Genomic DNA, 113440 nt, shown 5'->3' on the forward strand with positions numbered 1-113440 from the left:
ATCTCTGTTGAGACATCAATTCCAACGATCTGCTGATTCGGATGGTCTTGCAACAACAATCGCTCAAACTCCCCTGTTCCACAAGCCACGTCTAGAACAATCTCATGGGAGCCAATTTGCGCCCACTGCTTCAGAAAAGTGAGTGTGTTTGTAATATAACTATGCCAACGTTGATCGTAGATCTTGGCAAGGCGATCATATTCTTGTTGAACGATCGTTTCAACCCTCTTGTTTGTACCCATTGATCAGCAAATCGATTTAAGCAGATTGAAGCGATTTTATCAGGAGAAATGAGTTTAGCGTAATGCCGATTGCACCGTCTGGCGAACCATGTCGAAGCTACGCTTGAGGCGAGCGGGCTGATTATAGAGGCGGCTCATTAACAGCACTCCTTCTATCTGGGTTAACACTTGTTCGGCAAGCAAAACAGGGTTGATTTCTGGTTTCAGCGCAGATTTTCCAGCTTGTAGAGACTGTGCAATTGCAGCCTGCCAAGCATCAAACACCTGAATGAGATGTTCTTGAAACGATGGGTCATGTTTTGCTAGATCTACAATCAAATTTCCTAGGAAACAGCCGCCGCAATCAGGTTCAGATTGATGTTTTGCCTCCAGACGATCGATCATGTCAAACACTTGCGCGATCGGGTCAGAAATTTGTTGAGCAGGCTCAATGATAACTGCTTTGATCTGGCTCCATTTGTAATCAATTAGCGCATGAGCTAATTCATTTTTTGATTGGAAATAATTGTAGAAACTGCCAGAAGAAGTGTTGCTTGCGGCAAATAACTCCTTTAGCCCGGTTGATTGAAATCCTTGGTGATGGATCAACTCAATAACCGAGGATAAAATATCTTCGCGAGTGCGCTTAAGATTGACCATTGTGGGGAAATGTGGCTAGCAGTGAAGCATGACTAAACAAGATTAAGGCTTCGCAGTCTTTGGATTTCTCTCGAATCAGAGATTTGAGAACAATCAGGCAAAGTCTAGCATAGTCCAAATCTTTGGGAAGAGTCGATGCTAAAAGACTGAAAGCCATTTTAACGAGTTAGATAGATTGGAGGTATCGCTATGATTCAAACCTTTCAGAATTGTTACATCAATCCCATCAAGGTTAGTCAAGCGATTCATCCGACGACAGCCTAATGTATCCGCGATTCTTCGATCGCTCGCGTTTCTCGCGACAGGTGTAGCTCTAGCTGTGCCTTCAACTCATGATAAGCCGGATACTGATCCAGGTTTTCGCGCTTGCGGGGACGAGCAAAGGGCACATCCAACACCTCTACGATTCGAGCTGCTGGGCCGCGACTCATCACCACAATTTTGTCGGACAGCAGCAGTGCTTCCTCGATACTATGAGTAATCAGAATCACGGTTTTGCGCTGTTGTTCCAGGATGCGGGCAATCTCATCTTGCAGAAAGCCCCGCGTCAACGCATCTAACGCTCCGAACGGTTCATCCATCAGCAAAATTTCTGGGTTAATTGCTAGAGCGCGGGCAATTCCCACCCGTTGCTTCATGCCCCCAGACAGTTCGTGAGGATGCTTGCGATCGGCTCCCTGCAATCCGACTAAATCAATGTACTCGCGCACAAGGTCTTTTTGTTTGGCAAGCGGCATCTGAGGATAGACTGTTTCGATCGCAAACCGAATGTTTTCGGCAACGGTCATCCAGGGCATCAGCGAATAGTTCTGAAACACGACACCGCGATCGGCTCCCGGATGATGTACCTGCTTTCCATTGATCAACACTGAACCCTGCGTGGGTGTGGTCAGTCCAGCAATAATATTCAGAAGGGTTGACTTACCGCAGCCCGAAGGTCCAATGATCGAAACAAAGGTATTCGGGGTGATGTCTAGATTGATATCCACGATCGCCACAAAGTCTTGAGAAGTGCGACGAAGCAGCTTATCTTGCCAGTGTTGCCGCCCTGGAAACACCTTGAACACATTTTGTAAGCTTAACTGAACAGAGGTATCTGTTTTAGTGCGATCGGTGTGGGAAGAAACCATCTACTTTTCTCCGAAAGAAACCCAGGTTTGCAACAATGCTAGTAGCTGATCGAGAACCAATCCGGTGACTCCAATGATGACGATCGCGGTAATAATACTGGTGATGCTCAAGTTATTCCACTCTGCCCAAACAAGGCTACCAATGCCGGTTCCGCCTACAATCATCTCTGCTGCTACGATTACAAGCCAAGAGATACCAATGCTAATTCGTAATCCAGCCACAATGCTCGGAGCCGCAGCCGGAAGAATGATTTTCCAGATCGTTCGCCAACGAGAAGCACCCAAAGTCCGAGCCACATTCAGATAGTCTTTTGAGACGCTACTCACTCCAAATTTAGTATTGATGAGCGTAGGCCAAATACTAGAAATTGCAATCACAAACAATGCGGTGCCTTCGGAGCTTTTCAGCAGCCCTAATCCTAGCGGCAACCAGGCTAAGGGCGATACCGGACGCATCAATTGAATAAATGGATTCACCGCTTTCGAGACGACTTCTGATAAACCAATCAAGACTCCTATTGGAATCGCGATCGCTGATCCAAGCAGAAATCCAGTCAGCACGCGCTGAAGACTAGCGATTAAGTGCAATCCTACGCCTTTATCGTTCGGACCATTGTCATAGAAAGGATCGCTAATCCAATTCCAAAAATCTGCGATCGTGCGACTTGCAGACGGCATCACGGGTGAGAAAATTTGCAGATTAACCCCCAATTCCCAAATGCCGAGCAGTGCGGTCAGCAGGACGAGAAACAGGACGATCGCTTGCAGGTTTTGGTTTTGCAGCAGTGAAGCAGAACGCGATCGAGGTCTAACAACAGGAGAAGTTGTCATAACTAAACTCCAAACTTCTTAATTTGCTCTTGTACATACGCAGAAGCATTCGCAGGGTTGAATTCACCCGTTTTAAGCTTTTCAACGCGGGTCGGTTCAGTGGGCGGATTTTGCCCAACCTCCTGTGCTAACTCTCGTGCCAGATCAGTCATAAAGGTTTGATTCGCAATTTCGTCATAGTTTGCTTTGGCTTCGGGCATCAAATCCCAGCGCACCATCTGAGATGAGATCCAAGCCGCGAAACTTTTCCAGGGATAAGTGTCAAAGCCAATACGGGTGGGGACATCCAGCGTGTTGCCTAGCCCATCCTCGAATTTCCCGGTTAACACAGCTTGCAACACGGGTTCTGGCTGGTTGAGGTACTTACGATCGCTCATCAGCCTAGCGATTTCTCCTCGATTTGCTGCGTTATCTGTGTAGGCAGCAGATTCAATAATTGATTTATTCACAGCTCGGAATGTGTTCGGATGAGCATCAATCCAAGTCTGGCTAGCAGCAAAGGCACAGCAGGGATGACCATTCCACAAGTCTTTGGTCAATAGATGAATAAAGCCAATTTTCTCGAAGACTGCCCGTTGCCCAAAGTTATCTGGCATCAAGAATGCATCAATTTGTCCAGCAGCCATCTTTGCAACCGAATCTGGCGGCGGCACAATCTCAATTTTCACATCCTGGTCTGGATTTAGCCCACCAGAAGCAAGATAGTAACGTAACAACAGATTGTGCATTGAATAAGGAAAAGGAATCCCGATCGACATTCCCTTGAAGTCTGCTGCCGTTTTGACGCGATCTTTGTGCTTGTTGGCGACTGCGATCGACTGTCCATTGATGTTTTCGATACTAGCAAGCTTAATTGGAAAAGCAGTAGAACCTAAACCCATAGAGATCGCGATCGGCATCGGCGACAGCATATGGTAAGCGTCTAACTCTCCTGCGATCGCGGCTTCTCGTACGGCTGCCCAGTTCGGCATTTTCTTCAACGTCACATTCAGCCCTTGCTTTTTGTAAAACTCTAAAGGTTCTGCGGCAACGATCGGAATTGAGCAAGCAATCGGAATAAAGCCGATCGTCAGATTCGATTTTTCTAAGTTAGTGGGAGCGGAGGCTGAAGCGGTTGAAGATTGAGTTTCGCGCCTGCTGCCGCAACTTGCGAGCGTCACCACTGCCGCAGCCGCAGCAACTTTAACCAAAAAATCTCGCCGCCGGAATCGGCTCAACCGCACCGCATCACCCAAGAATTCAACTGCATTCGGACCAAATGCGGCGGCAAAGGCTTCTTCTAATCCGCCTGCTTGTTGGATTAAGTCATTGCACAAGTCGCGCTGTTCTGGCTCTGCTTGATCAATCATTCGCAGCAGCAATGCTTTCTGAAATTCAGCATAAGTCAAGTTCTTAGCGAATTCCAATGTTGTGTCTGCATAGTGCCCCATCTTGATCAAGTCATCAATCAAATCAACTGGATCTTGAGGCATTCCTTCTAAAAATTTCCAGTGATCTTGCGATCGATGTGATCCACCACAAGCACAAGCTAACTCAGATAAAGAATAAACTCCGCTCGTCTCTAACAATTTCGTGTGTGCTGCCATGATCGTATGGTTCTGGTTATAACAACGGTGTTCTTTTACAGTTCATGCAGCATCTTTTTTAGCTGCTTCAAAGCTGGAGTGACGATCGCCACAAAGTAAGATTCGCGTAGCTTGCGTTCCACTTCTGCGCCATGTAAATAGCCTCTAGCTCCTGTGTGCAACATTGCAGCATTAGCGGCTCTCAATGACAATTCCGATGCTGTAATCCGGGCTTGGATCACGGCTTTGAGTTGAGTGCGATCGATTGTGGTTTTGCCCGTGATTGCATGGGCAAGTACAGACGTGTTTTGACGAGCCATTTCTAGCTCTTCACTCAAGTTATCAACTTGATCATCCAAAAAACAATTGACGTGCCCATAGCGTTGATTGCTACGCTTCATAATCTCAAGACACCTTGCGGTGAGTCCTAACCCCATGCCAACTTGCGTCAAAATAAATCCTGGACGAATTTGGTTGACATAGCTTGTACAGGGAGCCGCCAAAATCAATTCATCCGGGACAAACACATCGCGAAACACACAGCTATAGGTATTGCTGCCTTCTAATGCAATGAAGTGAGCATTTTGTCGCAGCGTCAGTCCCTCTAATTCGTCAGAGACGATCGCCATCAAATACTGATCAGAATCCGGCAATTGAGCCGCAATGCCGAAGTAATGTCCTGCTCCAATGTTAGAAACCCAGGGCAGCATTCCATTCAGCACATAACCGTCCGATCGACGTTCTGCAACCAGCGCAATTTTCTCAATTCCAGCAAAGTGCTTCATCGGGTTTGACAACCCAGTGCCGCCCAAACGCTTTCCCGTTGCGACTTGAGGTAAAACCTGCTGTTGCAGATAATTATTGTCACTATTCTGCATATACCAGGTACAAGCAATCTGGCACCAGGTCATAAACCCAGTACAGAGGCATTCTGCCGAGATTGCTTCGATCACTTGAATTGCAGCCCACAAACCATTCCCCGTACCGCCAAATTCTGGAGAAACTGCTTGAGCAAAACCACCAATAGCACCAACTTGGTGCATAAAAGTACGAGGATATTTCCCTTGATCGATGTCGGACACGATCGGTGCAAGATCAGTGCGAATTGCAGTATTCAATTGAATCAATGTGTCAGCGATCGAGGGAGGCGAGGTGGGTTCCGCAACCGAGCTAGAAATTAGTTGCATAGCTAAAACGGGGTTGTGAACAGTTCTGAAAAGAGATGATTAACTGTCGAAAATAACCTTCGTTCCAATCCCTTCCCTTTTAGGAAAGCTTCTGCTTGCTTCTTAGATGCCAAGGGATATGTCTTCTAAAGCCTGTAGGAGAAGGGATTGAAGCGTAAGAGACGTTGATTTGTACTGCAAAAATTAAGTAGGAGCGATGCCTCAGTCTATGCCAAAGCAACTTCCATGTTGACGGGTAAGCGTAAGGTGTTTGCAACAGGCGACCAGTAGTTAGAGTGTGCCACCAAGTCTTCTAGCTCCTCACGACTCGCATTGCCTTCTAAATCAACCTTGACGCGAATATCGGTAAAGCCGAGCCGCTTTTCAGCGAGATCCCCAATGCCCCAAACTCCTGTGATGTTGATGTCGCCTTCTAATTCTAGTTCTAGCTTTGTCAGAACAATTCCGCGCATTGTAGCGTTAGCATGAATGCCAACAGACAAACAAGAACCTAAACAAGCTAACACCGCTTCAGAAGGATTGGGGGCTGTGTCTTCTCCTAACAAACTCGGTGGTTCGTCAATCACATGAGCAGGCAAATCACGCACATAAGTCAGATTACGAAACTGTCCTTCACAGACCGTCTTAACCTTCAACGATTTGACAACGTTAGGATTTGCCTTTGCGGTTGCAGCTAGATTCTCCAATCCATCCTTGCTTACAGGGCGGAGAGGCGTTTTGACTTGCGTGGTAAAGGTTGTCTGAGTCATGATTCGATTCAAATAGAACGTTCTATCTATAAAAGCAGACTTCACTAAATTAATGTTGTGCTTGTGGTTACAAATTCTATGTTCAAGTTTACGTCTGAGCAAAACGAATTGGGTTGCTATTGACTGCAATGAGATGGTCGAGCCGGATTTCAGTTCCACTGTTGAGCCTCAAGAAATCTGCTTTATTTGCTGCATAGACATCCACAATGCGATCGTAAACTTCAATCGTTTCTCCCAGTGCATTGCGATAAACGATCGAGCAGACCTGGTGCAAAGTTGCCAATGCTTCAAGTTGGTCATAAAAATCACAGTCAACTAAGCGATAGTCACTCATAATCAGTTTTTCTGATAGTGATAAGCAGCAGTAAGCGTAGCAAAATTGGTTGTAACCGTTTGTGTAGAGACCGCTTTGGTCTGAAGTCTCAGAGATTAAAACAATCTGGAAGTACGCTGATTGATAGGCGCATTAAAGAATCTATTTTGGAAAATTGTCTCTTCCGACACAATCTCTCAATCGATAATTGTGTTCTTTATATCTAAGATTTAACGCTATGAACTGATTGCCATTTGAATCGATCGCACCTGAATTTAGTAGATCGGTGTTTTGAGTAGTTAGGCTGGCACGGTGTCGATATGCGACGCGGAAATAGAAATTGCTGCATCCTGTTATTTCAAGGAGAGAACTATGCCGAAGACATTGTTTAAGGTCGATCTCACTAAACCAATGGATCAGCAGGAATTGCCAGGACATAATCGCTGGCATCCCAATATCCCAGCAGTCGTTTCGGTGAATCCGGGCGAGGTGTTTCGGATTGAGTGTAAGGATTGGACGGATGGGCAGATCAAGAACAATGATGATCCAAAAGATATTGAAGAGGTCGATTTAACAGTCGTTCACGTTCTCAGCGGCCCTATCTGGGTGAATGGCGCACAACCCGGAGACATTCTTGTTGTAGATTTGCTCGATATTGGAGCGCTGCAAGGGGATGAGTGGGGCTTTACAGGCATCTTTGCTAAAGAAAATGGCGGTGGCTTTCTAACCGATCACTTTCCCAAAGCCGCTAAAGCAATCTGGGACTTCCAGGGCATCTATACGAGTTCACGGCATATTCCGGGTGTGCGGTTTGCGGGGATTACTCACCCCGGTTTGATTGGCTGTGCGCCATCGCATGAACTTTTGGCGACGTGGAACAAGCGGGAAGCAGAGCTAATGAGTTCTCAACCCGATCGCCGCACTTATGGAGCAGAAATCAAAGGCGATTTGGCAACGTTAGCTGCTTTACCAAATCCGAAGAATGCGATCTTAGGGCAAGTGGCAGCATCTGACTTCGATCTCATCGCCGCAGAAGGCGCTAGAACAGTTCCGCCTCGCGAACATGGCGGCAATTGTGATATCAAGAATCTGTCGCGTGGCACTCGGATTTACTTCCCGGTCTATGTAGAAGGAGCAAAGCTTTCGATGGGCGACATTCACTTCTCGCAAGGCGATGGAGAGATTTCGTTCTGTGGTGCGATCGAGATGTCTGGCTTTATCGACCTCCACGTAGACGTTATCAAAGGCGGAATGGACAAGTACGGCATGATCAATCCGATCTTTAAGCCGGGGCCTGTTGAACCGCGTTACTCTGAGTACCTTGTATTTGAAGGAATTTCAGTCGATGAGTTTACGGGCAAGCAGTATTTTATGGATGTTCACATTGCGTATCGTCGCGCTTGTCTCAATGCGATCGAGTACCTGAAGAAATTTGGCTTCACCGGAGAGCAAGCCTATCTATTGCTCAGTTGCGCTCCGGTCGAAGGCAGAATCAGCGGCATTGTAGACATTCCAAATGCCTGTTGTACAGTCGCCATTCCAACAGAGATTTTTGATCAGCCAATTTTACCTGTGTAACCAACAGACTCGATGAAGTGGGGTGGTTCTCATCCCCTAATTGTTCATGTAGCAAAAGATGAACGGTATGCCCTTATATGAATTTCGCTGTGAGAGCTGTGGCATTTTTGATGTGTGGCGATCGATTTCTGAATCAACGTCTTCGGCTCATTGTCCCACCTGCGAAGCTCCCGCCAAACGAATTTTTTCTGCTCCGGCTGTGTTGTCTGGTGGGCTGCGGCTGAAGCGCGAAAACCCAGAGCCACAACTGGTTAAACGCAAAACAGAGCCGGAAGCTCCAAAAAACAGAAGCCACGCAGGAGGGCGACCCTGGATGATTGGACATTAATCCAGTTCCCTCGATCGATCATTGCGTCTGCCTCTCAAGGCTATAAGCAAGTGAGTTTCAATTTGTCTCAATCACTACTTTTCTTCAGGGACATTAGTGGGACTAATAAACTCAAGCTCGATCGAATCAAAGATATAGACAGAATTTTCTTAAAGCAATCTCATTGCTCAACACTGACCAATCGTAGAAATCGCGCTAAATTATGCTGAGTTGCTCTATTCCTGTTACAGTCATTACTGGTTATCTTGGGTCAGGCAAAACAACACTGCTGAATCATCTTCTGCATCATGAACACGGTAAAAAAGTTGCTGTGATTGTGAATGAATTTGGGGACGTAGGCATTGATAGTCAGCTTGTGATGGATGCTGATGAAGAAATTTTAGAAATGAACAATGGCTGCATTTGTTGTACAGTTCGGGGGGATTTAATTCGGATTGTTGGTAACTTAATGGAGAAGCGCGAGAAGTTTGATCACATTGTGATTGAAACCACTGGATTAGCTGATCCAGCCCCAGTCATTCAATCCTTTTTTGTCGATGAAACAATGCGATCTAAAACGCAGTTAGATGCCGTTGTTACGGTTGTTGATGCGAAATATATTTGGGAGCATTGGGATAGCAATGAAGCGCAAGAACAAATTGCGTTTGCCGATGTTATTCTGCTCAACAAGATTGATCTCGTTTCTGCTGAACGGCTCGGAACGTTAGAACAGCGAATTCGGTCAGTGAATGCCTTTGCCAAACTCTACCGGACTCACAACTGCAATCTTGAGATCAGTTCGATTTTAGGAGTGAAAGCGTTTGACCTCAAAAATGCTTTATCAATTGATCCAGAGTTTCTCAACGAATCAGCGCATGAGCATGACGAGACTGTTTTCTCAGTCTCGATCGTTGAGCCTGGGGTTGTAAACAGCGACAAACTCACAACCTGGTTAAATCAACTCGTCCAGATTCAAGGTCAAAACATCTTTCGGATGAAAGGCATTTTGAATGTAGACGATGAGGATCGACGGTTTGTACTTCAGGGGGTGCATATGTTGTTAGACGGCAGACCGGGGCGACCCTGGAAATCCGACGAACTGCGGAGGAATGAGATGGTGTTTATCGGGCGAGAGTTGCCAGAAGCAGAACTCAAAAGCGGCTTCCAATCATGTCTGGTCTAGATTTTGCAGCAAGAACATAACCTCATCTATCAGTAGGATCTGATGATATGAAAAAGCTAGATGCGTACAGTGTCAGTATTGGGGTGCTAGGTGCGATCGATACTCATCTCACAGCGACACTCATTCTTGTCCCCGTGTGGGTAACGTTTATTGCTTGGGCATCGTTCTTTATCCTGGGAGGTAAGTCTTCAGGGCTTAAACAGAGCATTGCGTCTAATCTAACGGGAATCGCGATCGCATCTCTCACGCTTCTGGCGATCGCAGCTTTGGGAAGTAACCCTCTAATTGTTGCAATCTGTGTTGGACTTGGCAGCGCGGCAATGGTGCAAGCTTCAAAAGTTCCTTTATTGAGAGCAATTCCGGCGATCGTTTGGGGGTTTGCTTCCACGGTTGGAACCACGATCGCGACCGACAAAGCAATTACAACTCCAGGACTAGAAAATCCAGCACTCGTTGCAGCAGCAGCGATGATTTTAGGCGGAGTTTTCGGTTATCTATCAGAGATTTGGGGCGAAGCGATGACGACACAAGGCGTTCCCACGAGAGAGCAAACTCGCGTCTAGGCAAGCCGTGGATCATTTACACAGAGAAGAATCAAGATGAAACTACAGCACTACATTGGTGGAATTGAAGGATTAGCACCTTCTAGCTTTGAAAAACGGGTATTTGTTCAACCCTGGGAAAAACGCATCTTTGGCATTCACGTTGCCATGATGGGATTAAGTAACCATCTAGACGCAGTTAAAACTGTCCCGACTCGGTTTAAGAGCTTTTGGACTTGGGGGCATCTGCGTAAAGGTGCTGAAGGGATGAATCCCTTTGACTATTTCAAGTACCGCTACTATGAAAAGTGGTTGGGTGGAATTTCTGGCTTTTTTGTCGAATCAGGCTATGTTTCCAAAGAGGAGCTTGATGCAAAAACGACCGCCTATCTAGAAAAGCCAGATGCGCCCTTGCCTCAAGGTGGAGAACCCGCGATCGACAATCAAGTGATCGAGTATTTGCGGATTGGAGATTCGCCCAAATGTGAGGTTGATATTCAGCCCAAGTTCAAAGTGGGTGATGTGGTCACTGTCGGAAACCCGCCGCCAACGGAGCATTGCAAACTGCCAGGGTATCTACGAACCAAAAAAGGCGTAATTGATGTAGTCTATCCAGGCGCTTACAACTATTACTTTCCAACGGGAGATGGCGTAGGCGATCCGATGCCTATTTATAACGTCAAATTTGATTCTCATGAGATTTGGGGCAATTTGACTGAGCCGAAAACGTGGATCTATGTGCAAATTTTTGAAGCTTATCTAGAAGATCCAGCTTAACTTCTGTGGAACTGATAAAGGACAGGAATCATGACTGAAAGTATTGATCGCGAAACTTATAGTGCTGCTCGTGTGAGGGCGTTGGAGTCGCTCCTGATTGAAAAAGGAATTATCACCAGTGAAACTGTTGATAAGGTCGTTGAGTTCTTTGAAAAGGACATGGGGCCATTTAACGGCGCGAGAATTGTGGCAAAAGCCTGGATTGACCCAGAGTTTAAGCAGAAACTATTAGAGGATACGCCATCCGCGATCGCATCAATGAATTTCCCACGTGGTATGGCAGGAGCAGAAGGCGAACACATGAAAGCTGTGGAGAACACACCAGAGGTTTATAATCTGATTGTTTGCACGATGTGTTCTTGCTATCCTTGGCCCGTTTTAGGATTGCCGCCCTACTGGTTCAAAGATCCAACCTTCCGCGCCAGAGCCATTCGCGAACCTCGAAAAGTATTGCAAGAGTTTGGTCTAGACGTTCCTGACTCCACTGAAATTCGAGTTTGGGATACGAGTGCCCAGATTCGCTGGTTTGTATTGCCAGAACGTCCCACAGGAACCGAGGATTGGACTGAAGAACAGCTTGCTGCGATCGTCACTCCCGAAGCAATGCAGGGTGCAGCAAAAGTAGTTGTCCCAGCTTAAAAACCTTGGAGGATCAGATGCACGTCAAGTTTGAACAGTTCGCGGCAGCCAGTATGCTGGTTGATCCGAATGCACCCCCTCGAAATAACGGAGAACTGCTATTTGAAAGGCATTGGGAAGGACGCGCTTTTGGCATGGCGATCGCGCTCTCGAAGAAAGGTCACTACGAGTGGGAAGAGTTTCGCCAGCAATTAATCGCCTCGATCGCAGAGTGGGAAGCCACGCATTGTAAGGATGATCCAGACTGGGATTATTACCAGCGTTGGTTGTTGGCACTAGAGCGACTAGCGTTGGACACGAATTTAATTTCGCTAGAAGAGCTAGAGCAACGAACGACTGAATTGGTAAAAGATTGCTTCTAGTTCTTCCGTTAAACAACACGCATGATCTGTGAGGGATGAATGATTCAACACTGTAAGGCTTCTCGATTCACTGCTTTCAACCAAAGTATTCAGACAAAAGGGTTCATTGTTCTAAGCGCCATGAGTGTGCTGCTCATGACTTCTCCAGCAATGGCGCATCATCCAATGGACGGGAAAACGCCGAGTAACTTCTGGGAAGGATTTTTGTCAGGATTAGCACATCCCTTGATTGGTGTCGATCACTTTGCTTTTATCGTGACGATCGGGTTATTAGCAGCCGTAAAACGACAAGGAGCGGCAATCCTATTCGCTTTTATGGGGTCTGCGATGGGCGGAACCGGGTTACATCTTCTCGGTTTCAATTTTGCAGGAATTGAACTATTGATCTCCGGAACAATCCTGCTATTTGGCTTTCTGCTGACTCAAAAGAACGATTTGAAAGCAATCACTGTCCTGAGTGCGATCGCGGGCGTGTGTCATGGATATGCTTACGGCGAAGCGATCGTGGGGGCACAGATGACTGCCGTATTCGCATATTTATTAGGTTTCACTGGCATTCAGTTGTGTATCGCGGCGATCGCCTCTAGACTAGGCAAAGCGTTGCTGACACGCTCTGGACAACCGCAATTTTTCGACAGCTTACGATCGACGGGGTTCGTAGTTTGTGGGATTGGAATCTCGCTTCTGTTCTCTCAGATTGTAGATGTCTCTGTCTCATTCCTAAAAGGGTAATTCAATTCGACGGCACATCACAGGCGCTGCGAAGGTAGATCAGAACAAAGCCAATCTAGAAGGTTGACCAGTTTCCGACTCATTACCGTCGAGCGCGTTGAGAGTCTTGATCAATGCGGCTTGGTTTTGTTGCAGTGAATGCAGCCGTGAATGGGTCGCATCTAAGCCCGAAGCCTGTGAATTTGGCAGTAAAAGCGTTGAACATATTGCCTGCTGGCAGTCCCCCGATGGGTAGAGAAAATCAGTATTAACCCAGCGCGTTAAAGTTCCATTGGGTGCGGCTTGGATCAAATCAGCATTAACGGTTGCAACAACGATCACATCTTCAAACGTTGTGACTCCCTGAAATAATAAGAGATTTAATCCTGATGTCAGTAGTGTAACTTTGGTTCTTTCTACAGGTAGATTAGCTGATGTGCTAATCGATTGTGTTCCTCGATCAAAGTCGGAAGATCAATCGTAGTGATTTGTCCTTGATCAACAATCTTTCGACCATTGATAAAACTATAGTCTACAGTATTGACCTGGCAGAAAATCAGTGCTGCTACTGGATCGTGAAGCGCCCCTGCAAACTCCGGTCGATCGAGATTGATGGCAATGAAATCGGCTGACATTCCCGGTGCTAGATAACCAATGTCGTCACGCCCTAAAACCTTTGCGCCTCCAAGCGTTGCCAGTTCTAGCGCCTCCCGTGCCGTCATTGCAGCAGCATCTAACTCTCGGACTCGTGCCATTAAAAATGCAGTCCGGGCTTCATTCAAGAGATTCGAGGTGTCATTTGAGGCGGAGCCATCAACCCCTAAGCCCACGGGAACATTATGATGAAGCATCTTACGAATCGGCGCCAGCCCGCTTGCAAGTCGCATATTACTACAAGGACAATGCGCCACTCCAGTTCCAGTTTTGCCAAACTGTTGAATCGCTTTATCGTCTAGCTGCACACAATGCGCGTGCCACACATCAGAACCAATCCAACCCACTGAGGCTGCATAGTCTCCAGGGGTCATACCAAAGGTCGCCAAGCTGTACTCAACATCAGAGTTGTTCTCAGCCAAGTGAGTATGTAATCGAACACCGGAGTACGATCGTGCCATTGCTGCCGATTCTCGCATTAAGTCTTGCGTTACAGAGAACGGAGAACAGGGTGCAAGCGTAATCCGTAACATTGCATGACGATCGTTGTCATGATATTGCTCAATCAATCGTTGGCTATCTTTCAAAATATCTGCTTCTTTTTCTACTACCGAATCTGGCGGCAGTCCTCCCTGACTTTCCCCCACGCTCATGCTGCCCCGACTGGCATGAAACCGCAGCCCAACCACTTGCACTCCCTGAATTTCATCATCAAGCGTACTACCATTCGGATAGATATAGAGATGATCGCTTGCGGTTGTACAGCCTGATCGAATTAGCTCAACGGCTGCCATCTGAGCGCTGATATACACGGCTCTTGGAGTGAGCTTTGCCCAGATTGGGTAAAGAGTTTGCAGCCATTTGAACAAGTCACAGTTCTGAGCGGCGGGAACAGCACGGGTGAGCGTTTGATAGAAGTGGTGATGTGTATTGACAAGACCGGGAAGCACCACAGCCCGATCGCTCAAGTCTAATACTTCATCTGCGGTTTGCGGTAGTTCTGCTGTGGCTCCAACTTGCTCGATTACATTGTCTCGAATGAGCATTGCTGCATTGCGAATTTCCCGTCGGGTTTCATCCATTGTCACTAAGGTATGGATGTTTTTAACAAGCAAGGTAGGCATAAGATTCGATGCGTTTGATTGACAGCAATGAGCGATCTCTAACTGTTCAAGACTCACACCTATTAAGTTGTTAAGTGTCAAACTGTTTGATCATGCTGTCGTCCAGAATTACAGCCTTTTCCAAGCAGGTTTTTAATCTTCAGCAATTCTTTAACATCAGATCGAAAAAAGATACTAATCCAAGATGATCGGGTGTTCACCAAGCTTTGAAGAAGATTGCTTGGCAAACACCATAAACACTTCGTAGTTAACTAAAGATAGATTAATTAAAGATGGGCGATCGCTTCTCCAAATCGAATTTGTAGCCACTCGGCAGCACATGAAGCGTTGCACCACAAAACGCTAAATCCTCGTCCGGTAACAATGCTTCAATGTTATTGTGTACCACCGTAGATTCATCGACGATCGTCACTGCACCCTCGCCGATCACTTCTACAATCTTGCCGTTGACGACGATCGCAGTATTTTCATCAATTCCAAAGCCCAGACTGGCAGGCTGTTGCGCCAAAGCGGAAAGCAATCGTCCTAAACGTCCGCGCTGTGCGAAGTGTTGATCAATCACCACATTCGGCAAAAATCCCATGCCGCGATCCATCTCAGCCACTTCGCGTCGTGGATTGGTTTCACCTTCACCGACCACAATCATCATATCGGGCATCATTGCTGCACCTGCGCTGGTTCCCGCGATCACAGCACCTTCGGAGAAGCGTTTGTGTAGCATTGCTTCGAGTTCTGTATCTTTGAGGCATTCTGTAATCCGGGCTTGATTGCCTCCGGTAAAAAAGATTCCGGTCGCTTGGGTAACATCCTCGATCGCTTTTGGATCACCGGCATCATCACGGTGTGCAGTATCAACCACTCTGACATCTTCTGCACCCAAGCGGCGAAAAATTCCAATATATTGTTCTCCAACTTCGCCCGGTAATCCGGTTGCAACCGTCATCACTACAATGCGTGACTGAAGCCCGCCCGCACGGCGCACAAATTCCCGCAGAATCTTACATTCTCCTTCTTTGTCTTCTGCACCCCCAATAATCACAAGTTCTCCATGTGTTTCTGGCAGTGCTACGCTCTCTTGGGCTTGAGTGTCAACCTGACTCACCATAACTATGCTCCAGTCGCAATATCAATTAACTCAACTCAAGCACATCCAGGCAAAACGCCATCACAACCAAATGGTAGATTTAGATACACTTAAGCTCAGTTCTGAGACTGAACTTTTTGAGACTGAACTATTGTGGTCGAGACTCATTCGATCGCCGACGATAGCTTTCCATCATCAACATCAACCCCAGTCGGAATTGATTAAAGCTCGTCATTTCCGGCTGCATTAAGTTGATTAAAAATGCTTTGGCGCGTTCTAACGGCAAATGTCTCGGTTTACCTTTATAAACAATTTGATACTCGCCTTCATATTCGCCATCGCCATAGCCTGAAATTAAGTGCAGATGGAACGCTTCTTCTGCTAAAGCATGAACTTCTTCCCGTAGATGATCTGTAGAGATAGTCATACTATGTTTCCTTATCTTAACTTAGTTTGGTTGTAATCATTTTGAGTAGGGTTTGTCACCCTGCCAGGGTTCTACGTCTTCTGATGTTGAAGAAATATCTACAGATAGACGCGATCGTTCCGCTCACTTAAGTACAGTCTCAACGTAGAGATGAACGGAAATCTTATGGTGCTCGATCGCGTGTCTGAAGTTAGCCGAGTCAATGCAAGAAAGACGGATGCGTTTGACATCTTCAACATTCGCTATTACATGGGTGCAAATCCGTATCTATCAACGGCAGCGACTGTATTTGATTTTGCACAAACTGAAAATCAAAGTGTTCTGCCGTTAGAAAAGTATGCGAATGCCATCAGCGATCGCTATCCTCATTTCTACGAGATCTCGTTCAAATCTCATGCTGATTTATTCGCTCAAACGGTCGCCCACCTGAGCCAGCTTGAGATGGAACTGCATTTACAGCATTGGAATCTGAAAGCTTATCCAAAGTTTGATCGAATTGCGATCGAAACGCTACACGCTCGTACCAGTCGAGAAATTATCTTTTCAGCCTGGGATTGGTTTGAGGCAATTACACAAGGGCGAGATTTCGAGATTGGTGATCATATTGAGGTGCTACAGGCACAGTTTCGTCGATCGACCTATGGCGGCCCTACAGTTTATGCACTGCTGAAGTCGGCGCATTCCCAGGGAATTCCCGCTTTCTATTTGTGGGATGAAGGCTTGATGCAATATGGATATGGTCGTAAGCACGTTCGAGGGATTGCAACTACGTTTGATGGTGATAGTCATCTTGATTCAGATTTCACAACGCGCAAAGATGACTGTAAAGCATTCTTGAGTACACTAGGCTTTCCGGTACCCAAAGGAAGAATTGTGAGTACCTTCAAAGAAGCTCAAAGTGCAGTCGATCGACTAGGCTATCCGGTTGCAGTCAAGCCTGTGGTTGGACATAAAGGCATTGGTGTTACTGCAAATATTCGCAGTGATGAAGACTTAGAAGCCGCCTTCGATCGAGCAGTAGATGCCGTTGAACCGGAGCATCCGGTGGAAATCATTGTTGAGCAGAGCATTGAGGGCAGTGATTTTCGATTGTTGTGTGTAGATGGTAAGTTTGTTGCCGCAACTGAGCGCCGTCCGGCTTCAGTGATTGGAGACGGTAAATTAACCATTTCAGAACTTATCGCTCGTGCGAATCGCTCTAGTGAACGTAGTGATACTCCGACTTCACCGCTTGGAAAAATTAAAGTTGATGATGCAATGGAGCGGTACTTAACTGAGCAAGGCTTTTCATTAGACAGTGTGTTAGAGCGCGATCGTGAAGTTTATCTCCGCAAAGTTGCCAACCTTTCTTCAGGCGGGCTGAGCATCGATGCCACTTCAAACATTCACCTGGATAACATTGTTTTAGCGCAAGATGTCGCTCAACATTTTCGCTTGACTTGCTTAGGAATTGATATCATTACTCGCGATTTGAGTCGCTCTTGGAAAGAGGGCAACTTTGCAATCATTGAGATTAATGCAGCTCCGGGTGTGTTTATGCACATGAAGCCCTCTGTGGGTCAAAGTGTTGATGTCACCACTCACATTCTCAGAACATTCTTTCATGCAGGGGATACTGGTCGCATCCCGATCATTACGTTCAATCGCGTCACCCTTCCAGAACTACAAGAAGCGATCGCTTATATTCTCCGGCATCATCCGCACTGGACGATTGGAGCCGTCTGTCAAGATGGAGTATTGATCAATCACTCTGAAAAACCCTTGCACTCAGACTACAACACCAATGTTCAAAATCTCTTGCGGCATCCGAAGCTAGATTTGCTGATTGCTGAATATCCTGAATCAGTTCTCGATCGCGCTGGAATGTTCTACACCAATAGCAATCTGGTGATTTTGAATGATCCCACTGACATTGAAATGATGCTGACGCGGGACATCTTTGAAGATACGAGAGTGGTGATTAAGCAGGGAAGTACGGTTTCAACTCAGCATCAAGGATTGATCGAACAATTCTCGCTGAGTGCAGCAGAAGGATTCAGCCGCGTTTATCTAGAAGCGATCGCCGCACTGATCCTACCTGCTTAACCTACAATCACACTAAAACAAGTTGGTGGGCTGAATGTATCGGGAGTTTGCCCGCACCAAGCAGTTATCACTCGTTCTCAGCCAGGGCACACCATTTGAGGTAGTCATTGCCAGCCCAGAACGATCGCGGTACGCAGTAATCGGCGTTCCAGTTTTATAGGTCTTTCTGAGTGCACCATTCGGTGTTGCGCGACAGTTGAGAAAGCCATCTGCTGACACGACCCGCCAACTGCGCCAAGTGGTAGACTGGGTGCCACCATTCCACTGATTGACGATCGCAGGCGTAAAATCTCCTCGCGCATCTGGACGGGGCAGCGCATCGACTAATCTCAGCGTCGTGGTCTGCCCGATCGCCGGACAAGCTTTTCCGCCTGTGACTTTCCAAGTGACCGAAAACGTTTGACTGGGGCGATTGTTGAGAATGTCGATCGTGCCTGTACAGACTTGCTCCGCTCCTCCTCCTGAGCGAATGTCTCGAAACGTCCCCTGATAGCGCGACACGGCACTTTCTGGCACTGGGACGCCGGAGACATTCGCCGACCCAATCCAGTCTCTACCCTGAATTCGAGTTACGTACTCAACGATCGGTTTCCCATTGCTTTCATCCAGCACAAAGCGAGTTTGTCCGGTTTGTGTAGTGTAAACGGCGGCGGAGGCAGCCATCGGAAAGGCAAGCGACAACGCACTCACCACTAAAAGATAGCGGTATTGCATGAAACAGTCCTCTAATTTATTGTTCGTTGAAAACTACGCTTGCGCGGTTTGCCGTTACGGAAGCAGTCAATAGAGTTTTACAATGCTCAAAAAAATAATAGAAAGAGTTCCATCAACACTGAGCCGCTAACTAGCAACCATCCGGCTTTCAAAATTCCTAGCTTCGGGTTCCTAACCCCTCAATCTTTCTGCCGGACTGCTCGATCGATCCTCCGATTGGCTCACTGCATGGAGCATTCACCTTTTCATCGATCGTACTTTTAGGCTTTTCGCTACTAGATGCTACCCACGGCAACCAAATCCGAAATGTACTGCCCTTATCGGGGACTGACCAAAACGACAGCGTTCCCCCGTGCATTTCTGCCAAGCGTTTCGTCAAGGCAAGCCCTAACCCAGTCCCCTCGTGCTTACGAGTCATGGATGAATCCACCTGCTGGAAGGGTCTAAATAGCAGGTGCCACCGATCTTTTGGAATGCCAATGCCAGAATCTTCGACTTCCAGGCAAAGATAAGAGGTTTCTTGATTAATCGGGCTGCGATCGGGGCGCACATCCTGAACGAGTTGATAGCCGTAGCCGATTCGCGCCACCAGCGAAACCGTTCCCCCTTCGGGCGTAAATTTCACTGCATTCGATAAGAGATTCAGCAGCATCTGGCGCACCCGCAACTCATCTAAGGGAACGCGATCGCAATCGGCATTAAAATGCAGCATCAGCTTTAATCGTTTCAGGTCAGCAGTCGGCTGCACCATCTTGAGGCAGTCTTGGCACAACTCGCGAATCTGGATCGGTTGCAGATTGAGTTCGGCTTTACCCGCTTCGATTTTGGCAATATCAAGCAGATCGTTAATGATTTGCAGCAGGTGCATTGCCGAACGATCGGCTTGCTGAAGAAACTCTAGTTCTTCTTCGCGGCTATCACACAATCCTTCACGGACTAATCGCACACAGCCGATGATTCCATTCAGCGGTGTCCGCAATTCGTGAGAGGTGGTGGCTAGAAACTCGCTTTTCACCTGATTGGCAGACTGTGCCTCTTGCCATGCGGCTTCTAGCTCACTGGCTCGCTCTTCTAGTCGTTCGACCATATTATCGAGCGCTTCTGCAAGATAGTTGAGTTCGCGCACTTTAAAGTTTTTGGGAGCGCGTTCGCCGTTGAATCGTTGCCGAATTTTCAGCGCGTATTCGCTTAACTGCTCGATCGGAAGCGCTAAATCACGAGTGAGGTAGATCGTGGCGAGCAAAATTGCCGTTAAGAGTCCTACTGTCAGGATGACCAGCACTTGTTTGATGTCTGTCAAACCGTAGAGCGCGCTATCTACTGAAGTGGCTGCCAACACTACCCAAGTCGAAGATTCCCCGCTTTTCAGCGATACCTGAATCGCGCTGCCGCCTGCCATCCATTCTGCACCGCTCTCTTCAAACAGAACGGGATCAAGCGATTCTTGCTGATTGGTGGCACGATCGCCCACCGTGCTATTGGCGATCGCGGTTTCAAACGCACGCTGAAGCTGTTCTGCGTTGGCTCCTTGGCGAATATTGCGTCCGATGCGCTCGGCGATCGGGTGGGCCAAAATGACTCCAGAATCGTCAATCACGATGGTATAACCCGTGGTCATCGCGTTCAGCGCGGGTTCCGGCTTTGAGTAGAGAGATGCTTGGACACTCAGCGCATACCGCCCCTCTTGCTTCTCTGATTTCAGCGTTACAGGCGCACTCACCACTAAATTAAGCTGATGATCAACGGATAGCTCTCCAGTTTTCGCTGGTGACGCGAGAGCAACCTGAATATGTTTAACATCGACAATATTCGAGGGTGTGGAGTAATTTTGCCAGGGATCAAACGGAAACTGGACGATCGCCTGATTCCCACAAGTGCTGGATCTAACGGTTCCATCGCTCACGTTGATCAGTTGGACACATTGAAGCGCGATCGGAGAAGAGCGTCGAAGCTGCTCTAGAAAATCGTAGGTGGATTGCGCGGAATTAAGCTGTAGCGCTGAAGAGGTGGCAGCGAGTGCAAGATTTGATCGCAAGCTGGCGATCGAGGTTTGTAGCGCTTCGGCTTTACGAGAGGCGCTGGCGGTGAGATTATGCCGTGCCGTTTCGAGCAGTCCTGCTCTTGCTTTTTTGTACGCAACAACCTCACCTGTCAATAGCACCGGAATGCTGAGCAGCAACAAACGTCTCAGCAGGATGCGACGGAATGAGGATTGGGATGACTTCGCCATAAGCCCTTTATAACCGGAGTAAGAGACGCAGCAGCACAGTAGAGCAGCACCGATGATATAAAGTGACGCACAAGTCAAAGCTTACCGCGATCGGGGAATCGCTCGAAAGAGAAGGGAAAGATCAGCGTCATGATCTTGAACGAATTTCCGCTGAAAAACGTTTCTTCACTTTAACGGTGATAAAAGATTTTTGCCATTCTCAATAAAATTCTTCTGGGATGTGGAGAGAACTGCAATCAAATCCGCCTTCTTCCGAGTTTCTAGGCATTGAACAAGTTCCACGCAGTAAAGCGTTATGCCAGATTTGAGCAAATCTATTACGCTGTATGAAGCATTCTAAAGTCTGGTTATGGTTGAACAACTCCAGCCCCGTACCTCGATCGCGTGGATTAATCGAATTTCTGAAGTGCCGCAGGCGGCTTGGGATGCGTTGGCAATGCCGCTCTCAACGCCGTTTCTGGAGTGGGACTGGCTGCATAATATGGAGACTTCTGGCAGTACAACGGCTCGATCGGGCTGGATGCCGAATCATCTGACGGTGTGGCGCGATCGCGAACTAATTGCAGCGGCTCCCCTTTATATTAAGGGACACAGCTACGGGGAGTTTGTGTTTGATCATCAGTGGGCGGATTTGTCGGAACGGTTAGGGGTGCAGTATTACCCGAAGCTGTTGGGAATGTCGCCGTTTACGCCAGCCGAAGGATATCGGTTTTTGATTGCGCCCGGAGAAGATGAGGATGAGATCACAGAAATGATGGTGAGCGCGATCGATCATTTTTGCTCCCGCAATCGGATTTCTGGCTGTAATTTTCTCTATGTTGATCCCGAATGGCGGACGGTGATGGAGCGGCATGGATTTAGCTCCTGGATGCACCATAACTTTATCTGGTCGAATCAGGGGTATGAGAGCTTTGATGATTATTTGAATGCGTTTAATGCCAATCAGCGCCGCAATATTAAACGAGAGCGTAAAGCCGTAGTGAATGCGGGATTGACGTTTAAAGCGCTGACTGGGGATGAGATTCCTCGATCGCTCTTTTCGCAGATGTACAGCTTTTACAGCGATACGTGCGATAAGTTTGGCTGGTGGGGCAGTAAGTATTTAACCAAGAAATTCTTCGAGCAGCTTCATCCAACATATCGGCATCGCGTGGTGTTTTTTGCGGCATTTGCAGAAGGAAATGACCACCCGATCGGGATGTCGTTTTGTTTAAGCAAGGGCGATCGTTTATACGGGCGCTATTGGGGCTGTAAACAGGAAATTGATTGTTTGCATTTTGACGCGTGTTATTACGCGCCGATCGAGTGGGGGATCAACAACGGGATTCAAATTTTTGATCCGGGAGCAGGAGGACGACACAAGAAGCGGCGCGGATTTCCGGCGACTCCGAACCATTCTTTGCATCGGTTTTATAACGGTCGCCTGTCTCAAATTTTGCGATCGCACATTGATCAAATTAACGATCTCGAACAGCAAGAAATTGATGCAATTAATCAAGAATTGCCGTTTAAGCAACAAACGATCGACTTCAAAATCTAGAATTGATCAGGAGATCCATATTTTTGCTGACATGACTCAAGCTGTTTTCAACCCAGTTGCCTTTGATGATAAGTTGTCGAATCGATTCATTGAACTCGATCCGAGTGGCTACTTTATTATTTATGTCGATCGTGCCTCGCGTTTAATTTGTGCAGAGCATTACACGAACACGATCAACGAGAAGGGTTTAGCGTGTGATCCCGAAACGGGGGAGCCGCTCCCTTGCGGTGGTGAACTAAAGCGCAGACCGACGAAGACCTTTAAAGGCAGAACTGCAAAGGAACTGTGTATCGAGGTGTTTGAGAAGCCGGAAACTTGCTGCGTTTCTCGATTAGATCATGCTGCTTATTTGGGACGCGAGTTCGTCAGGGCGGAGCAGTGTTTGTTGAGCGATCGGGAATACGTGCAGGATTAGTTCAGCGTAGGATGGGCCGAACTTGCAGCAATTTCCTCTAGACTCCCGCTCCAAGTTAGCGCTACGATCCTTTTCCCACCAGAAAGTAACTTGATATGTTGGCAAAACGAATTCTGCCCTGTTTGGATGTGAAAGCGGGGCGCGTGGTTAAAGGGGTTAATTTTGTAGATCTACGGGATGCGGGTGATCCGGTGGAACTCGCGCAGGTTTACAACGAAGCGGGCGCGGATGAGCTTGTGTTTTTGGACATCACCGCAACGCATGAAGATCGAGACATTATTTACGATGTGGTGTACCGGACGGCGGAACAGGTGTTTATTCCGTTGACGGTCGGGGGCGGGATTCAAAATTTAGACACGATTAAGAAACTCCTCAGAGCCGGAGCCGATAAGGTCAGCATCAATTCGGCGGCGGTGCGTGATCCGGATTTGATTAACCGAGCTAGCGATCGCTTCGGAGTTCAGTGTATTGTCGTGGCGATCGATGCCCGTCGTCGGGAAGATCCCACCAATCCAGGTTGGGATGTGTATGTGCGGGGCGGTCGGGAGAATACCGGAATCGATGCGATCGCTTGGGCGAAAGAAGTCGCAGCGCGGGGTGCAGGAGAATTACTTGTGACCAGCATGGATGCGGATGGAACGCAGGCGGGGTATGACCTGGACTTGACAGGTACGATCGCTCAGCAAGTGGAGATTCCGGTGATTGCCTCTGGCGGTGCAGGGAATTGTGAACATATTTATCAAGCCTTAACCGAGGGAAAGGCGGAAGCTGCGTTATTGGCATCGTTGCTGCATTACGGGCAGTTAAGCGTTGAGCAGATAAAGACATACTTAAGCGATCGCCAGGTTCCCGTGCGACACGCATAGAATGACTGAACTTAGAGGAGTGTTCCGGTCGCGGCTGATAAGAATTTGCTACCACCAGGATTAAAGGATCTTTCTTTGCAATCGCGCTCAGATTGAAGCTTCTTTTCTGAGCGTCTGTTACAATGTGTAAACTATGGTGATAACAATCTTATTCATTGTCATTGCTCTTGTGGCTTGGGCGCTTCATCTCATGCAGGAAGCGATCGAGCAGAAAGAGTTCTCTCTGATGCTGGCTGGCACATTGGTTTCGATGGCAGCCACGGCACTGGTTGGTGTTTACTTTGTGATGGGCAACGTCATGGGTTATGTGAGTCACCTTTCGCCTCAAGAGACCGCAATGAATCAAGAGGCTTATGAATCGGTGGCGCGATATCTCGAAGAACAGGATCAGCTTTACATGGGCGTTTCGGTGTCCCGATCAGTTCCGCAAATTGCGCGAAACATTTCGCCATAAGTTCGGTAGGATCTAATGTTATAAAGTTTTAACAATTGGGGTGAGTTAGACTTGCCCCATTTTTAGTGAGCCATTATGAGTTACTACATTTCTCCCCGCTTCCTCGATAAGTTATCCGTTCACATCACCAAGAATTTTCTATCCTTGCCGAATGTGAAAGCACCGTTGATTCTGGGAATTCACGGGCGCAAGGGCGAAGGGAAATCGTTTCAGTGCGATCTGGTGTTCGAGCGGATGGGAATCGAAGCCGTTTATATGTCGGCTGGAGAGTTAGAAAGTCCAGATGCGGGTGATCCGGCGCGATTGATTCGACTGCGGTATCGAGAGGCAGGGGAATATGTAAAAGTGCGCGGCAAAATGGCGGTTTTGCTGATTAATGATTTTGATGCGGGTGCGGGACGAGTGGATCAGTTCACTCAGTACACGGTGAATACGCAATTGGTACATGGAACGCTGATGAATATTGCGGATAATCCGACGAATGTTCAGCTTCCGGGCAGTTATGATTCTGAGCCGACGCAGCGAATTCCAATTATTCTGACCGGAAATGATTTCTCGACGTTGTACGCTCCATTGACACGCGATGGGCGGATGGATAAGTTTTTCTGGGAACCCGATCGCGCTGATCGCGTTGGGATTGTGGCCGGAATTTTTGAAGTCGATCAGGTTGCAAAGAGCGACATTGAGAAATTAGTCGATCAGTTTCCGGATCAAGCGATCGATTTCTATGGCGCACTGCGGTCGCGGCTTTACGATGAGCAAATTCGTCGCTTAATTGAAGACGTGGGAATTGATCGCATTTCTCAGCGAGTGGTCAACAGTAACGATCGTCCACCAGAATTCCGCAAACCAGATTTCAGTTTGTCCCATCTAATCGAAGTCGGAACAGCAATGGTACGCGAACAGAAACGACTTCAAGAATTGCGATTAGTTGAGGAGTACAATCAAACCGTTCACAATCGTGGACTCGGTGAAATTAAGATTGCACCGCAACCTGTTCATAATGGTGCAACGGTTGCGGAACCTGTTCGAGTGAGCAGTTACAACGGTCAGCCTTCGAGTAATCGATTGACTCCTGAAATTGTGAGCGAAGTGAATCGCATTTTGGGACAGGGACAACGGCTCGGAATTGAAGTGGTCGATGCCCGACGGTTTAGAACGAATTCTTGGAACTGTTACGGGATGTTTGAAGGGGATGGAGCGGCGGCAATTTCTGCATTGGAATCTTGTTTAGATGAGAATCAGAAGAATTACGTGCGGATTGTGGGAATTCGCGATCGACAAAGAGTGATTGAAACGATCGTGCATCGACCGAGCCATTGATGTGTGGTGCGATCGCGTTCAATCCAAAAATTCTCAATCTGGCAGATACTCAGAATTCATGACCTGCTCAGGAAGATAAGGGCAATTCATGGGAAAAGCTTCCAACGGAAACCCTGTTTCATCTGCTGCCTGTTCACGAGCATTCGTATAGAATTCTGCAAAGACTTCTTGAAGATAGGGAACTAGGCTCGGTGAATCTTTCAAGTCATCGTTCACGCGCCGACGATGTTCGCGAATACTGCCTCGCCAACTGCCACTCCGGTACTCTGGTTGATATTGCCATTTCAGAAGATGGAGCAGAATCACGATGAGATTGCTTTTCAGGCTTTTCCGCTCCCATCTGGACATATCTTCGATTTCTTCGAGCAGGTTTTGCCAATCGACACAAGCATAATTTTGAGTTCGCAATTGTTCTGCTGTCGTCTCAGCCCATTTAACGAAATCGGTTTCGTAAAGACTTTTTTGGCTAGTTTTTAATTCAGTTGACATGATCTTGTCTCCTGCATCTCTGCTCTATTGTTACTTAGCTCTCAACACTTAGGTATTCGATCGCACAAACCCCTCAATACTCTCCACAAATTCCTTTGTTGATTCGTAAGGCAAAACATTTCGACCAGGAATGATTACTCCCTTAGCATTGGGAAATTTTTCTAAATAATCATCTAGTCGATCGCTCACCTTTTCCCCTTTCCCTTCGCGACTAATACTCGAAGCTTGATCCCCAAATACTGCTAAAACAGGCTGATGAATTTTCGCAATTCTTTCTGTGTAATCTTGCCGCCAAAAGCTCGATAAAAAGGCGAACACTGCATGACGACTTTCTAAATCTTCCGCACCTTGTTTCAACATTGATAACCATTCAGAATCAACCTGAGCTTCATCAGCAAACAATTGCCGAATCGAAAATCGCTTGAGAAATTCAGTCCGACGGGCATAGCGATAAAATCCATTTCCGAATGGAGAATCGAACACATTCCAGGCAATTCGATGCGATCGCTCTGAAGTGTCTCGGCTCAACAGCGACATCGCAGGAGAGCCGCTTAGAACGATCGCTTTAACTAAATCCGACTCAATCGCGGCAAGGTCGATCGCAACCGGAGACAATGCGCCTTGAGCAATGACGATCGCAGGCGTTTTGATCACCGTTTGCAAAAAGTATTGCAGTTGACGCGCCCAATCGATCGGCGCATAAGCAATTCGCGGCATATCCGATTCACCGCATCCAAGTAGATCCGGATTGTAGATCGGGTTCGGTTGCCAAGTTTGAATGAATCGGTTCCAAAACTGCCGTGAAAGTCCAACTCCAATCGGGTGAATCAATAGCAACGGAACGCCCTGACCTTCGTGAAAATCATACGCACACCGAAACTGATTCCATTGATAAAACTGTGTTTTGTTTAATTGCTGCATGATTATTCCTCCTCTTTCAAAGGGTACTTGGCATGAATTTGCCAGCGCTGCCCCTCGTGTTTTAGCAGCGTGAGATGGGATGCTGTGAACTCGAAATGGAGCGATCGCTCCTTAAATTCTTGCCACGCCAGCTTAAAATTCTGCTTGGTTAAATCCCGAAATGCAACTGTCATATGAGGGGCATACGGGCGAGATTTTTCTTTCGGATCAACCAGCGCGATCGACGTTTCTAGATGCTCAATGAATTCCCGATGAAGTGTCCGGAGTGCCTCGGTTCGCTCGACGTTGATGTAAATGACGCGCGGCGGAAAAGCTCCAAATCCATTGAGGGTGATTGGGATGGCAGCGTGAGATCGGCCAAAGGTTGCGATCGATTCATTCAGGATTGGGAAGCGATCGTGCTGCCATCGAAACGGAGGTTGTAGCGTAATGTGCGGCGGTGATTTGAATGCGTGGCAACTCGCATAATGCTGATCAAAATACGATTTAACTTCATTGGCATACTGTTGAATCTCTAATGTGGGAAGTAGCGCGATAAAGAAAAGTGACTCTGTGTTCATACAATGTTAAAAATCTGACTCACGCCCCTTAAATCCTGTCAAACTTTACTCAGGTGCTGTAATAATCCATTTACGCTACAGCATAAGTCTCCGTTGATAAAGAGGAAATGGGTCAATGCCGTGGTTTGTCAAAATTGAAAAAGGAATTGTAGACAAAGCAACCTTCGATCAGTATGTTCCAGCCCACAAAGCATTTGTCAAAGATTTGATCGCCAAAGGGTACGAAGCGAAAAGCGGATACTGGGGCTGTTTTGGGGGTGGAATGTTGATGTTTAAGGCGAACTCGATGGACGAAGCCGAAAAAATCGTCAAAGAAGATCCGCTGATTCGCAATCACTGCGTCGATTACAAGCTCTATGAATGGAAAGTTGTCGTCGAATAAACCAAGAAATTGTCAGCAGACGATCGTAGAGAGTGCTATGCTAGAAAGCGACTCGGATCTACGCGATCGTAACGCCCAAATCTTGTCAGGGCCGGAAGGCAGCAGCAATACGGGATGCTTATGATAGGCGTAGTCTCCGGGTCTCCTTTGTTTTAAAGCGTTTTAGAGTTCAAAGGGTCGGTTTTCTACACCGCAGGCGGGAAGTATCGCACTAGGCAACCGATTAGAATTCTGCGTATCTTGGAGGAAATGAGTACCAGGAGCGCAAGTTTTATGGGTTTAGGAGATTTAGTTCAAAAAGCAATGTATCTGGGCATCGGAGTTGCCTCTTATGCCGGGGAAAAGGCAGGCGAGAAGCTTTCCGAGTTGCGAGTACAGGTGCAGAAAGTCGCAGATGAAATGGTCGATCGCGGTGAGATGAACGCAGACGAAGCGCGGCGATTTGTCGATGAAATGGTCAAGCGGGCACAGCAATCGGCTCCGACTGCTTCCGTCCCCGAACAGCGTCCCACGGAGCCGCGCAAGATTGAGATTTTAGACGATGAAGAGCCAGCACCGACGCAAACTGCAGTAGATGATATGCGTCAACAAGTGGCAGATCTGCAAGAAGAACTGCGGCGGTTGAAAAAGAACTAATCATCACAAGAAGGGTAGCGCTCTGCCCTTCTTATTTTTTAACGGTCGTGGAGAAGTCCTCAAACCAGCCTTTGCGCTTGAAAAAATAGACCAAGCCAAGCGCGATCGCAATCATCACCGCTAGACAAAGCGGATATCCCCAATACCAATTCAGTTCTGGCATATTAAACGGTGATGTTTCAGTATTGAAATTCATTCCGTAAATTCCAGCGACAAAGGTGAGCGGAATAAAGATGGTTGAAATCACCGTTAACACCTTCATAATCTCGTTCATGCGATTGCTCACCGACGAGAGATACACATCCATCAAGCTAGACGCTAATTCTCGATAGGTTTCCACCATGTCGAGAACTTGAACCGTGTGATCGTAGCAATCACGCAGGTAAATTTTCACATCGTCGCTGATTAACTCAGAGCTACTATCACGAACCAGAGAATTGATGGCATCGCGCAGAGGCCAAATCGATCGGCGTAGCGTGAGCAATTCTCGCTTAATACCATGAATCTTTTCTAAAGTTTGGCGGGTGGGGCTGGAAACTACCTCATCTTCGAGGGCTTCGATTTCTTCACCGTAAACTTCAAGAATGGGAAAGAAGCTATCGATAATGGCATCGAGGAGCGCATAGGCAAGATAGTCAGCCTTGCGCTTACAGATCGTGCCCTTTGCTGCCCGAATGCGATCGCGCACCATCTCAAAACAATCATGCTCCGGTTCTTCCTGCACCGTCAGCAAATAGTGTTTGCCCAAAATAAAGCTCACTTGCTCTGAGTGAAACCCTGAACCTGATTTTTTCAAAACAACCATGCGAGTGACGATCAAAATCTGATCTTCGTACTCCTCAACCTTCGGGCGCTGTGGCACATTCACCACATCCTCTAAAACCAGCGGATGTAGACTAAAAACGCGCCCCAACCTCAGGAGAATATCTTCGCTGCCTAATCCCTTCACATCCACCCAGGAAACCGACTCTGTATCGAGATAAGGCGCACATTGTTCTGGCTCTTCGATCTGGAGCCGGACGCTTTTGTCGTTGCTGTAGTCGATCAAGACAATAACGGGAGGCTCCGCATTTTTGGGAATAGTCAGCGTGCCGGGGATTGTGCCTGGAGCATGGTAGTGATAATCGATCGAACGGTCATCGTCGGGCTGAACGATGAAACTTGTAGGCTGAAGGTGCTTTCCCACCATGCAGAGTCCTCTTAACAATTAACGGAAGATTTTACGATAAGCCAGTCAAACTCAGTTATAAACGAATTTGATATGCTTAATGCCGAGTTTGAAACAGGTAGTATCCCTTTGACTGAATCGCCTCATCAACCCTCTGCTCTCGGAGCGTGGAGCCGCCGTTTAATTGCCGCCATCTTCTTAGGAGGGCAGGTCATCGTACATCTACTGTTGGGCAAGATCAATCGTCGCAATACGGTTGATCAGATGGCAGCCGTTGGACCAGAATCGCTGCTGATTGCATTGATCACAGCAATGTTTGTGGGAGCCGTGTTCACGATTCAAGTGGCGCGTGAGTTCATTAACCTCGGTGCGGGAACAGCGGTTGGGGGAGTGTTGGCAATTTCGCTATCGCGAGAACTTGCTCCGGTATTAACCGCCGTAATTTTGGCGGGTCGGGTTGGGTCAGCGTTTGCGGCTGAAATTGGGACGATGAAAGTCACGGAGCAGATTGATGCGCTTTATATGCTCAGAACTGACCCGATCGACTATCTCGTTATCCCCCGCGTGATTGCTTGCTGCGTGATGTTGCCGATTTTGACGCTACTCTCGCTGGTGACGGGCATGGCAGGCGGAATGGTAGTGGCGAATTCACTGTATGGCATCTCGAATACGATCTTTCTCAATTCAGCTAAGAATTTCCTCAGCGTTTGGGATATTTGTAGCTCACCGATCAAGGGGTTAGTATTTGGGTCGATGATTGCGATCATTGGGTCGAGTTGGGGACTAACGACCACAGGCGGCGCGAAAGGGGTTGGACAATCGACGACAACGGCGGTTGTCACTTCACTGTTAGCAATTTTTATTGTGAATTTCTTTTTGTCGTGGCTGATGTTTCGAGGGACGGGAAGCGCTCTCAACCAAGGGCTGTAATTTTCTTTTCAGAACGTCTGTACTTCTAATTGATTTTTCTGTATGGTATTGGCATCAGGGAAAAGTCATTTTCTGGCCAAAGGCGGCGGTGCGATCGATTCACCAAAATGATCTTGACGCTTTGCTATATCTGGTGTTTTATAGTGAAGCGGCTCGAACAGAGACGCTACATCTAAATCTAAAACAGTAAATTGCCCCAGTTGAGACAGTCCTATGGTTTCGCAAGTTGAAACACCTGTGTTTGATGCTCCACATTCAAGAAATCTGGCGCGCAATCTGAGTGTGGAAGGATTGGTGCAGGTGTTTACTTCGTTTCATCGCAATTTTTTTACAGGTGTGATGGCGCAGGCGATGCGGATTGCAGGACAGGGAACCCCAGTTCTAGTGGTGCAGTTTCTCAAAGGGGGCATCGGGCAGGGCTACGATCGACCGATGCAGCTTAGCCAAAATCTCGATTGGATTCGGTGCAATATGCCACGCTGCATTGATTCACCGCAGATTAGCGAGGAAGAAGCACGATCGTTGTTAGAGCTCTGGCAACATACGCGGCGGGTCGTCGAGCAAAATCGCTACGATCTTGTGGTGCTGGATGAGTTGAGTTTGGCGCTTCGCTTCGGGTTTATTCCGGAGGCGGAAGTGCTAGATTTCTTGCGAACTCGTCCGCGTCATGTCGATGTGATTTTGACAGGGCCTGAGATGCCCGACGCGCTTTTAGATGTAGCGGATCAAATTACGGAACTGCGTCGCACTCATCAACCCTAAAACACTAGCATCATGATCAAGAACGATACCTGGATTACGCAAATGGCGCAGGAAGGCATGATTGCGCCGTTTGAACCTCAGCTTGTACGACGAATTCATGGACTGCCTGTGATTTCGTATGGGTTAAGCAGCTACGGCTATGATTTGCGCCTGTCTCCGTCTGAGTTTCGGATTTTTAGACATATTCCTGGCACGGTTGTTGATCCGAAGAATTTTAGCGATGCGAACTTAGAGCCTGCACCGTTACATCAAGATGATAATGGTAGCTTCTTTATTCTGCCTGCTCATTCCTATGGATTAGGCGTTGCATTGGAACGATTGGAAGTGCCGGATAACGTGACAGTGATTTGTATCGGAAAATCCACTTATGCGCGGATTGGACTGATTGCAAACTTGACTCCGGCAGAAGCAGGTTGGAGAGGACATTTAACATTAGAGTTCTCGAATTCATCGAGTGCAGATTGCCGGATTTATGCCAATGAAGGGATTGTGCAGTTATTGTTCCTTGAGGGTGCGCCTTGTGCTGTGAGTTACAACGATCGACGCGGCAAATATCAAGATCAAGTCGAACGGGTTACGCTGGCACGAGTTTAAGAAATTACAGCGATCGTGCTTGTGAAGTGCGATCGCTGTAATTTCACACAGCAATGGCTAAAGATATATTTCACGAAGCTGTAAAACGTGCATTGCAAGAAGATGGATGGACAATTACTCACGATCCTTACGAACTGCGTGTGGGTGGTGTGGAAATGTACATTGTTTGGGAGCCGAGCAGCTAATTGCAGCCGAACGAGATCAAACGAAGATTGCGATCGAAATCAAAAGCTTTATCGAAACTTCTGCAATTTCAGAGTTTCACGCTGCACATGGACAGTTTCTTGGTTACCGCTATGCGCTGGAAGAAGAGGAGCCTGATCGTCACCTTTATCTAGCAATTCCGGTAAAAGCATATCGAGCCTTTTTCTCATTACGGTTTATTTGAGCTGTAATTGAGCGCAGTCAAATCGATCTCTTGATCTATGATCCAGACCAGGAGGTGATTGTGCAATGGAATCTGTAGAGCGATATCGAAAAATTATTCAAAAGTTATTAGGCGATCGGGCTGCCCGATCACAACGTTCTAATTCTCAAGTTGAAGCTCAGACAATTTTTGATACTGAGCGCGACCATTATCAGCTTGTCTATGTGGGTTGGAGACGGAACGGCGATCGGGATTATGGATGCTTAATTCATCTTGATCTAAAAGAGGGCAAAATCTGGATTCAATACGATGGAACTGAAGGCGGAATTGCTCAAGAGCTTGTAGAACAGGGCGTTCCAAAGGAAGACATTGTTTTGGGGTTTCACCCGCCCTCAGTTCGGAAGTTGACAGAATTTGCAGTGGGATGAGCTATTTGACGCGCTTGCGCTGCCAAGCAAAATAGCTCTCCTGTAAATCCTGAAGGAAGTTATTTCGCTTTAAAGTGTGCCATTCATGAACCGCATTTTTGATGACTTCCGCCAGTGCTGGAGACGCATAAGAAAAACGATCGAAGCGTTGAAGCCTGAGATTCTCAGACATTGCAAGCGAGATTAAGTGAATGAGTTCGATCGCACCGTCGCCAACAATATGAGCGCCAACAATTCGACCATCGCGCCGCACAATCAATTTACATAGCCCCGTTGTTGCTCCAGTGATTTGAGCCTGCATCAACGAGTGAAAGGGCTGCCGCAATACGATGACATCGCGGCGATACCGACGAATTGCTTGAGTTTCGGTTAGTCCGATCCATGCGAACTCAGGATCAGTTGCAACAGATTGAACTACACGATCGTAATCAACTTTGAAAATCGGCAGCGACGAGAGATTCTTAATCACGACATCTGATTGATAACGGGCGATCGATTGCAGCGGATGAGCGACCCAATACACGCGTCGATGAACAGTTTGTAAGCGATCGTTGAGTTGAATCGGTTCCTGAATCCCCATTGCAGGTAGATTTAAGTTCGCTAAGATAGGCTGCCAACCTACAGCGATGAGAACTTCATCCGCCTCGATCGTTGTGTTCTCAATCTCAATAATTTTCTGATTTCCGTTCTGCTGAATTCCTCGAATGTGCAACGTATTAATCACCCGAATTCCCTCCGCTTCGAGTGCGGCTTGGACGAGAAACGCTGCTTCAAGATCAGCGATCGCGAGGAGATGCGCCTGCCGAATCAGCATCGTTACCTGTGCGCCCAATCGTGAATACAACTGCGCCAACTCAACACCGATCGGATCATCGCCGATAATCGCGATCGATTTAGGAATTTCCGTCACGATCGAGTCTGGTGTGAGAAATGGAATAGCAGACGGCTCTAGAAAGGCTGGAATCGCCGATGTGTAGTCTGTGGCAATCAGGTAAGAACGCGCTTTAAGAATGCGTCCATTGACGGCAAATCCGGTCTGTGGCTTGCAGCAAAACTCACCTGAACCTGAAATCAACTCAATCCCTAATCCCTCCAGTTTTGCAGGGTCGTAGAACTCCTGATGAGATTGAGCGATCGCATCAACATAGCGATTCACCGGATCAAGCCGGAGCGATCGCACATCGAAATCGAGAAATGGACGCGATCGAGAAACTTGATGAATCGTTTTGGCAAAATGAGCGAGAACGCGAGCGCGTGGAATTTTCGGCTGACAATTTTGCGTAATCAGTGCGACTCTTGCTCGTTTTCGAGCCGCTTGGATTGCCGCATAAATTCCAGTCTCAGAATATCCGATGATTACGAAATCGTAGTCAGCAGGCATGAAGTCAGCCCATCAATCAAACGTTGATTTTCCGAAGTTAAGCGAACTGCCACTCGGAAATAGCGATCGCCCAGTTCCGCGAAACTGAGACAATCTCGAATAAGAATCTTATCGTGTTCCAGCAATTGTTTTTGTAGCTGTGGGACGGAACATTCAGACTGGACTAAGAAATAGTTTGCAGCACCGGGGAGCGGCGACAGTCCTGGAATCGCCTTCAAGCCTTCAAAAAGCTGTGGACGAGCTAGATTGAGCCAAGCGAACGTCTGTTTTTGAAATTCGTGATCCTGTAAAACGGCTTCAGCCGCAGCCGCAGCTAAAGTATTCACCGACCAAGGATCGCGCCGTTGCTGCCAAAGTTTCAGGCGATCGGGATGCGCGATCGCGTATCCAAATCGCAATCCTGGCAACGCGTAGAACTTAGTCAACGATCGCAAAATCACCAAATTCGGATAGTTCTGCACCTCCGAGATTAAACTCTGTTCTTGATCGGGCGGCAAGAAGTCCATGAACGCTTCATCCACGACGACCAATCCAAACTGATTGAGCTGTTCGAGAATCCAAGCCCGATCGAACAGTTTCCCAGTCGGATTGTGCGGATTGTTTAACAGCAGTCCAGTCGATTTTGAGCCTTGCAGATTTGAACCGATCGACACACGCTGAACCTTCGCGCTAAAGGCATTCAGCGCCCGAAAGTAATCCCCAAATGCAGGTGTAAATAGGACAGTCTGATCAAATTCCGCTAAATCCCAACACGCCCAAGTCAGCAACTCTGCCGACCCATTTCCGGGCAAAATCCAATCCGGAGAAAGCTGGTGGATCTGAGCTAGCATCGATCGCACCTGCTGATAATTCGGATCAGGATAGTCCCGCAGAAGCGGCAAATGCGCTTGAATCGCATCAATTGCCGATCGAGGCGTTCCCAGAGGATTGATACTGGCAGAAAAATCAAGAATTGCAGCGGGGGAACAGCCAACCAGACCTGCTGCCCAAGATAAATTTCCCCCGTGCGCTGGACGAACCAAAATTGTTTCCTGCCTGTTGTTAACGATGAGCGAATTAATCTTCTGACTGAGGCGCGACTTTCTCTTTGAACAATTTGCCCGCCGAGAATGCCGGAACGCGAGTTGCAGGAATTTCCATCTTATCCCCAGTTTTGGGGTTACGTCCTTCCCGTGCTTGACGTTCGCGTGATTCAAACGAGCCAAACCCAACCAACGTTACTTTATCGCCAGATGATACTGCTTCGACGATCGTTTCGATCGCGGCTGACAAGACTGCATCGGCTTGCTTTTTTGTGACACTAGCTTTTTCTGCCACTGCATCAACGAGTTCACCTTTGTTCATAAAAATCTCCCATGAGTTAAAGAAAGGGCGTTTTGTCTCAAATGAGACGGATGGGCTAACTCCGAGGTTGGAGAGTTCAGATCGCCTGAAACTCCGATTCTCTCGAAATTTCAATTGCTCATTCTATAGGCTGTTTCCAAAATCTGAACGCCTGAAACCTTTAAGTTATATGGATTTGAGAATTATTTTTTGATTTTTTCGGTTTTGAGTAAGCATTTGTACTCAAAAAATTAGTTTTCCTGATCGAATTGAGACAGAATCTAACGATTTGGCAATATTCATCAGCGATCGAGAGACGATCGGGAAGAGGGCGATCGTCTCACTAACTCAGTCTCATTTAAGACAGAAGAGAGAATCGAGAAAAATAAAATGCGACGAATCTAAAGTATCTAAAGTAGGTAGACAAACCTAATTAAACATCAGACCACCGATCCGCTCTCACCCCAAATCTCTCCCACGGGAGAGGGAGCTAAAAGGGTCGATCGCCCCAATTTAAACCTCATCTGGATCGATTCCTAATTCCCGTAGCCGCGCTGCCAATCGTTCTGCTCTGGCTCGTTCCTGCTCTGCTCTGGCTCGTTCCTGTTCCGCTCTAGCTCGTTCCTGCTGGAATTGTTGGTTTAGTTCGCTATAGCTCAAAAACTTCTCACCATTCGGGCGATAAATTTGCATCGGATTCAGCGTGACATCAAACCAAATGCCCAAACGCGGGCTGACATAGCTCGAAAAATCCTCAATTTCTTCGAGAAAGACATCGGCTCGGAGCCAACCACGCAACTGGTTTGTATCCGGATCGTAGAGATAGGCTTGCCTTCGACGGATACCATAGCAAATCGCCAGCAACAAAAATGTTCGGATGATGTTGAAACAACAAATCCAGATTCTTCTTGATCAACACAAGCCATTCAAACTGCTTGGTATTATCCGCCATCGGCTTACCATCGCTGTCCGGGTAAATCATGTCCGATTTGATTTCAGCAACCATAAGCTACATCCAATCGACTGCAAATTTCCGTTCTAGCAAGCCCAAACCTAAATCGTCGGAAGTCAGCGATCGCACCTCATACAGCGCCATCATATCTTTCAAGCTCGGATTGCCCCGGCTCGCTCCCGTCAATCCTTTCGCAATTAGCAACCCACAAATTCCTTTGGTTTTCTTGCAGCGCTGATCCCACTTTTTCCGCGCTTGGGCATGAGTCGGATCGTCTTCTTCAAACTCACCAAATAGATGCAAATCCCCATTCTGCGTTTGCAGCAAGCCGATATCGTAGCGATCGCCCATAAACGGATCAGCCCCCGGATTAAAGCAAATTCCACCCAATCCTCCCGCTGCTTCGATTTCTTCAATCATCTGCTTCGCTTTGGGACGCGAGGTCTGAATCAAAATAATCGGCAATCCGTCGCCTGCTTGCGTTGGAGAATCGAGTTGAACATGAGTTGCACTCGATCGTAGCTCTTCCACGACTTCCCAGGGCACGACTCCCAAACTCAAGAAAGAATTTTCGGGCACCAGATCATCGCGAATCATCGGCATCTGGCTCAGATCCGCCTCATCATCCTCGACCATTGCATACAGTTCTTCTGCGACTTCCGGTAGCGTTGAAACTTTGACCGAAATCGTATCCCCTTCAGGAGAAGGAATCTTAAATCGGCTACTAATTGCAGGGAATTCATCGTTCATTAACTTGCGGCGATGCGACTTGAGGAATCGATGGAACGCCTCTAAAACAACAATCAACGCCATCGCTTCTTCTTCGTAAAGAAACGATCGAATCCCTTCCAGCGGATGCAAATTTCCAAAAACAGGATTGAGCAGAGCGTCGGGCATTCCTTCTAAATCGCCGTCGAATTCCTCATCGTCGTCATCGGTTTCGTACGTCAGAAACAAGCAATCCTGCGCCAAGAACGCCTCTTCCATGCGTTCCATCGATTCGTTGGAAAGCACTCGCTGCCGAAACTGCCTGAGTGAATCGAGCGATCGGTACAGCAAAATGCCGTACTCCATCCCCAGCATTCCCATGACCGAGGCGTAGACACAGCCCAAATCCCAGCGATTTAGCTCGATCTCTAGAATCTTGTGATCTGGCAATAGCGACCAAGGGGCATCCTCCCAGAGTGAACTTGCTTTTGCCAGTAACTCTTCTGCAAACTGTGGCGGTATTGCAGGCGGACGAGTATTCGTCGTCTCTTGAAATCCCCGAAAGATCTCATCGATCAGCGGCAGTTCCGGGACATAATCCAGCACAATCTCTAAATCTTGAAGTACGCCTCTAAGGTAGAAGAGCGTTTCTCGATCGCGCACCACAATCTTCTGCGGTCGAGCCGGTTTCGCGGGATTGTGAGGATGCTCCATCGCCCGCAGGAGCGTTCTCACGATCGCTTCATGCCCCGTCTCAACGGGTACGACATCCATCGCCCGCACTACGCCCTGAGAGCCATCCACCCAGAGAATACATTCTCCTTCGGTTGAAGAAGACTCAGACCAAGCCGGATCGATCGGCGCACCAGAAGTGAGGACTCGTCGATCGCCTTCCCAGACCGAGGAAATTTGGGGGAGTTCTAGCAAACGACGATGAGTAGAAGGATTGAGACCAGTCATAACGCGCCATGAAACAACGGGGGAATGCTGCACACGCAGTAGACTTTATCTTAATCTGTTCACCCTATCTCAGCACCGAAACGATTAAGGTTCTGCAATGTTTAATCGAAGCTTTAGGGAGACAGAAAGACATCTCCCTAAAAAACATCTCCCTCAGTTGGCTGAATTAACTGCGCTTTGATTCGGCCGGAGCCGCTGGAATCTCAGCTTCTTGAGCACGCTGAATTTTCGCACCCAAACCGCGCAGCTTTGCCTCGATGTTGTCATACCCACGATCGAGGTGATTTAGTCCGCGCACCGTGGTCATTCCGTTTGCTGCTAAGCCTGCAATCACTAAGGCGGCAGATGCGCGTAAGTCGGTTCCTTGGACGGGCGCACCCGACAATTGGGGCACACCCCGCACGATCGCAATATTGCCTTTCAAGCGGATGTCGGCTCCCATGCGATTTAGCTCTGCAACGTGCTGGAGCCGATTCTCAAACAGCTTCTCCGTAACCATGCTGTCGCCTTCCGCTAAGGTTAGAAGCGACATGAACGGAGCTTGCAGATCCGTTGGAAATCCCGGAAAGGGGAGGGTTTCGATGTCGGTTCCTCGGAATTGTTCAGTCGGAAGTACCCGAATTCGATCGGGTGCATCGATCGCAACTTTCACCCCAATTTCACTCAGCTTCGCGATCGTAGCACTCAGATGATCGGGCACGATCGGAGATAAGCTAATCTCCGATCGTGTAATTGCACCTGCCAGCAAAAAGGTTCCAGCTTCGATACGATCGGGAACGACGGAATACTCGGTTTCGTGCAGTTGCGGCACCCCATTGATCACAATGCGATTTGTGCCCGCACCGCGAATTTGTGCGCCCATTGCCCGGCAGAAATTTGCTAGATCTACGACTTCAGGCTCTTGAGCTGCATTCTCGATGATGGTTTCCCCTTCGGCTAGAGTTGCCGCCATCATGATGTTCTCGGTTGCACCAACGCTGGGAAAGTCGAGATAAATCCGCGCCCCAGTTAATCGTTTGCGATTGCCACGAAGACGAGCATGGACGACTCCGTGTTCGATAATCACTTCTGCGCCCAGGGCTTGCAATCCTTTGACGTGCAGATCAACGGGTCGATCGCCGATCGAGCAACCGCCAGGTAAGGGAACCTGTGCCACTCCGAGCCGCGCTAGTAGCGGGCCTGCAACGAAAAAGCTGGCTCTAAGCTGGCTCACCAAATCATAGGGTGCTTTCGACTGCGTAATTTCGGACGCATCGAGATCTAAAATTCCTTGACTGTGAGAAACTTTCACGCCCAATGCGGACAAGATTTCACCGATGCGGGTGATGTCCAACAGAGAAGGAACATTGCGTAACCGACAAGTGCCTGAGCATAAGATTGATCCTGCCATCAGGACGAGTGCAGAGTTTTTGGCACCGCTAATGGTGACGTGTCCACTCAGGGGCTGGCGACCCCAGATGTGCAGGACAGAGTGGCGTTCTTCGGGTGAAGAATGGGAGTTAGACAAGCTGGGAGCGAGAGTAATGGCCTTATCCTCCTGGATTGCAATCGTTACAATTACTTTAAAGTTGGTTTAGATTCTACCGGAAAGTCGAAAATTGTCCAGCATTATGCTAAACCGTCTGTCGAAGCGGGTGAGGAGAAGCGCGATCGCGCTGGGCAAAATCAGATTACCCAAAAGATTGACATTTTGAGCCAGGTGCGTAACAATCAGAGATCGCGGTGCTTAAATGCTTCGCCCTGCGGGACTGGCGGAATTGGTAGACGCGCTAGATTCAGGTTCTAGTGTTCGCAAGGACTTCCGGGTTCAAGTCCCGGGTTCCGCATCTTCATAACGATGCCTTTGATGGGCTGCTCTTGATTTTGAGCAGCCCATTTTTGATTAAGAGGATCATGAGCTGCAATCAATCCTGCTTCTGCGATTCTGCTTATCGATCGTGCAGGGTTAGTTGGAAAAGTCTAATCGTTACAGCTGCCCTGAAATGGGCTGACAGGTTTTGCTCACGGCGGTTGTATTGATCGGGATGAGTTCGTCGCGCTGCAAGATTTGATTGTCTACGCCCAAGGATCTGACATCGCAAATCGCTGTTGCTCCAGGGGCAACGAGTAGCAGCATTCCATCCAAGCTGTTGTCGCGTAAAACTTTTCCGTTGTTGAAGGTAACTTCTACGGCTGCAACGGTTGGCGATAGCACTTCTCCATAGAAAACTGCTTGTCGCTCTTTACCCTTGGTGGTCGTGCGCCCGACGCTGTACTCAATCAATTTTTTAGACTTGGAAGAAGCAGATTTGCTCTGCTGACTGACATAGCTCCCGGTATCAATCAAGTTCCATTCCATGCCGCTGCGCTTTACGACTCGGTAGCTCAACATCGGTTGAGACTTAGTTTGGAAGGTTGAGCGATCGCTGCTGCAATTGCCGCGGTACAGAGCGACTAATCCTTGCGACCATTTTCGTACCGTAAGCACCTGAAAATTTTTTGCTTCGGCTTCTGATTGCCCTGGACAGGTGAAAGGACGGCGGATCACTTCTTCAGGTGTCGCAGCCACGATCGAAACTGTGTAGCCAACTGTTGCAACACAAACCATTCCCACCAAACCACCCAGCCAGCGTCGATTCATGGTCAGTTCCCTAAAGCAACCCAAATGTTAAACTCCACCTCAGTTTGCCTGCTTTCTCGACAAATCTTCTCTTTCTACGGGGGAGTTTTAGAATTGCTGATACTCTAGCTGCTCAATGCGAGTGCGCGATCAATTTTTGTGGGATGAGCCGCTGGTGGTTGCGATCGTCACCATCAGAGCGATCGCAGCCACTAGCGGTGTGTTGTTTTCTAGAGAATTTATTTGAAGGGTTCAAGCTGATCTTGTCTCAACCAAATATTCGGTGTGGGAACGGTGCCGAACTTGACGTAAGCATAGTCGCCCTTGAGGTCAACGATTTCGCCTTTTGTTTCAAAGATGTAGTTGGGGAAACGCGGATCACTGGCTTTGGCTTCGAGGCTGTTTTCGAGCTTTTCGCGGATGACACGAACCATGTCGCCTTTTTTGACGGGCATAACCTACCTCACGAGTCTTTCAGTTTCTATTATGTTGCACAGGTGTATCGAGTTCGATGGAAGTTTGTAAGCGTTTCCATAGATAGATTACGACAAGATTCTTAATCATTGTCAGTCAGTGCAATATGATGAAACGGTTGCAAGCCGATCGAGTTCGATGAGTTTTGAGAAAAAACACTGGTTGAGAACCGCACTGCAAATTAAAGGATCAGTGTTGCTGCAAGTGCTGCCCCGCTCTCTCTTTTGCGGTGGGTTTGCGTTGCTGATTACGATCGCGTTCGTAAAGGGGCAACCTGTTTCGCTGCCGGCATTGGCGAGTTTGATCCCGAATATTGTGCTGGGATTGCTGCTGGTGTTTCGCACGAACACGGCTTATGACCGATTTTGGGAAGGGCGGAAGGCTTGGGGAAAACTGGTGAACGATACGCGCAATCTGGCGCGGCAGATTTGGGTTGCGGTGGCGGAAGTCACAGAAAGCGACAGAGCCGGAAAAATTGAAGCGCTGTATTTGCTAGTGGCGTTTTCTGTGGCAGTCAAATCTCACTTGAGACAAGAGCCATTGGGGTCTGAGATTGAAGTTGTAATTTCGCTCGATCGCGTAGCGCGATTAAAGGGGATTCAAAATCCACCGTTGAGGGTTGCATTCTGGATTGCAGATTACTTGCAACTTCAGTATCAGCGCGATCGCGTCAAGATTCATCAGCTCACCGAAATGCAGCGTTTACTAGATGGGTTAGTGGATAGCTTGGGTGCATGTGAGCGAATTTTAAAGACACCGATGCCAATCGCTTATGCGATTCACTTAAAACAATTAATTCTGCTGTACTGTCTCTCTTTGCCGTTTCAAATGGTGGAGAGTCTGGGTTGGTGGACTCCTCCGGTTGTGGTGCTAATTAGTTTTACGCTGTTTGGAATTGAGGCAATTGGGATTGAGATCGAAAATCCCTTTGGGCGCGACCCGAATGATTTACCGCTCGACGCGATTTGCGAAACGATGTTGAAAAACATTCAAGATTTAACGGAACTTAGACCGAGTAATCATCCTCAGGATCTACCGTTGATTGCGGCTTACGAAGAACAGCAAAACGGCGGTTATTCCTAATAATGTCGGGGTTAGCCAATTACCCCATTTCACATAGAAAGTCTGTGTTTGCTGGCGATAGATTGTGTCTGCGTGTGTTTGGTATTGATTGTTTTGCGATCGCCATTTGACGCGACCATGCGGATCAACAATGCCCGAATATCCGGTATTTGTCACGCGCACTGCCCAGCGATCGGTTTCGATCGCCCGAATAATGTCATGAGCTTCATGTTGTGCCATTAATACAGTGCTGTAGGGATCTAAGTTTGATGCAGTGATGAGAAACTCCGCCTTGTTTGCAACTTGATGACGAAAGACTTCTGAGAATGCAGAATCAAAACAAATGCCGATCGCAATTCGTCCAATGGGTGTCTCAAACTGTTGGTTAAAATCGCCCGGAATCATGAAAGCGTCGATCGGAGATAAGCGCCCAATTAATCCACCCAGTAATTTTTCAAATGGCAAATACTCACCTAATGGAACTAATTTGATTTTGTTGTAGCGAGCGATCGGACTTCTATCGGGTGCAGTTGCAATTAAGCTTTGCGTGTATCGCGTTCCTTCTGGCACAAAAGTTCCAAGCAACGCTAAAACTCGTTTTTCTGCGATCGCTTGCGTGACAGCATTTCGGATGTTTTCGCCCTGCCACAGAAACGGTAAAGCGCCTTCTGGAGTTACAACAAAATCAACGGATTGATCTGCAAGCGATCGATATCCCGATGAATATCCATCTAATGCTTTTCTCAATCCTTCGGCAAATAGTTTTTGTCGAGTTGGAACATTGCCTTGAATAATTCCTGCGGTTAACTTTGCTTCGGAAGATTGTACGATCGCAGTCTGATATAATCCAAATCCGATCAGATGCAGAATGATTAATAGCGTGATCGCACTTGCAATAATTTTTTTACTTTTGGCTAACCATGCTTCTGCAATTAATCCATTTACGGCAACGATCGCGGCTGTTACGGTCAATGCTCCAGAAATTCGCCCCAAATGCAGAATCACTAAGTTATGCGGACTCTGCGTATAAGCCAGCGATGTCCAATCCAATGCACTCCACTGCCGCACGAATTCTAATCCGCACCATAGCGCGGTTCCTGCAATCACTCGCACAATCGAACGATTGGGAATTCGTGCTAATCCCCACGCCCAAATTCCTGTGCAGAATGCGCCCCACAAGGTAATAAACGCCCACGCAAACGCCACGATCGACACGCTTGCAGCCCAGGATAATCCCAACCACATCAATGGATGCAATCCTGTGATCCAGTGCAGTGCAAAGCCGTGATAGACAATGCCCCAAACGATCGTGGGTTTAATTGATCGTGTTCTTACAGTCATCGCCCAAACTGGAGTCAACGCAAACCACGCCAGCCACCAAAAGCTCATCGGCGCAACAGCAAGCCCCATCAGAAAAGCGCTGAGAATCGCGATCGTCAACGCTGTTCGTCCCTTCATAAAATTACTCAATTGCTGATTCAACGCAAGTTTACAGTCTCTGTAGAGCTTTGTTGCTCTCGTCGTTCCTGCAGTGCTCGTTCAATTAACTTTGAAACGAGCCAGGAGACCGATCGTTCGTCCGCTTGTGCCCATGCTTCTAGATCCTTCTTCCACTCCGGAGGCACATAGGCAACCACTCGCTCTAAGTCTGTTTTTCCGCCCATAGTCGAGATCTTGTTCTGCTGGTCTATAGCATCCTATCAGTCCCGCCTGTGTTACGCTAGGCTATGCTGTGCCAGCAAGAAAGCGCTATGAATCTGCAAAATTTATTGTCCATTGCCAAACCTGCAACTCAACATCGTGGGATTGTTCTGCTTTCAGCGCGGGAACTCGACAAAATGCGGACAGTGGGCAAGCTTGCAGCACAGTTGTTGGATTATCTTGAGCCTTTGGTACAACCGGGAGTTAGCACTCAAGAATTGAATGACGAAGCCGATCGCTGGATGAAAGAACACGGTGCAATCAGCGCCACACTCGGCTATGCTCCTCCAAATCATCCGCCTTATCCCGGTTCCATTTGCACTAGCGTTAACGAAGTCGTTTGTCACGGCATTCCCAGCCCCAAGCAGATTCTTAAAGACGGCGACATTATTAATATTGATGTCACTCCGATTCTCGATGGTTATCACGGGGATACATCGAGAATGTTTCTGGTTGGGAATCCTTCGGAGGCGGCTCGAAAGTTAGTCGAAGTGACAAAAGAAGCAATGATGCGCGGCATTGCGGCAGTGAAACCGGGTGCAAGGGTCGGGGATATTGGTGCGGCGATTCAGGAGTATGCTGAGGCGAATGGTTTCTCAGTTGTGCGCGATATGGTGGGTCATGGGGTGGGACGAGTGTTTCACACAGAACCGCAGATTCCACACTTTGGCAAGCGAGGAACAGGGGTGAAGCTGCGTCCGGGAATGGTGTTTACGATCGAACCCATGCTGAACGAAGGCACGTATGAACTGAAGTTTTTAAGCGATCGTTGGACTGTGATCACCAAAGATAAGAAGCTCTCCGCACAGTTCGAGCATACGATCGCGGTGACTGATAATGGATATGAGATTTTAACGCTTCCCTAGTTCAATGCTGGGATAGCATGAAGATCTGGTAAGGCACAGGTATTCCGTAGAGTAATAAAGTTATGGCTCAACTACTCACAAGAACGACGGATCAGCGCATTGTGCTGTATGGAGACTGGGAGCGCTTCAAACTGATTCAGCAAGGATTTGATGAAACTCCGGGCGCAAAGCTGGCTTACTACCAAGGAATGATCGAAATTTTTATGCCTGGTGAAGATCATGCGACCTTTGTTCACATTATTGGTTATCTAATCACGACCTTCTTAATCGATCAAAATATTGCATTTAAACCCACTGGTGATAAAACTTTGGAGCGAGAGAGAGAGGCTTCGGCGCAAGCGGATCAGTCCTACTGGATTGAGCGTCCTAAGCCATTTCCTGATTTAGCGATCGAGGTGATTTTTACGAGTGGAAGTTCTGCCAAGCTTGCGAGATATCGGATATTAGGCGTTCTTGAAGTTTGGTTTTGGCAGGATGGGACACTCACGCTCTATCGATTAAAAAATGGGGAATATGAGCAGATCGATCGTAGTGAGCTACCGGGACTTGAAGATCTAGATTTAGATCTGCTGAAGCGCTGCATCCTAATCGGAGAAACGGATCTGGCAGAGGCAGTCCGAGTATTTCGAGGAATTGATCAGCCCAGTGCTTAGATTCTTGCAATTTCGGTATTTTATAAATTTAGTACGCTGGTACTAAAATTCGTGCTATCCTCTTTGTCGTTAGAGAGTATCAGAGGTGGCATGAGTATAGACGACACGACCCAATTGATTCAACTGATTCTCAATTCGGTGCTGATGCTGCTTGCCTGTGCGTTTGTTTTGGGTGGGCTACTGCTGCGGCGAAGCGTAATTGAAAATCGTCTGCAAATTACGAATGTGGAATATTTTCAAGTGCTGGGTCAACTCGATCGAGCCAATCGGTTATCTATGCTGCAAAAGCAGATCCGCTATCTGCAACAGCGCGTTAAATCGGCAAATAACGGCATTTTAGTGATGTATTACGCGCTGGCTTTGTTTGTGTCGAGTACGTTTGCGTTAGCAATTCGCACGGTTCTAGAGGCACAATGGCTGGTCACGGGATCGATGGCGCTATTTGTCGGGGGAACTGCGATCTTGTTGTTTAGTGTGGCGATCGTTCTGGTTGATCTGCATCATTCCGATCGTCCCTTCTGGCAAGAAATGCGGGATATTCTCGCATCGGATCTGCCAAGAAAACGCCGGATCAAAAAGATCCGGAGTCGTCGCAAAGTGGTTTTGCGTTAGGGTTCGGGGGCGATAACTCTGGCTTGTTTCCCGGAGGCATCGACCACGATCCAACCCGTAGCAGCATCGCTCGGTTCGGATTGCGTGACGCGAAAGGCAACTTTTTCGCCTTTGGTGGTTACGGCAAAATCGGCATTTTGGGCAGATTGCACCATGAAGCCACGATCGCGTAAACAAAACATCGCCCAACCTTTAAGCGTTTGATTTGCCGGATTAAAGGGCACAGGAGGACGATCGAATATACTTTGCATTACTTGAATTAACTGCGACATATTCCCCAATTGCAAATCGCTATTTTCAGCGTAAACGGTAATGGGCGCAACGTCCGATCGTGGCTGAATTTGGTACATTGGTATTGGGATGTGAATCGGGGTGCGAATTCTCTTGACTCTATATCTGGGGACAGTTGGGAATTTATTTCAAAAAATTCGTAGATATAGCGCTCAAGATCGGTTACTGTAAAACTCATTCCTTCGCGTGGGTTGAGTGATTATGTCTTTCGTCGGTCTGCACATTCACAGTGATTACAGTTTGCTTGACGGTGCGGGGCAGTTGTCGAAATTGGTCGATCGCGCCGTGGAACTTGGAATGCCCGCGATCGCGCTGACGGATCATGGGGTGATGTATGGTGCGATCGAACTGATTAAGACCTGTCAAGGAAAAGACATTAAGCCGATCATCGGCAACGAGATGTATATCATCAACGGCGACATTACGAAGCAAGAACGCCGCCCGAAATATCATCAAGTTGTTTTAGCGAAGAATACACAAGGCTATAAGAACCTCGTTAAGCTCACCACAATCTCGCACCTCAAAGGCGTTCAGGGTAAAGGAATCTTTTCGCGTCCCTGTGTCAACAAAGATTTACTCGCTGAGTATCATGAAGGCTTGATCGTGACGAGTGCTTGTCTCGGTGGAGAAGTGCCGCAAGCGATTCTGCAAGGAAAGCCCGAAATTGCTCGGAGAATTGCGGCTTGGTATAAGGAGCTATTTGGGGATGATTACTATCTTGAGATTCAGGATCATGGATTGTTAGAGGAGCGCATTGTTAATCCTGAGATTGTCAAGATTGCTCAGGAACTAGACATTAAGCTGATTGCGACCAATGATTCGCACTATGTGTCTTGCTATGATGTCGAAGCTCACGATGCTTTGTTATGTATTCAAACCGGAAAGTTAATTTCTGAAGAGAAACGACTGCGCTACACCGGAACCGAGTATCTAAAATCAGCAGATGAAATGCGATCGCTCTTTCGAGATCATTTGCCGCAAGACATCATTGAAGCTGCGATCGCAAACACTGTAGAAGTCGCGGACAAGATTGAACAATACACCCTAATGGGTGGTGAACCTCGACTGCCAGACTATCCGATTCCACCCGGATTTACTGCGGATACTTACATCGAAAAGATTGCTTGGGAAGGATTGATTCAGCGTCAGAAACGGGACTCGCGAGATGAAATCAGTGATGAATACCGCGATCGTCTTATCTATGAGTTGAATATGCTCAAGCAGATGGGATTCTCAACTTACTTCCTGGTCGTTTGGGACTACATCAAGTATGCAAGAGACAATAAGATTCCGGTCGGGCCGGGACGCGGTTCTGCGGCGGGTTCATTGGTTGCTTATGCACTAGGAATCACAAACATTGATCCGGTACATCATGGCTTACTGTTTGAGCGATTCTTGAATCCAGAGCGTAAATCGATGCCAGATGTGGATACGGATTTTTGTATCGACAGGCGGGATGAAGTGATCAAATATGTGACCGAAAAGTATGGCACAGAGCGAGTCGCGCAGATCATCACCTACAACCGGATGAACTCGAAAGCCATTCTGCGAGATGTAGCGCGGGTGCTGAACATTCCATTGAGTGAAGCCGATCGCATGGCGAAACAAATCCCAGTGTTTCGCGGTAAATCCACGAAGCTCAAAATCATGGTGTCTCCGACTGAAACACCCTCGAAAGAGTTCAGCCAGAAATACCATCAAGATCAAGTCATTCCGAACACCAATCCGCCCATTACCTACCGTCGCTGGCTAGACATGGCAATGCGGATCGAAGGCACAAACAAAGCCACCGGAGTTCATGCGGCGGGTGTCGTGATTTCTTCAGAGCCATTGGATGAGATTGTGCCACTAGAAATGACCAAAGATGGCGGCATTGTGACTCAATATGCAATGGAAGACATTGAGCTACTAGGCTTACTGAAGATGGACTTCCTAGGCTTGAAGAATCTCACCATGATCGAGAAAACGATCGAGCTAATCGAACAAAGCCAAAACATCAAACTCGATTTGGATAGCTTGCCGCTCAATGATCCAGAAGTCTACAAGCTGCTAGCGCGAGGCGAACTTGAAGGGATCTTCCAGCTTGAATCCTCTGGAATGCGTCAGATTGTGCGTGACCTGAAACCCGATGGAATTGATGATATTTCCTCGGTGCTTGCGCTTTATCGTCCAGGGCCATTGGATGCAAAGCTGATTCCTAAGTTCATCAATCGCAAACACGGTCGTGAAAAGATTGACTATGCTCATGAGATTCTTCAGCCGATTCTGAAAGAAACCTATGGCATCATGGTGTTTCAAGAGCAGATCATGAAGATTGCTCAGGATATGGCAGGCTATTCGCTCGGTCAAGCGGATCTGTTGCGTCGAGCAATGGGTAAAAAGAAAAAGGCTGAAATGGAAAAGCACCAAGCCTTGTTTGTCAAAGGTGCAAAAGATCGGGGGGTTTCTGCCAAAATTGCCGAAGAACTGTTTGAGCAGATGGTGAAGTTCGCGGAATACTGCTTCAATAAATCGCACTCAATGGCGTATGGTTATGTCACTTTCCAAACGGCTTATCTGAAGGCGAACTATCCCGTTGAATATATGGCAGCAATCTTAACGATTAACAGTGGTGAACAAGACAAAGTTCAGCGCTACATCGCAACCTGTCATAGTTTAGGAATCAAAGTGCTGCCCCCGGATATCAACCGATCGGGCATCGACTTTACGCCCACCGGAGATGCGATCCTGTTTGGACTCTCTGCGGTGCGAAACGTAGGAATGAGCGCGATCGAAGCCATTCTCGAAGTTCGTGACGCAGGCGGACAGTTCAAATCACTGGCGGATTTATGCGATCGTGTTGATTCCCGTGCCTTGAATAAACGTGCATTAGAAGCCTTGATTCACTGTGGAGCGTTTGACTCGATCGCGCCGAATCGTCATCAACTCGCCAATGATCTAGAACTCGTGATGGACTGGGCACAATCGAGGGCACGAGATCGCGCTAGTGGACAAGGTAGCTTATTCGATCTACTCGGTGCAGTAACGCAGAAAAGCAGCTTTGAGACGGCTCCAAAAAGTGCAACGGTTGCCGACTATCCTTCGCAAGAAAAGCTCCGGCTCGAAAAAGAAGTCCTCGGCTTCTACATTTCCGATCATCCCCTAAAGCAACTGCAAGACTCGGCAAAAGTGTTAGCACCAATTAGTTTAGGCAACTTACAGAACAGTCGAGAAGGTTCAACCGTCAGCGCGATCGTCATGATTACTGCGGTAAAACGAGTTACAACCAAGAAAGGGGATGCAATGGCAGTGATTCAGATCGAAGATTTGACCGGACGAGCAGAAGCGGTTGTGTTTCCCAAATCCTTCGATCGCATCGGTAGCCTGATTGAGCCGGATGCGCGTCTGATGGTCTGGGGCAAGATTGATAAACGCGATGAAGATCAGTTCCAGTTCATTGTTGACGACGCGGAACCGATCGATCAGGTGCGAATGGTGATGGTCGAACTTGAGCCCAGGATTGCAGATGATGCAATGGAACGGCACCGGCTTAAAACGGTGTTGCAGGAGAATGGAGATCGAGACCATGCTAAAGTTTCAGTGATTGCGATCGTCGGGACTCCGACTCGAAGCCAGATTGTGCGCTTTGGCTCTCAATTCCGTGTTCAAGATGAAGAGGCAACCGTGAGCGCTTTGGAGCAAGCAGGCTTCAAAGCGAGAGTGTCATCATTGGTTTGAGAGGATATTTGCAGAGTCTTCGTTCGTTGCAGCACTCCGCTCTGAGCTGAAGTTCGGGCGGAAGCGCAACGAAACGAAGGGGCTACCTATACTTTTCTCAAACATCCTCTAAAGATCGTTAGGGGGCGTATCGATCAGTTGCTCGATCGTGTTCAACAAAATTTCTGAATCATACGGTTTTGGCAGATACACATCAAATCCTACCGACTCTGAATCCTGCTGAATCATCGCGATCACCTCTCCAGTCAGCGCGATCGCGACTGTTCGATGCGTCTCTTGCTGTCGAATGACATCTAAAACTCGTGCTCCATTACCGTCCGGTAGCCGAATGTTACTCACTAATAAATTTGGCTCAAACCCAAATCGAATGATTTCAATTCCCTCCTGAATCGAACCGGCTGACAGCACGATCGCGCCTTGATGCTCCAGAAGCACGGTTAGGGCCAGTCGTGTCACTGCTTCATCCTCAACAATCAAGACGCGTGATGAATGTAACCCAGAAGATTTAATCACAAAAATGCTAGAAGTCAGATTTTGATAAACAACATTAATTTACTATGGTATTAAAATGATGCACCGTAAGATAGACTCGTTTCCCTAACTTCGGATGCGTTTTTCTAAAGATTTAACTAAGTTTATGGCAACCGTTCGACTCGATCGCATCACTCGACGTTTTAGTAAGTCCGCAGCCGTTGAGGATATTAGCTTTGAGATTCCTGATGGCGAGTTCTGGGTGTTGGTGGGTCCCTCTGGCTGTGGTAAATCAACCGTCTTACGCACGATCGCAGGGCTAGAAACGGCGACTTCTGGGAATTTGTACATTGGCGATCGGCTGGTGAATCAAGTCCCGGCTCGCCAGCGCGATGTGGCAATGGTGTTTCAAAATTACGCGCTTTACCCGCACATGACCGTGGCTGAGAACATTGCATTCGGGCTAAAAATGCGACAGGCAGAGCCGAAAACGATTCAAGAACGAGTCGAGTCAGTGGCAAGAATTTTAGAAATCGGTCACTTACTAGAGCGCAAACCGAGACAGTTATCGGGCGGGCAGCAGCAGCGAGTCGCCTTGGGAAGAGCGATCGCTCGTCAGCCGCAAGTGTTTTTGCTGGATGAGCCGCTCTCGAATCTAGATGCCCAACTGCGTGATGGGACTCGAACTGAGCTTAAACAATTACATCAACAGGTCGGCATTACTACGATCTACGTTACGCACGATCAAGTTGAAGCGATGACTTTAGCCGATCGCATTGTTGTATTGGAGCGCGGCAGAATTCAGCAGATTGGTACACCTCAGGAAATTTACGATCGGCCCGTTAATCGTATGGTTGCTACGTTTCTTGGTAGTCCACCGATGAATTTAATTTCAGCAACATTCACCGGGTCAAGCTTTCAGATTGGGGGGCAATCGTTTGCGCTCGCGCTCGATGTCCCACCCGGACAATACGATCTCGGAATTCGTCCAGAGCATCTTTCTGTGAATGCGACAGATCCACACTGCGTTGCTCAAGTGAGTGTAATTGAACCGTTGGGACGAGAAGTGCTGGTTCGTGCGGCGCTGGAAGGTCGATCGATCAATTTGCAGACTGAGCCAGCTTTGAATTTAAGATTGGGCGATCGCTTGCCGTTGCGGTTGGATCTCAATCGATTGTTTCTGTTTGATCCGATTTCTGGCGATCGAGTTTATCCGACTGATTGATATAGGAGCTTGATAGAAGAAGTTGGCTTCGATATTGCGTTATTGATAAAGCGATCGAATCCATTCCCATTCATTTGTGAGTCCTTCTTTGAGTGCGACCTTGGGCTGATAGTTCAAGATTCGTTTTGCTTTAGAAACATTAGCCGAAGTATGACGCGCATCGCCGATCGCTGTCTCGATTTTTTCCTGGCGAATCGATCGACCAATAATCGCCTCCATCGTGGCAATCACATCAGTTAGCATCACACGACTTCCACCACCGATATTAAACACTTCTCCGACTGCCTCTGGAACCTCTGCTGCTGCGAGATTTGCCGCAATCACATCTGAAACAAAGGTAAAATCTCGCGTTTGCTGTCCATCGCCGTAAATGACGATCGCTTCATCCTGTAGAGCCGCTTTGAGAAACTTGTGAAACCCCATATCCGGGCGTTGTCGCTGACCGTACACCGTAAAATAGCGCAGCGCGCAAGTCGGAACCCCAAAGTTTTGATAATACAGTCCGCAGAGTTGTTCTGCTGCAAGTTTAGTAATGCCGTAGGGTGAAACGGGCTGCGGACTGATCGTTTCGGCGGTGGGAAGGGTTTCCGCATTGCCATAGATCGAAGAACTCGAAGCATAGATCAAGCGCTGGAGCCGTTTCGCAGATTTTGCCGCTTCTAAGAGAACTTGCGTGGCGTTGATGTTTTGCTCAGTGTAAGTGCGAAACCCTGCGCCCCAACTCGATCGCACTCCCGCCTGAGCCGCTTGATGATACACAACTTCTACATCGGTTAAAAGCGCCTCCCAGTCTAATTTCTGGAGGTCCGCTTCGATTAGCTCAAAGTTGGGATGCGCTAAACTACGAGCAAGATTTTTCCACTTCAGCGCAGAATCGTAATAATCATTGAACTGATCGACTCCAATGACCCGATCGCCACGATCGAGCAATGCCTCGACTAAATGAGAGCCGATAAATCCTGCCGCTCCGGTCACTACGCTAAGGGTCATATTGGAAACCGATTCCTCACGCCTAAAGGGTTCATCTTACCCGATCGTGGGCTTCGGTTGAAAATGACGATTTAACCGCGCATTTTGTTCAGTTGAAGCTTGAGTTTGCGGAATCGGTGATTCAGATTGCTAATTTTCTGTCTGCGGAATTTCGTGATTAGAGAGCGAGCCTGAGTGAAGCGATCGGGCGACTTAAATTCTTTGGGTCGATCTTGAGGAGCCTTGAGATAACGGTAGTGCAAAAACAAGTCCCGGTAAGGAATCGACACATCTTCACCCTGGCACAAACGAGTAAAAGCAAAGGAAGGAATGCTCATATAGTGGAGGTATGTAAGCGGCTGCCCTTTGTCGTAGAGCACATGATCGTGCTGCTCAAAGCTTGATGACCAGTGTGAACCTGGTGCAGTACCAGTGATTGCGAAATTGTAGTAAGCAATTTGGCTCCGCAGTACCATGTAATTCATCAGCGATTGATCAGTTCCCCACAGAGCAAGCAGATTTGATTCTCCAGTTTGGAGCGAAGTCAGCAGCGATCGTAGAATTTCATCGGTAAATACGTTTTTCTTTGAAGCAAACCAGCCTGCACAAAAAATATCTGCTTTCAGTGTTTCAGCATCAAAGACCTTCATCAGTTCTGTTTCTGGGGCATCAAAAATATATTTAATGTCTGAACTGTACTGATAGTCATTTGATACCCAATCATAGGTGTCTAACTTCTGAAAGACCGAATCAATTGAACCAAACGCTAAAGTATCGGCATCAAAATAAACAAATCGATCGAACTCACCATCAAAACAGCACAGTTTACGGTGCATTTCGATGCGATAAACCTCAGGAAGCTGCCGTTCGCGCCAGACTTTTTGAGCGCGAACGTGAGATTTCCAAACCTGAGTTGCAAATGCTTCCCACTTCTGGAGCGATGCAGTGTTCTCAAATAAAGAAACCTGTGGTCGAGTGGCAATCTCCGATCGTACTTTTTCTAAACGGTCATTATAAGGAATGATACAGACTGGAATTTCAGGGCTGATATTTGCCTCAATACTATTGAGCAAAGCAACAAGCTGATCGAATACGACATCATTGGCAAGAATGTAAATTCCATCTTTCATTGCTCAGGCTCCTTCAGACTTTGAATGGCACAAGTCGCGAGAGTTTCCGCCAGAATGCAGAACTCGGTTCATGTAAACATCGGTAGTGTTCCCACAAGCGCCAATAAGGCGCACCCGGACGCATTGAAATTCCTGCCCAGTGGAGGTATTTGAGTCTTTGATCTCGATCGTACAGAACATACTGTCGATTCTCAAAGTGCTTTGATCCTGCCCAACTTCCCGGAGCATTTTCCGGTGGTTTGACTAAATTCATCCGCTTCTCAAAGCACTTCAGAATCAAATAATTCAGAATCGGCTGATCCGTGACACCTTGAGTAAAGTCAAAGTATTCGCGATGTTGGGCGCAATCTTTCAGCACATCATAGAGTTGATCCTCGGTGATCACTCCTTTGCGAGATCCCCAAAATCCACTGTTAAACACATCTTGTAGCTGTTCATCGATAAAGATGCTGTCTTTAACTACAGGTGAAAAGATGTTTCTCAAGCCTTCACTAGAATAGTGATAGTCACAGCAGAAAAAATCACACTTTGATAGATGTTGCAGCGTTTCGGAGATCTGCTCAAACACCACAATATCTGTGTCAATGTAGAGAAATTCATCTAACACACCAAACCAGACTGCAAGCTTTCGCATTTTGTTTGGTAACTTGAGAAAGTCTCGATCGAAAATCTCTCCTACACGGCTGGTTAACCGCTCCAGTAGTTCTAAATCTGGAAACAATTGAACATTGTGCAATCGATTCAGCGTTGAGAAAACATTCTCATACTCATCATTAAACGGAATCAAATAGATTAGAACAGTTGGATCATACAGTCGAATACTATTGAGCAGTGCGATCGCGTTTTCGATCACTTTGTCATTTGCAACAATGTAAATTCCTCGTTTCATGCTCGTCTCAACTTTTGTAGAACTTTCTGAACAAAACTCGGCTGTGCCTTTGGCATCGGAGGTTCTGTGAAAACAGGTCGCTTTTCTGGCTCGTGCAAAAATCGATAGTGCAAAAACAAATCACGATATGGAAAAGCAACATTCTCACCGTGACAAGCTTTTTCCATGCGCTGTGGTTTTACCCCGATGTAGTGCAAGTATGTGAGGCGAAGTCCACGATCGTACAAAATATGTTCCTTGTCCTCAAAATGCTTTGAGGTGATTGAACAACCCGTCGATTTTCCAAACGGCAATAGATGCGCTAAATTACAGCTTTTGATGCCCGATTTCATCACCATGTAATTGATCACAGGTTGTTCACCTGCTCCACCATAGAGAATCTCTCGATCGCCCTCTAACAATTGAGCAATCAGTGTTTCTCGCTGCTCTGCGTCAAAGAGTCCCCGTTTTGCAGCAAAGAAGCCTGAGCAAAAGATTTCTTTATCAACTCGCTCTTTCGGGAATACCTCGTACAGCTTTGGAGAATCAATGTTGTAGATCTTAGTGGGATCAAGAAATTGAAAGTCGTAAACGACCCAATCATGATCATTCAATTGTTCAAAGATGTGATCCATTGAACTCATCGCCAATGTATCTGCATCCATGTAAATAAAGCGATCGAACGGTGCATCAAACGCACAAAACCGCCGATGTGCCCCATACAGTCGCATCTTCTGATCCAATCGCTCCGGTGCAATCCGTTGCATAAACTGATCCCAACGGTCGATCGAATCTTGGTCATCGTAAAGCATCACATTCGGACGATTACGAATTTCAGCCCGAATTCGATCAAGGTGATCATCAAATGGATAAATGCAAACGGGAATATCGCAGCTAATATTGGCTTCAATGCTATTAAGCAAAGCGACTAACTGATCGAACACACGATCGTTTGCCAGAGTACAAATGCCATCCATAACTAAGAAACCCGCTCAACGTATTCAGAAAGCCAATTCATTAGATTAAGTTTGTGCAGAATGATTTGCCGAGCTTCCGCGATCGCGTCTTTTGCTTCATACCAAGCATCCGGAGTCGCAGTCACTTCCTCAATGTATTTCCAGCCTTTTTCATCCATACTCGGCAACCGCAAAAAGCTCCCCGGAGGAAGTAATTTATCTGCGGCAGATCCACCGTAGTAAATGGGTAAGCACCACGCGAGCAGAGCATCCCAGAGCTTCTCAGTCACATACCAATCATTCTCGGCATAGTTCTCGATCGCTAAGTTGTAGTAGTAAGGAGCCATACCGTACCATTTCCCATTAATTCGACCCGTTGTAACTGCCCAATCCGGTAGATCTCGCCCATATAAGTCAAACTCCAGTCCGTTCTGCTGCAACAGTTTGAGAAATGCTAACCGCTTCAGATGATTCTCACTCCGACTAATGCCAGACGTAATCCAGCTACACTTGCGAACCTTCTCAGGCGGCGGCATTTCATTTAGCTCCCGAAACGAATTGCCTAAGTACCAAATCGCAGGCATATAGTCGGGAACAGGTGCATAGTCATCAGGGCCAGACACATAAGCACAGTATTGTTGTGCTTTCTCGTAGTTTGCTTTAGCAATATGTAAAATCTCATCGAGCGGGGGTTCTCGCAATAGATAAATCATTCGCTCTTTCGGAACACCTCGAAACTGTGGAGTCACATCCGGTAACGGAGCTGGACGTAATTGAGCGCGAACCTTTGATATTAATGTTTTTGGTGGTTTAGAACGAGGAAAATCGAACTGATACAACAACAAAAAATCTGGATTTGCAGCAGAGGCTTCAAGCTGAATGTTGCCCCAATGTCCAAACGGGTAAGGCGACTGTTGCCATAACCAATCGATCGGGCTAGGCTTCAACCCGACATAACTACTCACCATTCCAACTACTTGCTTTTTCATCGCCTTGTTCCTAAACAGTCTGAGCTTCTTCTGAAAACTGCATTGCATGAAGTTGGGCATACAATCCACCCTGCTTTAACAGTTCCGCATGGGTTCCCACTTCTACGACGCGCCCTTTATCTAACACTGCAATCTGATCCGCTTTCTGCACGGTCGAGAGTCGGTGAGCAATCACCAGGGTTGTACGATCGCGGCTCAATTCATCGATCGCGCTCTGTACCAACCGCTCCGAGACTGTATCGAGTGCAGAAGTTGCTTCATCCAGAATGAGAATTTCTGGATCACGTAACAATGCTCTTGCGATCGCCAATCGTTGTCTTTGTCCGCCTGAAAGCATTACGCCGCGATCACCAATCAATGTATCGAACCCTTGGGGTAATTTGATAATGAACTCATAAGCATTGGCACGTTTTGCCGCTTCAATAATTTGCTCATCTGTAGCATCTTTGCGAGCATAAGCAAGATTGTTCCGAACGGAATCGTTAAACAAGAAAGTATCTTGACTGACAATGCCCATTGCTTGACGAAGAGAACGGATCTCGAAGTCTTTGAGGTCGCGATCGTCAATCAGAATCCGTCCAGCGGTTGGATCATAAAATCGCGGCAGCAAATCCGCTAAGGTTGATTTTCCCGCCCCCGATGATCCGACGAGCGCTAAAGTCGTTCCTTTAGGTAGCCAGAGATCAACTTGATTGAGCACTTGTCGATCGTGCCCCGGATAAGTGAATGCTAATTGCTCAAACCGAATTCCCGCAGTCATTCCCGTATAAGGAATGTGCCCTTTAGACATGAATGGCTTACCTTCGCGCCGCAAGAAGTCATTCACCACAGAAACACTCGGAGCCAGATTCGCAAATGAACTACGTGCATTATTCAGTTGCCCCACAAACGGCAACATCCGAAACAACACCAGCAGGTATGTCAACAACACCGCAGAAAGCGATTCTAGTTCGCCTCTAAAAAAGATTCGTCCTAGCAATAAAATCGCAATCACAACGGTTAATCCTGCCATCTCGTTGAGAGGTGGAATTAGCGCAGAATTAGCTTGAGAACTGAAATCAGCTTTTTCACGATAATCAATCAATCGTTCAATTTTTTGATACTCGTATGATTCGCTTCCGGTTGCTTTCACCAATCGAATTCCCGATAGCATTTCTAACACTGCGATCGAATAATCTCGCGACTGATCAGATAACTGTTGACCAAATCGTTTAGCACGTTTCACAAAAAAGCTATTGGAAAGAGAGACTGCTGCTAATAGAACAGTAGAGATTACAGTTAACTGCCAGGAAATCGATACAAGAATAATCAGAAACACAAAAATAGTAATCACCATAGACAGCATTTGAACTGCTGTCCGAATCGCTGTTGCAGTCGAACCAATCTCACCCCCTAGCCGATTGATCAAGTCTCCAACTTTGGTTTTGATATAGAAATCAAAATCAACATCGAGCAATAACCGCAAGCCTTCCTTGCGAATGTCACTGACTAGCGATCGTGATAAATGCCCCGAAGACAAGGTGCTGACATAGCTCGTCACATTCTTGAGCAAAATCGCCAGCAGAATCAATCCCAACATCGACAAAAACTGCGACTCTCCGCCTGATGCAGCCATGCTCGAAAAGACCTTCTGCAAAATCGGTGGCGCACCTTTAAGGTTCACCTCCTCGCCTAATAACCCCAGCACAACCGGGATAATCAGCATCGTACTCACGCCGTTAAACAACGCACCGGAAAATCCAAGCACGATCGTCAAGCCAATCCAGAGCGGACGACGGAGGGCAAATTGAAGCAGCAATCGATTTGGGGACATACGGGGCAGAGGATAACAATCTGAAGTTTTGGCAAGAAACTGCTTCTAGTTATCCCGATGCCTGCACTTAACTCACGCTTTGCAGAACATCCGCCAGAATTGGAGCCATCGCATCAACGCTATACTGCGCGACACAGCGCGCTCGCAGCGCTTGACCTCGTTTTTCTGCTTCCTGCCAATCCTGAAAGATTTCGGCGATCGCACTCGCTAACTGATCCGGAGATTCTGGCTCAACAAGATAGCCTAAATTCCCCAAAATCTCTGGAATATCTCCTACACGAGTTGCCAAGACCGGCTTTGCCATCGACATCCCTTCGGTGAGCTTGATCGGAAATTGCGCTTGAGCCGTGACCGTATCGCGCTGAGGAACCACGACCACATGAGCCGCCGCCACAATCTCCGGCATCTGCCAAAATGGAGCAGGTGGCAGCTTGACCACCCATTGTCCCCATCGATCGATTAACTGTCGATCGTAGTCATCATAGGGGCTTCCACCGACGATCACCAGTCTAAGATCCGGCTGGTTTAAGCGATCGAGTGCGATCAAAACCTCTTCTAATCCTTTATGCGGACGCGATGCCCCCGGGAACATCAGCACCCGGTACTGGGATAAGCCATATTTGCGCCGACTTTCCACGGGATCAAATCGGCTTGGATCAAACATATCTGTATCCTTGCCGTTGGGAAGATAGGTTCCACCAAACCGCTTTTGCAGAAAGTTCGTGTCGATCGTAATCGCATCCGCGTATCCGATCAGCCGTTCCATCCATTGCAGGTAAAGGAAATGATCGGGCGATCGTAGCGCTCCATTCGATTTCAAAATATCTCGCCCAAATTGCTTTAGGTTCGGTCGATAGCGCGTTTGATCACCGCCTGTCCAACTCAATTCCCAGTCATCCACATCGAGAAACACAGGAACACGCGATTTTAACTTCTTTAAAAGTCCAACTCCAAAGCTTGAAGGCTTCGGCTTCACGGCATAAATCAAATCACCATCTATACGATCGAGCAATTGACCCACAGAACTAAAAAACTGCGGATAGTTACAGCCTGGTAAACAGACGATTGGCAAATCTGCGGGTGGTTCTGGATAGATTTTTTCACCAAATAGAAATCCGAGGATTTCGACTTCGTGATTTAGCTTTTTGAGAACTTGGGCGAGAAGATAGGCGCGATCGACTCCACCTTTAGAAAAGTTAGGCGTGAGAATAGAAACTTTCATACAGGAAAAAATGGGGAACGGAGGCGTATTCAACAGATGCAATTCCCCAATGCCCTGAGTATTCCCGCTTTAGTATTCCCGCTTTAAGTTTTGATAAAGCTTTAACATCTCGGCGGCGACCGCTTGCCGTGTTTTTACGGGCTGAATACCTTGTCTCAGTTGAGCGATCGTTCCCGGATTTTCAGAAAGATAAGCGATCGCATTTGCCCAAGCCTTAACATCTTTTGCCGGAACTAACCAGCCATCTCTCCCCTGCGTGACCAGTTCTGCAATTCCACCCAAATCTGAGCCGATCACAGGAGTTCCTACGGCAAACGATTCCAGTACGACGAGCGGGCCTGTTTCTAACCATTGTGAAGGAACTGCGAGCAGATCAAACCCTGCAATTGCGTCCATGATTTCCGATCGTGCTAACGGCGGCTTAATTTGAATGCGCGAATCTGATTGAGCGATCGCTAAAACTTTCTCGCGATTTGCTGCACCATGCTGGTCGGCGTGAGTTGCATAGATCACCAGTTCGACGGCTGTACTCGGGACTAGTTGAAGTGCTTGGGCAAGCATTTGAACTCCTTTCGTTTCTTGCCAACGACCGAGAAAGCCAATCCGAATTGGAGAATGGATCGATCGTTCTGTCGGTTTCCTTTCAACTAAAACCCCATGACGGCTCAGAACTAGCTTCGATTCCGGCACGCCATTCAGCACAAACGCATCATAAAGCCACTGGCAAACGACGACAATCCGATCGCTCGATTCCACCAATTGATCAAACTGTCGCTGATGCTGATGCACTTGGGCAGGAGTCGCGATCGTGGTTCCCAGTTGCCGCAATCGCACTTCAGAGGAGTGACGCAAGCGATCTCGAAGGGAAAGCGTGAGCGAACTGGGGAGATGACTTAATGTTTTAGCTGCCCAAGTTGGAACTCGCTTAGATACCCCTAAACAAGCACTACACCGAGCAAGATCAATTTTTCCATTACAGGCAGAATGTCCCCCTTGCATCATCGTTCCTCGCAAGCAGGAAACATCGGGCATATGAATCGTGGCGATCGTTTTCATTCCCAATTCTTTTGCGATCTGCAAATGAGGCAGACCGCAGCCTGATCGCAAGGTGTGCTGATGATAGATTTCGCTTTTATTTTCAACAAGCCAAGCGCGAAACGCATCGAGATCCTGACTTGGATAGCGGTAGACCTCGATCGCGTTGTAATGCTCGATCGTCGGTTGATCCTGCGCTCTTGAGGCTGTCACTTTGCAATTCAAGCCGATCGCGCTCAAGTCCTCGACTAAGCCATTGAGATACACCTCAACGCCGCCAAGCGAATCTGGCGGAAACCAAGCGCTCGCTTGAATCACATTCATAAAAGCGGCTTCCCTTCATCTACAAGCTTGATCTGACCCGATTGAATTTGATCAAAAATCTGATTGATTTGTCGGCGTTCTTCGGCAGTGAGGCGATGATTTGCAAGCAGCAGAGACGTAAGATGCAAATGCTCGTGACGATTTAGCTGGCGCTGTTCGAGAATCCGTTCAAGGATGCGCTGTGGCGGTTGGTTAAATCGATTTGGGACTGCTTTCGCCATACGATCGTCATTGTTCAACAGAGAAATATCAAGCACAAGTGAGCCTAATAGCTAGATGAGGACTCGATCGACACCTGAGTAAAATCATCTACAGGTCTTAGTATTGACGACTTTAGAATCAAAATAGACATAAATTAGCCGTATGCAAATTTATCGAATTTCAGCACTCTCTGATAACTATATTTTCCTGTTGTACGATGAAGCGCGTCAGATTGCGGCAGTTGTTGATCCAGCAGAAGCTCGCCCTGTCCTAAAAAAATTAGAAGAACTCAGCGCGACCTTAGTCGCAATTTTCAACACGCATCATCATGGTGATCATGTCGGTGGCAATCGCGAACTGCTCGATCGCTTCCCTGATGCGATCGTTTATGCAGGAGTTCACGATCGCGGACGCATTCCCGGACAGCAAGTGGAATTAAACGCAGGCGATCGGGTCAAGTTTGGCGATCGGACAGGTGAAGTGTTATTTGTTCCCGGACATACACGTGGACATATTGCTTACTATTTTCCCCCAATCGCAGATGAACCAGGAGAATTATTTTGCGGAGATACGTTATTTAGTGCGGGTTGTGGGCGATTGTTTGAAGGAACTCCGGCGCAAATGGTGGATTCGCTGAGCCAGATCCGATCGTTGCCTGACAATACACGGGTTTGGTGCGCTCATGAATACACATTGAGCAATTTGAAATTTGCGGTGACGGTCGATCGGCAAAATTCCGATTTACAAGCAAGATTTGCTCAGGTGCAAGTGGCTCGAAGTCGAAATGAAGCTACAATTCCAACACATCTCGGACTGGAGAAACGTACAAACCCATTTCTACGCTGGGATACGCCTGAGATTCAAAGGGAGATTGGTCGTCGGGATGCGATCGAAACTTTCGCCGCGCTGCGTCAACAGAAGGAGCGATTCTAGAATGGAATCCATTCTAAATTTTGTGCAAATCAACGATCGACTCGCGACCGCAGGACAGCCGACGATCGAGCAATTCGCCGCAATTAAAAACGCAGGCTACAACGTGGTAATCAACCTTGCGCTTCCGACTTCGGACGGCGCAATTCAGAACGAGCGGGAAATTGTGGAATCGCTGGGAATGCAGTATTTCCACGTTCCGGTAATTTGGGAAAACCCGACGATCAACGATTTCAATCAGTTCTCGAATCTCATGCAAACGCACTCTAATCAATCGATCTTTGTGCATTGTGCAATGAATATGCGAGTGTCAGCGTTTGTCTATTTATATCGTCGATCGCACGAAAATATCAGCGAGGAGCAAGCCAAGGCCGATCTAAACAAAATTTGGCAACCGAATTTAACTTGGCAGGCATTTCTTGACCAGTACAAACCGTCAGACAATCAAAATTAAAGATATCCGTGTTCTGCCAAAAATTCCACCGAAATTCGATCAGGCACTTCTGTCTCCGATCGACCCCCGCGCAGAAATTTCTCCACATACTTACCGAGAATATCGCCTTCTAAATTCACCCAATCTCCGGGTTTTAGCTCAGACAAATTCGTTTCAGCATAAGTATGAGGAATCACCGCTACCGTAAACCATGAGCCATCCGCCGCACAGTTTGCCACGGTGAGACTAATGCCATTCACCGAAATGCTTCCTTTCGGAAGAATGTATCGTGCGACCTGTTTGCTTTCCGTCTTAAACCGAACTTCCCAGGAAGTTGCAGTTGGAACCGCCGATTCAAACGCGCCAATACCATCCACATGACCGGTAACAAAATGCCCACCTACCTTGCTTCCAACCCGCAGCGAGGTCTCTAAATTTACCACTTTTGCCCCCCCTGCCGATCGTTCCAATGTGGTGCGGCTCACCGTCTCCGGCGACACATCCGCCACAAATCCATCGCTCAAAATCTCAGCCACGGTTAAACACACGCCATCCACCGCGACACTATCGCCGATCGCTAAATCCTGCAAAATCATGCCGACTCGCGCACCTGAGATCCTGACCTGTTCAGGACTCAAGATCGCCAAATGTCCCACCGTTTGAATCAGTCCTGTAAACACAAATACTATCCTTCTTGCAAAACAATAATAGTTCGGGAGCGATCGTCCCCGTGTGTGATTTTGCTTCTGTGACTAGGATTGCGGAATTGTTGAAATCTGCTCCTTTAGACAGGTTACAGTCTAAAATCACAATACAGTTTCGTGCTGATTTGATTTCCGCCTCAGAAAAATTGATGAAATTGGGAAGTCTTCTTTATTTTGTCAAATTTTGAAGTGGATGATTTAGGATCAAGTTCAAAGACTAGGGCATTGTAAAACGGCATTGCTCGACCCTTATTCCGCTCCCGGATGCGATCGGGTACGTTTCTTGACCTAATGTTTGTTTATTTTGTCTGTTCACTTCTCCACCCTATACTGTGCTTCCGGAGTTCTAGAGGCTACACCATGATTGAAATGAAGGTTGCGGGCATTGCGTTAGACGCGCAGACTCGAAGCCCGATCGTATTGCTCAAAGACGCAACCGATCGACGAGCGCTTCCAATTTACATCGGTCAAGATCAGGCTAAGGCAATTATTAGCGTTCTCGAAGGTCAAGTCCCGCCGCGACCCCTGACCCACGATCTGATCGTGAACTTCCTGGAAGCTTGGCAAATGACCGTGGAAAAAGTAATTATCCATTCCCTACAGGATAATACCTTTTATGCGGTGCTAATTGTGGCGCAGGGAGAAGCACGGCGCGAGGTTGATTCGCGTCCGAGTGATGCGATCGCAATTGCTCTCCGCACGAATAGCCCCATCTGGGTGATGGAAGAAGTCGTGGCGGATGCGTCGATTCCAGTCGATCGCGATGCAGACGAAGCAGAACGACGCGCCTTCCGGGAGTTTTTGTCAAATCTTAGCCCGGATGAACTGATCCAGCGCGGACGGTTTAGCAGTGGGGAAGCCCAGTAAACATTCCGCTCATGCAGTATCGCCGCTTCGGTCAGACGAATTTGTTTTATTCGATGTTTTCGCTGGGGACGATGCGCTGTTTGTCGTCTCCCCAGGTGATGGAACAAACGGTTCAACGAGCGATCGAGTTTGGGATTAATCACATTGAGACGGCGCGGGGATACGGCAAAAGCGAGGAATTTTTGGGAATGGCGTTGCAGGCTGTCTCGCGTGACTCTCTTTTTCTAACGACAAAGCTTCCACCCAGTTTAGATGCCGCACAAACAGATCGCCTGATCGATGAATCTCTAGATCGGCTTCAGGTCAGTTCGATCGATAGCATTGCGATTCACGGCTTAAATACCTGGGAACATCTCGACTGGGTTAAAGCTGAGGCGGGCTGCATGAAAGCGATTCAAGCGGCGATCGCAGATGGGCGAGTGCGGCATATTGGCTTTTCGACCCATGGCTCGCTCGATTTGATTTTGGCAACGATCGAAACCAGTTTATTTGAGTTCGTCAATTTGCATTATTCGTTTTTCTTTCAGCGAAATGCTCCTGCGATCGAGCTTGCTCATCAGAAAGATATGGGCGTTTTCATTATTTCGCCTGCGGATAAAGCTGGAATGCTACACACGCCGCCACAAACATTAATCGATCTCTGTGCGCCATTCTCACCGCTTGAGTTGAATTATCGATTTTTATTGAGCGATTCTCGAATTACCACTCTGAGTGTAGGAGCCGCGAAGCCTGAAGAATTAGATTTGCCGGACTTAGAGAAAGATTTGAGCATCGAGGAAGCAATCGATCGCCTGCAAGCGAGAACAGCGATCGACCCCAATCAGTGCAGCCAGTGTTATCAGTGTTTACCTTGTCCCGAATCGATCCATATTCCTGAAGTGCTGCGCTTGCGAAATCTAGCAACAGCCTATGATATGACCGGTTTTGGTGAGTACCGCTATCGAATGTTTGAGAATGCGGGGCACTGGTTTCCGGGAAACAAAGCAAATCGCTGTACGGATTGCGGCGATTGTTTACCGAGATGTCCGGAAGAGTTAGACATTCCGAAATTATTACGGGAGACGCACGATCGCTTAAATGGCAACCCTGGGCGGCGATTGTGGCAGGATTAGACTGCAGAGAGCGACAAACCGTGACATTGTGCAAGGCTGAGGTTTGTATAGAAGAGCCTGAAGCCTCAATTTGTCCATAAAAAACGGGCAGAGAACAACACTCTGCCCATTGACAAAAATAGAAGTCTTACAGATCCTTTTCGCCCAATTCCCGCGCCATATAGTCAAAGGGTTGATCCAGGAAGCGAGTATCTGCAATACCGGCTGCGGCAGCTTTCGATTTCACAATGTCCTTCATGATTTGAATACCGCGCACGGTCGGGCCACAAGGAACGCCTAACGAGTTGTAGGTCTCGCGCAATCCTTCTAAAACCCGCTCATCTAAAACATCCGTGTCGCCTGCAACCAGCGCATAAGTGGCATAGCGCAAGTAGTAGTCCATATCGCGCAGGCAAGCGGCATAGCGACGAGTCGTGTAAGCGTTTCCGCCCGGACGAATCAGTTCTGGATTTTCTTCAAACAACTGCGAGCCAGCTTGGCGCACAATTTCTGCGGCATCTGCATTAATCGTCGCAGCCGCTTGAACGCGAGCCATTCCGGTATCAAAATAAGTTTTCAGGCTGTCGATCGCATTGCGATCCAAATAACGCCCTGTAATGTCGTAGTTTCTAATCAGGCTTGTCACTGCGTCCCGCATGAAAGTCTTCTCCCAAAAATTGGCTCAATTTGAGTTTTGCCGAATTTCCCCGCTTTACAGCAAGCTTCGGGGATTCGTAAAAGATGTAAGCTCAGTTTACCACGCAGGCTTGAGCCTCCATGTTGAACCGTACCTTGGAGCTTGTCGCCAGATGAGATGATTGTTACAATTTTTAATTCTTGTAGAAGCGATCGCCAAGCCAGAATTCCTACTAGCCGTGCGCTTTGAGCCTTAATCAATACTTAATTCTGTAGAACGTAAATGATTTTGTATCTTATGATACAAAACTGCGTTAAACCTGTTCCTACCATGATTCAGGACAGATTGCGGTGAGCGGACGGCATCCCTCTAAATGTCGATTCCTGATCCGATTCAATGCTCAGCGTAGAGCAAGTTACGCGATTTACTAGGAGTATTTCATGGCAACCCCACAAGAGATCTTGGCGAAGATCAATGACGAGAACATTGAGTTGATTGATCTCAAATTCATCGATACGCCAGGGATTTGGCAACACCTCACCCTGCACAGAAGCCAAATTGACGAAAGCAGCTTCACCGACGGCGTTCCGTTTGATGGATCGAGTATTCGGGGTTGGAAATCGATCAACGAGTCAGATATGTCGATGGTTCCTGATCCGGATACGGCATGGATCGATCCGTTTATGGAACACAAAACGCTGAGCATGATTTGCTCGATTCAAGAGCCGCGTACCGGACAGCCCTACAGCCGCGACCCGCGATCGATTGCCCAAAAAGCGATCGATTATCTGCAATCGACCGGACTGGGTGACACCGCTTTCTTTGGTCCTGAAGCAGAATTCTTCATTTTCGACGATGTTCGCTACGACCAAAACCAGCACGAAGGCTACTATCACGTCGATAGCGCTGAAGGGATTTGGAACTCTGGTCGCCAAGAACCCGGCGGAAACTTAGGATATAAGCCCCGCAACAAAGAAGGCTACTTCCCCGTGGCTCCGACCGATACTTCGCAAGATATGCGATCGGAAATGCTGTTGACGATGGCGAAGTGCGGCGTGCCGATCGAAAAGCATCACCATGAAGTGGCAACGGGCGGACAGTGCGAACTCGGCTTCCGTTTCGGAACACTGATTCAAGCCGCAGACTGGCTGATGACCTACAAGTATGTGATCAAGAATGTCGCTCGCAAATACGGCAAGTCTGTCACCTTCATGCCGAAGCCTGTATTTGGCGATAACGGTTCGGGAATGCACTGTCACCAGTCGATCTGGAACAACGGTCAACCGACTTTTGCAGGCGATGGCTACGCAGGGTTGAGCCAAACTGCACTGTGGTACATCGGGGGTATCCTCAAGCACGCGCCGTCGCTGTTGGCATTCACCAACCCGACCACGAACTCCTACAAGCGCTTGGTTCCTGGCTTTGAAGCTCCGGTGAACTTGGCATACTCGCAAGGCAACCGCTCCGCATCGGTACGGATTCCGCTCTCTGGCACCAACCCGAAAGCAAAACGCCTAGAGTTCCGCTGCCCGGATGCGACCTCGAATCCCTACCTGGCATTTGCGGCAATGCTCTGTGCGGGTATCGACGGCATCAAGAACCAAATCGATCCGGGTTCACCGCTGGATGTAGATATCTACGAACTCAGCCCCGAAGAATTGGCAAAAGTGCCCTCAACTCCAGGATCGCTTGCTGAAGCGCTGAAGAGTTTGGAGACCGATCACGAGTATTTGACCACAAGTGGAGTCTTTACCGAAGACTTCATCGAAAGCTGGATCAGCTACAAGCTCGATCGCGAAGTGATTCCGATGAGCATTCGTCCGCATCCGTATGAGTTCATGCTCTACTACGACTGCTAAAGCGTTCTGATTTTGCATGAAAAAAGCGATCGAGCTAAGTGGCTTGATCGCTTTTTTCATGCAAAATCGTTCGCTCAAAGACGATTCTCACCGATTAGAATTCGTTACACTTATTCATAGTCGTAGATTGCTGCTTAATATCACCATGCCCGATACACTCACCAAGCTGGCATATCAAACTTTTCAGCAAGGCAAAAGCTACTTTGGTTTAGCGCATAAAGCTCTTAGCACTCAATTGCTTAACATCGTTGCGCCTGCTCCAGCCGAAACCAAGCCGAATCCAAAACCGCTCTCGTTTGAACTGATTCACACCATCCAAAAGCGCATGGATGCCATTCTTGAAACCGACTGGCAAGATGCCGAAAAAGGAGTTTATCCTGCAAGTCTCTTGTTCGATAATCCCTGGGACGATTTCTTCCGCTACTATCCTGCCGTTTGGCTGGATCTACCGGAAATGTGGCAGCGCGTGAATCAAAAGCGCCACCAAGACTTTGATCCTGGAGTCGAGACTCAAGGATTACCCAGCTACTATGTGCAAAATTTTCATCATCAAACCAATGGTTATCTGAGTGACGAGTCGGCGAACCTGTATGATTTGCAGGTTGAACTTTTGTTCAACGGAACTGCTGATCCAATGCGCCGTCGAATCCTCGCGCCCCTTAAAGACGGCTTGAGCGCATTTAGCGATGTGCTACCACATCAAATCAAAATTCTAGATGTCGCCTGCGGGACTGGACGCACTCTGAGAAACATTCGAGGAATGTTGCCGAAAGCTTCGCTGTATGGCGTGGATCTATCCGCTGCCTATTTGAGAAAAGCAAATCAATTACTGTCTCAAGTGCCCGGAACGCTGCCGCAATTAGTGCAAGGCAATGCAGAAGAGCTGCCTTACCTGGATAACTACTTCCACGCGGTGACGAGCGTATTTCTATTCCACGAACTGCCTCCCGCAGCTCGTCAAAATGTGATCAACGAAGCCTTTCGCGTGGTGAAACCGGGTGGAACTTTTATCATCTGTGACTCAATTCAGATGGCTGACTCACCGGACTTGTCGATCGCAATGGAAAACTTCCCGGAAATCTTTCATGAACCGTATTACCGCCATTACACGACTGATGATCTGACCAAGCGGTTGACTGATGCTGGCTTTACAGGAGTGTCTGAGCAGGTTCACTTTATGAGTAAGTATCTGATTGCAAAAAAGCCGAGCGCAGTTCGTCCAGAACCTGAAAGCGCTGCGGTTGGTATTGCGATCGGTTAGGTATCAAATAGTCATTTGAGTTTTGCCCTTCTTTCGGATTGAAAGAAGGGCTTTTTGTGATTCATCGGTTGGTAAATCTATGCGAGCTGGAGAAAAAAGTAGATTAACTCATCTCTTGAGTTTACAGATTTTGAAACCACTTGTTGAATGCTCAGAGTTCAAAAACCTTCAGATTAGTTTGTAAATCTTATTAAGTAAGTCAAATTTTAAACAGCAGGAAGGCAGTTTGACAAAGCTGCCTTCGACTGTGATCCATAATTAAAATGGCAAAGCGTTTCCTAAAAAATACGCAGATCGTTCTTGAGACTGAAGCCTTTGCAATCTAAGTAAGGCTTGCCTTCCAATCCTAATGTTTACAACGGCAAACGCACTTCATCTAATCTGCACAATTGAGCGAAGCAGCCTTGTCAAATCTTGCTTAAATTATGCGTAAGTTTGCTGAGAGTCAGAGCGAGATGAATGTAGTATTTTAATTGCGACGGTCAACTTCAGCAAATTGGCGGGTTGACAAACTGGCTAATTTTGACAGGTCAAGTTGAGCAATTCTACTTAAGCAAAATTCTTATCAACGTGCTTAAAAATTGACTCCCCAAGCCCGCTCTACTGAAGTCCTGTTATGCAGTGTTCATGGTCTTTCCCTGTAATTCGTTGCTGTTCAATCAGCGATCGAGTGCGTGGAAGATCTCCGATTCATCAGCGTCCATCTACTAATCACAACCATGTCTCTCAATCAAATCTCTCGTAACTTCTGTAGTCTCAGTATAGTGATGGGGTTGTTCCTCAGCCTGGTATTCATCTCACCCGTTTGCGCTCAGATTGAGCCACCGCCCGGCTCAGGAACGCCGAGCGGGACAGCCGGGGGTGGTTCACGATCGTAGCCAGTTCAACTTTGTAATGGACAACTTTATCAACCCTGCCCTACAGTCGTTACAGGATTGTAATCACCACACCTCAAGGTTAAGAAGCAGTTGAAACGAGTGCGGCAATGGGTAGGGGTTGGGCTGAGCGCAATGACTGTCGTAACAGCAGTGGTTGCGCTCCAGCTCGCAGGCGGATTTCAGCCACTCGAACTCATGACGCTCGACTATTGGTTTCGCCTCCGTCCTCCTGAAGCCGCCGATTCACGCATTGTGGTGGTGACGATCGACGAATCTGACTTTAATGAGATCGGGCGATATCCGATTCCAGACCAGCAGCTTGCGGATGTATTAAGCAAAATTAAGCAGCAAAAGCCGCGTGTGATTGGGATAGATATCTATCGCAATCTGCCGATCGAGCCAGGACATAAGGCTCTGCGGCAAGTCTACGCAACGACTCCCAATCTCATCGGCGTAGAGAAAACTTTGAGCGGCGCAAATCTGCCCTCGGTTGATCCGCCTCCAATTCTGAGAGATCGGGGGCAGATTGCCGCAAGCGATTTGGTGATTGATTTCGATGGGAAAGTCCGCCGGAACTTATTATCTCTACGGGTTAATCCGATTTGGGGTAAGCAGGAGCGAACGATCGAAACGTTGGGGACGCGGCTGGGTTTAGAGTATCTCAAACGAGAAGGGGTTAAGCCAGTTCAGCGAGGGAACGGGTTTGAATTGGGTAAAACTCGTTTGGAGCCGCTACAGCCAAATTCAGGCGGCTATGTTCGCGGAGATACGGGTGGCTTTCAAGTTTTATCGAATTTTCGTAATTTGCAGGGGCAGTTCACGTCTGTCAGTTTTACCGATGTGTTAAACGATCGAGTGCCTGCACAGTTAATGCGCGACCGAATTGTTCTATTGGGTTCGATTGCAGAAAGCCTGAACGATCGCTTTTTCACGCCTTATTCTAGCGCCGCAAAGCTGACTGCGGCAGGCGTTGAAATCCATGCGGACTTTGCCAGCCAATTGATCAGTGCAGCTTTGGACAACAGACCGATTTTGCGGAGTGTATCAGACTGGGTTGAGGCAATCTGGCTGCTGCTGTGGTTGGGTGTAGGGACGGTGTTGGGGGCACAACTGCGATCGGTGCGGCGAATGATCACCTACATGATCGGCATTGTTCTGGCGGGAGTGCTTTCGGTGTATGGGCTATTTTTGGGAGGATGGTGGATTCCGATCGTCACCCCGCTTGTAGGATTCGGCGCTATTGTGGTGGCAACGCGGGGGTATCTCATGTGGGAGTCACTGGCGCGATCGCACGATACTTTACAGGATTATGCACGCACACTTGAGCAGAAAGTGCAAGAGCGTACCCAAGCATTAACAGAGCAAAATGTTGAATTGATGCGGGCAAAACAGGAGGCGGAAGCTGCCGATCGTGCAAAAACCGCGTTTCTAGCGAATGTGAATCATGAATTAAGGACTCCTTTGTCGATTATTTTGAGCAGTAGTGAGTTGATGAGTTACGACAAGGCACTGACTCCAAAACAGAAAGAGCGCTTAGGTTTAATTAATCAGAGTGTGGAACATTTGCTGGATCTAATTAATGGAGTGTTGGAGTTAGCCAAACTTGAAGCAAAAGCCGAAACGGTTGAGATTGAGGAGATAGCACTAAAACCATTGCTGTACAGCTTAATAGAAATGTTTGAGTCGCAAGCGATCGAGAAGTGTTTAAGTTTATCGATCTCCTGTACGAATGATGTTCCAGATTGGATTGAAACAGATGAGCGAAAAATACGACAAGTGCTGATTAATTTGCTGACGAACGCACTGAAGTTTACTAATGAAGGAAGCATTGCTTTGCGAGTATTTCCTGTGAAATCTTCTCTACTGCGGTTTGAGGTAGAAGACACCGGAATTGGCATTGCAGATTATGAGATTCAAACCTTGTTTAAACCGTTTACGCAAACAGAGTCAGGGCGTAAATCCGGTAAGGGAACAGGATTAGGCCTGTCGATCAGTCAGCAGTTGCTGCAACTTCTTGGTACAAGGCTTCAGGTTCGGAGTATGCCGAATGTTGGGACGCTGTTTTGGTTTGAGTTACCGATCGCGCCGACGATCGCTTCTGAAGCCGATTTGATTTATTAAATCTGAATCATCGACTTGCGGATCATGCGCTCAATACCTGGATCAAGTTGGAGCGCGTTGAGTTGATCGAGTGAAAACCATTCTGCTCGAACTGCATCTGTAGCAGGCTGCAAGGGTTGAGAATTGGTGAGGCAAAGATAACGAAAATCAAAGTGTAAATGGCTCGGATATTTTTTGGTGTCTGGAATCCGATGGACATCGAGGTCGAGTAGGCAGGTTTGAGCACGATCGAGCGTAATTCCAAGTTCTTCCTGGGCTTCTCTGAGCGAAACGGTGAGCAGATCGGGTTCTTCGGGTTCTGCGTGTCCGCCAGGTTGTAACCAATGATCGAGGGTTTTGTGATAAATCAGCGCAAATTGCTGCGTGTCTTTTGCAATTACCCAGGCGCTTCCGGTGGCATGTCCGGGTTCAAAGCAGAATGAGTCTGTAGGAGCGCTACTCTGACGGAAATGATCGAGAATTGCAATTTTGTGGGCGGCTTCGGTGGAGTCGATCGGGGTATGGGCTTCGACTGCGGTAAGGATGGCTTGAATTGAGTCGGGTTGCATCATTAGAAGGGGGTTTTAGAAAGGGGTTGTAGCGTGTAGGGCGATCGTTTTGCCTAAGATCGGGTGTGTAAATTGTAAGTCGCGGGCGTGTAGGTGGAGGCGATCGGATGGAGTTGTGCCGTAAAGGCGATCGCCGACGATCGCGGCTCCTAATCCTTCAGCGGCATGAACTCGTAATTGATGCGTTCTTCCGGTAATGGGGTGAAATTCAAGCCGGGTCGTTTCTTGCACGTCTAATACTTGGAAGTTTGTGGTGCAAGGTTTTCCAAGTTGGTAATCGACTTTTTGCCTGGGTCGATCGTTCGGATCGCTCCAAAGCGGTAAATCAATTCTGCCTTGGTTTTGTATTACCTGTCCCAATAAAACTGCTTCGTAAACTTTGTGTATTTTGCGTTGCTGAAACTGTTGACTCAGCAGTTTATAAGTTTGTGTATCACGAGCAAGAATGATTAAACCAGATGTGTCTTGATCTAATCGATGCACTGGGATTAACGGCTCAGAGAAACGATCGAGTAAACAATTCTGTCCATATCGTCCGCGCACTGAAAGCAATCCAGCAGGTTTATTCACCACCATAAGCCAGTCGTCTTGGTACACGATGTCGATCGATTGGTTGATCGATTGGTCGATCGACTCTAATCCTGAGAGTAAAAATCCCATCATAGGTTGGCATCGCTCCGCACACGCACCGTAAAACTCGCCCTGAATTTTATCTCCAACAGATTCACCCCACCAAAACTCTGCCATTGCTAGCGGCTTGAGCTGATGGGTTGCGGCATAGTGGAGTAGTTTTGGAGCGCAGCATTCTCCGGTTCCAGTCGGCATTGAGGTAAGGAGACTAGAGAGCGATCGTGTTTCTCCCGCAAAATTTGTGACGCGGTAGCTCTCATACATTTGAGACTGAAGCTGTTGTGATAGCTGCTTGCGTTGCTGTTTCAGTTGTCGAATTTGCTCATCGGCTTGATCAATGATTTGCTTTAGGGGATTTAAGATTGCGGTACGATCGCGTTTCAGATTACGTCGCTCAATTCCATCCCGCTTACTTTGCTCATCTAGGTCAGAATTATGGTCAGCATTTTGTCGCTTATCTTGCCGCTCTAGTTTTCGCTGACGGTGTTGTTCAGATAAGTCCTTAAGTTTTCGATCGTATTCTTCAATTAATTGCTGATATTGTTGACGTTCAGGAATCTCGTATTGTTGAATAATTTGTTTCTTCAGCGATTCCAATAGTGTTAATGTAATTGATTCTTGATGCAGAATACGATCGCGCCCCGAAATCGGTGGAACCCAGCTATCGACAACACTTTGTCCATTCAACAACCCCGAAAATGCCTTTAAAGTCTGCTGTTCTCCTTCAGCGGTTTCGGTGAGCAAAACACCATACATCTTACCCTCTTGTGAATACTGCCCGTCAGCGGCAAGTTCTTGCATTAATTGATGCGCGATCGCTTCAATTAATTTCGTGCGCGGTAAGCGGAGAGGCTTGTGCGATCGAGGACAAATTCCCTCATACCAATAAGTTGCCTCGGTGACGTTTCTACCCATTTATCAAACTACGACAAAATATCTATGTCAGAATTGAGGAGTGATTTATCTTTGCAACCAAGCACAAGCTATTACCTGTCTAATTCTTTGTCAATGGTGATCGAACGGCTATCGAGATATTCATCGTTTTCGTTATAACGATCAGCTACGATAAAAGCCCATAAAAAAAGGGGCGATCGCCCCCATTTTGCCTTACTGTAGGTTCGACTAAATTAGTCGTCCATATCCATTGCCTTTGCTGCCTTTTTCGCTTGCTTTTCAGCTTCCTTTGCGGTTTTCTTCGCTTGCTTTTCAGCTTGCTTTTGCGCTTTCTTAGCTTCTTTCGTCAGCTTTTCTGAACCTTCGCCTGCCTTGCCAGTTGCCTTCTCTAAGCCTTGCTCGATTTTCTCCTCGATCGAGTCTGCACTGGTGTTTGAGGGGCGCTTCATGTTGTAGAAGCCAGCCGTTCCTTGCACTTCATTCAGTCCGCCACCCTTTGTACGATCGCGCACTTCTTCTAAAGATTGCAACCCACCTTTGTCGATCGTTTCTCTTGCAGCACCCTCATATTCTTTTGCCGCTTTGGTCGTCGATGCACTGGGTTCATTCGCCATCGGTTTGTCTTTTACAACCGCTTGAGCAGACGCGCTCGGCACAAACGACGAGAACAATAACACCGCACATAAGCAGATGGTTAACACATAACGGAGTCCAGATAACAGAGATTTCATACAAATACCCTCCAAAGGTACAGCAATTTTTCTTAGGATTCTGCAAAAGTGAAATTCAGCAGCATCGCATTAATCTGCCCTTATCTACTCAAAATTCTGCCTTCACGAACATCTGTAACCAGGGAGAGTTTCATTAAACACCAACCCTGCCGAAAGGCGGATGAGCCTACTTGTCTATTATCCCTTTGAGAGAAATTCAATCGTCGGAATCAAAGGATCTTTCACCATGCCAAATCCCTTGTAGCCCCAGCGATCGAGCAAGGGTCTCAGTTGTGACCCGGAGATCAGTTCCGTGACAAAACGATCGCTCATCTCGCCTGCAAATTTATTCAAGTATCCGAGTGCATCATATTGCTCCTGAAACAAAAGAACATATCCATGTTCAGGCGATCGCACCTGGTCATCACTCAACTTGGGGTAAGCCGCGAGATAACTGCCGTCGGTTCTCGATCGAATTAAATAATAGGATTGCGAAAACATTAATTCAGGTCTTCCAGACTAATCCGGGGATCAACTGCCTTTAATAGTAGATCAGCCAGCAAGTTTCCCAGAATTAACATCACGGCTCCCATCATTAGGCTCGACATAATTAAATACAAATCTTGTGCTTGTACCGCTTGTAGAATCAGCCTTCCCAGCCCCGGTAAATTGAAAAAGTTCTCTGTAATAAATGCGCCACCCAGCAGGCTGGCAAATTCAAATCCTAGCAAGGTGATCAACGGGTTGATGGCATTTCTCAACGCATGAACATAAATAACGCGATTCTCTGGAAGCCCTTTCGCACGAGCCGTCTGAACATAATCTTGGCGCAACACATCGAGCAACTGTCCTCGCATAATGCGCTGCAATCCAGCGAAACCCGCGATCGCTAGCGCCAAAGTCGGTAAAACCAGATGCCACGCTACATCAAGAACTTTACCTAACGGAGTTAAGTCGGCAAAATCAATACTGGTTAAGTCTCCCACCGGAAACAGGGGGGAAGTATTCTGCGCGAAAATTAACAGTAACAACGCCGTAATAAAGCTTGGAAATCCCTGTCCGGTGTAGCTCAAAACTTGCAGCACTCGATCGACCCATCTTTGCTGCTTAATCGCCGCCAGCACACCCAGCGGAATCGCCACACCCCAAGTCACAATCAGCGAAGTAATGGCGAGTAACAAGGTCGGCGGCACTCGTTCCCAAAGGAGCGAAACCACCGAGCGGTTGTAAACGAAGCTTGTGCCAAAATCGCCTTTAGTGATAATGTTCCACACCCATAAGAAAAACTGTTCGATCCAGGATTTATCTAAGCCATATTGCCGCCGCAGTTGATCAATTCGCTCTGGCGAAATTTTTGGATTTTCGCGCAAGGTATCGAGATAATCTCCGGGGGCAAGCTGAATAATGAAAAAGCTCAACGCTGCAGCAAGAAAAAGCGTAAATAATGCCTGCAACAATCGCTTGAACACATAGATCGAAGTGTCGCTCGTTAAAAGCTCAACAACTCGATCCAATCCAGATCGAAATCTTCTCGGTGTAGAGGTCGTCATAAGGGATTTTTGCGATCCGTCATAAGGGATTTTTGCGATCGGTTTTGTGATTATAGCGCTAGTATTCGACGAGTGTAATGATGGGAACTTGAGGCAGTCGATCGCGTCCCTTCAGGTCTTTCAGTTCGATCACAAAGGCGCATCCAACCAGTTCGCAGCCAATTTGTTGAATCAATTTTGCGGTCGCGCCTGCGGTGCCACCTGTTGCGATTAAGTCATCGACCATTAGGATTCGGCTTCCAGGGTGTACAGCATCTTGGTGCATTTCCAAGCAATCGGTGCCGTACTCTAAGTCGTATTCGATCGCGTGAACGGCTGCGGGTAGTTTTCCAGGCTTCCGCACCGGAATAAAACCGATATCCATTTTGTAAGCTAATGGCGCACCGAAGATAAATCCTCTTGACTCCATTCCGACAATAAACTCTGGATTGAGATCCGAACATTTCTCGGCAAATAGATCGATCGTGGCTTTGAGTCCGGTGGGATCTTGCAAGAGCGTTGTGATGTCTTTAAACGAAATTCCGGGTTTGGGAAAATCTGGAATTTCGCGAATAAAAGGTTTGAGATCCATAGTGATTTAGGGCAAACAGAACTGAGATATCTCACAAGTTATCATTCAAACTGATCAAGTTGAGATACGCTTGAACATAACGAATCGCGCAGTATCAATGTCTCTCCAGCAACAATGTCTCTTCAGCAACAGATCCAACAACAGCGAATCAAACACATTATTAGTAGCTATCAATTAGATGGCGAAGATCATGAGTTGTGCGATGCTTGCTTGACGGCAATGTTGCAACTGTATCCGACTGGACTAATTGAGTTGGCATTGGTGGAAACAATTGTGCGAAATTGGGCACGGGTTCCAATGGTGCGCGGGATTGATTTTTTTCGTCAAGTTCAAGAATTGCTAGACCAATGGCAGACCGATTCGATTGCCGTTTCATTTGATGCCGCAGAATTTCAACTGGTGACGGGACTCGATGCTAGCCCAATTTTTGGCTCACCCAGTTCTCCGGCTTCGATCGCGCAGCGCTAATCTACGCTACTCTAAGGTGAAGTTTTATCAAGGTAAGGTTGTGCTGGCTGCCATTCTCTACGACTTAGACGGAACGATCGCGGATACTGATCCGGTTCATTTCATCGCTTGGCAAGACTGCCTCAGTGAATTTGGAATCTCGATTAATGAAACGATTTACAAACAGCGAATGAGCGGTCGAACCAATCCACCGATCATCGCAGAATTTTTACCTCAATTGACCCCGCCTGAAAGTGAAGCGCTCGCCGATCGCAAAGAAGCCCGATTTCGAGAATTAGCCACTCAACTGCAACCGATGGCAGGCTTACTGGAGCTAATCGATTGGGCAAAGCAGCATTCTCTCAAGCAAGCGGTGGTGACGAATGCGCCTCGCGAAAACGCTCACTTTATGCTGCAAGTGTTGAAGTTAGATCAGGTGTTCGATCGCTTAATTTTGGCGGACGATCTCGGCATTGGTAAACCCGATCCTGCGCCTTACAGCTATGCGCTGAAAGAGTTTGGCTTAGAGGCGCATCAGGCACTCGCCTTTGAGGATTCACCATCAGGAGTGCGATCGGCAGTTGCAGCAGGAATTCCAACGATCGGCATTACCTCCACTCAAATGCCGGAAACCTTAAACGGACTAGGCGTGAAATTTGCGATCGCTGATTTTACTGCTCCTGAGCTTTGGGCGCTGCTGAAGTAGCGTTATAGGGAATTCCCCAGCTATCTGCGATCGTTTCCATCCAGTCAAGGTCAGGCGAAATTTCTTCTAGGCTGACAAACGCATCCAACATTCCTCCAACTTCGTCGGCTGCTTGCGCTTTCGGAGTCGTTTCTGAATCACGAAAAGATGAAGGCTGCATGATGACTGTCCTCAATGGGGCTTGAATTCTTTACAGAAACTTTTTAAAGATAAAGTCTCCATCGGTAAGGGTACTGAGCAAATCCCGCTTGCGTCAACCTTCTAAGCTGTGATTTCACGTGGGTCGATCGCCGCCCTATTGACCTAAATACGCTTCTAACACTTTGGCATTCGATTGAATTTCAGTGGGGCTACCTTCTGCGAGATTGGTTCCTTCTGCTAAAACCCAGACGCGATCGCACAACGACATAATCACGTCCATGTTGTGTTCAATAATCAAAAAAGTGAGTCCTTGGCTGTTCCAATACTGAATGTATTCACAGATTTGATTGATCAACGTAGGATTGACACCGGCTGCGGGTTCATCGAGTAAAACGAGCTTTGGACGAGTCATCAAAGCGCGGGCAATCTCTAACAGTTTGCGCTGACCGCCGGAGAGTGCGCCCGCGTAATCGTTTGCTTTTGCTGCGAGTCCGACCGATTGTAGAATTTCCACTGCTCGATCGCGGTTCTCCCGTTCCTCCTGTCGAATGCGGTTCGAGAACAACCAAGTATTAATAAAATTCTCTCCGGTCTGCTTTTGAGCCGCTAACAGCATATTGTCCATGACCGACAAGCGCGATAGCACTCGTGCGACCTGAAAAGTGCGAATCATGCCGCGTTGAGCGATCTCGTGGGGTTGGAGCGATTCGATCGCTTCTCCATCAAATAACACTTTGCCCTGATCAGGTGGAATAAAGTTTGACAACAGATTGAATAGCGTCGTTTTCCCGGCTCCGTTAGGCCCGATCAATCCCGTAATGCTGCCCGGAAGCACTTCGATCGCAGCATTATTCACGGCTTTGATGCCACCAAAACTCTTCATCAGTCCCGTGGCGGCGAGAACGGCGGTGTTTGAAGTCTGCATCGTTATTTCCCCAGCGTCAGTTCGTCTTTATTGCCTAAAATGCCTTGTGGTCTAAACAGCATTAACACCATCAAAATCAGTCCGATCAACATAATTCGCAGTGCACCGATTTGGTCTGCACCGAGCGGCAGGATGCGCTCTAAGTCGCGGGTAAATGCCGTATAAGCCCAATAGATTCCTGCACCTAAGAGTGTTCCAGCGTTATTACCTGCACCGCCGAGAATCATAATAATCCAGGCTTGGAAGGTAACGATCGGTTCAAAGTTTGTGGGATACACGGTGCTAAGTTGCCATGCGAAGAATGCACCTGCAATTCCGGCAATAAATCCGCCTAGCATCAAGGATTGCAGTTTGTAGAGAAAGACATTCTTACCGAGCGCTTTCGCCACTTGTTCATCTTCTCGAATCGCTTTCAGAACACGCCCCCACGGGGAATGAACTAATCGCTCTAACGCCCAATACACCAGCGCTACGGCGAGCAGAGAGAGAAACAATAAGCCGTTGCGGGCTTGATTGCTCGAATAGTCATAAAGCGCGATCGCGCTGACCAGCGCCAATCGCAGAGTTAGAAAAATCAACACCCCTGAAGCGATCGTCCCCAATGTTCGCCGCTTTTTAACACGCACGATCAACTGCTGCGCTAATTTCCACGCGACAAATCCAAAGATGGGCAGCACGATCGCGATCATGCCAATGCGCGTCCCGATCGTGGGACGAAACTCTCCCAATGGAAGCGGAAAACTCTGAACTCCAAAGGCTCCCTTAGTGAGCCAGTCTTCATTGAGCGCCACGAGTCGGACTAATTCGGAAACCCCGATCGTCACGATCGAGAGATAATCCTCGCGCAGTCGCAGCGTCGAAAATCCCATCAGCAACCCCAAAAACGCTGCCAAAAATCCTCCAATCAGCACCGCAATTAAAATCGGAGTTCCTGAAAGTGTTAACAGGGACGTTGTATAGGCTCCGATCGTCATAAATGCCACATGACCGAAATTAATCAATCCGGTGTAGCCCCATTGCAGATTTAGCCCCAAGCTAAAGATTCCGTAAATCGCAACAGACACAATCAGAAACACCAAATAACCGATCAAGCCGGGATCGAATGAGAAGAGATAATCCAGCATAGGGATGAGATGTGCGCTTTTGTAATGAAATCGTATCCTAAGCGGGGACACAATCTGTGGCAATTCCTGCCAGAAGGCGATCTGACTCATCGGCATGGGCACCCTCAACAGAGATAAGCTGTTGCCGCCGGAACATGAATCTCTACCGCAGTCGCGCCCATCATCTCATCGATCGTCTGTCCGACGAGGAGCTAGAACAGCTTTGGGCAGTGCTTGAGACTGCTTATTATGACCTTTATATGCTGAAAGCGATCGAGGAAGCCCAACGCGCTCACAAACCTGGCGATACCCTCACCCGCGAAGAAGCGATGCACCTGTTGCCTATCCTGCAACCCTCGCCCCGCACATTATGAGCAGAATTAGAACAATGCCCGTTGGTGCGATGTTGCTGCCAGCTCGCTTAGAGGTTCAATACGATCGCACTTTTCTCATCGACCTTAAAAGCCTGGAGTCCGCGGCGATGCAACGGATGTATCGGTTTGTGTTTGAAGACTTCTTTCAGATCAACCAACTCAAAGATTTACCCGAATTTCAAGCGTTAGAAGATAGCGAAATTCTATATCGGTTCACGATCGATCATTGTCTGATTAGCATCGAAGTCACTGGACAGATTATTAAATTTCTACGAATATTACCAGAACCGACGATTTAGAAGCGGGTAAAGTTGATTTCGCCAGAACAAATTCCTTAAATCTTCCCTACTCCCTACTCCCCCGCTCCCCCACCGCTTATAAACTAGCATCAGAGCTACACAATAGAGGCGACGTATGACTGCTTCAACACTTTGGCAACGATATCAAGACTGGCTGTATTATCACGACGGACTATCCCTGTATTTGGATGTCAGTCGAATGCGATTTGACGATCGCTTTGTCGAATCGATGCTGCCGAAATTTGAACAAGCGTTTGCCCAGATGAAAGACCTCGAAGCAGGCGCGATCGCAAATCCCGACGAAAACCGCATGGTCGGTCATTACTGGCTGAGAGACCCGAATCTCGCGCCAAACGATGAGCTGAAAGCCGATATTATTGAAACGATCAAGGCGATTGAAAATTTTGCGCGTGATGTGCATTCGGGTGCAATCCATCCACCGAGCGCTGAGAAATTTACGGATGTTTTGTCGATCGGGATTGGCGGTTCTGCATTAGGCCCGCAATTCGTTGCGGAGGCATTGGGTGGAGGGTCTGCTTTAGCGATTCATTTCATCGACAACACTGATCCGGCCGGGATCGATCGCACGTTAGCAAAATTGGGCGATCGCTTAAACACAACGTTAGTGATTGTGATTTCTAAATCGGGCAGTACACCAGAGCCGCGCAATGGAATGCTGGAAGTTCAGAATACTTTCAAGCAGAAAGGATTGGATTTTAGCAAGAACGCGATCGCCATTACAGGTAGAGGCAGTGAACTCGATCGTTTAGCCAAATCACAGGGCTGGTTGACGACTTTCCCAATGCACGATTGGGTGGGCGGTCGGACTTCGGAACTGTCAGCAGTGGGGTTAGTTCCGGCTGCACTGCAAGGAATTCCCATTCAACAAATGCTGGAAGGAGCGCGAGAAATGGACATTGCAACTCGCGTTCCCAACTTGAAAACGAATCCTGCGGCGTTGCTTGCTCTGAGTTGGTACTATTCTGGCAACGGCAAAGGCGAAAAAGATATGGTCGTTCTGCCGTACAAAGATAGCTTGCTGTTGTTTAGCCGGTATCTGCAACAGCTAGTCATGGAATCGCTCGGTAAGGAAAAAGATCTTGATGGAAACACTGTGTATCAAGGGATTGCGGTTTACGGTAACAAAGGCAGTACCGACCAACACGCTTATGTGCAGCAATTACGCGAAGGTGTGCCGAATTTCTTTCTAACGTTCATTGAAGTGTTGCACGATCGCGCTAAATCCTCGATCGAAGTTGAACCGGGTGTGACCTCCGGTGATTATCTCTCTGGTTTGCTTCAAGGTACTCGCAAAGCGTTGTACGAAAACGATCGCGATTCTATTACCGTAACGATTCCCGAAGTGACTCCCCTTCACATTGGTGCTCTGATTGCGTTATACGATCGTGCTGTTGGTTTCTATGGATTTCTAGTCAATGTGAATGCGTATCACCAACCTGGAGTAGAAGCAGGTAAAAAAGCTGCTGCTGCCATTCTCGATCTACAGCGCAAAGTGACCGAAGTCTTGCAGCAAGAAAAAACGCCGATCCCATTACAAACTCTGGCGATTAACGTCGGAAAGCCCGATGAAGTAGAATCGATTTACAAAATTGTGCGGCACTTAGCAGCGAACGATCGCGGCGTGAAGCTCCACGGTGATTTATCCAAACCGGGAAGCTTAACGGTGAGCGCGTTCTAACGCTTGCTCTAGCACCATTTGATGAAACAGAGCGCGATCGACTAATCCATAAATCTGATCGTCTGAGAGCGCGTCTCCGTTCGCATACAACTCGATCCACATCCGACTCAACTCATTCGCATCTGTAGGTAAATCCGCGATCGCGCATCCCGGCATTTCCAGATCGCTCATGAGTTGAGTTACTTTCGGATCGTAGCTCAACCCAAAACAGCGACAGCCTTCCGCCGCCGCCATGATCAATCCGTGAAGCCGCATTGCGATCGTCATTTCCACACCCCGGAACACGCCTTTTAATTCCTGCGGATGCTGAATTTGCAGAATGTGACTGACTTCGGGTAGCTGTTCGTAGAGCGATTGCGCGATCGCAAAATCTTGACTGGCTTGGAATGGCAGTAACAGTAAGCAAGTTTGTGTGGCTTTCTGAAAGTCAATCAATGCACGAGTGAAAACGGCTAAGCGTTCCGGAGTGAGATGCCGATGCGATCGCAAATTCACCGCAACTCTGGGCGCAGGTAGATTCCATAAGCCTGTCACGGGTGTCGATTCCATCGCCCAAACCGGATCAGGTGCCAGCGTAAACGGAATTTGCCATTCGTGTAATAGCGCCGCAGAAGCCCGATCGCGCACACTCACCCCGGTACAGTGCTTAAAGGTCGATCGCGTTAACTGCTTCACCCACGATCGCTTGAGCGGCCCGATTCCTTGTGCCCATGCGATCGTTTTCAATCCCATGATTTGCGCCAACCGCATCAGTCCACCGTAATAAATCGGATTCATTGCACTGGTCGCATCCTGCATCAAACTACCCCCACCCCAGATAAACGCATCGGAGCGGCGTAAGGCACTCAGCACCGCAGGGAAAGATTTACGATCGACCGCCTCCACTCGATAGCGATCGCGAGTTTGGGCAGGATCACCGGACAGCACGATCGGTTCGACATCATCCGGCAACAATTGCAGCAACGAAGCTAATAACGCCTCATCGCCTCCGTTTCCCATGCCATAGTAGCCACACAGAACTGCACGCATAAGCGATGCTCGGAACTTCTAGAATTGAACAGGTGACATTAACTCTACTATGACGGCTCTCTCTAGACTCAAGATTGTGCGCCAAAATTAAAATAAGGTAAGATACTGGGTTTCGATCGCTGCTCAATCTGGATTTCCTCAAAAACGATTGCCTGAGAAAATAGGCGACAGCAGCAGACCAAGCTCAGTAGGGCAATGATTTAATGTCGTCTCTCTTTTGATGCTTGCCTAAAGTCGATTCAGAAAAACTTGCAGAAAGGCAGTGAGCGTAGTCATTATCCAGCGCTGAAAGAATTACTGAATGATTCAGACAAGGCGAAGAATTAGTAGCCCTGCATCTAATGAAATCAAAGAAGCTCAACAAACTCATCGCAAAACTAATCACAAAAATGAGCGGTGATGGAGAGAATACTGTTACCAAAGTGACCTACAAATCTACAGAACAGCAAGTTTATATTAACCGCGATCGCTATTTTGAAGGCATCTCATCCCAAATCTGGAAATTCAAAATTGGCGGCTATCAAGTGTTAGATAAATGGCTAAAAGACCGCAAAAAAGCGAAACGAACTTTATCTTTTGATGATGTACTGCACTATCAAAACATTGTCGTTGCCCTCAAAGAAACGATGCAATTGATGGAAGAAATCGATCAACTCATTCCAGGATTTCCGATCGAGTAGACATCGCCGCAGCCTTACAGCAGTTAGTAAACTAAGGTAATACATTGCTTTTTGGAGTTCTCATGATGAACACAAAACGAGTTGCTGACATGACGATCGACGATCTCAAAGCATTTGTAACACAGGTAGTGGAAGAGAAATTGCAGCCAGCACCGAGAGATCCATGATCGCTGCAAGAAATTCTAGAATCGATTGATCGTCATATGTGGACTCCTCCGCCTGGGTCAAAATCTACCCTTGAGCTACTGTGCGAGGATCGCGATTGATGACAACATGCTATGTCGTGGACACTAGTATCGTGGTTCAACGCTTTATTGTCGATCGCTTTACTCCACAAGTCAAAATTCTTTTCTCTCAACTACAAATAGAGGTTGCTCTTGTTATTCCAGAGTTCTGCCTACTTGAATGTACAAATGTATTTTGGAAATAGGTACGGTTCCAAGGAATGCCCCTGTCAGAAATCGAGTAAAAGAGATAATTATCGGAATCAAACATCCCAAATCAGCAGCAAGTTGAGGCATTGACAATGGTGCAAAATTCTGAAAAAACACTAACGTTAGCAGGGTTTTTGCAACTTCCAGAAACCAAGCCTGCAACCGAATACATTGAAGGTCAACCGGTGCAAAAGCCGATGCCGCAAGGAAAACATAGCAAGCTACAGGGGAAACTCGGCACCGAGATTAACAACATCGCTGAACCCCAACAGATTGCCTTAGCATTTCCAGAATTACGCTGCACCTTTGGCGATCGATCGTGCCTGATATTGCAGTCTTTACTTGGGATCGAATTCCTTTAGATCAAGACGGAGATATTGCAAATGTGTTCAATGCACCGCCGGATTGGACGATCGAGATTCTTTCTCCAGATCAAAACCAGTCAAACGTCATAGCCAACATCTTGCACTGTCTCAAGTTTGGCTGTCAAATGGGCTGGCTGATTGATCCCAAAATCAAATCAGTTTTTGCCTATCCATCCGGGCAACAACCCGACTTTATTCAGGAGCCAGAGCAGCTACTTCCGGTTCCTGCTTTTATGTCAACCTTACAGCTAACCGTCGGTGAGTTGTTTGGCTGGCTGAAACTCGCAAATTCTTAAATCAGCAATGCTGAGACCCTTTAGAATTGAACGAGTACCTTTCGCTCTACGGTATGACGGCTCTTTCAATTCCCACTTGGATTATCCACGTTTCCAGCGTAATCGAATGGATTGCGGCAATTTGGTTAATTTGGCGCTATGCCGAAATTAGCGGCGACTTGGTGTGGCGATCGCTCTCGTTCGGAATGCTTCCGGCGCTGGTGAGTGCAATGTGTGCTTGTACCTGGCATTTCTTCGATAATGTGCCTGCCCTCGATTGGTTAGTTACCCTGCAAGCCGCGATGACGGTCGTGGGAAATTGTACCTGCTGTGCCGCAGGCTGGTGGATTTGGCGTTCTACTCAAAAAACAGAATCATGATTTCTAAAGAAACATTATTTGCACTGTCATTGTTTCCCTATTTAGGATTCTTGTGGTTCTTGACGCGATCGCAAAAAACACCTCGTCTTGCATTAATTGGCTTCTACATGACCCTAGTATTTGTTGCAATTACCATTCCTGCGGCAATTTATGCCCAGGTGTATTACGGTAAGCAATTGGCAGATGTCGATTGGCTACATGGCAGCGCGGAATCTTTTCTTACTTTGTCGAATATTCTGATTGTGTTGGGATTTCGGCAAGCCGCGATCGAGAAGCTTTCGCAGAATTAACGCGCTTCAGCAGGCATTAATCCCAGAGTCGAAAGCAGGCGATCGCTATCAAAATAAGTCTCAATCATCTGACAAATACATTGAAATTTGATCGGTTCTTGCAGTCGCACTTCGCCAAAGGCACGTTCGATAATTTCAACCGTTGTCAGCGTATCCAAATCGACTGAGAGAATCGGAATTTCTAGATCTTCTGCGCGTGAAATGATCTCTTTTGTGGGCGGGATATGTCCGGTCAGAATAATACACTGAGTTGAAGTTTCCAGCGCGGCAAGCTGCAAGTCAGTCCGATCACCCCCTGTCACTACTGCCATATTTTGACGGGCGCGGAAGTATTTCAAAGCAGAGTTCACGTTCATTGCTCCGATCGTCAAACTCTCGACCATGTGATCCAAGCGATCGCCACGACACAGAACCTCAGCCTTGAGCTGATGCACTAATTCCGCAACACTCACGCTTCTCAGCAGCGTATTGCTCGGCAACACACCAAAAACAGCAATTCCCTGCTTTTCTAAATACGGACGGAACGAAGTGTTAATCGAATCAATTTGATCCTTGGGCACATCATTGATCAGAACACCGATTAAACGATCGCCCAACTGTTCTTTAGCAGTCAGAATCGGATCTAACAACAACACCGAATGAAATCGCGCCACCAACATCACGGGCGCTTGGATCGCATCCGCAACTTGCAGCAGCGACAGATTAAATAATTTACCTTCGCTCAGGGTTCCAGGGCCTTCGAGAATGACCAAATCGCCGCCCTGGGTTTGCGATCGCTGAGCCAACCGTTGACCATAATCCTGGGTATCAGAACCGTTGAGACGCTTTTCTACGGTATCGGCATTCAGCACCAGCACCGGAGTTTGGAGCCGATCATCACTCAGCCCGATCGTTTCCGCAACAAACTGAATATCGCCATCGTTGTCTGCCATTTGGGTTTGCCCCCATCCCCCCCCTAGCGCCTTACCGTAAGCCAGATCTAGCCCTCGCGCTTTCAGTTGGTGAGCCAGTCCTAGAATCGCAGCAGATTTGCCACTATACGCTTCTAGCGAACCGATTAATAAATACTTAGCGGACTTTGGCACACTCCTACTCCGGTTAATTGATAAATCTAAAGAGCTGTCTCAGACTAAGAATTCTACCTTACTTATGTAGATGGGTTTTAACGCACATTAGCATTACAGAACATTATTATAGGAAACGCAAAATAAAGCGGCAAAAAAATAAGGGGGACGATCGCATACGATCGTCCCCCTCAAACCAGATTAATTCTAATCGTCGATGCGGAGTAGCTTGCGATAAAACGCTTGCGAAAAATCAGAAAGGCGGCTGCGCTTAAAGTTAAGAATGACTTCGATTAGGAAATCGACAAACTCAAAGTTTGCCATCATCACTTCATAGCTAAGATCTGCATTCCCCTCAAACTGAATGCGGCAGCGGCACAAATCCGCTGGCAGGGTCGAAACATTCCAAGTCGCAATAAACGGAATACTAGAACCGCCTTCGATTTTGCGCTCTCCTTCTAACGCGCCTTTTTGATAAAGACTGATCGCAAAGGGTAGAAGCTGCTTTTTGTTGACCTGCGGATAGTATGGCGTGTAAACACCGACTTGCTGTGCTGGTGCGGGCTGAAGTTTCTCGATGGACATAATCATCCTGTTTCGTCAATCCAAGTGAGCGGAGTCGCTTGAGTATCTTGCGGGCTTGCCTAGTGTTCCCCGGACTGACAGGAACTCCACAAAGCGCAAAATTTCTTCCACGTTGAAAAGCAACGCACACCGCTTTCGCGGCAGAAACTTTGGGGAAGACGATCGCCATTCAGCGCGAATGTGTTTGTCGATCGTGCCGGTAATGGTTATAACGGTTGATATTTCCCGACCTCCTATCCTCGCTACTAATCAGGAGAATCTCATGCGCTACAAACTTTTAGGACACAGCGGACTGCGGGTTTCTGAACTTTGCCTAGGCACGATGACATTTGGCGATGATTGGGGCTGGGGAGGGACGTATGAAGAAAGCCGCAAGATGTTCGATACGTTTACGGCAGCAGGCGGAAATTTTATTGATACCGCGAATCTATATACGAATGGCACCAGCGAGAAGTTTGTTGGAGAGTTTGTCAAGCCCGATCGCGAGAAATGGGTCGTTGCAACAAAATATTCGCTGAATGTGGGAAACGGGGGTGTGAATGCCGTCGGCAATCACCGGAAGAACATGGTGCAAGCTGTTGAAGCAAGCCTAAAGCGATTGAATCTGGAATACATTGATCTGCTTTGGTTACACGCTTGGGATCATACAACTCCAGTCGAAGAAGTGATGCGATCGTTTGATGATTTGGTACGTCAAGGGAAGATCCTTTACATCGGTATTTCTGATACGCCTGCCTGGATTATTTCGCAAGCCAATACGATCGCGCAGTTGCGCGGTTGGACACCGTTTATCGGCTTACAAATCGAATATTCACTGGTTGAACGGACACCGGAACGTGATTTACTGCCAATGGCGCGGGCGTTTGAGATTGGAGTCACTGCCTGGAGTCCCCTTGGTGCGGGAATTTTGACCGGAAAATACAACAGGCCCGACCCTGTGGATGGACGCTTAAGCAATCCGAATAGCTCAAGACCTGTGACCGAGAAACAGCTTGCGATCGCGCAGACTGTGGTAGATATTGCCTGCGAAATTGATCGACTCCCGGCGCAAGTCGCGCTCAACTGGATACGGCAGCAACCGGGGGGAACCATTCCGATCGTTGGCTCACGTAAACTGGAGCAACTTCAGGAGAATCTCGCTTGTTTAGAATTTGAGCTAACGCCAGAACAGCTTCAGCGACTCAACGAAGCTAGCGCGATCGAGCTGGGATTCCCGCATGATTTTCTGCAATCTGAAATGGTACAGAATTCTGCCTTTGGTGGCGTGATTGCTCAACTCGATCGCACTCGTTAATTTTATATAACTTGAGATTGGCACGATCGGTGTATGTGACGATCGTGCAATGTGCTGCGATCGCGTAAAAGTGATACCGAATTAAACATAGAACGCGACAGATCATACTCAAAGTCCCCCAGAATGGGGGATTTAGGGGGCGAGAATCTGTCGCATCCACAAATCAATTTGGTATGAATTTACGCTCAGGCGAACTGTCACACTCACGCTGGAATTTACACAGTAATAACAAGAGCGGCAATTGATGTGCGCTCTGTTGTCCGCTTCTTGTGCCCCTTAAAAGCCCTACGGGAACTCGAAGAGTTCATTGTTTCTCGTGCCTTCTTCCGATGGTTCAAGTGTCGCTTCTGTGCGGTGGTGTGATGGCTTCGCCCTGTTCTCATCTACAAATTAAGGGACTACCGACTATGACAAGCCCCCCTTTGAATAGCCCCATGCCCGACCCGCAGCCCTCAGATAACTCTGTATTAATCAGTTCATTCGATCGTCAGCGCCACCGTCTCGATCTCATAGTTGCTGAGGTGCTAAACGGTGAGACAGACAATCTGCATCAGATTCTTCCATTCATTGCTTGGAAGCTGCGACAGTTTCATTTAGAGCATCAGTACGACCCCCGCGACATCTTTCTCGATGCCTATAACCGAGCGGTGAAAGCGATCGCCTTGCTCAGATCCTTGAGCTTGCAACACAGCACGAAGGATTAGACTTTGTGCTGAACGAGATCGACGATTGGTATCTTCGTGCCCCTGATCTTGATGCAATTTCTTCAAGCGATCAGAGTGCAGCACAGGCAAGCATGAGTGGCTCTATGCTTGCCTGTGCTGCGACAATATGCGTTGCTTTCTAGTCAGCCTGTATTGTCTGAGGATGATACGGATCGAATCAGTGAAATTTTAGAAATAGCAGAAACGAATGATGGTTTGGCATTGTTGCTCAGTCAAGTCGATCAGGCGTTACTTGAGTCTACAGACCTATTGAGCGACGATGCCCAGACTTTTTATGCAGATCAAACTTCACGTATTCTAGAATTTCTCACACTGCCCTCCGAAACAAGTTGCTCTAAGGAGTTACTGAATTTATTGTTAGACCAATGTGCCCGGTCTGATTCGTCGTTTGTTTTATCAATAGAAGATCCGCCTCTTCCGTGGGTGATTACGCCACCGATGTCTTACTCAAAGTCTCGTTCAACCATGCGGCAGAGAGCGGGATTTCTGATTGCTGCCCTTACTACAGGTGCAGCATTAATGACAGGAGTGGCGATCGTCAGTAGACAATGCTTTGCTTCAATCTTACAGATTTCGAGTTTGCCGTGGGAGACTGTAAAAACATCAGCAATCAAGCTTTCACCTCCGGTCTATCCGAGTGCAAGCGCTAGATTGCAGCCATCAAGCAGCACAGAACGTCAGGCAACTGTAATCAAAACTGCACTCCTCGATCGACAGCAATCCGAAGAAGACCAACAGTTCTCGATCGAGCAGGCACAACTTCAGGCAGAGCAACGCCAGCGAGAAGCAGAGCTAAAGCAGATTGTTGCGGAGAAGCAGAATCAATATCAAATTGCTCTTCTCCCAGTTTCAATTCCTGCGAGTCTGCTCTCATGTTATGCGCTAGGCGCAAGTACAGCCGCCGCAATTGCTTATCTTCGTGGATACGCTATCAACTCGCAGCAAGTCCGAACAATGATTTTGTTGTGTCTGCTTGGGGAATCAGCAAAAAGCGTTCTCCAAACTGCTGGAGTTCAAATCGGTAACAAAGCTTTCAAGAGCGTGATTAGTCAGATTCCTGGCAAAGTCTTGATTGGGATTAACAAAAATTGGATTCCGGCTCATTACAAAAGCAGACGAGAAAGGAGTCATCAATTTAATGAAGCTTGTTCCAATTGCTGGGGGTGTCGTCGGTGCAGGATTTGATGGATGGTTTGTAAACACTTGTGGGCAAACTGCGAAAGATATTTTCAAGCCTTAAGTCCTTGGCTTCTCAGCAACCAAAATCCGGTGTAAGTCATTCCTGAATCGTCAGGTTGAATTAACAGAAAATGTAATCGATCGCTCTCTTTTTTGCGCTGTTCAAATAGTTGGGCAGCGCTTCTCACTTCTGGATCTTCAAATGTTGCGACGATCCAGCGATCTACCTCTCCCGCATTTAAAATCAATCCATCCGGCGCACCTGCGATCGCGTCAAGCGACACGGGCTGACTTGCCTTTAACCATCGGGCTAACTGCATCGATCGTCGTCCCCCATCAATTACGACTCCCGGAATCGGAACTGTCGATGCAATGCCTAAATTAACGGGATACAGCGCTTCGGGCATTTCGACGATCGGAATGGTGCGATTGGCGATCGTATCAACTAAATCACCCGATCGTAGCGATGCAAATCGCCATTGTTCTCCCCACAAATTTTCGGGCAACGGCTGAGGAGGATTTCGCATAAACCGACAGAATGTAGAACGAACTCTATTCTATGAGATTTAGAGCGTAAGCAATCTTGGGGAGAGAAGTTCGATAGGTTGGTGAATTAATAGAACTATTCATCAAAACTTTGTCTGTTCGCTAAAATCTTCGCCGAATTACTATCAAAGACCAGTATCCGAACTTGTATCTTAATGAGGATTACGCTTTCAAGCAATTATCAAATTCCTTACTTGGCAGAAATACAGGGACTTCTTCTGCTTATAAGCAATTTTCTTTTCGCTAAAAGCAAGTTGATAAATTTTTTACGTTACCCAGTTTGGTTGTCTGGGTAATTTGGAAGTATTGCTCCCCTATCAACTCAAATGTACCGTCTCACACTTAGAGAATTTTCTATGACAACAACTCACTCTAAGAAAGAAAAGTCAACTTCTAAGCAGAAAAAAAGTTCAGACGCAGCTAAGTCAAGCCTGAATGAGCTTATCCAAAACGAAATAGCTCGTATCGTTGAGCTACAGGGGATTGATTCGATTGTTCTTGAAGAATTTGCTCAGTTTGTAGTTGAGAATTGCAAGAAGAAATTACCTAAGAAACCATCTAAAAAGTCTTTAACTCTCACTCAACTTAAGCTTGCTGTCTACCAGCACTTCAATGTTGCAGATACTAGCACCTTGAAGAAATCGGGTGCGTTCCAGATGGCAACAAATGGCATGGAAAAATTAGAGCTTGGTAAAAAGGAAGGCTGGGAGATTCTGTACCGCAAGTTTATCGGAGTTTTACCTGAAGAGGAAAACGAGACGGGATACGGTTGTGTCAATGGCATTAGCATCTTCAAATACGATTTGCCCTGGAGAGCATTTGGACTTAATTCCCAAACAGCTTCTACTGATGATGTGAAATCTGCATATCGAGAATTAAGCAAAATCTATCATCCAGACATTCCTGAAACTGGAAATGCTGAAGTTTTCAGTCGTTTGACAATCTTTTACAAAAGCTTAACTGAGAGGTTCTAGAGATGGCAGAGATTTACATCGCATCTAAGGAACTGATCAAAACTCTGAAGATTAGTTCTCAAGAATTGATTGCAATCGAACAGTTTTTCGATGCAGTTCCAGACGATGAATGGGAGCTAGTTAAAAACAAAGACTACAGAGTTGTGAACGGAAACGGATTACGCGAGTACACAACATCTGGGGCATACACGATCTCTCGTTACTTAGAAGCAACTCGCAAGCCTGGTTTTTGGGATCTCATCAAAGAATGGTTTCTACATACGAAGCGAGAAATCCGTAGAGCATTCATCAAGAAGAAAATTCTTGATAACTGTTCTTCGCTAATCAAACGAAACAATCGCTTCTTCATTTCAAAATCTGATGCTGTTACTATATTTGGTACCAGATCAGACTACTTGAGCAAAATGGCTGAAGCTGCACAACGAAGTGACAGACCAATGCTGAAGGGTGAAGACTTTGACGATTTCATTGATGAAGGTGGGTTGCATTATTCATTATCCGGTGTCTTCAAGCTGGCTCAAACTTTAGAAGCATCATTAACACAGAAGAACCGTCGTGAGTGGTGTAAAGATGTAGGCGAAGTTATTCAGCCACAAGTTAAAGACATTGTTGACCAGATTCTGGAACGCGAAAAAGGTATCCAGAAGGCGAAGGACAAAGCAAAGCGACGAGATGGTAAGACTTGCAAAGTTACAGGAAAAAGACCGGACAAAGTTGACAATCTCCAATTAGCTGCACATCACTTGTACTCGTGCAATGCATATCCCTATCTTGCAGATGTCGAAAACAATCTAATTACGCTTACCCTTGAGGTGCATGATCAATTCCATACGTTTATGGGAGGAACAAATAAGCCTTGTACAATTGATGATTTCATTAAATTCGTACATCAATACTATCCAAGCAACTCTAAGGTTGTGATTTGGCTAGAGAAGCAGAAGCAAATTCTTGGTAATCCTCAACCTGTAGATGCGCGAAAGCCCCATGTCTTGTATCTTCCTGTCAGCAAAGTGTCATAATTTTTGGTGGAGCCTATTCCAGAAAAATCCGCTCAACTCCTAAAAATTTGGAATTGAGCGGATCAAAATTTAGAAGCGATTAACTAACTTTGCGGCACTTTCGCCAACGTGAGCGGCACATTTGCCTGAATGCCCGGAGCATACACCTGTGCCACATAATCCGCGATCATGCGATGCGTATTAAACGCTGGGCAGTTCGTCTTAATCGATCCCTTCATCATCTGAATCCAACCGTGTGGAATGCCGTTCTCATCCTGGTCATAGTAGAGCGGCACGATCTGGTTTTCTAGCAGGTCGTACAGCGAATCAGAATCGATCTTGTCTTGAAGGGCTTGATCGCTGGTGTGAGCATCTTCACCGATCGCCCAACCATTCAGCGCTTTGCCATTCGCATCGGTTTTGTAGCCTTCACACCACCAGCCATCGAGAACGCTGCAATTGAGACCGCCATTAAAGCAGACCTTTTGACCACTGGTTCCCGAAGCCTCAAGAGGACGACGGGGATTATTCAGCCACACATCGACCCCTTGAACGAGCTTACGAGCGGTGTGCATATCGTAGTCTTCAATAAAGGCAACACGATCGCCCACATGCGGATTGGTTTTACACCATTCCATAATGCGCTGAATAATCCGCTTACCTTCTTCGTCGGCGGGGTGAGCCTTGCCAGAGAAGATGATTTGGACAGGACGCTCATCATTGCTGAAGATTTTCAGTGCTTTTTCAGCATTTCTCAGTAGCAAATCGCCACGCTTGTAGGGGCTGAATCGACGGGCAAAGCCGATCGTCAGAATTTTTGGATCAAGTAGATGATCGGTCGCTTCGATCAAGCTCCAATCTTCCCCACGATTTTGTCGTGCAGTCTTCACCTTTTGGCGGGTGTGAGCCACTAAGCGTTCTTTGAGAATTTGATGCCGCCACCAAATTTCCTCATCCGGTGCATTGTCGATTTTCGCCCAAGTTTGGGGGTCAAGCACTTTGGTTGTCCAGTCTTCACCCAGATACTTGCGGTACAGATCCGCCATCATCGCAGAAGTCCAGGTGCCAGCATGAACGCCATTGGTGATATAGCCGATCGGTACATTGTCTTCGCTCTTTTCGGGATAGAGAACTGTCCACATTTTGCGCGAGACTTCTCCGTGGAGTTCGCTGACCCCATTTGCCGATCGACACAGCCGCAACGCTAAAACTGTCATTCCAAACGGTTCCCAGGGATCACCCAATCGACGGGCGCCCAGTGCAAGAAACTGTTCGCGAGACAATCCCAATTGTCCCCAGTATGTTGCAAAGAACGAATCCATCAAATCGGCTGAGAACACATCATGTCCGGCAGGAACTGGGGTATGAGTGGTAAACACACAGCGATCGCGCACTGATTTCTCAATGTCGTAGAACGATTTGCCTGTTTTCTCGATTTCTTGCCGACAGACTTCGAGCAGACAGAATGCGGCGTGTCCTTCGTTCAGGTGATAAACAGAGGGTTCAATTCCGACGGTTTTGAGTGCCCGAACGCCACCAATTCCTAAAATCACTTCTTGAGCAATCCGGGTTTCCTGGTTGCCGCCGTATAAGTGACCCGTAAGCCAGCGATCGATCGGATCATTGTCTTCGCGATCGGTATCCATCAGGAATAAGCTGACTCGTCCGACTTGAGCCTTCCAGACTTGCACTTTGACATTCCGATGCCGCACCAGCACTTCAAACACTAAAGGCTGTCCGTTTGCATCGGTCAACAATTGCAGCGGCAACCGCTCGAACGGATTGTTGATGTAATAGTCTTCTTGCCAGCCACTTTGATTTAGGCGCTGACGGAAATAGCCTTGGCGATAGAGCAAACCCACCGCGACCAAAGGAACACCCAAATCTGAAGCAGACTTCAAGTGATCCCCAGCCAGAATTCCTAAACCACCCGAATAGATTTGCAGCGATTCGTGCAGACCGAACTCCGCACAGAAATACGCGATCGGATGCTCTGGTGTAATCTGAGGGGCAACGCGGCTCGACCAAGTATCGGTTGAATTGACGTACTGAGTGAACTGTTCTGACAATGCCTTGAGCCGACTCATGTAGCTCGGTTCAGAAGCCAGTTGGGTCAAACGATCGTAGCTAATAGTTTCAAGTAGTGCGACCGGATTATGTCCGCAGCGTTCCCATTCATCGGGATTGATCGACTGAAACAGCGAAATCATATCCGGTGTCCAACACCACCAGTAGTTATGTGCAATCTCAGCCAGCGGCTTCAAGGCTTGGGGTAAACGTGCACTCAGTCTGTCAGCCGGATTGACAGTCGAAATATAGGTCATAGGTTGGAGATCTCTTTGCTTTCTTAAACGATGGAACTCTGAATCGTTGGAAATGTGTCTTGCAGCTTGTCTGATTTCCAAAAATTCCGAATCCGCAAATGGACAGAGCGTAGCCGAACGTTTAAACCGCGATCGATAGATTCGGATTTTAGCTCGTTTCACTTTAGTCCTGTTCTATCGATTTCTAGCACTGTTTAACGATCGACAAGGCAGAATTACAGATTGTCTTCAGGCTCGGCTGAAGGTTGCGGGGGTTGACGTTCTAGATACAAATCGATAAAGTCTTCGGCTGCGGTGCTGTTAATCTGCCGCAAGGCTTTGATCATGTGTGTGACGGCTTCAGCAAGGGGATCGCTAATCTCATTTACCCATTGATGCACGGTCGATCGGTTGATTCCCATTGTCACAGCCAGACGGTTTTGGCTGATCCCATAGGTGGAGAGTACCTGTTTGAGTGCCTTTCCTGCTTTTCCCATGTCGAAATTTTGGCAAAGCTAATAAGGTTCGTAAAGGGTCGTAGATCGCAACATGCGTGATTCACTTAGCTTAGCTGATGGGATTGTTACAACGTTCTATTCCACGATCGCTGTAATTAATCGTTGCAAGTTAAAGACAAAGCCCAGCGATCGCGGCAATTCTACTCCTTCTAACTTCAATGTTAGAAAGGCTGCCAATGCGATTTGTTAACTTTTCAAACGACTAATTTACTCCGATTTGCGGAAAGTTGCTCGATAAATCGGGTCGCCAAATGACGTGACCATTAGCTCACGCTCGGTTGGGATCGGGAGTGGATTGTCGGGTAGCCAGTCTGAATCTTCTCGCACAAATCGAGGCGATTCGGCAAAACGATCGACCATCTTCTTCGCCACATCCAGAATGTCAGATTGCAGAAAGACGATCGCCCCCGGATTCATAAACTCTGCCAGCGTTGCTACTATTTCTGGCTGCACAACCCGCCGCTTTTGGTGTTTGCGCTTAAACCAAGGATCAGGAAACTGAATGCTCACTCGCGCTAGAGTGCCCGGTTGCAACGAGGCCAAAATGGGCTGTAGCGAGTTGCTGACATTGCAGAAAATGTAATGCAAATTCTTTAAGCCTGCTTCGTTCCGCCATTCCAGCGCTTGATCGACGATCGGTTCTCGAATCTCTAAGCCCAAATAATTCCACTCTGGATCGGCTTGCGCCATCTTCAACAAAAAGATCCCCCGACCGCAACCAATATCTAAGTGCAACGGGAGGGATGGATCAGCAAATACCTGATCCCAGTCCGGCGGAGTCGTGGGAGTTTGATATTTTCGGCTCAGCGGATTAACGTGTTCTCGAACTCGAACGATCGCCACAAAACTTATTCCTTCTCTCGACAAATTCCAAAAACGGAGGTGTAGCCGTGCAGAAACGTACTGCCACCCACAGGCCCAATTTCACCATTGCAGAAAAAGCCCGCGATCGGCAAATCTTCCAAATATTCATTCACCAATTGCGAATCAAAATTTGGCTCTCCATACAGTCCTTCGCCCCGCCCCAGGCAAGAAAACATCAGCGCCCCGATCGGAGACGGATTCGCTTGACTCGCCTGCACATATCGCCGTAGCAACAGATCTAAATCTTCCGCAGAAGTTTCTGCATCTCTGAGGTGAAATTGAATGCGCTGTCCCGGACGAATCAAATCGCCGATCGCGATTGCCCCGACTCGCGGATCAACCCCCAACAAATTCCGAATTAAGAAATCGCCTGGCTCCAAAGTCTGCTTAAATCCGTTCTGCGCCACCCCAATGAAGATGTGGTTCTGCTGTGCTAAGAGTCGATCGTCTTCGCTCAAGCCTTGAACCAGCTCTTGTAGCTGCTCTAAGGGAGAGAGCTTCACGGCACAGCTATCGGAGGGTAAACCGGAGCCATCATCTTCCTGCATCGCCAGCAAGATGTTTCGCTCTCCCTCCATAACCCAGTACGGCTGACCAATGGGACGACAGCCTTGAGCCACGATCGTATCGAGAACGATATTCCCGCTCAGCGCCACTCCCACCGCGCCTTCTCGGTAGAAGCGATCGTCACAAAATAGCCCAGTCGCGCCGCCGCCTAGCATCCCAGAGCTTGCCAGTCCTCCAACTTTCGCCGCTCCTGGATAGGCAAAATCTAAGCCTTGTAGCAAATCATTAATTCGAGGCAGATCGGCTAATAAAACAAAATTTGGCGAGTCTGAGGGCGCAACTCCGATTAAATCTGTCCAGGTATTCGGCGCACTGTCTAAATCGGGCAGGTCGCCTGCAGAGACGTAAAACGGAGCGACTTTCACATCTGGCAAATGCGCCAACACTAGACTTAGTGCAGGTTCCTCTTCGACTTCTCGCACCTTGCCTCGTGGGGTCATGCCCACAATTCCGCCACCGCTACACCCGACGATCGATACCCCCGGAAGCTTGTCCCGCAGCAACGGCAACAATCGAGAATACTCGCTCGCAAACGCCGATGAGATGAACACAAACCCCAGATCCGGCGAAGCTTGCAGCGTCGTTTGCGCCTGCGTCACCACTTCCTCGACCGCTGCTTCTAGAAATGGACGAGTTGAAAGCGCACTTGCCCACCGCATTGAATTTAAGGGTTCTGTCATGTGCGATCGCTCCTGTGTATAGACTCGAAAGAAACTTCGCAGTAAATCCAGTGTAGAACACGGTTGTAGATCCGAAGAAAGAGGGATCGGAAGACCGCACCTGCGGTAGAGTCGCCAGAATCGTTCGTCACGGATTAATATAGATATACAAAAACTGAGTCAGCACTCTCTGGACTGTCTTCCAGCTAGCAGAATTAAATAGGATCAATGTCCTAAGCTGATATGTTGGTAGTTCTGTCGGTCTTCGTGTTTAGCCCAGACAGACGATCGGTTCTACTCTCTCGCACAGAATTCTGTTTTGAAAATTAAGGACGAATCCTATGGCAATGAGCGATATTCAAAAGCAAATTGAAGCCGAGCGTGAGAATGCTCGCAAAGCCTGCGATGTTAGCGGGTCGAATTCGGGCGAGTGTGCTGCGGCATGGGATGCCGTAGAAGAGTTGCAGGCAGAAGCGGCTCACCAACGCCAAAGCGTGAAGCCGAAAAACTCGCTTGAACAATATTGTGATGACAACCCCGACGCGCTAGAGTGCCGCGTTTACGACGAGTAAGCATTGAAACCGTCTCATCTCTAGAGTAAAAGCAAGCAGCGATCGTTGCTTGCTTTTTTGTGTCATAACGGAGATTACCCCTGATTCCTGGTTCCCTGCAATGTACGAGAAATTAGACCAGTTAAAAGGCTTATTTGTAGACCTCGATCGCGCCTTGATCGCTTATTCCGGCGGGATTGATAGCACCTTAGTCGCGAAGGTCGCGTTTGATGTATTGGGAAATCGTGCGGTGGCGGTGACGGCTGAATCGCCCTCGCTGCTGCCCGAAGATCTCGAAGATGCCAAAATTCAGGCGGCTGAGATCGGAATTGTGCATAAGGTCGTGCAGACGCATGAACTGGATAACCCGGACTATGCGTCGAATCCGGTGAATCGCTGTTATTTCTGCAAGAGTGAATTGCACGATACGCTCAAACCACTGGCTCAGGCGTGGGGTTATCCGTATGTGATTGATGGCGTGAATGCTGATGATTTGCACGATTATCGACCGGGAATTCAAGCGGCAAAAGAGCGGGGCGCACGATCGCCGTTAGCGGAGATGGGGATTACCAAAGCGGAAGTGCGGGCGATCGCCAAGCATTTAGGGTTGCCGTATTGGGATAAACCTGCTCAGCCTTGTTTGAGTTCGCGCTTTCCGTATGGCGAAGAGATTACGATCGCGAAACTGCAGCGAGTTGGACGGGCTGAAGTGTATTTGAGAAAGCTTGGCTGGCAGAATATTCGAGTGCGATCGGAGGGTGACACGGCTCGAATTGAAGTGCTGCCGGAACAGGTAAAAGAGTTTGTGATTCAGACCGATTTGCTGAAACTCACCGAAGCGTTTCAGTCTTATGGATTCCTCTATGTGACGCTGGATTTAGAGGGCTACCGGAGCGGCAAATTAAATCAAGTGCTGCAATTTAAGTCGGTCTGAGGAGCGATTGCCACTGCTAATGCAGGAGGTGGGCGATCAAGGTCAGTCATAAAAATACTCGCCGTTGAGCCACAAATACTCAAGCGTGAGCTATAAATACTCGCCGTTGAGCAATCAACACTCAACGATGAATCATAAATACTCAATGGCGAGCCGTAAATACTTAACGAAGAGTCATAAATACTCAACGAAGAGTCATAAATACTCAACGATGACAAATCGATCGTGATTCACCATTGCAGCAAACTCTTTCTCTAAACTCATCGCCAATTAACGCGATCGCGCCTGCACCCACTTCACAATCGATCGCACCGATTCGGGCATATTCGTTTCACTCATCTCGATCGAATGCGTCCGCCCGTCCATCTCGACCGTCAGTACATAGCCAAATCGATCGGGCTGCGGAAAGGCCTCCATGACCGAGGTTAACTGAAAGAAACTGGAGGATTGAACCATCTCTTCCAACTCTTTGGCTTCGGATGGGGAGAGATTCTGAGTGTCGATCGTTTTTGTGATCATCAGTCCCGCAAAGCCTCCACTTTGTTCAAGCGTGACGCGCATCGATCCCTCCCCCTTTCTTTAATTAGCTAACACCAACTGTTTTCCAGGCGTTCTGAACCGCTTTTTGTTCAGTGCTGTTTGCACCGTACAGCTCAGCCGCGATCGTCGAAGTGACTCGTGCAGCACTGCGGAAATTAGACGAGGGGCGTAACCGCTCTGTAAGGGCGATGTACCAGATCTTTCCGGCTTTCTCCCACGCGTAACCGCCGATCGCCGTTGCAGTCAAATAGAACGCTCGATTGGGAATGCCGGAATTGATATGCACACCCCCGTTATCCGCTCTGCCTGTGTAGATCTTACTCATGTCCCCAGGTTGCGGATCTTTCCCCAGTACCGGATCGTCGTAAGCGGTTCCGGGAGCTTTCATCGATCGCAGCGCAACTCCATTCACTTTAGAAGTCAGCAAGCCTTCGCCGATTAACCAGTCTGCCTGATCAGCCGTCTGATTCAAAACTCTCTGTTTAATCAAACTGCCAAACACATCCGAGAAAGACTCGTTCAACGCGCCCGATTGTCCTCTGTAGATCAATGCGGCTTCGCTTTGGGTCACACCATGCGTCAGTTCATGCCCAATTACATCGATCGAAATCGTAAACCGATTAAAAAGTTCACCATCTCCATCGCCGTAAACCATCTGGCTGCCGTTCCAGAAGGCGTTATTGTATTGCTCTCCATAATGAACCGTAGAATCTAAGCGCATGCCAAAACCATCGATCGAGTTTCGCTGGAAGATTTCCTCAAAGAAATCGTAAGTCGCTCCTGATCCGTCATACGCTTCATTCACGGCAACATCCTCGACTGCTGCCGCACCTTCACCGCGCACAATTTTCCCCGGCAAGTCGGTATCGTTTTCTGCGGTGTAAATCGTGCGACGTTTTTCGTTAGCGGCAGCCATGAAATGAACGGCTCCCACGGCTTCTCGTCGTCCTCGAAACTGCTCTGAAGCCCGCAAATTCTGTAATGCCCACTCACGCTGAGCTTCGTTGCCGTTAACGATAATGCGATCGGTGACATGCGGCGGCACAATATGACAAATTGGGCAAAAATCCTTGCGATTGGGACGACAATGGCTTTGACGACGGGCTTTTTTCATAGGTCGCTCCGGTGATGACAGACTGAATTGTCTTTCTGGTGACAGTTCATCTATCAGCCTATAAACGAGTTCGTTCTTACCCACGGTTTCTTTAGAAATTGTTGGGAAAGGTGTGAGCCAAGTGCGCTTAAATTCTAAACTCTGCTGCAATCTCTATCTTTAGTCAGACGCTCATTGTTTCTAAATCTCGAAAAACAGAACGATCGTTGATTCCGGCAGTGCATCAAAAGCTTGATGCACAATCTGCAACGCTCAAGTTTATGATGCAATTGGTTACAAAACTTATAGTGCTTCTCAGAAAAACAATTCCCGTCTTTTATGATGAGAAAGCACTAAACACGATCGGCTTCGTCACACTTTTTAATAATTCAAGTGTAAGAACCCGAAACGTTTTAATCTAAGAATGAACTGGTTGACCCTGGGCAAATCGTTTAACAGTGCGAAGGCTGATGCGCCTCGGTGCGCTTTGGTTCTCAAGAAATAACGTGCCAGGTGACGCTCTGGTCAGATTTAACACAGTAACGATCCGTAAATGGGAGCTTTAGAATCCAATGAGTGTTAAGGCAAGTGGTGGAAGCTCGGTTGCACGCCCGCAACTATACCAAACCGTACCAGTTGCTACGATTTCACAGGCAGAGCAACAAGACCGCTTTTTGGGGCGGGGCGAACTCGATGAACTCGTGCAGTATTTCAAATCCGGACAAAAACGTCTGGAAATCGCTGAAATCCTGACGCGAAACTCAGAACTGATCGTCTCTCGATCGGCAAACCGCATCTTTACCGGCGGCTCACCGATGGCATTCCTCGAAAAGCCCGCTGAAGAACCTGTGAAAACGGTAGCAGGCACAACGCTGAATACCGAAGAAGGAATGAAACTGGGTACGGTCACTTATGCGGAAGGCTCCGGTGGCGGATTGTTCGGCGGCATTCGGAACTTCTTCTTAACTCCGAGCGCGGGTGCAGTTCCTCCCGGTTTTCGTCCGATTAACGTCGCTCGCTATGGTCCAAGCAACATGGCGAAGTCGTTACGCGACTTAAGCTGGTTCCTACGCTATACGACTTATGCGATCGTCGCCGGAGATCCAAACATTATCTCGGTGAATACTCGCGGCTTGCGCGAGATCATCGAACGCGCCTGCTCGACCGATGCCACGATCGTCGCATTGCAAGAGATGAAAGTTGCCGCGAGTAACTACTTCCGCAACGATGCCGACGCGAAAACGATCGTCGATCAATACTTCGATGTGCTGATCACCGAGTTCAAAGCGCCGACTCCTTCGGATAAAGTGCGTCAGCGTCCCTCGGGAGATCTTCAAGGTCTGCAACTGCCGCAAATCTACTTCAACGCCGCAGAACGCCGTCCGAAGTTCGCGATGAAGCCGGGACTATCAAGCAGCGAAAAGAACGATGTCGTGAAAGCTGCTTATCGTCAAGTCTTTGAACGCGACATTACCCGCGCTTACTCACTAGGGATTTCGGATCTCGAATCCAAAGTGAAAAACGGCGATATTTCGATGAAGGAATTCATTCGCCGCTTAGCAAAATCGCCTCTGTACCGCAAAAATTTCTTTGAACCGTATATTAATAGCCGCGCTTTAGAATTGGCATTCCGTCATATTCTTGGTCGCGGGCCTTCTTCGCGCGAAGAAGTGCAGAAATATTTCTCGATCGTCTCGGCTGGAGGTCTAAACGCCCTCGTCGATGCGCTCGTCGATTCCAAAGAATACAGCGACTACTTCGGCGAAGAAACCGTTCCGTATCTGCGCGGTTTAGGTCAAGAAGCCCAAGAATGCCGCAACTGGGGGCCACAACAAGACCTGTTTAACTACAGTGCGCCCTTCCGCAAAGTTCCGCAGTTCCTCACGACCTTTGCTTCTTACGACCAACCGCTACCGGATCAGCATCCTTATGGTTCTGGAAACGATCCACTGGAAATTCAATTCGGTGCAATCTTCCCGAAAGAAACCAAGAACCCCAGCGCCAGCCCTGCTCCGTTCGGCAAGGATACTCGTCGGATTCTGATCAATCGCGGCCCTGGCATCAACAACCAAGTGAGCAATCCGAGTGCGCGTGGCGCTACTCCCGGATCTCTCGGTCCGAAAGTCTTCAAATACGACCAAAGCCCAAGCTTTACTGGGTCGTTTGGCAAGAAGTCCACAGGATCTAAAGGTGTCAGCACCAAGTTCTCAGAAAGCTCGACCCAAGCGGTGATCAAAGCGGCATATCTGCAAGTCTTCGGTCGCGATGTCTACGAAGGACAACGGCTCAAAGTTGACGAAATCAAGCTGGAAAACGGCGAAATTACTGTCAAAGAGTTCGTGCGTCGTCTGGCAAAATCGCCCCTGTTCCGCAGCTTGTACTGGGAAAAACTGTATGTGACGAAAGCGATCGAATACATCCACCGTCGCTTACTGGGTCGTCCGACTTACGGTCGTCAAGAAATCAACAAATACTTTGATCTCTGCTCGAAGAAAGGCGTTTTCGCCGTCATCGACGCAATTCTTGACACCGAAGAGTACAACAAAACCTTTGGAGAAGATACCGTTCCGTATGAGCGCTATCTCACTCCTGCGGGTCTGTCATCCAGAACCGTTCGTGTAGGCTCGATCCAAGACAAAGGCACGAAGGTCACGAAGGAAGAGACTCCTCGCTTCGTCGAGTTGGGCACAGCAAGCGGAATTCGGACTCAGCCTGATATTGATTTCCGAATCAATCAAGGAGTTAGCAAGAAGCGCGAACAAACCAAAGTGTTCAAGCTGACGCAACTCAACGACAAGAGGAATCTCAAGACCGTAATTGGTGCTGCTTACCGTCAAGTGTTTGAGCGTGATATTGCTCCTTATGTGGCGCAAAACGAATTCTCTGCACTCGAAAGTAAGCTCGGCAATGGTGAAATCAACCTGAAAGAATTCATCATTGGTTTAGGGATCTCCAGCTTGTACATCAAAGAGTTCTACACGCCCTACCCGAACACGAAAGTGATCGAACTGGGAACGAAACACTTCTTAGGACGTGCCCCACTGGATCAAGCTGAAATTCGCAAATACAACAAGATTCTTGCAGCTCAGGGCTTGAAAGCATTTGTGACCGAGATGGTGAACAGTGCGGAATACGCTGAAGCATTCGGTGAAGACGTGGTTCCTTACAACCGCTTCTTAACCCTGCCTGCGGCGAACTTCCCGAACTCTCAAACCCTGTACAACAAGCTCACCAAGCAAAACAATAAGCTAGAGGTTCCGAGCTTCTCGCCTGCACGATCGCGCATGGATGTGGCACAAATGCCGCTGACCGCAGCCGCGATCGCAGACCTCGCCATCCAAGAGCGCAAGCCTGATGGTAGCCAGCCCCGATTTATTCAACTTGGCAAATCCTACACCAACGGTGAGGGTCAGTCAGTTGAAGAAGGAGTCGGAACCAGCCGCCGTAAACCTGCTCGCATCTATCGGATGAATCCGGGCATGACGCAGGGTGAAAGCGAACTGGTAATCAATGCCATCTACGTGCAAGTGATGGATGTGTTCAGCGGACAAGTGCCGAGCCAGTTTAGACGCTCTGACCTTGAAAGTAAACTTCGCAACAGTGAAATCTCTGTGCGTGAGTTCGTCAAGTCTTTGGCAAGCTCAGACATCTACGTCCGTCGCTTCTATGCCCCGTACCCGAATACGAAAGTGATTGAACTCTTGTTCCGTCACTTGTTGGGTCGTGCGCCCGCAACTCAAGGCGAAATCCGCGAGTACAACAAGATCCTGGCGGATCAAGGCTTGAAAGGTGCGGTTGAGGCAATGGTCAATAGTGCAGAATACACGCGCTACTTTGGCGAAGATGTGGTTCCGTACAAGCGCTTCCCCTCGCTGCCTGCTGGAAACTACCTCGGTAGTGTGAAAGCAGATGCAGACTTGGTGAAACAGTCGTGGTCGGATCTGTCGCCCTCGTATGTGACGGGTCGCCTCAGCTAAGTTGATTTGATTGAATGAAAGCAGCCCTCGATCACATACTCAGCGATCGAGGGCTGCTTTTATAATTGAGAAACCTTTGTAGAGTTGCGATTATGCCAATTCCAGAGGTTCAAGCCAGCGTAAAATATGTCACGAATGCAGCAGGCGAAAAAACTGACGTGCTAATTCCGGTTGAACTTTGGAAAGAACTGATCAAGCTCCTGCAATTAGAGGAAAGTGGGCTTGATGCGATCGACGAAAACGATGCAAGCGGACAGATTTTAGCTGACCTACAAGAAGCCATTCTTCAAGGAAGAGCGGGAGAGACGTTCCCAATTTCAAAGTTATGGGACGGGATTGATATCTAACGCTGTAATTCGTGAAGCTTGTGTTAGATAAGAAGCTATCTCAAATACTTGACGTAAACTCGATCGCACCGCAAAGTCTCAACTCCGGTACTCGGTTCATATCCATTACGTTCATACAGTTGAACCGCTTCTTTCAAAACGCTGGCAGTCTCTATCCAAATTTGGTCAAATTCTTTTTTAGCGATCGCACTTTCCAATTCAGTTAATAAGAACTTTCCTAACCCAACGCCTCGTGCTTCGGGCAATAGATACATCTTGCGAATCTCGACTGCATTCTGACCGCGTGAAATTGGATAGTAAGCTCCGGTTCCAACCAATTTGTTGTCTCGCTCAATCACCCAAAATTCACCGTTCTGTTTCTGATAGAAATTCTCAACTTCTAATACATCGCGATCGGCTCCCTCTGGTTCTTGCGTCAGGCCATATTCTGCCAACACAGAACCAATCAGATTGAATGCGTTGATTCGATCCGAGGATTGCCAATGCCGAACGAGAAAGTCTTGATACTGCATCAACTATGGATTCTAGGTTGAGGATGTAATGTTGATAGAATCTCGCTTTCGATCGCGCCTAATTCCTCTAATCGTTGTGTAATCTGCGACCGCTCAAAATAAGTATCTGCTAATGTCCAATACACGCCATAGTGTCGCGCTTCTGATGCCATCAATGCACGATAGAATTTTGCCAGTTCTTGATCCCCGCAATGTTGCGCCAACAATCCTAAGCGCTCATGACTCCGAGCCTCGATCAGTCCTGACACCAGCAGCGAATCTAACAGCCGATCGGGTTCTTCGCGGCGAATCTGTTTATTCAAACTAGCACCATAAGGCGGTGGGGCAAGTGGCGCAAGAGGGATAGCGCGACGCTCCAAAATTTGGTTTACTTGCTCAAAGTGTTCTAGCTCTTCTTGGGCGATCGCGGTTAACATCCGTACTAATTTCGCACTAGAAGGATAACGGAACATGAGATTTAATGCGACTCCTGCGGCTTTTCGCTCACAGTGAGAATGATCGAGCAGAATTGTGTCCAAGCTTGCGATCGCTTGATGAATCCAAGCTTCAGAAGTTGGCTGCTGTAAAAAGCGAATCGTCGGAAAAGAAGAAACCACGGAACCCTCATGATTTGGTTAGTATTTGCAATTTTAACGGCTTTTTTTGAGTCTTTGAAGGATGTTTCCAGCAAACACAGTCTCAGAAATCTAGATGCTTACATTGTTGCTTGGGTTGCAAATATCTTTGCTGTTATCTTTTTAGTTCCACTATTGTTGCTAACCGGAATTCCAAAGATTGATCCTCAGTTTTGGATAGCCTTGTTAATCGGGGGTAGCTTGAATGTCATTTCCTTTGCCCTCTACATTCGCGCCCTTCAAATTGCAGATTTATCACTGACAGTTCCCTTAGTAACATTGACCCCCCTGTTTCTCTTAGTTACATCGCCGTTGATCGTGCAGGAAAGTTCGAGTTTTGCAGATGCGATCGGTATCTTGCTGATTGTTGTTGGCTCTTATGTTCTAAACTTACGTGAACGCCGGAATGGTTACTTTGCACCCTTGAGAGCTTTGTTTCGTAATCGAGGTAGCCGCTTTATGTTAATGGTTGCTTTTATCTGGAGCATTACTGCTAACTTCGATAAAGTGGGCGTAGTACATTCTTCGCCATTGTTTTGGTCAACTGCTATGTATAGTTACTTAGCAGTGGGAATGTTCCCGATCGCATGGTTTAACTCACGTCGTAAGTTCAATCAAATTCTGCCTAACCTGAAACCATTGATGGTGATTGGATTGTTTCATGCGATCGCCATTACCTTTCAGATGATTGCAGTAACCTACACTTTGGTAACACAAGTCATTGCAGTGAAACGCATGAGCGCTCTAATCAGTGTATTGTTCGGGCATTTTCTGTTTCACGAAAGAGGATTACGAGAACGTCTGACCGGAGCCGCAATCATGGTGTTTGGAGTAATCGTTATCACTTTATTCTAATCCCTCTACATCCATTGAATCTTTTGCGGATTGTCTCTGATAGTATTTGCACTTAGAGAAATTACAGATTTTTAAGTATCTTCTGAAAAATTGATACACAAGGCATGATCATCAAAGTTTCTCATGCAAGCGCTTCATGATTCGTCGATTATCCTCGCTTCCTGGTAGCATTTCAGTTACTGCAACCTGTGCACTATTTACTTGTGCAATGATCTTTCCCCAAGTCTCGACGACTCCACAAGCACCGCATCGCACTATGGCGATCGCCCAGTCTGAACGTCCTCGAATTGCCCGCCCAATTTCATTTATCGAAGGCACGATCAAAGGTGTCCCGATTCGACTTGCAACGATCGATCTGAATGATCCCAAAACTTTTATCAGCATTGGACTTGCAAACCAAGCAAGTCAGGCGAATAGTGCACGATCGACTCGTGGAGACGAAGCTTTTCAAGCAATGGTACGCCGTAGCAAAGCTGCGCTAACTATCAATGGAACATTCTTCAGCATGGATGACCAGAAGCGCGTGATGGGAAACATGGTTGCAGGCGGGCGCTTCCTGAAGTTCAGTCCTTGGGAGAACTATGGCACAACATTAGGCATTCGTCGCGGTAATCGTCCTGAGATGATCACAGCTCGCACTGAAGGTAAACCGCACTGGAATCAACACTGGTTCTCGCTCACCGCTGGCCCTCGATTGCTTAAACAAGGCGAGATATCCATCAATCCTCAGCAAGAGGGCTTTAGTGATCCGGCTGTTTCCGGTGTGGCAGTACGATCGGCAATCGGCTTTCCCAAAAACGCGAATCGCCTCTATTTCGTCACATTCCACCAGCCCATTACACTAGAAAAAGAAGCAGTAATTATGCGATCAATTGGTGCTTACGAAGCGATGAATCTCGATGGTGGAACTTCGGTTGCATTAGCAGTCGGCGATCGGATTGTGCAATCTCCGGGACGTGAGCTAACCAATGTGATTACGGTGTATGATTCGCGCTTTTCTGCACCAGAGGGATTGAAGCGATCGTGGTACGACTTTCAGCAAAACAATCAAGTTGCACTACAACCCGGAAAGTAGCAATTTACCAAATTTTTGCCATTTGCAGGACAAATCCAGGCAACTCTGAATCACCGCTCACTGCTTCAGGATGCTCTAAGACTTCAGGCGATCGACCCGGACGATAGATATGAACTGTGCGATTGTTGCGATCGATCAAAAACCCTAAAATCGCTCCATTTTCAATGTATTCCTGCATTTTGGCTTGCAGTCCACTCAATGTATCGCTGAATGACTTCAGTTCAATCACGAGATCAGGACAAATTGGTGCAAACGAAGCCTTGTGCCGTCCGCTCGATGCGTAAATCCTGATTGGCGTGGCAGAACTCATAAAACTGTTCATTGGTCATCTGCACGATCGCAGGAAAGCTAACAACCAAAGGAAATTGCTCAGTTTGAATCAGCAAAGTTGTCATCTATCTTGCCTCCTGAGCGGGTGCAATGCTTTACCATGATTGTAGTTCTGTTACTGATTTGCGATGACAGTAGCTGAAAGGCGATCCCACAACCCCAAACGCTACAAACCGCGTAAGGTGATCCTAGCGCTTCAACAAATTGATTTCGCTTAAGATGGTGAGTAATCGATCGTGTGCGGATAAACGCGGAAAGGTTCTGATTCAAATTCAAAGTCTGCTATGACACTAAAAGAATTAACGCCGCAACTAATGGCACTCTCTGACGAAGAAAAGACGCAAGTTATTTAACTTCTTTCTCAAGGCAAAATCACGTTAGGACGAGGAATCGAAAAAACTCCTGGAGTATGCGGCGGAAGTGCTTGCATTGCTGGAACTCGAATCACGGTCTGGGGCTTGGTTGAAGCCCGTCGAATTAGATTCAGTGAAGCAGATATGCTCATTAGTTATCCTTCTCTCTCTGCGACTGACCTTGCAAATGCTTGGGCATACTCTGAGGCGTTTCCCGATGAGATTGAAGTAGAGATTCGGGAAAATGACGAAGTAACGTAATCAGCGTAAATCTGTGGTGCGTCTTTATGCTGATGAGCAGTTCCCGTACCCGGTTGTGAAGTTTTTAAGAAGTTTAGGACACGATGTTTTGGCGGCTCAAGAGGCGGGGAAAGCCAATCAGGGCATTCCTGTCCGGAGGTGCTGGCTTTTGCCACGATCGACAATCGCGCCCTTCTCACCCAAAACCGCAAAGATTTCATCCAATTACACCGCAACAATTCAGATCATATAGGCATCATTGTTTGTACGAACGACCGAGATTGGCAAGCCTTAGCAAATCGAATTGATACCGCGATCGCAGAAGCCGTTTGTCTACAAGGCAAGTTAATTCGTATTGTCCGTCCAGGCGTTTGATGCCATCCATGGTTGACTGAGGGCTATGTAGCCGAGAGACGATCACTTCCCCAACCCCAAACGCTACAAACCGTGGAGGAATTAACTTGATTTTCTAGTTGACTTGATTTTCTAGTTGATTGGGCAGAGAAACAATCTTCAATATCGTTAGTTTGGGTTTCTGATTAATTCTCGATCGCCATCTTCCTCCAAATCCCAACCTAGAAAAATTTGTAGACAGTTTTACCAATCTTGTCTTACACTGTTTAATTGTCGCTAAAAATCAGTTGGGCGAATTTAGGGGAAGTACTGCGGATATTCTTTGCAGATAAGCTTTTAGACGTGCGAGAGTGCATTTCTAAAACCCCTAGAATCGCAACCTTCAGGCGAGAAAGCTGAAACCATTAGACTTCAGTTCTTTTCGCGAACTGTATTCCGACTCCCGGAAACTGAGTAGCACCCTACTTAAGTCCGATCGGAATTCGCATTCCAGAGCATGACTCAACCTCAGCTTTTTCATCGAATGCCTGAAGTACAACGAAACACGCGGAATCCGCTGCCTCTAATCTCCTAGAGGTAAGATTCTTCTGGTCTTCCGACCGTGGACTCCGTTGGAGTGACTGAGACACAAATCGGCGATCGAGGCGAAGCCTGTTCGCTGCATTTGTCATGATGTGTAAACAAGGAGAAAGAACAGTGGCTGTCGGCATTATCGGCACAAAGCTGGGCATGACTCAAGTATTCGACGAGCAACGGAGAGCAATCCCTGTTACCGTCATTCAAGTCGGCCCCTGCCCCGTAACCCAGGTCAAAACCAAAGAAACAGACGGTTATTCCGCCATCCAGATTGGATATGGTGAATGCACCGAGAAGGCATTGAACAAGCCTGAACTGGGTCACCTGAAAAAATCAGATTCGCCACCTCTGCGACATCTGATCGAGTATCGAGTAGACAATGCGGGAGAATACACCCTCGGTCAGCAGTTGAATGCTGACCTGTTTGAGGCAGGTCAAAGTGTAGATGTGATTGGAACCAGCATTGGACGCGGTTTCGCGGGTTATCAAAAGCGCAACAACTTTGCACGAGGCCCGATGTCTCACGGTTCTAAAAACCACCGTGAGCCGGGTTCAACCGGAGCGGGAACGACTCCCGGACGGGTCTACCCAGGAAAGCGGATGGCAGGTCGCTTAGGCGGAACTCAGACCACCGTTCGGAAGCTGACTGTTGTGCGTGTGGACACAGAACGCAACGTCATTCTGATTAAAGGGGCAGTGCCCGGAAAGCCCGGAGCGCTTGTGCAAATCCTGCCCGCTAAGACCGTTGGGGGTAAGTAAGACATGGCAGACTTTACAGTAAAAGATTGGGACGGGACTGAAGCGGGAACCGCAGCGATCGATCTCAAAACCGCAAGACCCGAAAGCGCTGCTGGCATTTTGCACCGCGCCGTGATTCGTCAATTGGCGAATGCTCGTCAGGGAAATGCTTCGACTAAAACCCGTGCAGAAGTTCGGGGGGGTGGTCGCAAGCCTTGGAGACAGAAAGGAACCGGACGTGCTCGTGCAGGTTCAAACCGTTCTCCGTTGTGGAGAGGTGGCGGTGTAATCTTTGGCCCGAAACCCAGAGATTATTCGATCAAGATGAACCGCAAAGAGCGAAGACTCGCGCTGAGAACTGCTTTCCAAGGACGGGCGGAAGACTTGATCGTGGTGCAGGATTTTGCAGATAAGCTGCCTCGCCCGAAGACCAAAGAGCTTGTTCAAGCATTATCGCGTTGGGGCGTTGAAGCGGGATCGAAAGTTTTGATGATCGTGGCTGAGCGAGACGAGAACGTTTATCTCTCCGCTCGGAACGTGGAGCGACTGAGATTGATTTCAGCGAATAACCTCAACGTTTATGATTTGCTCCATGCAGATCACATTGTTGCGACTTCCGCAGCACTTGAGAAAATCCAGGAGGTGTACGGTGAAGACTGATCCCCGCAACTTAGCTGATATCATTCGTCGCCCATTGATTACCGAAAAAGCGACACGGTTGCTCGAACTGAACCAATACACCTTTGAAGTTCAGCCGAAAGCCTCGAAGCCCGAAATTAGAGCCGCGATCGAATACTTATTCGACGTGAAAGTCACGGGCATCAGCACAATGAATCTTCCTCGCAAGAAGAAGCGCGTCGGTAAGTACATTGGCTTCAAGCCGCAGTACAAAAAAGCGATCGTCACCCTGGCTGAAGGCGACACGATCACTCTGTTCCCCGAAGTATAACCACCCAGAGAGCAAACTATGGGCATCCGAAATTTTCGACCCTATACCCCTGGCACTCGTCAACGCAGTGTCCCTGATTTCGCAGAAATCACCAAGTCGGAACCCGAAAAGTCTTTGGTGGTGTACAAGCACCGCAATAAAGGACGGAACAATCGGGGTGTTGTCACCTGTCGTCACCGGGGCGGCGGTCACAAGAAACTGTACCGAATCATTGACTTCAAGCGTGATAAACGCAATGTAGTCGCGACGGTTGCGGCGATCGAATACGACCCGAACCGCAACGCTCGAATTGCATTGTTGTTCTACGCCGATGGTGAAAAGCGTTATATCCTGCATCCAGTTGGATTGACGGTTGGCACAAAGGTGCAAGCAGGCAACGATGCCCCGATCGAAGTTGGTAACGCTTTACCGCTCGAAAAGATCCCGCTCGGTACGATCGTTCATAACGTCGAACTGCAAGCCGGTAAAGGCGGACAAATCGTTCGGGCTGCTGGAGCTGCCGCGCAAGTTGCTGCAAAAGAAGGCGATTACGTCACCCTGAAGCTACCTTCGACTGAAGTTCGGATGGTGCGGAAAGAGTGTTACGCCACGATCGGACAAGTCGGCAATACCGATCACCGCAACCAAACGCTTGGAAAAGCTGGGCGCAAACGCCATTTGGGTCGCCGTCCGGAAGTGCGTGGTAGTGTGATGAACCCCGTAGATCACCCGCATGGTGGTGGTGAAGGTCGGGCCCCGATCGGTCGATCGGGGCCGGTGACACCGTGGGGTAAACCTGCGTTGGGTGCAAAGACTCGCAACAAGAAGAAACTCAGTAGCGCCCTGATCGTGCGTCGTCGTCGTAAGACTTCTAAACGCGGACGTGGCGGACGCGAATCGTAAGTT

At 47.8% G+C, this 113440-nt stretch carries 116 protein-coding genes, 1 tRNA gene, 1 other RNA gene and 8 pseudogenes (1 of these 126 only partly in view); 64 read left to right on the forward strand and 62 right to left on the reverse strand.

The features are described 5' to 3' along the window. From H6F51_02385 to H6F51_02420, 8 genes are all read right to left on the reverse strand, one after another. Window positions 1-242 carry the 5' end (the start) of a methyltransferase domain-containing protein gene (locus H6F51_02385; protein MBD1821367.1) on the reverse strand. 394 nt of this gene lie to the left of the window's left edge, so 242 of the gene's 636 nt are visible here — the first part of the coding sequence; the start codon lies at window positions 240-242; the stop codon falls past the left edge of the window. Between the two features lie 54 nt (window positions 243-296). After that, window positions 297-881 (reverse strand): TetR/AcrR family transcriptional regulator, encoded by a 585-nt coding sequence (locus tag H6F51_02390; GenBank protein MBD1821368.1) that lies wholly within the window; start codon window positions 879-881, stop codon window positions 297-299. Window positions 882-1141: 260 nt separating this feature from the next. After that, window positions 1142-2011: an ABC transporter ATP-binding protein gene (locus H6F51_02395; GenBank protein MBD1821369.1), complete on the reverse strand. Its 870-nt coding sequence runs from the start codon at window positions 2009-2011 to the stop codon at window positions 1142-1144. Beyond that, entirely contained in the window at window positions 2012-2842 is an 831-nt protein-coding gene (ntrB, locus tag H6F51_02400) for a nitrate ABC transporter permease (protein MBD1821370.1), read from the reverse strand. Between the two features lie 2 nt (window positions 2843-2844). Continuing rightward, window positions 2845-4428: an ABC transporter substrate-binding protein gene (locus H6F51_02405; protein ID MBD1821371.1), complete on the reverse strand. Its 1584-nt coding sequence runs from the start codon at window positions 4426-4428 to the stop codon at window positions 2845-2847. Between the two features lie 35 nt (window positions 4429-4463). Continuing rightward, window positions 4464-5594: an acyl-CoA/acyl-ACP dehydrogenase gene (locus H6F51_02410; GenBank protein ID MBD1821372.1), complete on the reverse strand. Its 1131-nt coding sequence runs from the start codon at window positions 5592-5594 to the stop codon at window positions 4464-4466. Between the two features lie 206 nt (window positions 5595-5800). Beyond that, window positions 5801-6343 carry an OsmC family protein gene (locus H6F51_02415; GenBank protein ID MBD1821373.1) on the reverse strand — a complete coding sequence of 181 codons (543 nt, stop codon included), beginning with the start codon at window positions 6341-6343 and terminating at the stop codon, window positions 5801-5803. Between the two features lie 88 nt (window positions 6344-6431). Further along, window positions 6432-6677 carry a hypothetical protein gene (locus H6F51_02420; protein MBD1821374.1) on the reverse strand — a complete coding sequence of 82 codons (246 nt, stop codon included), beginning with the start codon at window positions 6675-6677 and terminating at the stop codon, window positions 6432-6434. A gap of 351 nt (window positions 6678-7028) precedes the next feature. On the opposite strand from H6F51_02420, the gene H6F51_02425 reads away from it, so the two are divergent. From H6F51_02425 to H6F51_02465, 9 genes are all read left to right on the forward strand, one after another. Then, window positions 7029-8234, forward strand: a complete 1206-nt coding sequence (locus tag H6F51_02425; protein MBD1821375.1) for an acetamidase/formamidase family protein — start codon at window positions 7029-7031, stop codon at window positions 8232-8234. Window positions 8235-8301: 67 nt separating this feature from the next. Then, entirely contained in the window at window positions 8302-8562 is a 261-nt protein-coding gene (locus H6F51_02430) for a zinc ribbon domain-containing protein (GenBank protein ID MBD1821376.1), read from the forward strand. A gap of 202 nt (window positions 8563-8764) precedes the next feature. Beyond that, window positions 8765-9724 carry a GTP-binding protein gene (locus H6F51_02435; GenBank protein ID MBD1821377.1) on the forward strand — a complete coding sequence of 320 codons (960 nt, stop codon included), beginning with the start codon at window positions 8765-8767 and terminating at the stop codon, window positions 9722-9724. A gap of 47 nt (window positions 9725-9771) precedes the next feature. Next, a complete protein-coding gene (locus tag H6F51_02440; protein MBD1821378.1) occupies window positions 9772-10287 on the forward strand; it encodes a DUF1097 domain-containing protein in 516 nt (171 codons plus the stop codon). Between the two features lie 36 nt (window positions 10288-10323). Beyond that, window positions 10324-11043: a nitrile hydratase subunit beta gene (nthB, locus tag H6F51_02445; GenBank protein MBD1821379.1), complete on the forward strand. Its 720-nt coding sequence runs from the start codon at window positions 10324-10326 to the stop codon at window positions 11041-11043. Between the two features lie 30 nt (window positions 11044-11073). Further along, the gene (gene nthA, locus H6F51_02450; GenBank protein MBD1821380.1) at window positions 11074-11682 is read left to right on the forward strand and encodes a nitrile hydratase subunit alpha; all 609 of its coding nucleotides are present in this window, start codon (window positions 11074-11076) and stop codon (window positions 11680-11682) included. Window positions 11683-11699: 17 nt separating this feature from the next. Continuing rightward, entirely contained in the window at window positions 11700-12044 is a 345-nt protein-coding gene (locus H6F51_02455; GenBank protein MBD1821381.1) for a nitrile hydratase accessory protein, read from the forward strand. A gap of 39 nt (window positions 12045-12083) precedes the next feature. Further along, complete coding sequence (locus tag H6F51_02460; protein MBD1821382.1) at window positions 12084-12776, forward strand: HupE/UreJ family protein; 693 nt, start codon at window positions 12084-12086, stop codon at window positions 12774-12776. Window positions 12777-12889: 113 nt separating this feature from the next. Continuing rightward, window positions 12890-13027: a hypothetical protein gene (locus tag H6F51_02465; protein ID MBD1821383.1), complete on the forward strand. Its 138-nt coding sequence runs from the start codon at window positions 12890-12892 to the stop codon at window positions 13025-13027. 144 nt (window positions 13028-13171) lie between these two features. On the opposite strand, the gene H6F51_02470 is transcribed toward H6F51_02465, so the two are convergent. The 3 genes and pseudogenes from H6F51_02470 to H6F51_02480 all read right to left on the reverse strand — a co-directional run bounded on the left by H6F51_02470 (window position 13172) and on the right by H6F51_02480 (window position 16044). Further along, window positions 13172-14533 carry an 8-oxoguanine deaminase gene (locus H6F51_02470; protein ID MBD1821384.1) on the reverse strand — a complete coding sequence of 454 codons (1362 nt, stop codon included), beginning with the start codon at window positions 14531-14533 and terminating at the stop codon, window positions 13172-13174. 262 nt (window positions 14534-14795) lie between these two features. Further along, entirely contained in the window at window positions 14796-15638 is an 843-nt protein-coding gene (locus H6F51_02475) for a cyanophycinase (protein ID MBD1821385.1), read from the reverse strand. 223 nt (window positions 15639-15861) lie between these two features. Beyond that, a pseudogene (locus H6F51_02480) lies at window positions 15862-16044 on the reverse strand (hypothetical protein). A gap of 165 nt (window positions 16045-16209) precedes the next feature. Here H6F51_02480 and H6F51_02485 point away from each other — a divergent pair. Further along, a complete protein-coding gene (locus tag H6F51_02485; protein MBD1821386.1) occupies window positions 16210-18129 on the forward strand; it encodes an acetate--CoA ligase family protein in 1920 nt (639 codons plus the stop codon). A 12-nt stretch (window positions 18130-18141) separates the two neighbouring features. Here the strand turns inward: H6F51_02485 and H6F51_02490 are convergent, their stop codons facing one another. Together H6F51_02490 and H6F51_02495 are read right to left on the reverse strand one after the other, a co-directional pair. Then, the gene (locus tag H6F51_02490; GenBank protein MBD1821387.1) at window positions 18142-18843 is read right to left on the reverse strand and encodes a hypothetical protein; all 702 of its coding nucleotides are present in this window, start codon (window positions 18841-18843) and stop codon (window positions 18142-18144) included. A 157-nt stretch (window positions 18844-19000) separates the two neighbouring features. Further along, window positions 19001-21073, reverse strand: a complete 2073-nt coding sequence (locus H6F51_02495; protein MBD1821388.1) for a sensor histidine kinase — start codon at window positions 21071-21073, stop codon at window positions 19001-19003. 349 nt (window positions 21074-21422) lie between these two features. Between H6F51_02495 and H6F51_02500 the strand changes: the two genes are divergently transcribed. From H6F51_02500 to H6F51_02520, 5 genes and pseudogenes are all read left to right on the forward strand, one after another. Then, window positions 21423-22613, forward strand: coding sequence for an N-acetyltransferase (locus H6F51_02500; protein MBD1821389.1), 1191 nt, complete (start codon window positions 21423-21425; stop codon window positions 22611-22613). A gap of 31 nt (window positions 22614-22644) precedes the next feature. After that, entirely contained in the window at window positions 22645-23028 is a 384-nt protein-coding gene (locus tag H6F51_02505; GenBank protein ID MBD1821390.1) for a DUF4346 domain-containing protein, read from the forward strand. Window positions 23029-23123: 95 nt separating this feature from the next. Then, window positions 23124-23894 carry an imidazole glycerol phosphate synthase subunit HisF gene (gene hisF / locus H6F51_02510; protein MBD1821391.1) on the forward strand — a complete coding sequence of 257 codons (771 nt, stop codon included), beginning with the start codon at window positions 23124-23126 and terminating at the stop codon, window positions 23892-23894. Window positions 23895-24027: 133 nt separating this feature from the next. Next, window positions 24028-24213 (forward strand): annotated as a pseudogene (locus H6F51_02515) (hypothetical protein). Between the two features lie 210 nt (window positions 24214-24423). Beyond that, the gene (locus tag H6F51_02520) at window positions 24424-25671 is read left to right on the forward strand and encodes an AAA family ATPase (GenBank protein MBD1821392.1); all 1248 of its coding nucleotides are present in this window, start codon (window positions 24424-24426) and stop codon (window positions 25669-25671) included. A gap of 33 nt (window positions 25672-25704) precedes the next feature. Here the strand turns inward: H6F51_02520 and H6F51_02525 are convergent, their stop codons facing one another. Genes H6F51_02525 through H6F51_02535 form a run of 3 tightly spaced genes read right to left on the reverse strand, consistent with a single transcriptional unit; the run spans window position 25705 to window position 27641 of the window. Continuing rightward, the gene (locus tag H6F51_02525; GenBank protein MBD1821393.1) at window positions 25705-26160 is read right to left on the reverse strand and encodes a DUF29 domain-containing protein; all 456 of its coding nucleotides are present in this window, start codon (window positions 26158-26160) and stop codon (window positions 25705-25707) included. 48 nt (window positions 26161-26208) lie between these two features. Continuing rightward, window positions 26209-27081, reverse strand: coding sequence for an alpha/beta hydrolase (locus H6F51_02530; protein ID MBD1821394.1), 873 nt, complete (start codon window positions 27079-27081; stop codon window positions 26209-26211). A 2-nt stretch (window positions 27082-27083) separates the two neighbouring features. Further along, window positions 27084-27641, reverse strand: coding sequence for a 2'-5' RNA ligase family protein (locus tag H6F51_02535; GenBank protein ID MBD1821395.1), 558 nt, complete (start codon window positions 27639-27641; stop codon window positions 27084-27086). Between the two features lie 115 nt (window positions 27642-27756). Here H6F51_02535 and H6F51_02540 point away from each other — a divergent pair, with 115 nt between their 5' ends. The 3 genes from H6F51_02540 (at window position 27757) to H6F51_02550 (ending at window position 28659) form a co-directional block, all read left to right on the forward strand. Beyond that, a complete protein-coding gene (locus H6F51_02540; GenBank protein ID MBD1821396.1) occupies window positions 27757-28023 on the forward strand; it encodes a hypothetical protein in 267 nt (88 codons plus the stop codon). Between the two features lie 49 nt (window positions 28024-28072). Beyond that, window positions 28073-28169: signal recognition particle sRNA small type (gene ffs, locus H6F51_02545), an RNA gene on the forward strand. A 127-nt stretch (window positions 28170-28296) separates the two neighbouring features. Beyond that, window positions 28297-28659: a hypothetical protein gene (locus H6F51_02550; GenBank protein MBD1821397.1), complete on the forward strand. Its 363-nt coding sequence runs from the start codon at window positions 28297-28299 to the stop codon at window positions 28657-28659. A gap of 31 nt (window positions 28660-28690) precedes the next feature. Here H6F51_02550 and corA read toward each other — a convergent pair whose 3' ends face one another. Next, the gene (corA, locus tag H6F51_02555) at window positions 28691-29848 is read right to left on the reverse strand and encodes a magnesium/cobalt transporter CorA (GenBank protein MBD1821398.1); all 1158 of its coding nucleotides are present in this window, start codon (window positions 29846-29848) and stop codon (window positions 28691-28693) included. 72 nt (window positions 29849-29920) lie between these two features. On the opposite strand from corA, the gene H6F51_02560 reads away from it, so the two are divergent. From H6F51_02560 to H6F51_02580, 5 genes and pseudogenes are all read left to right on the forward strand, one after another. Continuing rightward, window positions 29921-30757 (forward strand): MlaE family lipid ABC transporter permease subunit, encoded by an 837-nt coding sequence (locus tag H6F51_02560; protein ID MBD1821399.1) that lies wholly within the window; start codon window positions 29921-29923, stop codon window positions 30755-30757. A 213-nt stretch (window positions 30758-30970) separates the two neighbouring features. Beyond that, a complete protein-coding gene (locus tag H6F51_02565) occupies window positions 30971-31519 on the forward strand; it encodes a P-loop NTPase family protein (GenBank protein MBD1821400.1) in 549 nt (182 codons plus the stop codon). Window positions 31520-31531: 12 nt separating this feature from the next. Continuing rightward, window positions 31532-32113 (forward strand): dCTP deaminase, encoded by a 582-nt coding sequence (locus tag H6F51_02570; protein ID MBD1821401.1) that lies wholly within the window; start codon window positions 31532-31534, stop codon window positions 32111-32113. Between the two features lie 53 nt (window positions 32114-32166). Then, a pseudogene (locus H6F51_02575) lies at window positions 32167-32579 on the forward strand (XisH family protein). After that, on the forward strand, window positions 32567-32908 hold the full coding sequence (locus H6F51_02580; GenBank protein ID MBD1821402.1) for a XisI protein: 342 nt from the start codon (window positions 32567-32569) through the stop codon (window positions 32906-32908). The pseudogene H6F51_02575 and the gene H6F51_02580 overlap by 13 nt, the downstream one beginning before the upstream one ends. Before the next feature lies 1 nt (window position 32909). On the opposite strand, the gene H6F51_02585 is transcribed toward H6F51_02580, so the two are convergent. From H6F51_02585 to murA, 6 genes and pseudogenes are all read right to left on the reverse strand, one after another. Then, window positions 32910-34289, reverse strand: coding sequence for an NAD(P)/FAD-dependent oxidoreductase (locus H6F51_02585; GenBank protein ID MBD1821403.1), 1380 nt, complete (start codon window positions 34287-34289; stop codon window positions 32910-32912). Beyond that, window positions 34265-35311, reverse strand: coding sequence for a threonine-phosphate decarboxylase (locus tag H6F51_02590; GenBank protein ID MBD1821404.1), 1047 nt, complete (start codon window positions 35309-35311; stop codon window positions 34265-34267). The genes H6F51_02585 and H6F51_02590 overlap by 25 nt, the downstream gene beginning before the upstream one ends. 34 nt (window positions 35312-35345) lie before the next feature. Next, window positions 35346-35633, reverse strand: coding sequence for an HU family DNA-binding protein (locus tag H6F51_02595; GenBank protein MBD1821405.1), 288 nt, complete (start codon window positions 35631-35633; stop codon window positions 35346-35348). A gap of 492 nt (window positions 35634-36125) precedes the next feature. Continuing rightward, a pseudogene (locus tag H6F51_02600) lies at window positions 36126-36618 on the reverse strand (hypothetical protein). A gap of 3 nt (window positions 36619-36621) precedes the next feature. Further along, on the reverse strand, window positions 36622-38232 hold the full coding sequence (locus tag H6F51_02605) for a hypothetical protein (protein ID MBD1821406.1): 1611 nt from the start codon (window positions 38230-38232) through the stop codon (window positions 36622-36624). A gap of 166 nt (window positions 38233-38398) precedes the next feature. Next, complete coding sequence (gene murA, locus H6F51_02610) at window positions 38399-39781, reverse strand: UDP-N-acetylglucosamine 1-carboxyvinyltransferase (GenBank protein MBD1821407.1); 1383 nt, start codon at window positions 39779-39781, stop codon at window positions 38399-38401. Window positions 39782-39974: 193 nt separating this feature from the next. Here murA and H6F51_02615 point away from each other — a divergent pair. Next, window positions 39975-40058, forward strand: a tRNA-Leu gene (locus H6F51_02615). Between the two features lie 140 nt (window positions 40059-40198). Here H6F51_02615 and H6F51_02620 read toward each other — a convergent pair. Both H6F51_02620 and H6F51_02625 read right to left on the reverse strand, forming a co-directional pair. Beyond that, entirely contained in the window at window positions 40199-40852 is a 654-nt protein-coding gene (locus H6F51_02620; protein ID MBD1821408.1) for a hypothetical protein, read from the reverse strand. Between the two features lie 218 nt (window positions 40853-41070). Continuing rightward, entirely contained in the window at window positions 41071-41286 is a 216-nt protein-coding gene (locus H6F51_02625) for an NAD(P)H-quinone oxidoreductase subunit O (GenBank protein MBD1821409.1), read from the reverse strand. Window positions 41287-41443: 157 nt separating this feature from the next. On the opposite strand from H6F51_02625, the gene H6F51_02630 reads away from it, so the two are divergent. Further along, complete coding sequence (locus H6F51_02630) at window positions 41444-42388, forward strand: hypothetical protein (GenBank protein MBD1821410.1); 945 nt, start codon at window positions 41444-41446, stop codon at window positions 42386-42388. Here H6F51_02630 and lnt read toward each other — a convergent pair. Beyond that, window positions 42338-43825: an apolipoprotein N-acyltransferase gene (lnt, locus tag H6F51_02635; protein ID MBD1821411.1), complete on the reverse strand. Its 1488-nt coding sequence runs from the start codon at window positions 43823-43825 to the stop codon at window positions 42338-42340. The two genes, H6F51_02630 and lnt, sit on opposite strands and share 51 nt — an antisense overlap. 20 nt (window positions 43826-43845) lie before the next feature. After that, a complete protein-coding gene (locus H6F51_02640) occupies window positions 43846-44031 on the reverse strand; it encodes a CopG family transcriptional regulator (GenBank protein ID MBD1821412.1) in 186 nt (61 codons plus the stop codon). A gap of 87 nt (window positions 44032-44118) precedes the next feature. On the opposite strand from H6F51_02640, the gene map reads away from it, so the two are divergent. The 3 genes from map to H6F51_02655 all read left to right on the forward strand — a co-directional run bounded on the left by map (window position 44119) and on the right by H6F51_02655 (window position 46199). Then, window positions 44119-44934 carry a type I methionyl aminopeptidase gene (map, locus tag H6F51_02645; protein MBD1821413.1) on the forward strand — a complete coding sequence of 272 codons (816 nt, stop codon included), beginning with the start codon at window positions 44119-44121 and terminating at the stop codon, window positions 44932-44934. A 62-nt stretch (window positions 44935-44996) separates the two neighbouring features. Beyond that, window positions 44997-45587 (forward strand): Uma2 family endonuclease, encoded by a 591-nt coding sequence (locus tag H6F51_02650; protein MBD1821414.1) that lies wholly within the window; start codon window positions 44997-44999, stop codon window positions 45585-45587. A 90-nt stretch (window positions 45588-45677) separates the two neighbouring features. Then, the gene (locus tag H6F51_02655) at window positions 45678-46199 is read left to right on the forward strand and encodes a DUF2721 domain-containing protein (GenBank protein ID MBD1821415.1); all 522 of its coding nucleotides are present in this window, start codon (window positions 45678-45680) and stop codon (window positions 46197-46199) included. Here the strand turns inward: H6F51_02655 and H6F51_02660 are convergent. Next, window positions 46196-46471: a hypothetical protein gene (locus H6F51_02660; GenBank protein MBD1821416.1), complete on the reverse strand. Its 276-nt coding sequence runs from the start codon at window positions 46469-46471 to the stop codon at window positions 46196-46198. The two genes, H6F51_02655 and H6F51_02660, sit on opposite strands and share 4 nt — an antisense overlap. Window positions 46472-46691: 220 nt before the next feature. On the opposite strand from H6F51_02660, the gene H6F51_02665 reads away from it, so the two are divergent. Further along, window positions 46692-50207 (forward strand): DNA polymerase III subunit alpha, encoded by a 3516-nt coding sequence (locus tag H6F51_02665; GenBank protein MBD1821417.1) that lies wholly within the window; start codon window positions 46692-46694, stop codon window positions 50205-50207. Window positions 50208-50315: 108 nt separating this feature from the next. Here the strand turns inward: H6F51_02665 and H6F51_02670 are convergent, their stop codons facing one another. Beyond that, complete coding sequence (locus H6F51_02670; GenBank protein MBD1821418.1) at window positions 50316-50663, reverse strand: response regulator; 348 nt, start codon at window positions 50661-50663, stop codon at window positions 50316-50318. 181 nt (window positions 50664-50844) lie between these two features. On the opposite strand from H6F51_02670, the gene H6F51_02675 reads away from it, so the two are divergent. Continuing rightward, window positions 50845-51903: an ABC transporter ATP-binding protein gene (locus H6F51_02675; GenBank protein MBD1821419.1), complete on the forward strand. Its 1059-nt coding sequence runs from the start codon at window positions 50845-50847 to the stop codon at window positions 51901-51903. Window positions 51904-51942: 39 nt separating this feature from the next. Here H6F51_02675 and H6F51_02680 read toward each other — a convergent pair whose 3' ends face one another. From H6F51_02680 to H6F51_02720, 9 genes are all read right to left on the reverse strand, one after another. Then, window positions 51943-52893, reverse strand: coding sequence for an NAD-dependent epimerase/dehydratase family protein (locus H6F51_02680; protein ID MBD1821420.1), 951 nt, complete (start codon window positions 52891-52893; stop codon window positions 51943-51945). Window positions 52894-52964: 71 nt separating this feature from the next. Further along, window positions 52965-54002 carry a sugar transferase gene (locus tag H6F51_02685; GenBank protein MBD1821421.1) on the reverse strand — a complete coding sequence of 346 codons (1038 nt, stop codon included), beginning with the start codon at window positions 54000-54002 and terminating at the stop codon, window positions 52965-52967. 13 nt (window positions 54003-54015) lie between these two features. Then, window positions 54016-54891, reverse strand: coding sequence for a methionine synthase (locus tag H6F51_02690; protein MBD1821422.1), 876 nt, complete (start codon window positions 54889-54891; stop codon window positions 54016-54018). Continuing rightward, on the reverse strand, window positions 54888-55847 hold the full coding sequence (locus tag H6F51_02695) for a sugar transferase (protein MBD1821423.1): 960 nt from the start codon (window positions 55845-55847) through the stop codon (window positions 54888-54890). The genes H6F51_02690 and H6F51_02695 overlap by 4 nt, the downstream gene beginning before the upstream one ends. Window positions 55848-55849: 2 nt before the next feature. After that, window positions 55850-56815, reverse strand: coding sequence for a glycosyltransferase (locus tag H6F51_02700; protein ID MBD1821424.1), 966 nt, complete (start codon window positions 56813-56815; stop codon window positions 55850-55852). A gap of 10 nt (window positions 56816-56825) precedes the next feature. After that, a complete protein-coding gene (locus tag H6F51_02705) occupies window positions 56826-58628 on the reverse strand; it encodes an ABC transporter ATP-binding protein (GenBank protein ID MBD1821425.1) in 1803 nt (600 codons plus the stop codon). 67 nt (window positions 58629-58695) lie between these two features. After that, entirely contained in the window at window positions 58696-59850 is a 1155-nt protein-coding gene (locus H6F51_02710; protein MBD1821426.1) for a glycosyltransferase family 4 protein, read from the reverse strand. A 69-nt stretch (window positions 59851-59919) separates the two neighbouring features. Then, complete coding sequence (locus H6F51_02715; GenBank protein MBD1821427.1) at window positions 59920-61209, reverse strand: glycosyltransferase; 1290 nt, start codon at window positions 61207-61209, stop codon at window positions 59920-59922. Beyond that, on the reverse strand, window positions 61206-61430 hold the full coding sequence (locus tag H6F51_02720) for a hypothetical protein (GenBank protein MBD1821428.1): 225 nt from the start codon (window positions 61428-61430) through the stop codon (window positions 61206-61208). The genes H6F51_02715 and H6F51_02720 overlap by 4 nt, the downstream gene beginning before the upstream one ends. 142 nt (window positions 61431-61572) lie before the next feature. Between H6F51_02720 and gloB the strand changes: the two genes are divergently transcribed. Both gloB and H6F51_02730 read left to right on the forward strand, forming a co-directional pair. Continuing rightward, window positions 61573-62343 (forward strand): hydroxyacylglutathione hydrolase, encoded by a 771-nt coding sequence (gene gloB / locus H6F51_02725; GenBank protein ID MBD1821429.1) that lies wholly within the window; start codon window positions 61573-61575, stop codon window positions 62341-62343. A 1-nt stretch (window position 62344) separates the two neighbouring features. After that, window positions 62345-62794 carry a protein tyrosine phosphatase family protein gene (locus tag H6F51_02730; protein MBD1821430.1) on the forward strand — a complete coding sequence of 150 codons (450 nt, stop codon included), beginning with the start codon at window positions 62345-62347 and terminating at the stop codon, window positions 62792-62794. Here H6F51_02730 and ribE read toward each other — a convergent pair. Then, the gene (gene ribE, locus H6F51_02735) at window positions 62791-63453 is read right to left on the reverse strand and encodes a riboflavin synthase (protein ID MBD1821431.1); all 663 of its coding nucleotides are present in this window, start codon (window positions 63451-63453) and stop codon (window positions 62791-62793) included. The genes H6F51_02730 and ribE overlap by 4 nt on opposite strands. Before the next feature lie 384 nt (window positions 63454-63837). Here ribE and H6F51_02740 point away from each other — a divergent pair, with 384 nt between their 5' ends. Both H6F51_02740 and H6F51_02745 read left to right on the forward strand, forming a co-directional pair. Then, window positions 63838-64344 carry a bifunctional nuclease family protein gene (locus tag H6F51_02740; GenBank protein MBD1821432.1) on the forward strand — a complete coding sequence of 169 codons (507 nt, stop codon included), beginning with the start codon at window positions 63838-63840 and terminating at the stop codon, window positions 64342-64344. Window positions 64345-64355: 11 nt separating this feature from the next. Next, entirely contained in the window at window positions 64356-65456 is a 1101-nt protein-coding gene (locus tag H6F51_02745; protein ID MBD1821433.1) for an aldo/keto reductase, read from the forward strand. 127 nt (window positions 65457-65583) lie between these two features. Here the strand turns inward: H6F51_02745 and apcB are convergent, their stop codons facing one another. Next, window positions 65584-66093 carry an allophycocyanin subunit beta gene (gene apcB / locus H6F51_02750; GenBank protein MBD1821434.1) on the reverse strand — a complete coding sequence of 170 codons (510 nt, stop codon included), beginning with the start codon at window positions 66091-66093 and terminating at the stop codon, window positions 65584-65586. A 419-nt stretch (window positions 66094-66512) separates the two neighbouring features. On the opposite strand from apcB, the gene glnA reads away from it, so the two are divergent. From glnA to H6F51_02770, 4 genes are all read left to right on the forward strand, one after another. After that, a complete protein-coding gene (glnA, locus tag H6F51_02755; protein MBD1821435.1) occupies window positions 66513-67931 on the forward strand; it encodes a type I glutamate--ammonia ligase in 1419 nt (472 codons plus the stop codon). Between the two features lie 145 nt (window positions 67932-68076). Beyond that, complete coding sequence (locus H6F51_02760; protein ID MBD1821436.1) at window positions 68077-69192, forward strand: class I SAM-dependent methyltransferase; 1116 nt, start codon at window positions 68077-68079, stop codon at window positions 69190-69192. Between the two features lie 719 nt (window positions 69193-69911). Then, window positions 69912-70070, forward strand: a complete 159-nt coding sequence (locus H6F51_02765; GenBank protein MBD1821437.1) for a hypothetical protein — start codon at window positions 69912-69914, stop codon at window positions 70068-70070. Between the two features lie 132 nt (window positions 70071-70202). Continuing rightward, window positions 70203-72191 carry a CHASE2 domain-containing protein gene (locus tag H6F51_02770; GenBank protein MBD1821438.1) on the forward strand — a complete coding sequence of 663 codons (1989 nt, stop codon included), beginning with the start codon at window positions 70203-70205 and terminating at the stop codon, window positions 72189-72191. Here the strand turns inward: H6F51_02770 and H6F51_02775 are convergent. The 6 genes from H6F51_02775 to H6F51_02800 all read right to left on the reverse strand — a co-directional run bounded on the left by H6F51_02775 (window position 72188) and on the right by H6F51_02800 (window position 77094). Next, window positions 72188-72742, reverse strand: a complete 555-nt coding sequence (locus H6F51_02775) for an NUDIX hydrolase (protein ID MBD1821439.1) — start codon at window positions 72740-72742, stop codon at window positions 72188-72190. The genes H6F51_02770 and H6F51_02775 overlap by 4 nt on opposite strands. A 12-nt stretch (window positions 72743-72754) precedes the next feature. Next, window positions 72755-74284, reverse strand: coding sequence for an RluA family pseudouridine synthase (locus H6F51_02780; GenBank protein MBD1821440.1), 1530 nt, complete (start codon window positions 74282-74284; stop codon window positions 72755-72757). Between the two features lie 212 nt (window positions 74285-74496). Then, window positions 74497-74994, reverse strand: a complete 498-nt coding sequence (locus tag H6F51_02785; protein MBD1821441.1) for a hypothetical protein — start codon at window positions 74992-74994, stop codon at window positions 74497-74499. Between the two features lie 177 nt (window positions 74995-75171). Then, window positions 75172-75474, reverse strand: a complete 303-nt coding sequence (locus H6F51_02790) for a hypothetical protein (GenBank protein MBD1821442.1) — start codon at window positions 75472-75474, stop codon at window positions 75172-75174. After that, complete coding sequence (locus H6F51_02795) at window positions 75474-76523, reverse strand: ABC transporter permease (protein ID MBD1821443.1); 1050 nt, start codon at window positions 76521-76523, stop codon at window positions 75474-75476. The genes H6F51_02790 and H6F51_02795 overlap by 1 nt, the downstream gene beginning before the upstream one ends. Window positions 76524-76581: 58 nt before the next feature. After that, the gene (locus H6F51_02800) at window positions 76582-77094 is read right to left on the reverse strand and encodes an adenine phosphoribosyltransferase (GenBank protein MBD1821444.1); all 513 of its coding nucleotides are present in this window, start codon (window positions 77092-77094) and stop codon (window positions 76582-76584) included. Between the two features lie 114 nt (window positions 77095-77208). Between H6F51_02800 and H6F51_02805 the strand changes: the two genes are divergently transcribed. Together H6F51_02805 and H6F51_02810 are read left to right on the forward strand one after the other, a co-directional pair. Further along, entirely contained in the window at window positions 77209-77562 is a 354-nt protein-coding gene (locus H6F51_02805) for a hypothetical protein (protein ID MBD1821445.1), read from the forward strand. 40 nt (window positions 77563-77602) lie between these two features. Next, window positions 77603-78247 (forward strand): HAD family phosphatase, encoded by a 645-nt coding sequence (locus H6F51_02810; GenBank protein MBD1821446.1) that lies wholly within the window; start codon window positions 77603-77605, stop codon window positions 78245-78247. Here the strand turns inward: H6F51_02810 and H6F51_02815 are convergent. The 3 genes from H6F51_02815 to H6F51_02825 form a co-directional block, all read right to left on the reverse strand. After that, a complete protein-coding gene (locus H6F51_02815; protein ID MBD1821447.1) occupies window positions 78213-78407 on the reverse strand; it encodes a hypothetical protein in 195 nt (64 codons plus the stop codon). The genes H6F51_02810 and H6F51_02815 overlap by 35 nt on opposite strands. A gap of 135 nt (window positions 78408-78542) precedes the next feature. Further along, window positions 78543-79313, reverse strand: a complete 771-nt coding sequence (locus tag H6F51_02820; protein MBD1821448.1) for an ABC transporter ATP-binding protein — start codon at window positions 79311-79313, stop codon at window positions 78543-78545. Window positions 79314-79315: 2 nt separating this feature from the next. Next, window positions 79316-80404: a branched-chain amino acid ABC transporter permease gene (locus tag H6F51_02825; GenBank protein MBD1821449.1), complete on the reverse strand. Its 1089-nt coding sequence runs from the start codon at window positions 80402-80404 to the stop codon at window positions 79316-79318. Between the two features lie 167 nt (window positions 80405-80571). Here H6F51_02825 and H6F51_02830 point away from each other — a divergent pair, with 167 nt between their 5' ends. The 3 genes from H6F51_02830 (at window position 80572) to H6F51_02840 (ending at window position 82788) form a co-directional block, all read left to right on the forward strand. Further along, window positions 80572-80790, forward strand: a complete 219-nt coding sequence (locus H6F51_02830) for a hypothetical protein (protein ID MBD1821450.1) — start codon at window positions 80572-80574, stop codon at window positions 80788-80790. Window positions 80791-80804: 14 nt separating this feature from the next. Then, window positions 80805-81089, forward strand: a complete 285-nt coding sequence (locus H6F51_02835) for a cytotoxic translational repressor of toxin-antitoxin stability system (protein MBD1821451.1) — start codon at window positions 80805-80807, stop codon at window positions 81087-81089. A gap of 115 nt (window positions 81090-81204) precedes the next feature. Continuing rightward, window positions 81205-82788, forward strand: a complete 1584-nt coding sequence (locus H6F51_02840; GenBank protein ID MBD1821452.1) for a glucose-6-phosphate isomerase — start codon at window positions 81205-81207, stop codon at window positions 82786-82788. On the opposite strand, the gene csaB is transcribed toward H6F51_02840, so the two are convergent. After that, on the reverse strand, window positions 82768-83817 hold the full coding sequence (gene csaB / locus H6F51_02845; GenBank protein ID MBD1821453.1) for a polysaccharide pyruvyl transferase CsaB: 1050 nt from the start codon (window positions 83815-83817) through the stop codon (window positions 82768-82770). The genes H6F51_02840 and csaB overlap by 21 nt on opposite strands. Window positions 83818-84158: 341 nt before the next feature. Here csaB and H6F51_02850 point away from each other — a divergent pair, with 341 nt between their 5' ends. The 4 genes and pseudogenes from H6F51_02850 to H6F51_02865 all read left to right on the forward strand — a co-directional run bounded on the left by H6F51_02850 (window position 84159) and on the right by H6F51_02865 (window position 86241). Then, window positions 84159-84497, forward strand: a complete 339-nt coding sequence (locus tag H6F51_02850; protein MBD1821454.1) for a hypothetical protein — start codon at window positions 84159-84161, stop codon at window positions 84495-84497. A 526-nt stretch (window positions 84498-85023) separates the two neighbouring features. Beyond that, window positions 85024-85592, forward strand: a pseudogene (locus tag H6F51_02855) (Uma2 family endonuclease). Window positions 85593-85645: 53 nt separating this feature from the next. Further along, window positions 85646-85951, forward strand: coding sequence for a DUF2499 domain-containing protein (locus H6F51_02860; protein ID MBD1821455.1), 306 nt, complete (start codon window positions 85646-85648; stop codon window positions 85949-85951). Next, window positions 85948-86241: a DUF3593 domain-containing protein gene (locus tag H6F51_02865; GenBank protein ID MBD1821456.1), complete on the forward strand. Its 294-nt coding sequence runs from the start codon at window positions 85948-85950 to the stop codon at window positions 86239-86241. Before H6F51_02860 ends, H6F51_02865 begins: the two co-directional genes overlap by 4 nt. Here the strand turns inward: H6F51_02865 and H6F51_02870 are convergent. Beyond that, window positions 86238-87326 carry a phosphotransacetylase family protein gene (locus H6F51_02870; GenBank protein ID MBD1821457.1) on the reverse strand — a complete coding sequence of 363 codons (1089 nt, stop codon included), beginning with the start codon at window positions 87324-87326 and terminating at the stop codon, window positions 86238-86240. The genes H6F51_02865 and H6F51_02870 overlap by 4 nt on opposite strands. A gap of 186 nt (window positions 87327-87512) precedes the next feature. Further along, window positions 87513-87890, reverse strand: a complete 378-nt coding sequence (locus H6F51_02875; protein MBD1821458.1) for a hypothetical protein — start codon at window positions 87888-87890, stop codon at window positions 87513-87515. Between the two features lie 262 nt (window positions 87891-88152). On the opposite strand from H6F51_02875, the gene H6F51_02880 reads away from it, so the two are divergent. The 3 genes from H6F51_02880 (at window position 88153) to H6F51_02890 (ending at window position 91094) form a co-directional block, all read left to right on the forward strand. Continuing rightward, window positions 88153-89184 (forward strand): aldo/keto reductase, encoded by a 1032-nt coding sequence (locus H6F51_02880; GenBank protein MBD1821459.1) that lies wholly within the window; start codon window positions 88153-88155, stop codon window positions 89182-89184. A 407-nt stretch (window positions 89185-89591) separates the two neighbouring features. Beyond that, complete coding sequence (locus H6F51_02885) at window positions 89592-89888, forward strand: hypothetical protein (GenBank protein MBD1821460.1); 297 nt, start codon at window positions 89592-89594, stop codon at window positions 89886-89888. Window positions 89889-89984: 96 nt separating this feature from the next. After that, a complete protein-coding gene (locus H6F51_02890) occupies window positions 89985-91094 on the forward strand; it encodes a hypothetical protein (protein ID MBD1821461.1) in 1110 nt (369 codons plus the stop codon). Window positions 91095-91138: 44 nt separating this feature from the next. On the opposite strand, the gene H6F51_02895 is transcribed toward H6F51_02890, so the two are convergent. Continuing rightward, entirely contained in the window at window positions 91139-91615 is a 477-nt protein-coding gene (locus tag H6F51_02895; protein ID MBD1821462.1) for a DUF1092 family protein, read from the reverse strand. A gap of 450 nt (window positions 91616-92065) precedes the next feature. On the opposite strand from H6F51_02895, the gene H6F51_02900 reads away from it, so the two are divergent. Further along, the gene (locus H6F51_02900; protein ID MBD1821463.1) at window positions 92066-92608 is read left to right on the forward strand and encodes a molecular chaperone DnaJ; all 543 of its coding nucleotides are present in this window, start codon (window positions 92066-92068) and stop codon (window positions 92606-92608) included. Between the two features lie 2 nt (window positions 92609-92610). After that, the gene (locus H6F51_02905) at window positions 92611-93627 is read left to right on the forward strand and encodes a hypothetical protein (GenBank protein MBD1821464.1); all 1017 of its coding nucleotides are present in this window, start codon (window positions 92611-92613) and stop codon (window positions 93625-93627) included. An 83-nt stretch (window positions 93628-93710) separates the two neighbouring features. Here H6F51_02905 and glgP read toward each other — a convergent pair whose 3' ends face one another. The 4 genes from glgP to H6F51_02925 form a co-directional block, all read right to left on the reverse strand. Next, window positions 93711-95930: an alpha-glucan family phosphorylase gene (gene glgP, locus H6F51_02910; protein MBD1821465.1), complete on the reverse strand. Its 2220-nt coding sequence runs from the start codon at window positions 95928-95930 to the stop codon at window positions 93711-93713. Between the two features lie 215 nt (window positions 95931-96145). Then, complete coding sequence (locus H6F51_02915) at window positions 96146-96406, reverse strand: helix-turn-helix transcriptional regulator (protein ID MBD1821466.1); 261 nt, start codon at window positions 96404-96406, stop codon at window positions 96146-96148. A gap of 228 nt (window positions 96407-96634) precedes the next feature. Beyond that, a complete protein-coding gene (gene trmB / locus H6F51_02920; protein ID MBD1821467.1) occupies window positions 96635-97270 on the reverse strand; it encodes a tRNA (guanosine(46)-N7)-methyltransferase TrmB in 636 nt (211 codons plus the stop codon). A 5-nt stretch (window positions 97271-97275) separates the two neighbouring features. Continuing rightward, complete coding sequence (locus H6F51_02925) at window positions 97276-98538, reverse strand: FIST C-terminal domain-containing protein (GenBank protein ID MBD1821468.1); 1263 nt, start codon at window positions 98536-98538, stop codon at window positions 97276-97278. Window positions 98539-98864: 326 nt separating this feature from the next. On the opposite strand from H6F51_02925, the gene H6F51_02930 reads away from it, so the two are divergent. Together H6F51_02930 and larE are read left to right on the forward strand one after the other, a co-directional pair. Continuing rightward, a complete protein-coding gene (locus H6F51_02930; protein ID MBD1821469.1) occupies window positions 98865-99089 on the forward strand; it encodes a Calvin cycle protein CP12 in 225 nt (74 codons plus the stop codon). Window positions 99090-99189: 100 nt separating this feature from the next. Next, on the forward strand, window positions 99190-100002 hold the full coding sequence (gene larE / locus H6F51_02935; GenBank protein MBD1821470.1) for an ATP-dependent sacrificial sulfur transferase LarE: 813 nt from the start codon (window positions 99190-99192) through the stop codon (window positions 100000-100002). Between the two features lie 270 nt (window positions 100003-100272). On the opposite strand, the gene H6F51_02940 is transcribed toward larE, so the two are convergent. Together H6F51_02940 and H6F51_02945 are read right to left on the reverse strand one after the other, a co-directional pair. Further along, window positions 100273-100563, reverse strand: a complete 291-nt coding sequence (locus tag H6F51_02940) for a hypothetical protein (GenBank protein MBD1821471.1) — start codon at window positions 100561-100563, stop codon at window positions 100273-100275. 22 nt (window positions 100564-100585) lie between these two features. Next, complete coding sequence (locus H6F51_02945) at window positions 100586-101656, reverse strand: M4 family metallopeptidase (protein ID MBD1821472.1); 1071 nt, start codon at window positions 101654-101656, stop codon at window positions 100586-100588. A gap of 551 nt (window positions 101657-102207) precedes the next feature. On the opposite strand from H6F51_02945, the gene H6F51_02950 reads away from it, so the two are divergent. Both H6F51_02950 and H6F51_02955 read left to right on the forward strand, forming a co-directional pair. After that, window positions 102208-105612 carry a phycobilisome rod-core linker polypeptide gene (locus tag H6F51_02950; GenBank protein ID MBD1821473.1) on the forward strand — a complete coding sequence of 1135 codons (3405 nt, stop codon included), beginning with the start codon at window positions 102208-102210 and terminating at the stop codon, window positions 105610-105612. Between the two features lie 92 nt (window positions 105613-105704). Next, window positions 105705-105959: a hypothetical protein gene (locus H6F51_02955; GenBank protein ID MBD1821474.1), complete on the forward strand. Its 255-nt coding sequence runs from the start codon at window positions 105705-105707 to the stop codon at window positions 105957-105959. A gap of 35 nt (window positions 105960-105994) precedes the next feature. On the opposite strand, the gene H6F51_02960 is transcribed toward H6F51_02955, so the two are convergent. Then, window positions 105995-106471: a GNAT family N-acetyltransferase gene (locus H6F51_02960; protein ID MBD1821475.1), complete on the reverse strand. Its 477-nt coding sequence runs from the start codon at window positions 106469-106471 to the stop codon at window positions 105995-105997. Next, window positions 106471-107067 (reverse strand): tRNA-(ms[2]io[6]A)-hydroxylase, encoded by a 597-nt coding sequence (locus H6F51_02965; protein ID MBD1821476.1) that lies wholly within the window; start codon window positions 107065-107067, stop codon window positions 106471-106473. Before H6F51_02965 ends, H6F51_02960 begins: the two co-directional genes overlap by 1 nt. A 9-nt stretch (window positions 107068-107076) precedes the next feature. Between H6F51_02965 and H6F51_02970 the strand changes: the two genes are divergently transcribed. Both H6F51_02970 and H6F51_02975 read left to right on the forward strand, forming a co-directional pair. Beyond that, complete coding sequence (locus H6F51_02970; GenBank protein ID MBD1821477.1) at window positions 107077-107940, forward strand: EamA family transporter; 864 nt, start codon at window positions 107077-107079, stop codon at window positions 107938-107940. Between the two features lie 208 nt (window positions 107941-108148). After that, window positions 108149-109015: a phosphodiester glycosidase family protein gene (locus tag H6F51_02975; protein MBD1821478.1), complete on the forward strand. Its 867-nt coding sequence runs from the start codon at window positions 108149-108151 to the stop codon at window positions 109013-109015. Window positions 109016-109019: 4 nt separating this feature from the next. On the opposite strand, the pseudogene H6F51_02980 reads toward H6F51_02975, so the two are convergent. Further along, a pseudogene (locus tag H6F51_02980) lies at window positions 109020-109410 on the reverse strand (Uma2 family endonuclease). Between the two features lie 219 nt (window positions 109411-109629). Between H6F51_02980 and H6F51_02985 the strand changes: the two are divergent. The 6 genes and pseudogenes from H6F51_02985 (at window position 109630) to rplB (ending at window position 113437) form a co-directional block, all read left to right on the forward strand. Continuing rightward, window positions 109630-109959, forward strand: a pseudogene (locus tag H6F51_02985) (DUF433 domain-containing protein). Between the two features lie 13 nt (window positions 109960-109972). Continuing rightward, window positions 109973-110313 (forward strand): annotated as a pseudogene (locus tag H6F51_02990) (DUF5615 family PIN-like protein). A 675-nt stretch (window positions 110314-110988) separates the two neighbouring features. Then, on the forward strand, window positions 110989-111627 hold the full coding sequence (locus H6F51_02995; protein MBD1821479.1) for a 50S ribosomal protein L3: 639 nt from the start codon (window positions 110989-110991) through the stop codon (window positions 111625-111627). A 3-nt stretch (window positions 111628-111630) separates the two neighbouring features. Next, complete coding sequence (gene rplD, locus H6F51_03000) at window positions 111631-112266, forward strand: 50S ribosomal protein L4 (protein ID MBD1821480.1); 636 nt, start codon at window positions 111631-111633, stop codon at window positions 112264-112266. Continuing rightward, window positions 112256-112555: a 50S ribosomal protein L23 gene (locus H6F51_03005; protein ID MBD1821481.1), complete on the forward strand. Its 300-nt coding sequence runs from the start codon at window positions 112256-112258 to the stop codon at window positions 112553-112555. Before rplD ends, H6F51_03005 begins: the two co-directional genes overlap by 11 nt. 18 nt (window positions 112556-112573) lie before the next feature. After that, window positions 112574-113437 carry a 50S ribosomal protein L2 gene (gene rplB, locus H6F51_03010; GenBank protein ID MBD1821482.1) on the forward strand — a complete coding sequence of 288 codons (864 nt, stop codon included), beginning with the start codon at window positions 112574-112576 and terminating at the stop codon, window positions 113435-113437. Window positions 113438-113440: the final 3 nt, after the last annotated feature.

It is taken from the genome of Cyanobacteria bacterium FACHB-DQ100 (assembly GCA_014695195.1).
Taxonomy (GTDB): domain Bacteria; phylum Cyanobacteriota; class Cyanobacteriia; order Leptolyngbyales; family Leptolyngbyaceae; genus Leptolyngbya.

Excerpts from the sequence above, each read along its gene's own strand:
- H6F51_02760 (MBD1821436.1), top strand. The coding sequence starts at position 68,077 with ATGCCCGATACACTCACCAAGCTGGCATATCAAACTTTTCAGCAAGGC.
- hisF (MBD1821391.1), top strand. The coding sequence starts at position 23,124 with ATGTTGGCAAAACGAATTCTGCCCTGTTTGGATGTGAAAGCGGGGCGC.
- H6F51_02800 (MBD1821444.1), bottom strand. The coding sequence starts at position 77,094 with ATGGATCTCAAACCTTTTATTCGCGAAATTCCAGATTTTCCCAAACCC.
- rplD (MBD1821480.1), top strand. The coding sequence starts at position 111,631 with ATGGCAGACTTTACAGTAAAAGATTGGGACGGGACTGAAGCGGGAACC.
- H6F51_02470 (MBD1821384.1), bottom strand. The coding sequence starts at position 14,533 with ATGCCTACCTTGCTTGTTAAAAACATCCATACCTTAGTGACAATGGAT.
- H6F51_02700 (MBD1821424.1), bottom strand. The coding sequence starts at position 56,815 with ATGAAAAAGCAAGTAGTTGGAATGGTGAGTAGTTATGTCGGGTTGAAG.
- H6F51_02440 (MBD1821378.1), top strand. The coding sequence starts at position 9,772 with ATGAAAAAGCTAGATGCGTACAGTGTCAGTATTGGGGTGCTAGGTGCG.
- H6F51_02675 (MBD1821419.1), top strand. The coding sequence starts at position 50,845 with ATGGCAACCGTTCGACTCGATCGCATCACTCGACGTTTTAGTAAGTCC.
- H6F51_02665 (MBD1821417.1), top strand. The coding sequence starts at position 46,692 with ATGTCTTTCGTCGGTCTGCACATTCACAGTGATTACAGTTTGCTTGAC.
- H6F51_02915 (MBD1821466.1), bottom strand. The coding sequence starts at position 96,406 with ATGGGAAAAGCAGGAAAGGCACTCAAACAGGTACTCTCCACCTATGGG.
- H6F51_02430 (MBD1821376.1), top strand. The coding sequence starts at position 8,302 with ATGCCCTTATATGAATTTCGCTGTGAGAGCTGTGGCATTTTTGATGTG.
- H6F51_02865 (MBD1821456.1), top strand. The coding sequence starts at position 85,948 with ATGATTTCTAAAGAAACATTATTTGCACTGTCATTGTTTCCCTATTTA.
- H6F51_02720 (MBD1821428.1), bottom strand. The coding sequence starts at position 61,430 with ATGGCGAAAGCAGTCCCAAATCGATTTAACCAACCGCCACAGCGCATC.
- H6F51_02875 (MBD1821458.1), bottom strand. The coding sequence starts at position 87,890 with ATGTCCATCGAGAAACTTCAGCCCGCACCAGCACAGCAAGTCGGTGTT.
- H6F51_02535 (MBD1821395.1), bottom strand. The coding sequence starts at position 27,641 with ATGAACACAGAGTCACTTTTCTTTATCGCGCTACTTCCCACATTAGAG.
- H6F51_02680 (MBD1821420.1), bottom strand. The coding sequence starts at position 52,893 with ATGACCCTTAGCGTAGTGACCGGAGCGGCAGGATTTATCGGCTCTCAT.
- H6F51_02630 (MBD1821410.1), top strand. The coding sequence starts at position 41,444 with ATGAGTTTTGAGAAAAAACACTGGTTGAGAACCGCACTGCAAATTAAA.
- H6F51_02500 (MBD1821389.1), top strand. The coding sequence starts at position 21,423 with ATGGTTGAACAACTCCAGCCCCGTACCTCGATCGCGTGGATTAATCGA.
- H6F51_02730 (MBD1821430.1), top strand. The coding sequence starts at position 62,345 with ATGGAATCCATTCTAAATTTTGTGCAAATCAACGATCGACTCGCGACC.
- gloB (MBD1821429.1), top strand. The coding sequence starts at position 61,573 with ATGCAAATTTATCGAATTTCAGCACTCTCTGATAACTATATTTTCCTG.
- H6F51_02595 (MBD1821405.1), bottom strand. The coding sequence starts at position 35,633 with ATGAACAAAGGTGAACTCGTTGATGCAGTGGCAGAAAAAGCTAGTGTC.
- H6F51_02520 (MBD1821392.1), top strand. The coding sequence starts at position 24,424 with ATGAGTTACTACATTTCTCCCCGCTTCCTCGATAAGTTATCCGTTCAC.
- H6F51_02905 (MBD1821464.1), top strand. The coding sequence starts at position 92,611 with ATGGCAGAGATTTACATCGCATCTAAGGAACTGATCAAAACTCTGAAG.
- glgP (MBD1821465.1), bottom strand. The coding sequence starts at position 95,930 with ATGACCTATATTTCGACTGTCAATCCGGCTGACAGACTGAGTGCACGT.
- H6F51_02465 (MBD1821383.1), top strand. The coding sequence starts at position 12,890 with ATGCGGCTTGGTTTTGTTGCAGTGAATGCAGCCGTGAATGGGTCGCAT.
- H6F51_02550 (MBD1821397.1), top strand. The coding sequence starts at position 28,297 with ATGGGTTTAGGAGATTTAGTTCAAAAAGCAATGTATCTGGGCATCGGA.
- H6F51_02585 (MBD1821403.1), bottom strand. The coding sequence starts at position 34,289 with ATGCCTGCTGACTACGATTTCGTAATCATCGGATATTCTGAGACTGGA.
- H6F51_02530 (MBD1821394.1), bottom strand. The coding sequence starts at position 27,081 with ATGCAGCAATTAAACAAAACACAGTTTTATCAATGGAATCAGTTTCGG.
- H6F51_02850 (MBD1821454.1), top strand. The coding sequence starts at position 84,159 with ATGAAATCAAAGAAGCTCAACAAACTCATCGCAAAACTAATCACAAAA.
- H6F51_02830 (MBD1821450.1), top strand. The coding sequence starts at position 80,572 with ATGAATCTCTACCGCAGTCGCGCCCATCATCTCATCGATCGTCTGTCC.
- H6F51_02620 (MBD1821408.1), bottom strand. The coding sequence starts at position 40,852 with ATGAATCGACGCTGGCTGGGTGGTTTGGTGGGAATGGTTTGTGTTGCA.
- H6F51_02495 (MBD1821388.1), bottom strand. The coding sequence starts at position 21,073 with ATGGCGAAGTCATCCCAATCCTCATTCCGTCGCATCCTGCTGAGACGT.
- H6F51_02690 (MBD1821422.1), bottom strand. The coding sequence starts at position 54,891 with ATGAAACGAGGAATTTACATTGTTGCAAATGACAAAGTGATCGAAAAC.
- H6F51_02880 (MBD1821459.1), top strand. The coding sequence starts at position 88,153 with ATGCGCTACAAACTTTTAGGACACAGCGGACTGCGGGTTTCTGAACTT.
- H6F51_02945 (MBD1821472.1), bottom strand. The coding sequence starts at position 101,656 with ATGAAAAAAGCCCGTCGTCAAAGCCATTGTCGTCCCAATCGCAAGGAT.
- H6F51_02685 (MBD1821421.1), bottom strand. The coding sequence starts at position 54,002 with ATGAAAGATGGAATTTACATTCTTGCCAATGATGTCGTATTCGATCAG.
- H6F51_02625 (MBD1821409.1), bottom strand. The coding sequence starts at position 41,286 with ATGCCCGTCAAAAAAGGCGACATGGTTCGTGTCATCCGCGAAAAGCTC.
- H6F51_02565 (MBD1821400.1), top strand. The coding sequence starts at position 30,971 with ATGGTTTCGCAAGTTGAAACACCTGTGTTTGATGCTCCACATTCAAGA.
- H6F51_02765 (MBD1821437.1), top strand. The coding sequence starts at position 69,912 with ATGTCTCTCAATCAAATCTCTCGTAACTTCTGTAGTCTCAGTATAGTG.
- H6F51_02815 (MBD1821447.1), bottom strand. The coding sequence starts at position 78,407 with ATGCAGCCTTCATCTTTTCGTGATTCAGAAACGACTCCGAAAGCGCAA.
- H6F51_02660 (MBD1821416.1), bottom strand. The coding sequence starts at position 46,471 with ATGTCGCAGTTAATTCAAGTAATGCAAAGTATATTCGATCGTCCTCCT.
- glnA (MBD1821435.1), top strand. The coding sequence starts at position 66,513 with ATGGCAACCCCACAAGAGATCTTGGCGAAGATCAATGACGAGAACATT.
- H6F51_02420 (MBD1821374.1), bottom strand. The coding sequence starts at position 6,677 with ATGAGTGACTATCGCTTAGTTGACTGTGATTTTTATGACCAACTTGAA.
- H6F51_02885 (MBD1821460.1), top strand. The coding sequence starts at position 89,592 with ATGACAAGCCCCCCTTTGAATAGCCCCATGCCCGACCCGCAGCCCTCA.
- H6F51_02655 (MBD1821415.1), top strand. The coding sequence starts at position 45,678 with ATGAGTATAGACGACACGACCCAATTGATTCAACTGATTCTCAATTCG.
- H6F51_02820 (MBD1821448.1), bottom strand. The coding sequence starts at position 79,313 with ATGCAGACTTCAAACACCGCCGTTCTCGCCGCCACGGGACTGATGAAG.
- H6F51_02930 (MBD1821469.1), top strand. The coding sequence starts at position 98,865 with ATGAGCGATATTCAAAAGCAAATTGAAGCCGAGCGTGAGAATGCTCGC.
- H6F51_02395 (MBD1821369.1), bottom strand. The coding sequence starts at position 2,011 with ATGGTTTCTTCCCACACCGATCGCACTAAAACAGATACCTCTGTTCAG.
- apcB (MBD1821434.1), bottom strand. The coding sequence starts at position 66,093 with ATGCGGGACGCAGTGACAAGCCTGATTAGAAACTACGACATTACAGGG.
- H6F51_02745 (MBD1821433.1), top strand. The coding sequence starts at position 64,356 with ATGCAGTATCGCCGCTTCGGTCAGACGAATTTGTTTTATTCGATGTTT.
- H6F51_02560 (MBD1821399.1), top strand. The coding sequence starts at position 29,921 with ATGCTTAATGCCGAGTTTGAAACAGGTAGTATCCCTTTGACTGAATCG.
- H6F51_02840 (MBD1821452.1), top strand. The coding sequence starts at position 81,205 with ATGACTGCTTCAACACTTTGGCAACGATATCAAGACTGGCTGTATTAT.
- H6F51_02895 (MBD1821462.1), bottom strand. The coding sequence starts at position 91,615 with ATGCGAAATCCTCCTCAGCCGTTGCCCGAAAATTTGTGGGGAGAACAA.
- H6F51_02435 (MBD1821377.1), top strand. The coding sequence starts at position 8,765 with ATGCTGAGTTGCTCTATTCCTGTTACAGTCATTACTGGTTATCTTGGG.
- H6F51_02790 (MBD1821442.1), bottom strand. The coding sequence starts at position 75,474 with ATGTTTTCGCAATCCTATTATTTAATTCGATCGAGAACCGACGGCAGT.
- H6F51_02390 (MBD1821368.1), bottom strand. The coding sequence starts at position 881 with ATGGTCAATCTTAAGCGCACTCGCGAAGATATTTTATCCTCGGTTATT.
- H6F51_02405 (MBD1821371.1), bottom strand. The coding sequence starts at position 4,428 with ATGGCAGCACACACGAAATTGTTAGAGACGAGCGGAGTTTATTCTTTA.
- H6F51_02950 (MBD1821473.1), top strand. The coding sequence starts at position 102,208 with ATGAGTGTTAAGGCAAGTGGTGGAAGCTCGGTTGCACGCCCGCAACTA.
- map (MBD1821413.1), top strand. The coding sequence starts at position 44,119 with ATGAATCTGCAAAATTTATTGTCCATTGCCAAACCTGCAACTCAACAT.
- rplB (MBD1821482.1), top strand. The coding sequence starts at position 112,574 with ATGGGCATCCGAAATTTTCGACCCTATACCCCTGGCACTCGTCAACGC.
- ntrB (MBD1821370.1), bottom strand. The coding sequence starts at position 2,842 with ATGACAACTTCTCCTGTTGTTAGACCTCGATCGCGTTCTGCTTCACTG.
- H6F51_02455 (MBD1821381.1), top strand. The coding sequence starts at position 11,700 with ATGCACGTCAAGTTTGAACAGTTCGCGGCAGCCAGTATGCTGGTTGAT.
- H6F51_02695 (MBD1821423.1), bottom strand. The coding sequence starts at position 55,847 with ATGGATGGCATTTGTACTCTGGCAAACGATCGTGTGTTCGATCAGTTA.
- larE (MBD1821470.1), top strand. The coding sequence starts at position 99,190 with ATGTACGAGAAATTAGACCAGTTAAAAGGCTTATTTGTAGACCTCGAT.
- corA (MBD1821398.1), bottom strand. The coding sequence starts at position 29,848 with ATGGTGGGAAAGCACCTTCAGCCTACAAGTTTCATCGTTCAGCCCGAC.
- nthB (MBD1821379.1), top strand. The coding sequence starts at position 10,324 with ATGAAACTACAGCACTACATTGGTGGAATTGAAGGATTAGCACCTTCT.
- H6F51_02415 (MBD1821373.1), bottom strand. The coding sequence starts at position 6,343 with ATGACTCAGACAACCTTTACCACGCAAGTCAAAACGCCTCTCCGCCCT.
- lnt (MBD1821411.1), bottom strand. The coding sequence starts at position 43,825 with ATGAAGGGACGAACAGCGTTGACGATCGCGATTCTCAGCGCTTTTCTG.
- H6F51_02460 (MBD1821382.1), top strand. The coding sequence starts at position 12,084 with ATGATTCAACACTGTAAGGCTTCTCGATTCACTGCTTTCAACCAAAGT.
- H6F51_02505 (MBD1821390.1), top strand. The coding sequence starts at position 22,645 with ATGACTCAAGCTGTTTTCAACCCAGTTGCCTTTGATGATAAGTTGTCG.
- H6F51_02570 (MBD1821401.1), top strand. The coding sequence starts at position 31,532 with ATGATCAAGAACGATACCTGGATTACGCAAATGGCGCAGGAAGGCATG.
- H6F51_02475 (MBD1821385.1), bottom strand. The coding sequence starts at position 15,638 with ATGGTGAGTCAGGTTGACACTCAAGCCCAAGAGAGCGTAGCACTGCCA.
- H6F51_02740 (MBD1821432.1), top strand. The coding sequence starts at position 63,838 with ATGATTGAAATGAAGGTTGCGGGCATTGCGTTAGACGCGCAGACTCGA.
- H6F51_02650 (MBD1821414.1), top strand. The coding sequence starts at position 44,997 with ATGGCTCAACTACTCACAAGAACGACGGATCAGCGCATTGTGCTGTAT.
- H6F51_02795 (MBD1821443.1), bottom strand. The coding sequence starts at position 76,523 with ATGACGACCTCTACACCGAGAAGATTTCGATCTGGATTGGATCGAGTT.
- H6F51_02525 (MBD1821393.1), bottom strand. The coding sequence starts at position 26,160 with ATGTCAACTGAATTAAAAACTAGCCAAAAAAGTCTTTACGAAACCGAT.
- H6F51_02425 (MBD1821375.1), top strand. The coding sequence starts at position 7,029 with ATGCCGAAGACATTGTTTAAGGTCGATCTCACTAAACCAATGGATCAG.
- H6F51_02940 (MBD1821471.1), bottom strand. The coding sequence starts at position 100,563 with ATGCGCGTCACGCTTGAACAAAGTGGAGGCTTTGCGGGACTGATGATC.
- H6F51_02955 (MBD1821474.1), top strand. The coding sequence starts at position 105,705 with ATGCCAATTCCAGAGGTTCAAGCCAGCGTAAAATATGTCACGAATGCA.
- H6F51_02580 (MBD1821402.1), top strand. The coding sequence starts at position 32,567 with ATGGAATCTGTAGAGCGATATCGAAAAATTATTCAAAAGTTATTAGGC.
- H6F51_02975 (MBD1821478.1), top strand. The coding sequence starts at position 108,149 with ATGATCTTTCCCCAAGTCTCGACGACTCCACAAGCACCGCATCGCACT.
- H6F51_02705 (MBD1821425.1), bottom strand. The coding sequence starts at position 58,628 with ATGTCCCCAAATCGATTGCTGCTTCAATTTGCCCTCCGTCGTCCGCTC.
- H6F51_02640 (MBD1821412.1), bottom strand. The coding sequence starts at position 44,031 with ATGGGCGGAAAAACAGACTTAGAGCGAGTGGTTGCCTATGTGCCTCCG.
- H6F51_02540 (MBD1821396.1), top strand. The coding sequence starts at position 27,757 with ATGCCGTGGTTTGTCAAAATTGAAAAAGGAATTGTAGACAAAGCAACC.
- H6F51_02485 (MBD1821386.1), top strand. The coding sequence starts at position 16,210 with ATGGTGCTCGATCGCGTGTCTGAAGTTAGCCGAGTCAATGCAAGAAAG.
- H6F51_02925 (MBD1821468.1), bottom strand. The coding sequence starts at position 98,538 with ATGACAGAACCCTTAAATTCAATGCGGTGGGCAAGTGCGCTTTCAACT.
- csaB (MBD1821453.1), bottom strand. The coding sequence starts at position 83,817 with ATGCGTGCAGTTCTGTGTGGCTACTATGGCATGGGAAACGGAGGCGAT.
- H6F51_02780 (MBD1821440.1), bottom strand. The coding sequence starts at position 74,284 with ATGGGTAGAAACGTCACCGAGGCAACTTATTGGTATGAGGGAATTTGT.
- H6F51_02490 (MBD1821387.1), bottom strand. The coding sequence starts at position 18,843 with ATGCAATACCGCTATCTTTTAGTGGTGAGTGCGTTGTCGCTTGCCTTT.
- H6F51_02410 (MBD1821372.1), bottom strand. The coding sequence starts at position 5,594 with ATGCAACTAATTTCTAGCTCGGTTGCGGAACCCACCTCGCCTCCCTCG.
- nthA (MBD1821380.1), top strand. The coding sequence starts at position 11,074 with ATGACTGAAAGTATTGATCGCGAAACTTATAGTGCTGCTCGTGTGAGG.
- H6F51_02860 (MBD1821455.1), top strand. The coding sequence starts at position 85,646 with ATGACGGCTCTTTCAATTCCCACTTGGATTATCCACGTTTCCAGCGTA.
- H6F51_02970 (MBD1821477.1), top strand. The coding sequence starts at position 107,077 with ATGATTTGGTTAGTATTTGCAATTTTAACGGCTTTTTTTGAGTCTTTG.
- H6F51_02805 (MBD1821445.1), top strand. The coding sequence starts at position 77,209 with ATGTCTCTTCAGCAACAGATCCAACAACAGCGAATCAAACACATTATT.
- H6F51_02715 (MBD1821427.1), bottom strand. The coding sequence starts at position 61,209 with ATGAATGTGATTCAAGCGAGCGCTTGGTTTCCGCCAGATTCGCTTGGC.
- H6F51_02770 (MBD1821438.1), top strand. The coding sequence starts at position 70,203 with ATGACTGTCGTAACAGCAGTGGTTGCGCTCCAGCTCGCAGGCGGATTT.
- H6F51_02710 (MBD1821426.1), bottom strand. The coding sequence starts at position 59,850 with ATGAAAGTTTCTATTCTCACGCCTAACTTTTCTAAAGGTGGAGTCGAT.
- H6F51_02605 (MBD1821406.1), bottom strand. The coding sequence starts at position 38,232 with ATGACTGGTCTCAATCCTTCTACTCATCGTCGTTTGCTAGAACTCCCC.
- H6F51_02960 (MBD1821475.1), bottom strand. The coding sequence starts at position 106,471 with ATGCAGTATCAAGACTTTCTCGTTCGGCATTGGCAATCCTCGGATCGA.
- H6F51_02775 (MBD1821439.1), bottom strand. The coding sequence starts at position 72,742 with ATGATGCAACCCGACTCAATTCAAGCCATCCTTACCGCAGTCGAAGCC.
- H6F51_02785 (MBD1821441.1), bottom strand. The coding sequence starts at position 74,994 with ATGAAATCTCTGTTATCTGGACTCCGTTATGTGTTAACCATCTGCTTA.
- H6F51_02835 (MBD1821451.1), top strand. The coding sequence starts at position 80,805 with ATGCCCGTTGGTGCGATGTTGCTGCCAGCTCGCTTAGAGGTTCAATAC.